Below are 114504 nucleotides of genomic sequence, written 5' to 3' on the forward strand. Positions count from 1 at the left end.
GAGCCGCCTGCTCATGACCGAGATCGGCCTGAATCTTACGCAGGTCCTGCGCAGCCTCCTCGACCCGCTGGGCCGCCTGGGCCATTTCCCCTCTGTCGACCGCAGACTTCTGGCTCATCCGTCACCCTTCCTGACTTGGTACCACTCGTGTTCGACGCGGCGCGAGCCCCCGTTGGTTCACTGCCGACCCGGTCGACTTTGAACTCCATCGTCAGGCACAACGCACATCCTCGTAAAGCACGTTACGGACGCAGTACGGCAGATGATCGCCGATTCAGCTTACGGAAGACCACATGACACCAAAAGGGTCGTCGTCAAACGGCGGGGGGCGCGGACGGACGACCGGCGGGTGTCAGGCCCACATCTGGGTGTTGGTCCCCTCGGCGGACTTGTAGTTGTGGTGGGCGGCGCCCACCGACTCACCGAACTCCTTCACCGTGTCGGCCTGCTCACGCGCGACCTTGTCCCACTTCCCCTTGGCCTCGAAGTAGGCGTCGCGCGCGTCGTCCTCCCAGCGGCCGAGCTGGCTCTGCAGATCGGCCTCGAGCGCGTCCAGCAACTGGACCATTTCCTGATGCTTGGACTGGAACATCGCCTGGGCGTGCTGCATCGTGGCGTACTCGGTGCTGAACGCTTGACTCACGGCAACCCTCCGTCATGAACCGCAACGCCGGGCGATCGTATCAAGATTCGCCGGTTCGTTGGGAAACTCGCCATTTTTTCTGATCATGTGCCTGTGCTGCCCGGTTGAATGGGTTCAAGTGCCTTCTGCGGGTCCAGCGCCGGTCCCTGCGGGACGAGATTGAGCAGGTTCGCGGGCACCGGAACGGCGTCGTTCTGCTCCGCGGAGATGGTGTAGCCGAGGGCCTTCGCGGTCTCCGGGGACTTCAGCGAGTAGCGCTTGCCGTCGTCCGCCACGAGCGCGTAGGTGTTGATCGCCTCGATCGACCCGGACGCGGGCAGCACCCCCGCGAGGACGGCGCTTCCCGGCGGGAGCACCACGTTGTCGACGCCGGTCCCGGTCGCCTGCGTGGGCATGGGCAGGTCGGCGCCGCCGCCGATGGTGAGCTTGGCCGCCGTGGAGCTCTTCCTGGTGTCGGGGTAGACGACGCAGAGGGAGTCCTTCGCGTCGTACGGACGCACCTTGATGGCCGTCTGCGGGAGGCGCTCGTCCAGGACGGGCTGCGCCGACCGGTGGTTCGTGACGGCCGCGCCGTCGAGCGGGGTGTCCTTCGGCTTGTTGTACTCGGCCGAGTTCTGGATGAGCGCCGCCTGCAGCTGGCTGATCGGCGCGTAGCCGTCCGCCATCAGGACGTACGGCTGGTCGCCCGATCCGACGCCCTTCACCACGAAGACCTGCCCGATCACGCCCGCGGCCCCGGCGAACTGCGGCTTGCCGCCCGCGCCGGGGATCCGCGGCGGGGCGAAGTCGGGGCCGGGCGGGAGCGCGTTGACGAACCCGGGCGACACCGCGGCGGGCGCCGACGCGCTGAGCACGGTGAGCCCGGCCGGGGACAGCCGCATCCGCTGGTTCTTCCAGATCAGCCAGTTGGTGTTCGCGCCCGTGCTGACGACGACGCCGGTCGCCGGGTCGAGCGGCTCGCCGCCGACGTCGCGTCCGCCGACCAGCGAGACGACCGACTGCCCGGGGCCGCCGCCCGCGCCCTGCCGCACGCACACCGACCACGGCCCGCCGACCAGCCGCTTCGCCGCGGGCACCGAGTCGGGCGCGCCGGGGATGCCGATCATCGGGCCGCGGGTGAACTTCGACAGCGCCTTCGCCGACACCGACTTCTGCTCGGCGGGCCCGCCGCTGCCGCCGCTCGCGAGGGACGCGGCGAGCTTCGCGGACGCGTAGTTCGCGACCGGGCACAGCACGTCCTTCTGCGCGCCGCGCGGCTTGCACCACACGAACGCGGCGCCGGTCTCCTTCTCGATGAGGACGACGCCGGGCCTGTCCAGGCCGCTGCCCCCGCCGCCGATGAGCAGGCCGACGATGCCGAACCCGGCGGCGACGAGGATGCCGACCATGATGCCGGCGAACGTGCCGACGTTCAGCTTGCGGAGCGGCTGCTCGGGGTAGTCGGGTTCGGCGAGGATCAGCGCCTGCGAGGCGCGGTGGGTCATCAGGCGGTGCGCCTGGAGCAGATCCCTCTTGGTCTGCATCGAGCCTCCTCCTCGTCAGCCCACCACGGAGCGGACGTACTCGAAGACCCCCGCGACGCCGAGCGCGAGCGGGACGAGCGCGACCACCAGGATGATCTCCAGGATGTCCCCGGCGCGACCCCAGAACGGAGTCAGCCGGTTGCCGGGCAGCCACATTCCGACCCCGGTCGCGATACCGGAGACGATCAGCGTGGGCAGCAGGACGCCGAGCATCAGCATCATCTGCGAGTCGGTGTCGAGGGCGGTCGCGAGGGCGAGCGTCCCGAGCCCGGCGACGCCCGGGACGAGGAGCCAGAGCTTCTGCGCCCGTCCCCGCAGGATCCGGGCCCGCAGCAGCAGCGCGAAGGAGAGGACGACGCACATCGTCGGGCTCACCCAGCCGCCGTCCAGCGACAGCGGGACGACGGCCCCCAGCGCGGTCAGCCCGATCGCCGACACTCCGCCGGTCACGAACCGGTCGGCGACGGCCGTCCGGTCGAGGAGGGCTTGGCCGTCCACCATCAGGGTGTCGCGGCGCAGGTCCTCGGCGCTGCCCGGGACGGGCGGCAACTGCACCCGCGCCATCTTGAAGGCGACGCCGGGAAGCAGCGGAGTGAGCGCGAGCGCGACGGTGACGGTGATGGCGGCGATGCCCGCGGCGTCCATGTCGAAGCCGAGCGAGATGGCGCAGTTCGCCGTCCCGAGCAAGGCGGCGATGGCGGCGCCGTAGAAGACGGGGAGGCCGTCCGCGATCGCGAACCCGGCGATCGTCGCGGCCAGCACCACCGCGCCGAAGCCGGCCGCGAGGTTCAGCGAGCCGATGTCGCCGAGCTTGTCGTCGCCCGCCGGGCCGAGCACCCCGGCGAGGAAGGCGTACGGGAGCGCGGCGTAGCCGAGCGCGGCGCCCGCGCCCGCGTCGCCGAGCGCGCGGGACAGCGCGATCGCGGCGATCAGCAGCAGCAGCGCGACGCCGCCCGCGGCCGCGGTCGCGGCGTACCAGGACGGCCCCGCGAGCAGCAGCGTCAGCGACCCGACGACCAGCCCGGCCACGCCCCAGCCGAGGGCGAACTTGCGGGTGGAGTCGTTCCGCCAGCGGCCGGGACGGTCCTTGACGGCGGTCGCGACGACGTCCGGGACGTCGTCGAACACGAGGTCGGGGATCTGCGCCATCCGGGGGCGCAGGTAGATGAGGTCGCCGTCGCGCAGCCCGGCCTGCGCCGGGGTGCTGGACGGGTCGAACGGGGCCTCGTCGAGCTTCTGCAGCACCCACCCGCCGTGCGCCAGCCCGGCGTCGGCGAGGTTCTGGCCGGCGTAGCGCAGCATCGTGGGGTAGAGCTCGGCGAAGGTGGCGTCGGAGGGCAGTGCGATGTCGACCCGGCGGCTCGGTCCGACGACCGTGATGCGGCAGAGGTCAGCTCCAGGGAGCGCACTCACGACTTCTTCCTCGCAAATCTTCCGGTGCGGACGGGGGGCGGGGCATCAGCATGGTGCCATGCGGGGTGCCTCGGCTGCGGGGCCTCGGTGTGATGTGAACCGGGCCAACCATAATGTCTGGATGCGTCCGCCGTGTACCCGTCCCGTCGCCGGCGGGCCCCGGACGGCTCGCACGCCGGAACCGATGCCTCTACGATTCGTACCGATCGAGTAACGGCACGACGACGCGACACGGTATGCAGCAGGATGCCGGCAGGCCGACGGCGCACCCCGCCCGCTGCATTTGAACGCTCCCGATCCCGGCCTGCCCGCGGCCACACCGCGTGGGCGACCGCGGATGAAGTGTTCCCTGGACCCCCCGCTGCGGACGCAGGGGTGCGACGGAAGGACGGCTAGCGTGAGCACGGACATCGTCCGGCGCAGGGAGAGACGTGACCCCCCGCCCATGCCCCGTGGGGAGATCCTGCTCGAATCGCCGCCCGAGCTGCCCGAGCTGATCCCGCAGGGCATGCAGGCGGTGCTGACCTACCTGCCGATGCTGGCCGGGTCCGGCGCCATGGTCTTCATGATGGCGGGACGCGGCGGCGGCACGCTCCAGTACGTGGCGGGCGGCATGTTCGCCGTCTCCATGTTCGGCATGATGCTCGGCCAGGTCGGCCGCGGCAGCGGCGAGCGCAAGGTCAAGCTGAACAACGACCGGCGCGACTACCTCCGCTACCTCGGGCAGGTGCGCAAGAAGGTCCGCCGGGCGGCCAAGCAGCAGCGCGAGGCGCTGGAGTGGGCGAGCCCCGACCCCGCCTCGCTGTGGTCGCTGGTGATGAGCGCGCGGCTGTGGGAGCGGCGGCCGTCCGACGATGACTTCATCCAGGTGCGGCTGGCGAGCGGCGCGCAGAAGCTCGCCGTGCAGCTGATCGCGCCGGAGACCAAGCCGATCGAGGACCTGGAGCCGATGACGGCTGGCGCGCTGCGCCGGTTCATGCGGACGCACGCGAACGTTCCGGGCCTGCCGATCTCGCTGTCGCTGCGGTCGTTCTCGCGGATCGTCCCGTCGGGCGACCCGGAGGCCGTGTACGGGATGGTCCGCGCGCTGATCGCGCAGATCGCGACGTTCCACTCCCCCGACGACGTGCGCGTCACCGTGTGCGCGTCGCGGGAGCGGATGCCGTGGTGGCAGTGGGTCAAGTGGCTGCCGCACAGCCTGCACCCGAGCGAGCACGACGCGGCGGGCGCGATGCGGCTGATGGCCGAGAGCATGACGACGCTGGAGGCGATGTTCGGCCAGGACGTGAAGGACCGTCCGCGCTTCCAGCCCGGCCTCTCCCAGGACGATCTGCCGTACCACATCGTGATCATGGACGGCGGCCAGGCGTCCTACGACTCGCAGCTCGCGGCCGACGGCGTCGAGGGCGTGTGCATCATCGACCTGACCGGGTCCGTCGCGCCGACGCCGGAGCCGACGATGCTGCGGCTGCGCGTCGCCAAGGAGCAGGTCGCGCGCCTCACCAAGGACCGCACCGGCAAGGACGTCGCGACCCGCATCGGCAAGCCCGACTCGATCACCCTGCAGCAGGCCGAGGCGCTGGCCCGGCAGCTGGCGCCGCTGCGCGCGAGCGCCGCGTCCGGCCCGATGGAGGACGCGCTGTCCGGCGCCACCACGGTCACGTCGCTGCTCGGCATCGAGAACCCGTTCAACGTCGACCCGAACGAGACGTGGCGTCCCCGGGCGCCGCGCAACCGGCTGCGCGTCCCGATCGGCGTCGACACCGAGGGACGTCCCGTCCACCTCGACATCAAGGAGTCGGCGCAGGGCGGCATGGGGCCGCACGGCCTGTGCATCGGCGCGACCGGGTCCGGAAAGTCGGAGGCGCTGCGCACGCTGGTGCTCGGATTGGCGCTGACGCATTCGTCCGAGGTGTTGAACTTCGTCCTCGTCGACTTCAAGGGCGGCGCGACGTTCCTCGGGATGGAGAACCTGCGGCACGTCTCCGCCATCATCACGAACCTCGAGGACGAGCTCCCCCTCGTCGACCGCATGTACGACGCGCTGCACGGCGAGATGGTCCGCCGCCAGGAGTACCTGCGCGCGCAGGGCAACTACGCCTCGCTCCGCGACTACGAGAAGGCCCGCGAGCAGGGCGCCGACCTGCAGCCGATGCCGACGCTGTTCCTGGTGCTGGACGAGTTCTCCGAGCTGCTGTCCGCCAAGCCCGAGTTCGCCGACCTGTTCGTCATGATCGGACGGCTCGGCCGGTCGCTCGGCGTCCACATCCTGCTGGCGTCGCAGCGCCTGGAGGAGGGCAAGCTCCGCGGCCTCGACACGCACCTCTCCTACCGGATCGGCCTGCGGACGTTCTCCGCGCAGGAGTCGCGCGTCGTGCTCGGCGTCCCCGACGCCTACGAGCTGCCGTCCGCGCCGGGCCACGGCTACATGAAGTTCGGCACCGAGTCGATGTCGCGGTTCCGCGCCGCGTACGTGTCCGGCCCGGCCAGCGAGGACCTGCAGCCCAAGGAGAAGGCGGGGCCGCAGGTCATGCGGCAGATCGTCCCCTACATCCCGGACTACATCCGCCCGCACGTCATCGAGAACGGGCAGGAGCAGCAGAGCGCCGAGGAGGAGTCGCAGGCGTCGCTGTTCGACGTGGTCGTCAAGCAGCTGGAGAACCACGGCCCGCCCGCGCACGCGATCTGGCTCCCGCCGCTGGAGGCGCCGCCCACGCTGGACGAGCTGCTCCCGACGCTCGCCGTCGTCCCCGGCCTCGGCCTGACCACGCAGCACGAGGGCTGGCGGAACCGGCTGCACGCCATCGTCGGCATCGCGGACAAGCCGTTCGACCAGCGCCGCGACCCGATGTACGTCGACCTTTCCAGCGCGGCGGGCAACGCGGGCATCGCCGGGTCGCCGCAGACCGGCAAGTCCACGATGCTGCGGACGCTGATGGCGTCCCTCGCGATGACGCACTCGCCGCAGCAGGTGCAGTTCTACTGCCTCGACTTCGGCGGCGGCACCCTCGCCGGGCTGGCCGACCTCCCGCACGTCGGCGGCGTCGCCAACCGGCTGGACGGCGACCGCGTCCGCCGCACGGTCGCCGAGGTCACCGCCCTGCTGGAGCAGCGCGAACGCGAGTTCGCCGAGCGCGGCGTCGACTCGATGCCCACCTACCGGCGGATGCGCGCGTCCGGCGAGATCACCGGCGACGGTTACGGCGACGTGTTCCTCGTCGTGGACGGCTGGATGACCCTCCGGCAGGACTTCGAGAACCTCGAACCCGTCATCACCGACCTCGTCGCCCGCGGCCTCGGCTACGGCATCCACGTGGTCGCGACGGTGAACAAGTGGTCGGAGTTCCGGATGAACGTCCGCGACCTGTTCGGGACGAAGCTGGAGTTGAAGCTCGGCGACCCGTACGAGTCGGAGATCGACCGGAAGCTCGCCGACAACGTCCCGGAGGGCAAGCCGGGACGCGGCCTGACCCGCGACGGCCACCACTGCCTCACCGCGCTCCCCCGCCTGGACGGCGACCCGGACGACTCGACGCTCGCGGACGGCGTCCGGAAGCTGGTGGCCGCCGTCGCCCAGAACTGGGACGGGCCGGGCGCGCCGAAGGTGCGGATGCTGCCGGCCGTCCTGCCGGTGTCGTCGCTGCCCGCCGCGGCGGAGAGCGGCTCGCGGATCCCGATCGGCATCGACGAGGAGAGCCTGTCGCCGGTCTTCCTGGACTTCACGTCCGAGTCCCACTTCCTGGTGATCGGCGACACCGAGTGCGGCAAGTCGAACCTGATGCGCATGATCACCAGCGGGCTGATCGAGCGGTACACCCCCGCGCAGGCGCGGATGATCTTCATCGACTACCGCCGGTCGCTGCTGGACGCCGCCGAGACCGAGCACCGGATCGGGTACGCCGCGTCCTCGGCCGCCGCGCAGGGCCTGGTCAAGGACATCGTGGGCGCCCTCCAGCAGCGGCTCCCGCCCGCCGACCTCACCCCGGAGCAGCTCCGCGACCGGTCCTGGTGGAGCGGCGCCGACCTGTACCTCATCATCGACGACTACGACCTCGTCGCGACGTCCAGCAACCCGGTCGTCCAGTTGGCGGAACTGCTCCCGCAGGCGCGCGACATCGGCCTGCACGTCATCGTGTCCCGCGCGTTCGGCGGCGCGGGCCGCGCCATGTACGACCCGGTCCTCCAGCGCATCAAGGAGATGGGCTCACCCGGCCTGCTCATGTCCGGCAACAAGGACGAGGGCGTCGTGCTCGGCAACGTCAAGGGGCACTCGCTGCCGCCCGGCCGCGGCTACTTCATCAACCGCCGGAACGGCACCCGCCTCATCCAGACCGCACACCAGGAATAGGAACAGGAGCACCCCCTTATGGCCGAGTTCAGCCTCGGGCCGGACTTCGAGCGCTACCAGCGCGACATGCAGCAGCAGATGGGCGACCTGACGAAGATGCAGGAGTCCATCAAGGCCGCCGTCGGCCGGGGCGAGGCGGCCGACGGCCGGATCGTGGCCGAATACAGGTCGGAGGGCGGCCTGACCAAACTGGACCTCGACCCCCGCGCGCTGCGGCTTCCCGCCATGGAACTCAGCGACGAGATCCGCGCCGCGGTGAACGCCGCCGCGCAGGACTTCCAGACGAAGGTCCGCGAGGCCAGCTCCTCGATGTTCGACCTCCCGGACGACCCGCAGAAGACCATGGACCCCGCCAAGGCCCTGGCCTCCCTGGACAAAATCGCCAACGGCTTCGCAGGCCAACTCAGAGACCTGGCCCGCGAACTGGGCGTCCAACAACAACGAGCCCAACAGGCAATGGAAAACTACAAGGGCCCCGGCAACCCCGGCCCCCGCTAACCCTTCCACACGGCGCCCCGGGAACGATGCAATCGTTCCCGGGGCCGCCGCGTTCTTCGCTACCGCTGACGCTCCGCCATGAGCGAATCCATAAAGCCCCGCAACCTCCGGTAATGGGCCTGATGCACATCCCCGAACCCGGGATACGGCTCAGGTGCCGCCGGATCAGGCGGCAGCACCTCTTTCCGGCGCTCACTCCCAAGAACGATCAGGGTAGCGATACCGAGCATCCGCAGTTCGGCCAAGGCGGCGTCTCGTCAGGCGCCGTCGAGGAGGTCGAAGGCGATGGGCGAGGCGATGACGAGCAACTGGAGCGGATCGGGGAGCGGGAACTCCACGTCCAACCACCTACCGTTGAAGTGGGCGATCCGCATACCGGCCGGATTGGCATAGTCGACCTTCTTGCTTTCCGACGGCGCCTTGAACAGCCCCGGGTGGACCCGCTGCTCCGCGCTGCAATGAAGGGAGCCGTCCGCATCACACAGTTGCCACCTATCCTGCATAACCCGCCACCTGTCGATTCCTCGACCGTCAAGGAGCGGATCGCTATGGATTCGGCCGACGCGTTTCCCATTCGCCATATACACGATTGGCGCTACCGATTCCTCTACCTCCCTATCCGGACGCTCAATGATGAAGAGCGGCTCACCTTCCGGCGAAATGGCCTGAAGCGCAGTACGAGAGTAGTCACGCTCGACCGCGAACATGCGCCCCAACCTCCCGCGCGGACGCCCACCTTCCAATTGCCTGACGGAGGCCACGAGACCAGAGTCGGCGTCGAAGTACTCGTACTGACGACGCCCCAGCATCTTGAAACGCAAGCGTGGCGAACTAAGAAGACTTTCCATCCCATGTTTCCCGATGGCCACCGGCTCTATTTCCACGGTGGGTCGAAATTCTTTTCCTGACTTCCCCATGGCGTCACGGAGGTTACCTTGTTCTCGCCCTCCCCGTCGGTCCCGACCGTGCCCTCGTATCCGACTTTGGCGCCTGTGTCCGGCTGTTCAGCGCCGACACCATAGGTGGTCTTAGCGTTTCCTTGGGCGTCCCACTCTTTCTTGATGCCACCGGTCAGGTCGACTCCGGGACCAGCCTCTTTTCCCTTGAGTTCGAAGTCGCTGCCTGCGTAACCTCCGGGTCCGCGCTGCCGGTGACCTGATACTTCGAGTTCGGGGCCGTTCTTTCCCGGAATCTGAACTTTGGCTCCGCCTCCCACATTCCATGTGGTGTCGTATTTTCGGTCGGCGTCGAGATCGATTTCTTGGAGCGGAAAACCTTTCGTGCCCGAGAACTCGTTACGGCGGCCTGGGATCGGGATCTTCTCGCCGTTCGAGCGGTTCATGTAGGCGAGGCCGGCGTTGGCGGCGCTCTGCAGGAGGTTCGCGGCCGCTCCGGCCGAGCCGGTAACGGCGGCCTTCTTTAGCGCTGCCCAAGCCTCGGTGCTGCCGTGGTCCGACTGGTACTTCGCCGTCACCGCGGTCCCGCCGGCGAGGACCGCCGCGCAGGCGTGACCAGCCATCCCGAGAGCCCCTGTGACGACGTACGTCACGCTGAGGGCCGTCTCCGCCAACGAGACGCACGCTCCGTACATGGTGCCGAGGCTGGCACCGGCTGCGGCGACCAGGGCCGCGAGGAAGCCTGCGATGGCAATGGCGAACATGGCGTAGGCGAAGAGCGCCCAGGCCAGCGCGACGAGCGCGTAGTGGACGGCCATGCAGTAGTTGTGCAGGTAATCCAACTGGAGGCGGTACTCCTCGACCGTCTCCTCATACTTTTCGCGATCGTCCATGTTCCACGCGGGCCGGGGAATCCCCTCGACCAGCGACTTCAGTTCCTGCGACGCCCGTTCCAGATCGTTCGCGGCGCTCTCCCAGAATCCCGCCGCCTTCTCAAGGTTCTGCGGCTTGCCGGTGGCCAGCTTGAACTGGAAGGCGATCAGGAGCGCGGGTGGCAGGACACCCGCCGAAGCCGCCATGGTGGAAGCCGCGCTCATCAGGGACTCCGCCGCCCCTGTCACGGAGTTCCCCGGGATGAACGAGCCCGCGACCGCGGCCGCGCCCGCACCGCCCGCCGCGGCGCCGCCACCGGCGAGGGCCCTGCCTCTCGGCGCTCCCCGCGTACCGCCAGGAGGGGTCATATCCGAGTATCCTCCGCTCCCATTACCGAGTACGGTCAGTGCTCGATATTGCTTTGCCGGTCGGCTCTCGCGTAGTTCTCTGCCGTCTTCGCCAGCCGCTCGGCATAGGTTTCGGCGACCTTTTTCTGCGCTTTGAGGTCCTCGAAGGCAAACTGGACCGCGATGGGGTAGGCCGCGGACGCCGTGAAGCAGACGACGCTGAAGTCGCCGCCTTCGAGGTTGTAGGCGCCGTCCTGGGAAAGCGTTTGACCGGCCCGATCCACCAACGGGACGACGATCTCTTGGAGATCCTGTCCGTGTTTGCCGATCCGCGCCGGATCGGCGTCCTTCTGCCCCATGCACATCCTCTGTCAGGGTGACCGAAACTCACCTGAAGGCAATCGGTCATGCATGTTAGGGCATACCGTAACGGCGATTCTACCGAGAGTAACGACGCCGCTTCGTTTTATCCCTTACGGCTAAACAGGGCAATTCGCCGGTCAGGTGCATCCGCCCGCGTGTATGTGCTGCGTATCGTGGCGGCCGGAAGCCTGACGAGGTCCCAGGGAGGTCACGTTCAGCACGTTCCGGTCCCAGGATCGACCGTAACCGCCTGTCCGATTTCAACGACGCAGAGATTCAAGCACTCTTTCCAGAGGCGAGCCGCACGTCCGTGATCAACGACGAGCGCCTTCCGTAGATCATCTCGAAAAGCGGGCGTCAGGTGATGAAGCGGATTATTAGGACTATTGCCGCTATCGCTACGGCTATGGGGAAGATTAGTTTGTAGAGGTGTTCTAGGTGGGCTCTTTGGACGCCTGGGCGGAATACGGCTGAGGATGCGCGGGTGCGGGTTGGGGCGCTGTATTCCTCTACGAAACCGTGTTGGAAGTCGTCGTAGGCCGTGTGGACGTTCGCGAAGCCCGGGTAGATTTCTGGGGGTGTTTCGGTGGGGTCGCCGTTGGCTATGGGGAGATGGAACTCGAAGGCGGCTGCCAAGTACGAGCCTATTATCAGGGCGCGCCAGACTCCCGTTACGCGGTTGTCGATGTGGAGGTCGCCGTTGCGGCGTTCGGCCAGGTGGGCGCCGTTGGGGGCTATCCAGCGGACGGTGCGGGCGTCACGTCCGTCGGGCAGGGTCGGGCGGTCCAGGTTCGGCTGTTGCTCGAATACCAGGTCGGCTAGTGGTTGCGCGTTTGCGTCCACTAGGCGGGCACCGGGGCTTAGGTTCAGGCCCTGTTCGGTTGTTCCCAGGATGCGGCCGCCGCCTTGGAATGTGGAATGGCTGTCGTATTCCAGCCTGCCGAGAATCGTTCCGTCAGGTCCGATGAACGCCATCTGCGGAGCGATGGGGTTGAGTTTCAGGTGCTCGGCTCGGTCGGCGTACATCAGGGTCGAGCCGTCGGGCGAGCGGATGGCGAAAGTTAGGCGGGGTGTTTGAACCTGGTCGGGAGTCAGGAAACTGCCGCGTGGGGAACGGACGCGGGCCACCTCGATTAGGCGGGCTTGTGTTGCGCCTGTTTCGGCGTCCTGGAACTCGTAGAGGTCGGTGGGGTTCAGGCGGAGGGCGGTGCTGGTGAACAGGGCGGCGGTCATCATTTGTCCCAGGGAGGCGTCTCGTCCTTCGGCTGGTCGAAGGAACCCTCGCGGTTGAAGACCGGGCTGTTCACGTTGTACTTGTCCGTGTAGTCGCCCTTGCCGTCCCAGCCGCCTTCGTATTCGGCCTTGCTGCCGCTCTTGTTGTCGCCGACGCCGCCCTTGAAGCCGCCGCCGACGTTCTCGTTCTCGTCCCAGGTGACCTTGCCGCCGGCGGTGCCGTTGTAAGTGCCGGTGGGGTCGTTCACCTTCTGGTTGACGCCGACCTCGCCGCCCGCCCAGCCCTCTTCGTTCTTCTTGATGTTTCCGGCGATCTCGGTTTCGCCCGCGGGGGTGTTGACCTTCACTCCGCCGCCGTAAGTCCACGTCTCGTTGATGTTGCGGTCGGCATCGAGGTCGACCTCGCTGATCGGGAAGCCCTTGCCGCCCGCGGACTTGCCGCCGGGGAGGCCGCCGTTGATCGTGGTACCGTCCGAGCGGTTGACCCACGACAGTCCTGCGTTCGCGGCGTTCTGCAGCAGGTTCGCGGCGGCGCCCGCGGAGCCGTTGACCACGGCCTCCCTGAACGCGGCGCCCGCGCCGTCGTTGCCGTGTCCGGCCTGGTAGGCGGCGGTGAGCCCGGCGCCGCCGCCCATGACGGCGCCCGCCATCGTCCCCGCGGCGGCGAGGATCGCGGTCGCGACGTGGGTGACGGTCAGGCCGGTCGCGGCGGCCGAGAGGATCGCGGCGTATGAGGGGGCGCCGACGATGCTCGCCAGCGCGGCCACCGCCAGCGCGAGGAGGACGTCGATGTACACCGCCATGCCCATGGCGAAGATCGCGTAGGCGAGCAGCGCGTAGGCGAGGACGGTCAGCGCGATCGAGACCGCCTGGAGGTAGGTGCTGAGCGCGTCGACCTGGGCCCGGAACTCGTCGACCTTGCCCTCGTAGCCCTGGCGGTCGTCCATGTTCCACGCCTGCTCGGGGACGCCCTGGGCCAGGCTCTGCAGGTCGTTCGCCGCCTGCTGGATCTCCTCGGCCGCCTTGCTCCACTGCGCCGCCGCCTTCTCCAGGCTCTGCGGCTTGCCCTTCGCCAGCCGGAACTCGAACGAGATCATGAGCGCCGGGGGCAGCAGGACGGCGGCGCTGACCATGGCGATCGCCGCGTCCATCAGGGGTTCGGCGACGGCCGTCGCGGAGCCGCCGGTCGCGGCCGCGATCAGCGCGCCGCCCGCCGCGGCACCGCCCGCGCCCATGCCCTTGCCGCGTGCCTGGCTCCCGGGGGTGGACGGCGCCGTCCGCCCGCCGCCGGAGCCCGTGCTCCCGCCGGACCCTGTGCTTCCGCCGCCGGACGACGTGCTCCCGCCCCCGCCGCCGGTGCTCCCGCCGCCCGTGCTGCCGCCGCCTCCACCGCCGGTGCTGCCGCCGGGGCCGCCTCCGTGCTGGGTCATGTCCGTCCGCTCCTCGTCGCGTCGCTCTCGTCGGGGATTTCGGAAAGGCTCAGACCAGCGTGCTGGACTGCTCCGCCTTGGCGTAGTTCTCCGCAGCGGCGCCGATCTTCTTCGCGAAGTCCTGGGCGGTGTCGATCAGGAGCTTGGTGTCCTCGAAGGCGAACTGGATCGCGATCGGGTAGGCGGTGGAGGCCCCGGTGCAGGCGATGCTGAAGTCGCCGCCCTCCAGGTTGTACGTGCCGTCGCTGTTGAGCGCGTTTCCGGCGTTGGTGAGACGGGGGACGACGACGTCGGTGATGTCCTTGCCGTGCAGGGCGATGCGCTGCGGGTCGGCCGACTTGCTGGGAGCCACGGGTGCCTCTCGTATCGGGGGGCTGCGTCGTGCTCGCTGGTCCGGGACATACTAGGGCACGGACGATCTTCCGGAGTCGTCCTCCGGAGGAGTGAGAGGCCGACCTCAGAAGAGGGTCACTTGTCCCACGGCGGGGTCTCGTCGCCGTACTTCTTCGTCCCGCCGGGGGTGTCGACCGAGCCGGACGTGGACGTGTGCCCCTTGCCGTCGTAGTTGATGCCCGAGGTGCCCTTCACGACGTCGCCGCCGTTGACCGTGGCGCTGCCGGAACTCGACACCTTGCCCTGGCCCGTCTCGAAGTTGTGCTCGCCCTCGATGCCGACCTTGCCCCCGGCCGTGGGGATCGGCACCTCCTGGTTGCCCGACTTCACCGAGCCGGGCGTCGAGTACTCGGCCCCGGCGCCGTACTTGACGCTGCCGTGGTCGCCCTGGCCGATGCCGTCCTCGTCGGTGTACTCGACGTTGCCGTTGACGCCGAGGCCCACCGGCGTCTTGACGCCGCCGGACACGTCGCCGCCCGCGAACCCGTGGTCGCCGTACTTGACGTGGCCGCCGCCCGTGACCTCGTAGCCGCCGGGCGTCTTCGCGGTCACGCCGCCGCCGACGTTCCACGTGTGGTCGGCGTTGCGGTCGGCGTCGAGGTCGACGTTGGAGATCGGCGAGCCCTTGGTGCCGGGGCCGCGCGAACCGGCGAACGCTAGGCCGGCGTTGGCGGCGTTCTGGCCGAGGTTCGCGAGGGCGGCGGCGGAGCCGGTGGCCTGCGCCGTCATGAAGTCCGACAGCGCCTTGTCGTTGCCCTTGAACGCCTCGGCGGCCGCGGCGATCATCGAGCCGCCCTGGAACACCACGGCCGCCATCTGCGCCGCCGCGGCGAGCACGCCGGTCGCGACGATCGTGATGGTCAGGCAGGTCGCGGCGATCGCCTCGCAGGCCGCGGTGATCTCCGCGGTGATGATCCCGGCGAGCGCCGCGGCGGCGACGGCGGCGAGCGCGGCGAGGAAGGTGCCCATCCCGATCGCGAAGATCGCGTAGACCATCAGGACCCACGCGAACGCGATCAGCGCGATGCTGACGGCCTGGCAGTAGATCTGCAGGACGTCGAGCTGGGCGATGAACTCCTGGACCTTCTTCTCATAGGCCGGACGGTCGTCGGCCGTCCAGTCCTGCGCGGAGATGGCGGACAGGCGCTGCTGCATCAGCGTCTTCGTCTGCTCGATGGCCTTCGCGGCCTCGTCCCACGACTGGCTCGCCTTCTCCAGGTTCGTCGGGTTGCCCTTCGCCAGCTTGAACTGGAACCCGATCATCACGGCCGGAGGCAGGATGAACTGCGCGACGCCGACCTCGATGTCGGCGGTGCCCATGAGTGTGTCGTAGGAATTGAAGGCGCCCATCGCCGCGTCCCCCTCGCTCAGACGTACTTGATCGTGCTGGACGTTTCCGCGCCGCCGTAGTTCTTCGCGGCGGTGGCCAGGTTCTTGGAGAATCCGTCGAGCATCTCCAGATGGGTGTTCAGGTCCTCGTAGACGAACTGGAGACCCATCGGATAGGCCATGGACGCCATCGTGCCGGTGATGCTGAAGTCGCCGCCCTCGATCGTCCCGTTGTCGTTGAGGGTCTTCCGCGCCTTCTCCAGGGCGGGGCGGATCTCGCTCTTGATCTCCTTGCCGTGCTGGTCGATCCGCGCTGGGTTGACCTTGAGTTCGCCGCCCACACAGCCGCCCTTCGCCTCGTCCCGCCCGGCGCCCTCCGGCCGAAGGCGCCCCTTGGACGTGTTGGATGTCGTCCGGCACACGGATTGTTCGCGATCGGTTCGTCCGCCGGTGGAATTTCGCCCGGCGGGACGTCCCGGAATAGCACACCGTATCCCCGTCGGTACCGAAGGATAGGACATCATGGTCATCTGTCCACGTCCATCGGACGAAGTCACCATGTCGCCTCGCCTCGCCGGGCGGCGTGTTGTCGGGGACGTCCTCTAAAGTCATGTCCGGCGAAAGGAGCTCCCCCATGCGATGGACCGCCATCGCCGTCCTGGCCGGATGTCTCGCGCCCACGGCGGCCCTCCTCACGGCGCCCGTCGCCCAGGCGGCGCCCCTCGCACCGGCGGCGCCGGCCGCGCCCACGACACCGGCCGCGCCGACGACGCCCGCCGCCCGGACCACGCCGACCGCGCGCACGACGCCGACCGCACGGACGACACCGGCAACGCCGACGGCGCAGCGGGCTCCGCAGGGGTGCGCCGCGCCGCGGGGGGTCATGACCGCGCAGCAGATCAACGAGAACGGGCCGCCCTGGGCGCAGCAGATCCTCAACTTCGGCGCCGCGCACGAGCACGCCACCGGGCGCGGCGTGAAGGTCGCGGTCGTCGACAGCGGCGTGTCCGCGGCGAACCCGCAGCTCGCCGGGCAGGTTCTCAAGGGCGCCGACGTCTCCGGCACCGGCCCGGACGACTGCATCGGCCACGGCACCTGGGTCGCCGGGATCATCGCCGCGAAGCAGGGCGTCACCCCGTTCTACGGCGTCGCGCCGGACGCGAAGATCATCCCGATCAAGTTCGCGGGCAAGTCGAGCGGCGTCGACAGCGGGCTCGCCGCGAAGGGCATCGACGCGGCGGTGCGGCTCGGCGCGGACGTCATCAACGTCTCGACCCAGTCGCTCGGCGACGACCCGCGGCTGCGCGCGTCCGTCGAGAACGCGATCGCGAAGGGCGTCGTCGTGGTCGCGGCGGCCGGGAACATCGACCCGAAGAAGGGCACCGTGCCGGGCCTCATGTACCCGGGCGCGTACCGGGGCGTGATCTCGGTGGGCGCCGTCGGGCACGACGGCCAGGTCACGACGTTCTCCAACCCGGCGACCCCGGTCTCGGTCATCGCCCCCGGCAAGGACATCGTCACCACTGCCCCGGACGGCACCTACGCGGTCGCCGAGCAGGGCACGAGCTTCGCGACCCCGTTCGTCGCCGGGCTCGCCGCGCTGATCAAGCAGGTGTACCCGAACATCACGCCCGCGCAGGTCAAGCAGCGGATCGAGGGGACGGCGGACGGCAGCAAGGGCGCGGGCAGCGGGCAGGGCATGATCAACCCGTTCGAGGCGCTGACCGCGGTGAACGTCGGCGGCGCCGGGCGGCCGGGCGGCGCCGCGCAGCCCGTGCGGATCGCGATGGCCGACCGGACCGACCCGACGACGCGCAAGGTGGCGCTCGGCATCACGGGCGGCGCCCTCGGCGCGGCGGCGCTGGTGGTGGCGGCCGGGATGCTGATCCCGGCCGGCAGGCGGCGCGGCTGGCGCCCCGGCTACGTCCGAGTCTCCGCCGACCGACCAGAGGACTAGAACGCCCGACGACCGGGGGACGTTTCCGGCGTGGGGGGAATGTGGCCATTACCATCGGGCGGGTGCAGTCGTACGGGCCCGTCCCCCCGCCTTCTCCTGCGCCGCCCGCCGGGAGGCGGACGCGGCGCTGGGCGGTGCCGCTTGCCGTGGGGTGCGCGGTGGCGGTCCTCGTGCCGGTGCTGTGGGTGACGGGCGGGTTCAAGGAGACGCCGAAGGAGCCGGTGAAGCAGCCGGGGCATCCACTCGACCTCGGGTTGTTCGACGTCACGGTCCGCGACGCGCGGATAGGGCTCGCGACGGCCACGTTCGGGAGCGCCAAGGAACGCTTTCTCATCGTCCGGATGAGGGTCGTCAACAAAGGCAAGGAGACCGAGTCGCTCGGCCTGGGCGGGCTGTCGGACGGCGTGTCCGCGCTGACCAAGGCCGGGAAATGGCTGCGGCCCGAGCGGATCGAGGGTTTGGCGGCCGGGTCTAAGACCGACGTCGTCCAACCGGGGCTGCCGGTTGAGGCGTCGGCAATGTGGAAGATGGGCCCGGCGGACTCGCCCCGCAAGCTGACCGTCGGCCTGCGCGAATGGAAGTACGGCCACGGGTTCACCGACAGCACCTTCAATTGGACGGTCGACCGCGAGGACAAAACGCTCGTCGGCCGCCTCACCCTCGACGTCGCCGCCCTGCCGGTCCAGCCTCAGCCGCCCGTGACTCAGACGCCCGTGACCCGGACGCCCGCCGTTCGGCCATCCGCCGCCCGGACGCCGCGGCCTCCCGGGAGTCGGCGGTGAACGCGCGGAAAGTGCTGCTGAACTGCGGCGCGGGGATCGGCGGGACGGTGCTGCTCGCCGCCGCGATGTGGTTCCATTCCGTCCGCCCGGAGGTCAAGGCGGAGGCGCTGGAGCCGATCCGGAATGGCGGCCGGATCGGCGAGGACGTGCACAACCGCGAATTCACCGTCCGGGTCGAGAGAGTGGACGCGGCCAAGTCGCTCGCGCCCGGGTTGAGTTTCGGTAATCCGCCCGCGATCGGGACGGACGGCGTCTACCTCATCGTCCGGGCGAAGGCGAAGAGCGAACGCGAGCCCCTCGAACTGCGGACGGCGGAACTGCAGACCCCCGGCGGATACACGTACCGGCAGGACCCGCGCACCGGCTCCGCGTCCAATTCGCAGCCGACGTTCCAGCCGATGATCTGGACGGCCACGGCATTCTTGTTCGAGCTTCCGAAGAACCGCCTCGAAGGCGCACATCTGGTCGTGGGGACGGGCGGCCTGCTGCCGCAACTGTCCGCCGCCGCCGACGTCGACCTCGGCATCACCGCAGGCCGCGCGGCCGAACTGGTCCGCTCGGCGGCCGAACGGTACGACGTCGAGAAGGGCTCGCCATGACGGCGGCGGAGACCCGGCCCCAGCCGATCATCCGGCCGGAGGCAGATGAAGACACAGGACGGCTGCGCCCGCTCGACCGGCGAATTCTCCAGGCGATCGCGCTCGTCTGCGCCGTGTCCGCCATTCTCGTCATCCAATGGAAGGACGAGAGGAACAACGTCCAGAAGAACCTCAAGCCGCCGGAGAAGGCGACGAGCGTCCAGGAGGGGCAGATCGGCGAACTCGCCGGCGCGCAATGGAAGGTCATGGGACGCCAGACGGCCCGCCCGCTGACAAGCGGCAGTAACGACGTGGTCGAGTTGCGCATAGCGATCGCCGTCCGTCCGGGAGACGCGGCCAGCGCTAAATCGGTCGACTCCTACGGACTCACTTACCGGTTCCTCGACGACGACGGGCACGAATGGTCGGCCCTCGGCATGAAGGACGGCGCACCGCGCCCAGGCGTCCCGATGCGCGTCACGGTCAGGGGGACGGTGCCCCGGACCAAGGCTGATTCACTGGAGTTGCAGGTCCGGGCGCCGAAACTGGAGCGGAAGCAGGGGGCACCACTGGTTTCGCTGCGGTTCGAGCGCTGACCCGCGCCATCACGAGGTTGAACGCGGCGGCGAGCAGGCAGATCCGCAGGATCTCGAAGACGAGCTCCGTCCCGTATCCGACGAACGGCAGCGCCTGGATCCACCAGGTCACCTCGTGCGGCCCGATCAGCTCGTAGACGACGCGGCGGGACGCGTCCTCCGCGACGTCCAGCCCGGCGAACAGCGCGCAGAACGTCGCGAACGGCATCATCCCGGACCGGCGGACGAGCCGCAGTCCGTACCAGGCGGGCAGCCACATCTCGCGGAAACCGCGGGTGAGCAGCTCGCGGACGCTGTTCGTCCGGCCGACGCCGCCCGCGCGGGCGAGCCGCCGTCCCGCCCGCCCGCGGCCGAGCACGACGTCCTCGTCGCCCGCGTCCAGGCCGAGGATCACCCCGGCGATCACCAGCCAGATCAGCGCGCCGAGCACCGCGTCCTTGAACGGCGGCCACAGGTCGAGGACGGGCCCGGCGGTGTCGGTCACCCACGTCCACCCCTGCCGGGCGGAAAGCCAGTCGACGCCCTCGCCGCGCAGGTGGTCGATCGTGAAGATGCCGAACAGCGCGAAGTTGACTTCGAGGAACGCGATGAGCGCGCCGATCGCGCGGGGCAGCCGCTCCTCCAGCCGCCATTCCGCCGCGACCTTCACGACGAACAGCCCGGCGGTGAGGCCGATCGCGAGGCCGACGTGCTTCTCCAGCGACAGCAGCATGCCGAGGCCGTCGATCTGCCCCTGGACGCCGTTCTCGGCGAAGCCGCGGCTCGTCGCCATGTTCGCGAACTCCCGGGCGTCCTCCCCCTGGAGGCCCCAGGCCAGGTAGAAGATGACGAACGGGAGGGCGGCGCGGCCGGTCGCGCCGATCACCGACTCCTCGTTGCCGACCGCCCAGGGCGTCAGGTCGCCGCCCGCCTCGCGGGCGTGGACGACGTCGAGGCCCTCGCGGACGCTGTGCACCATCAGCACGACGACGGTCAGCGTGATGACGACCAGCAGCCCGATCGTCGTGATGGGGGCGACGGTCCCGATCGCGCCCTTCTTCGTGCCGAGCTCGTAGCCCGCGTACATCGCGCCGTAGCGGAGCAGCTCGCCGACCGTGAACCAGAGGGCGAGCGGCAGGACGAACCGTCCCGCGAGCTTCAGCGTCGCCCACGGAAGGATCAGCGGCGACCGCGCGGACATTCCGAACATCGCGCCCGATCGTATCGGGGCGGGCAGCCGATCCGAGCGTGCTGAGAAAGAGCGGACCCCGCCGTCCGCGCGAGGCGGGCGGCGGGGTCCGGCTACGCTTCTCGGCGCGTCAGATCGCGACCTGGAGGCCGGCGACCTCTCCGGTCTTGGCCGTGACGGCGTTGTCGACGCTGACGCCGCCCGCCGCGAGGACGCGGACCGTCCAGTCGCCGTCGGCGGCGAAGAACCGGAACACGCCCTCCTCGCCGGTGACGACCTCGGCGGTGAACTCGCCCGTCGAGTCGAGCAGGCGGGCGTAGGCGCTCGGCACGGGCGCCCCGTCACGGGTGACGGTGCCCTGGATCACGGCCTCGTTGGTGAGGTCGACGGTCGCCGGCAAGTGCGCCGTCTGTTCGGGCGCTGCGCATCCCTGGGTGGTCATTTCTCCTCCATCTCGGAGCACATCTTGGCGTGGCGGTGAGTCGGTCTTACTTGGGGGCGCCCAGCTCGATCGGGACGCCGACGAGCGAGCCGTACTCGGTCCAGGAGCCGTCGTAGTTCTTGACGTCCGAGAGGCCGAGCAGCTCGCGGAGCGCGAACCAGGTGTGCGAGGAGCGCTCGCCGATCCGGCAGTAGGCGATGGTCGACTTGTTCAGGTCGACGCCCGCCTCGCTGTAGAGCTCGCGGAGCTCGTCGTCGGACCGGAACGTGCCGTCGTCGTTGGCCGCCTTCGACCACGGGATGCTGCGCGCGGTCGGGACGTGCCCGGCCCGCTGCGACTGCTCCTGCGGCAGGTGCGCCGGGGCGAGCAGCTTGCCGCTGAACTCGTCCGGCGAGCGGACGTCGATGAGGTTCTTCGTGCCGATCGCGTCGACGACCTCGTCGCGGAACGCGCGGATCGAGAGGTCCTGGTCCTTGGCGGTGTACTCGGTCGTCGGCCGGGACGGGACGTCCGTGACGAGCTCGCGCGAGTCGAGCTCCCACTTCTTCCGGCCGCCGTCGAGCAGCTGCACCTTGTCGTGCCCGTACAGCTTGAAGTACCAGTAGGCGTACGCGGCGAACCAGTTGTTGTTGCCGCCGTAGAGGATCACCAGGTCGTCGTTGGCGATGCCCTTGGCCGACAGCAGCTGCTCGAAACCGGTCTTGTCGACGAAGTCGCGGCGGACCGGGTCCTGCAGCTCGGTCTTCCAGTCGATCTTCACGGCGCCACGGATGTGGCCCTTGTCGTAGGCGGAGACGTCCTCGTCGACCTCGACGAGAACCAGACCGGGGTCGTCCAGGTGGGACTCCACCCAGTCGGTGTCCACCAGGACGTCGGAGCGGCTCATGCGGGAACCTTCCTCTCGGAGCGATCTTTCTTCGCGGTGAAACGACGGATGAGCAGATACATCTCGCACCCGAGGCAGAACCCGAACACCGCGTTCAGGAACGCCGCCGCCAGGGCGAGGGCGGTGGCACCGATGCCGAGCCAGGTGGTCCCCGTGGCGTAACCGGCCGTTCCGACGAGGGCGAACACGAGGCCGACGCCCTGCGCGAAGCGGGGCGGGGCCGCGTCCTCCAGTTCGCCCGGCGGCGCGAGCCGGGGTCGGACCAGCACTTTGAAGACCAGCCCGTACGGGGCGTACCGAAGGCCGAGGAAGGTCGCGATGGCGAACACGACGGCCTGAGCGGCGAGCAGTGCCCAGCTTCCGGTCACCAGGACCGCGACGAGGACGACCGTGGTGACGAGTGCCGCGAAGCGCGGCCCACGTGGGTCAACCTGCATCGGGGTGCTCCATGGCGGAGGAAACGTGCGTACGAGCGGGAAAGTCGGTAGTGCTCGGGGGCGGTAGGGCTCGATGCCTCAGGCCATGCGACAGAGCGAGGCGGCCACGCGGCAGAAGTCGACCGCGCGACGCTTCGTGAGCATCTGCTCTGTCCAGTAACGCACGACCACGATGTTAAGCCGACAATCCACAAGCTGTCACATCCGTCTCGCCTTGCGAGACAGTTACAGTGACCTTAACCCAGGTCAACGAAGTGTGGCCCCCGAGGTGGCTCGGGGGACGGCTCACGGGCTGGCTCACCGGATGGCTCACCGGATGGCCTCGCCCAGGGCGGCGATCACCTCGGGCTTGCGCGGCGCCCCGGCGGCGCGCCGGACGACCCGTCCGGCGCCGTCCAGGACGAGCACCGTCGGCGTCCGGATCACGTTCAGCCTGCGCACGAGGTCCAGGTGCGACTCGGCGTCCAGCTCGACGTGCGCGACGCCGTCCACCATCTCGGCGACCTCGCCGAGGACGCGGCGGGTCGCGCGGCACGGCGCGCAGAACGCGCTGGAGAACTGGAGCAGGGTCGCCTTCTCGCCGAGTTCGGCGCCGAGCTCGTCCGGCCCGAGGGTGTCGGCCACCGCGTCCCCGCTCCCCCGCTGCGCGCGCAGCACGCCGTCACGGCGCCGCCGCACCAGCCCGAACACCGTGGCGGCGGCGAGCACGGCCACCGCGATCCATAGACCTGTCATCGCAATCGACAACCGTCGCAGGGCGCGGCTTCTTCCGCATCCGCTTCCGTTTCTTTCCCGAACATGTCCGGATTACGGACGTCCGGTCAGGCGGGGATGGAGAGCAGGGGCCTGCCGTCCAGGCCGACGATCTCGAAGGAGTAGAGCTGCCCGCGCGGGAACATCGTGGAGCCGCGGTACTCGCCGTAGCCCTCGTCGTAGGGGACATACCAGCTCCCGAGCGCGTCCCGGCGGCCGTCCCGCGCGATCACGAGCAGCTTGCAGTGCGACCCCTTCGGGACGCCCGCGAGGTGCAGTTCGACCTCCGTCCCCCACTGCCTCTTCTTGAGCAGGACGTAGCCCTTGACGTTGCTCGCGGGGTTCGCGGCGGTGATCCGCTCGGCGCCCACGAACGGCGGCCGGATGGGCGGGTCCGCCGTGTCGTCCGACCCGGACGGGCGCACGAGACCGCCGAACATGGCCCCGACCACCAGCAGCAGGCACGCCGCGACGGCGAGCGGGGCCCACCGGCCGCCGGGCCGCCGTCCGAGCCATCCCCTCCTCCGGTCGGCCGCCCGCGCGAGCAGGCCGTCCAGGAGCTCGGGCGGCGGTCCGGCGAGTTCGGCGAGCTGGGCCTCGTCGACCCGGCCGAGCATGGCGGGCAGGCCCGCGAGCCCGGCGAGCTCGTCCCGGCAGGCCGGGCAGCCCGCCAGGTGGCCCTCCAGCTCGGTCCGCTCGGCGGGGTCGAGCGCGCCGAGCACGTAGCCGCCGAGGGAGGTGCGCACGTCCGTGCAGCCGTTCATGGCGCCAACCCCCGCTCCTCCAATGCGAGTTTGAGCGCCCGCAGTGCGTAGTAGGTGCGGGACTTCACCGTGCCGGGCGGGACGCCCAGCGTCTTCGCCGCCTCCGCGACCGACCGGCCCTTGTAGTAGGTCTCCACGAGGACCGCGCGGTGCGGCGGGCTGAGCCCGGCGAGCGCCTCCGCGACCGTCCAGGACTCCAGGGCGCGGTCGATGTCGTCCGAGCCCGACGCCGTCATCATGACGTGCTCGTCGATGCCCGTCTCCGGCGGGCGGGCCCGTTTCGCACGGTGCGCGTCGACGACCAGGTTGCGGGCGACCGTGAACAGCCACGGCCGGACTGGACGTCCCGCCAGCGCCTCCGGGTGCTTCCAGGCGCGCACCAGCGTCTCTTGGACGACGTCCTCGGCCTGGGGGCGGTCCCCGCCGGTCAGCCGCAGGACGTAACCGAGGAGGGGACCGCCGTGCTCGCTGTACAGGGCGCGCAGCAAACCCTCATCCGCGGTGGGACCCACACCTAGGACACGTACGCCTTCCCGTGCCGGTTCACACCCGCCGGATCATTTCGGCGGCCCGTCACTCCGGCCGCCGTCACTGCTTGGTCTGCTGGCGCAGGTCGTTCAGGTGGACGTTCTCGGCGGTCGCGGCGACGCGCAGCCCGTCCGGGGTCGGCTGGATCTCGCTGATCCGCGACCCGAGCGGCAGGCTCGCGACCGGGACGATCCAGGTGAGCTGCTGCCTGACCAGCGCGAGCGGCATCTGCGGGCCGCCCGGCGAGCCCACCGACAGGGGCGACACGGCGATGCCGCGCGCGGTCGGCTTGACCTGGACGACCGCCGTGCCGGTGAACGGGCGGCCGAGGAACACGGTCTGCAGGTCGACCTCCAGGTTGTCGCCCTTCGGCCTGATCCCCTTCACCTCCCGCGGCGCCTCCTTCTTGATCACGGCGTAGGGGACGACGGCGGACGCGGTCGCGGTCCTGGCCGTGACGTTCGCGGCGCCGCCCTTCGTGACCTCCGAGACGGGCGCGTTCACGCCGCGCATGTCGACCTTGACGCCGCTGACGGTGACGCCGCGCTCCGTCCAGTCGCCGATCTCGACCTCGATGTGGTCGTAGTCGCCGCCGATCGCCTGCGTGAGGAAGGGGATGCCGTGGATGGTGACGTCCGGCTGCTGTTGCAGGTCGTACTGCGCGGCGACCTGCTCACCGATCTTGTCCTCCGCCATCCGGACGCCGAGCCGGTCGGCGACGACCAGACCCACGGCGACGAGGATCAGCAGGACGAGCAGTACTTTCCGCATCATTCTCCTTCGGCTCCGGCGTCCGCGTCGCCACACGATAGTGGGCGAACCGTGGCGAACGAGTCAGACCGGAGAATGACCTCGCTACCAGGAAAATCACCCCGGGAACGCCGAACCCGAGCGGGATCAGCCGCCCGCGAAGGGCGGGAGCACCTCGACGACGCCGCCGTCCGGCAGGGCCACCGAGGTGTGCGGACGGCTCCCGACCGGGTCGCCGTCCACGAGGAACGAGCTGCGCCGGACGACGCGCTCGAACTCGCCGCCGCCGTCCCGTCCCGCCCTCGCGGCGAGCGCGGCGGCGACCGCGTCGGCCAGCGTGGCGGCGTCGTACGGCTCCTCGTGCGTCCCCGCCGCCGCCTTGGCCGCCGCCCAGTAGCGCATGGTTCCTTTGCCCATGTCCCAAGTCTCCACCCTGGCGGGATGGACGTCCGCGGGTGGTCGCCCCCGCGTCGGCGGAGGCGGCTCGGTTATGCTCATGGGTGAGGGATCCGGGCGACGAGGCCATGGAGTTCATCCGACAGACCCTTCATGGTCACCTCGTCCTTGAGTCGCCGACCGTGGCCGGGGCTGAAGGATGAGCCGCCTGGGTCCTACGTCTTTTTTGGACGGGAGGCGGCATTTGAGCAGCTTGCTCCTGCTGACCAACGCGCTGGAGCCCTCCGACGAGGTGCTCCCCGCGCTGGGGCTCCTGCTGCACTCGGTGCGCGTCGCGCCCGCGGAGGCGTCCGCCCTCATCGACACGCCGCCCGGCGAGGTCGTGCTGGTGGACGCCCGCCGCGACCTCGTCCAGGCCAAGAGCCTGTGCCGGCTGCTGCGCACCACCGGGCTCGACTGCCCGCTCCTCGCCATCGTGACCGAGGGCGGCCTCGCCGCGCTCAGCCCGGAATGGGGCCTGGACGACGTCCTGCTCCAGACGGCGGGCCCCGCCGAGGTCGAGGCGCGGCTGCGGCTCGCCGCCGGACGCGCCGCCGCCGACGAGGACGACGACGCGCCCGGCGAGATCCGCAGCGGCGACCTCACGATCGACGAGGCGACCTACACGGCACGGCTGCGCGGCCGCGTCCTCGACCTCACGTTCAAGGAGTTCGAGCTGCTGAAGTACCTCGCGCAGCATCCGGGCCGCGTCTTCACCCGGGCGCAGCTCCTCCAGGAGGTCTGGGGCTACGACTACTTCGGCGGCACCCGGACCGTGGACGTCCACGTGCGGCGGCTGCGCGCGAAGCTCGGCGCCGAGTACGAGTCGCTGATCGGCACGGTGCGGAACGTGGGGTACCGGTTCGTGCCCGACCACCGTCCGGGCGACGCCGAGGAGAAGGCCCCGGCGCGGACCTGACCGTCACCGCGCGACCTTTCCGGTCGCCGGGTCGAGGATCAGCCGCCCGGCGCGCGGGCGGGCGAAGTCGAACATGCCGGCCAGCGTGCCCGCACGGGCGTCGAAGGAGCCGCCGCCGATCCGGCCGGTCGCCCAGTTGTCCTCGATGAACCGCAGCACGGACGCCTGTTCGAGCGGACGGTGGTCGACGTGCCCCGGCCGCGCGTACGGGGAGATCACGAGCATCGGGAGCCGCTGGCTCGGCCCGCACCGGTCCTGCTGCCCGGCGGTGGCGGGGACCTTCTGGCAGGCCGACTGGTCCTGCGCGGGGTCGTTCGAGCCGTTCGTGATGCGCGGGGCGACGTGGTCGTACCAGCCGTCCGAGTCGTCGTAGGCGAGGATGATCGCGGTGGACGCCCATTCCGGCGACCGCTGGATCCTGTTCACAGTGGACGCGACGAACGTCTGCTCGTCCAGCGGATCGGAATAGCCCGCGTGCCCGTCCTGGTATTGCGCGGCCTTGAGGAAGCTCACGGCGGGCAGGTTGTGCGCGGTGAGCGCGGCGTCGAAATCGGCCAGGTCGTATTGGTGGTTGGCCTGGTCGGCGCGGCCGATCGCGGCGGTCGCGGACGGCGGCAGATGCCTCTCGTTCGCCGTCGACTTGTAGTACTGGAACGGCTCGTGATGCGGGCTGTAGTCGATGACGAGGTTCTTGCCGATATTGGCGTGGGACGACCCGCACGCCTTGTACCCGTTCTTCGTCCCGGTCGGCCGGAAACCGCCCTGGAACCAGCCCCAGGTGACGTTCTTGGCGTTGAGGAGGTCGCCGATGTTGCGTCCGGTCATGACGGCGAGATTGTTGTCGGACGTGTGGTCGCGGTTCGAGCAGTCGTCGAACGCCGGGTCGGGATCGGAGATGACCGTCCCGATCCCCTTCGCGTTCGCGGACGCCACCACGGACGGGTCATCGACCTTCTTGTGCGACTTCGGGTCGGCCGCGTAACCGCCGTATGTCTGCCCCGAGATGAGGTTCAGGGCCCCGGGCGTGGACGGCCCGAAGACCGAGTCCCAGGAGTTGTCGCTCATCGCGTACCGCTGCGCGTAGTTCCACATGGCGGTGACGGTGTTGCCGTCGAAGTAGTCCATGACCAGGCCCGGTTCGCCGAAGAGGATGGGCTGGCCGGTGCATTTCCCGTGCTCGGTGAACTCGACGAACTTGTTCATGCGCCCGCCGTTCACGGCCTTCTGCTCGGCGGCGTAGCCGTGGTTCTGGTCGCAGGTCAGGGCCTGGGACCGTTGCAGCCGCTTCGGGTTGTAGCGGTTGGGGTTCTTGGTCAGGAGCCTCTTGGTGAGGCCGTTGACCTTCGCGGTTCCCTTGGCCGCGTGGAAGGGGACGCCGTCGGTGTTCGCCGCCCGGGGATACGTCCCGAAGTAATGGTCGAACGAGACGTTCTCGCCGTAGATGACGACGACGTGCTTGATGGGCGTGCTCGCCACCCCGGAACGGCCTCCGAGCGGCGGCGTCGCGCTCGCCTCGTTCCCGTCTCCGGCGGAGTCGCAGGCGGCGCTCAGCGCGGCCGCCATTCCGGCGGCCACCGCGAGCGCCGTCCACGCCGTGGTCCTGCGTCGCATTTCCTCCTCCTCTTCCTCGGCGGGCTCAGGCCAGCAACGCGCGGCCCAGATGGTCGGAGGCGTTCACGACGCCCGGAAGTGCGAAGAAGTAGCCGCCGCCAAACGGGGAGATGTAGTCGGTGAGCGGCTCGTCCTTGAGCCGTTCCTGCACGGCCTCGAACTGGCGCTTCGGGTCCTGCTGGAAACAGGTGAAGAGGAGCCCCATGTCGAGGTTCCCCGCGCCGTCCGTGCCTCGGTCGTAGTTCCAGGCGCGGCGCAGGACGCGGCTGTCCTCGGTCTCGGGGACGCGCGGGTTCGCGAGCCGGATATGGCTTGTCAGCGGAATGACCTCGCCTATCGGGTCGGCCGAATAGCGCGGGACGTCCGTCTCGTGCGTGCCGTCGAGGGGCGCGCCGGTGTCCCGGGCGCGGCCGAAGATCCGCTCCTGCTCGGTCAGCGCGATCCGGTCCCAGAACTCGACGAGCATCCGGATCAGCCGGACGACCTGGTACGTCCCGCCCGCCGTCCAGCCTGGCTCGGAGCCGTCCCGGGCGGCCCAGACGAGCCGGTCGCGGACGGCGGCGCGGGTGACGTCGGGGTTCGCGACGCCGTCCTTGAAACCCATCAGGTTCCGGGACGCCCCGGCCGGCCTCGGCCTGCTCGTGAATCCGCCGATCCGCCACCTGACCTGCATCGCGCCGCGCGTGTGGCGGCAGACGTCGCGCAGCGCGTGCAGCACGGTGTCCTCGTCGGGCGCGGCGAACCCGAGCAGCAGGTCGCCGTGGCACCAGGACGGGTCGAGGTCGTCGTTCGGGAACGTCCGCATCCGCGTCAGCCGGGCCGGACGCAGGGACGCCAGCCCGAACCGGTCGTCGAACAGCGACGCGCCGACGGCGGCGGTGACGGTGAGGCCGCCCGCCGGGACGTCCGGGCCGAGGACGCCCGAGTCGGGCGGCGGGCCCGCGACGCCGACCTCGGGCGGCGCTCCGCCGCCGGTCAGCGCCCTGGCCCGGCCCGTCACGGCGCGGAACAGGTCGGTCAGCTCGGCCCGCGTCGCGGCGATCACGTCGAACGCGGCGAGCATGGCGCGAGGGCGCGGGGCGTCCAGGATCCCGGCCTGATGGACGCCGTGGAACCGGGACGCGGGCGCGGGGGTGGCGCGACCGACCGTGCCTGCCACGCCGGCGGCGAGGGCGCCGCGCAGGAACGTCCGCCGTCCCGGCCCTGCGGCGGCGGTCACGGCGTCCTCCGCACGGTCGCCACGGTCGCGACCGAGGCCAGGCGTTCCACGAGTTCCCCGATCGCCCCGTTGAGGCGCTCGCGCTCGACCGTGCCGAGCCGGTCGAGCGGCGTCCACCGCCCGTGCCGGTACTGGGCCCGGAGCAGCCGCGACGCGCAGGCGAGCCCGGCGTCGATCGATGGCAGCTCCGGCAGCCGGTCGGCCAGCAGCGGACGCAGCGGGGCGAGCACCATCCGCGTCCCGTCGACGTTCGCGGCGACCGTCGCGAGGGTCGTGCCGCTGCCCTGGTCGGTCGCGCCGGTCAGCTCGAAGCGGAGCGCGTCCTCAAGGATCTCGTGCGCCCGCAGCCCCAGGTCGCCGGCGTCGATCTGCGCGCGCGGGAAGCCGTCCCGCAGCGCCCGGACGTCGGCCGCGAGCCGGTCGGCGGGCCCGCGCAGCGACGCCGCGGACGCGCCGTGCCACAGCCCCCGCTCCACCCGGTGGAAACCTCGGAAACCCGGGTCACGGACGCCGTCCGGCAGCCCCGCCGGGCGCCCGTCGATCGCGTCCCCGCGGTCGCCGAACGCGCCGTACGCCGCGCCCAGCCGCGCATAGGCGAGATGGGCCGGGAGCCATGCGTCGCGCGCCGCGTCCAGGTCACCGGAGCGGACGGCGTCCCGCAGGGCGTCCGTGCGCCGCACCAGCGTGCCGAGCCCCGCGACGATCCGGGCCCGGTACACGCGCACCGCCGGATCCAGATCGTTCCGCGTCAGCGGTCGGACGCCCCGCGCTCCCCCGCCCGGTCCGGACACCCGGACGCGCGGCCCGGTGACGGCCGCGCCGTCCGCCGGACGGCACCCGATCGCGTACGTGCCCGCGCCGAGCCCGACGCGCAGCGGCCGGGTCGTCCCCGGCCCGACGCCCTCCAACTCGGCGAAGACCGTCCCGCGCGACGGGTCGACGACGGTGACGTCGACCGGCGCGGAGTCGCCGTTGTGGACGAGCAGCGTCCGCGCCCCGGCCCGCGCCGATCCCCAGCCCTCACCGCAGCGCGCCCGCCCGACCTGGACGGCGAGCCCGCCGCCCGCGTCGCCCGAGCAGGCCGCGAGCGCGCAGGCGGCGCCTGCGATCGCGGGCAGGAGGACCCGGTGCACACGGTCCATACGACCGTGCTACCACGTCACGTCCGCGAACACACCGAAGCCGCGCGGCCGCGGGAAGAAGTCCCCGGAGCCTCGGCCCCGGGGACCGGACGACTCAGCCGAAGCGGCCGGTGATGTAGTCCTCGGTCGCCTTCTGCTCGGGGTTCGTGAAGATCTTGCTGGTGTCGTCGATCTCGATGAGCTTGCCCGGCTTGCCCGTCCCGGCGATGTTGAAGAACGCCGTGCGGTCGCTGACCCGCGCGGCCTGCTGCATGTTGTGCGTGACGATCACGATCGTGTACTGCGCCTTCAGCTTCTCGATCAGGTCCTCGATGGCGAGGGTGGAGATCGGGTCGAGGGCGGAGCACGGCTCGTCCATCAGCAGGACCTGCGGCTGGACGGCGATCGCGCGGGCGATGCAGAGCCGCTGCTGCTGCCCGCCGGACAGGCCCGCGCCGGGCCGGCTCAGCCGGTCCTTGACCTCGTTCCACAGGTTGGCGCCGCGCAGCGACTCCTCGACGATCTCGTCGAGCCGGGCCTTGCGGCGCACCCCGTTCAGCTTCAGCCCGGCCGCCACGTTGTCGTAGATCGACATGGTGGGGAACGGGTTCGGCCGCTGGAACACCATGCCGACGACGCGGCGCACCGCGACCGGGTCGACGGACGACTCGTACAGGTCCTCGTCGTCGAGCATGACCTTGCCCTGGACGCGGGCGCCCGGAATGACCTCGTGCATCCGGTTGAGCGTGCGCAGGAACGTGGACTTGCCGCAGCCCGACGGCCCGATGAACGCCGTCACCGAGCGCGGCTCGACCGTCATCGAGATGTCCTCGATGGCGTGGACGGCACCGTAGTAGGCGTGCAGCCCGGACACTTCGATCCGCTTGGCCATGGGGTGGTTGCTCCTTTGTCCGGATGTCAGCGGCCCGCGGGCCTGCGCCGTCCCGCCACGAAACGGGCGGCGAGGTTGAGCAGCATGATGATCAGAATCAGCACGAGCGCGCCCGTCCAGGCGCGGTCGATCGAGTTCTGGTTCGGGTCCTTCGCCTGCTCCCAGATGAATGTGGGCAGCGAGCCCTGCGGCCCGCTGAAGGCGTTCTCGTTGATCGCCTTGGTGAAGAAGATCGTGAGCAGCAGCGGGGCCGTCTCGCCCATCACCCGCGCCACCGCCAGCATGATCCCGGTGATCATGCCGGTGAGGGCGGTCGGCAGCACCACGAGCAGGACCGTCCGCCAGCGCGGCACGCCGAGCGCGTAGGCCGCTTCGCGCAGCTCGTTCGGGACGAGCTTCAGCATCTCCTCGCTGGCCCGCACGACGGTGGGGATCATCAGGATGGTCAGCGCGAGCGCCCCGGCGAAGCCGGAGAAGTCGAACCCGAACGTCAGCAGCCACAGCGCGAGCACGAACAGGCCCGCGACGATGGACGGGATGCCGGTCATGACGTCCACGGTGAAGCTGATCACCTTGCCGAGCCGCCCGTTCCCGGCGTACTCCACCAGGTAGATCGCGGTGAGCACGGCGATCGGGACGGCGATCAGGCTCGTGATCACGACCTGTTCGAGCGTCCCGATGATGGCGTGGTAGGCGCCGCCGCCCGCGTCGTTGCCGCTGACGGCGTTCATCGAGTACTGGAAGAACGTCAGGTCGAACCGCTTCGCGCCGTTCACGACGACGGTCCACAGCACCGACAGCAGCGGGACGAGCGCCAGCCCGAACGCGAGGTAGACGAGGGCCTGGACGGTCCGGTCCTTGATCCGCCGCCCGGCGGAGATCGAGGAGAGCGAGGCCCCCGGACGATCCTTGCGAGTGGAGACCGTGGTCACGCGAACTCCTTCCGGCGCGCGACGACCGCGCGGGCGGCCATGTTCACGACGAGGGTGATGACGAAGAGGACGAGGCCGGAGGCGATCAGCGCGCCGCGGCCGGTGGTGGACGCCTCGTCGAAGCTGTTCGCGATGTTCGCCGCGAACGTGCTGCCGCCGTTCTCCAGGATGTGCCAGTTGATCCCGGGCACGAAGGTCAGCACCATCGCGACGGCGATCGTCTCGCCCATCGCGCGGCCGAGGCCGAGCATCGAGGCGCCGATCATGCCGGACCGCCCGTACGGCAGCACCGACATCCGGATCATCTCCCAGCGGGTCGCGCCGAGCGCCAGCGACGCCTCCACGTGCGACTGCGGGACCTGGAGGAACACCTCCCGCGAGATCGACGAGATGATCGGCAGGATCATGATCGCCAGCACCACCGCGGCGGTGAAGATCGAGTTCTTGCCGGGGCTGTCGCCGCCGAACAGCGGGATCCAGCCGAGCACGCCGTTCAGGAAGTCGCTGATGCCCTCCATGTGCTTGGACAGGAAGGCGAGGCCCCACAGCCCGTACACGATGCTCGGCACGGCGGCGAGCAGGTCGACGACGTAGCCGAGGCCGGACGCCAGCCGGCGCGGCGAGTAGAACGAGATGAAGAGGGCGATGCCGATCGCCACCGGGGTCGCGATCAGCATCGCCAGCAGGGAGGACATCACCGTCCCGAACGCGAGTTGGGCGATCCCGAACCGCGGCTCCGCCGCGTTCGGGTTCCACTCCTCGGTGGTCAGGAAGTTCGCCTGGTTGTCCTGGAGGGCGGGGATGGCCTTCCAGACGAGGAAGGCGCCGATCGCGACCACGATCGCGAGCACCGTGATGCCCGAGCCGCGGGCCGCCCCCGCGAAGATCCGGTCGCCGGCCCGTCCGGTGCTCATCCGCGCGCCGGTGGCGCGGTGCCGCGCGCCGACCCGCGCCTCCGCGCCCGCCTCGACGCCGGTCTCGCTGGTCATGGGGGGTCCTCCTTCGATCACGTCGCCCGAACCCACGCCTGCCCCGCCGCCGGGTTCGCCGGCGGCGGGGCTGCGGGTGTCGTCGTCAGCGGTCAGGACAGCGCCTTCACGGACGTCTGGACCTTGGTCAGCACGCTCTGCGGGAGCGGTGCGTAGCCGAGGTTGGTGAGGATCTTCTGGCCGTCCGCGCTGGACGTGTAGGTGAGGAAGGACTTCACGAACTTCGACTGCTCCGCGGGCAGCCCCTTCTCACAGGCGATCTCGTACGTCACGAGCACGATCGGGTACGCGCCCGCCTCCTTGGTGGCGTAGTCGATCTTCAGCGCGACGTCGTTGCCGGTGCCGGCGACCTGCGCCCCCGCGATGGCCTTGGACGCGCTGTCCGGGGACAGCTCGGCGTACTCGCCGGCACCGTTCTTGACCTGCGCGGTCTGGAGGCCGTTGTTCTTCGCGAACGACATCTCCACGTAGGAGATCGAGCCGTCGGTGCTCTTCACCTGGCTGCTCACGCCGTCCGACTTGGGGGCGCCCTCACCGGTGGAGTTCGGCCACTTCTTGGCCTTCTCCCACGTCCAGATCTTCGGCGCGGTGGTGTGCAGGTAGTTCGTGAAGTTGTCCGTCGTGCCGGACTCGTCCGAGCGGTAGATCGGCTTGATGTCGGAGGAGGGGAGTTTCGCGCCCTCGTTCTCCTTCGCGATGGCCGGATCGTTCCACTTCTTGATCTTGCCCGAGAAGATGCTCGCGAGTGTCTCGGACGACACCTTGAGGCCGTCGGTGCCCTTGAGGTTGTACACGACGGCGATCGGGCCGACGACCATCGGCAGGTTCAGCGCGTTGCTCCCCTGGCAGCGCTTCTGCGCGGCGGTGGCCTCCTCGGGCTTCAGCGAGGAGTCCGACCCGGCGAAAGCCACCTGGCCGCTCGTGAACGCCTGGATGCCCGCGCCCGAGCCGTTCGGGTTGTAGTTGAGGTTGGCGCCCGCGCACTTGCTCGCGTAGAGCTTCGTCCACTCCTCGACGGCGTTCTTCTGGGCGCTCGACCCGGCCGCGTTGACGCTGGCCTTGGCGCAGTCGATGTCGCCCTTGGGGGCGCTGCTCGAACTGGCCGTCGTGTTGTTGTCGCTCCCGCATGCGGTGAGGGCCAGCGCCCCCGCGACGACCACGCCGCCGAGGGCGGCGAGTCGGGAACCGTTCTTCACCGGAGGGTCTCCTTGGTTTGGTTGGGCGAAGCCCCTGGCCGGTCCTGGTCCGCTCCGCCAGGCGCCGGGGTCGCCGTCGAGAGCGACGCTAGGCAGGCGAGGTGACCAGCCGCCCTGATCCCGATGAACGACAGATGAACGGGGTAGAGCCTGGTTGCGAAGAATGTCCCGATTTGCAGTGGCCGCGGGGTTAACACCGCAGCTCACAAAGCCAAAAACCCCTCCCGGATCGGGTCAAGGAGGTTTAGAACGGTCCGCTCTACCGGGTGGTTTCCGTGGCGTACATGACGTCCACTGCGTGCCTGGTGAAGCCCAGTTTTTCGTACAGGCGGACGGCCGCGGCGTTGGATTCGTCGACGTAAAGCATGATCTGCTCGACGCCCGCGTCGCGGAGGTGCCGCAGGCCCGTCAGGGTGAGGGCGCGGCCGAGGCCGAGTCCCTGCGCGTCGGGGTCGACGCCGACGACGTAGACCTCGCCCACGCCGCCGGGGTGGACCTTCGTCCAGTGGAAGCCGACGAGACGGCCGTCGCGCTCGGCGAGGAAGAACCCGGCCGGGTCGAACCAGTCCTCGGCCTCGCGGTCGCGGACGTCCTCGATCGTCCAGGAGCCCTGCTCGGGGTGGCCGGCGAAGGCGCGGGCGTTCACGTCCAGCCAGGCCCGCTCGTCCTTGCCCGGCTCGAAGGCGCGGACCGCGACGCCCTCGGCGAGGCTCGGCTCCGGCAGCGGACCGGACGCCGGACGCCGCAGCTGGAGCAGCGCGCGGTCGCGGGACATCCCCTCGGCCTTCGCGAGCGCGGCGGCGGACGGCAGGTCGCCGTGCGCCCAGACGCGGAGCGGACCGTCCGCCCGCTCCCGCAGCGCGCGGAGCAGCGCCCGCCCGTGGCCCCGCCGCCGGTGCCCGGGATGGACGACCAACTCCCCCGCCGCGGGCTCCCCGTCGGTCGCCGGATCGAGATGCGCGTACGCGACGACGGCCGGGCCGTCGGCGACGACCGTCCCGGCGCGGCCGCCGCGCAGGGCGAGGAGTGCGTGCTCGGACAGCGGGCCCACCGAGTCGGCGGACGCCGCCGCCTCGACCAGAGTCAGCACGTCGCCGACCTCTCCGTCACCCACCGCACGCAACTCGCTCATGATCGCCACCCTATGCGCCCGCGCGGGCGCATAGGCCCTGATCAAGTCGTCATTAAAACGTCATCGCGCCGCCGGGAAGCGTATGCCGGACGCACTTACCGTCCGCAGCATGACTCGACGACGCACCATCCTGGCCTGCGCCACGGCGGCGCTGACGGTCGCGGGCCTCACCGCGCAGCCCGCCGCCGCACGCCCGGCCCCCACCGCGTCTGTACGCCTTCTCGCCCTGAACGACTTCCACGGCAACCTCGAACCGCCGACCGGAAGTTCCGGACGGGCCGTGGACGAGAACGGCAACACCGTCGACGCGGGCGGCGCCGCCTACGTCGCGGCCCACATCAAGCGGCTCCAGAACCGCGACACCCTCACGGTCGCGCAGGGCGACCTGATCGGCGCCTCGCCGCTGATCTCGGCCGCCTACCACGACGAGCCGTCCGTCCGGTTCCTCGGCGACATCGGCGTCACCGCCTCGGCGGTCGGCAACCACGAGTTCGACGAGGGCTACCAGGAGCTGCTGCGCATCCAGAACGGCGGCTGCCACCCCGTCGACGGCTGCACGCCGGACGGGAGATGGCGCGGCGCGAAGTACGACTACCTCGCCGCGAACGTGCTCAAGAAGAACCGGCCGATCCTCAAGCCGTGGACGATCCGCCGCGTCAACGGCGTCCGCGTCGGCTTCATCGGCGTCGTCACCAAGACCACGCCGACCATCGTCACCGCCGCCGGCATCAAGGGCCTGACGTTCGACGACGAGGTCGCCGCCGCGAACCGCTCCGCGCGCGAGCTGAAGCGGCGCGGCGTCCGCGCGATCGTGCTGCTCGTCCACGAGGGCGACCAGGTGAAGTCCGGGTCGCGGCCGGACGAGTGCGGGATCGTCCCCGGCGCCGGGTCGCGCATCGCGAAGGACGCCGACCCGGAGATCGACGTCGTGCTGTCCGGGCACACGCACCAGCAGTACGTCTGCTCCGTCCAGGACCCGGCGGGACGGCCCCGGCTGTTCTCGTCCGGCTCGTCCTTCGGCCGTGTGATCACCGAGGTGAACCTCAAGGTGGACCGGCGCACCGGGGACGTCGTCCGGTCGTCCCTCCAGGGCGACAACCACGTCGTCACGCGGGACGTCCCGCCGGACCCGTCGACGCAGGCGTTCGTGAAGACCTGGCAGGACCGCGTCGCGGCGATCGCCAACAAGCCCATCGGCAAGATCACCGCCGATCTGACCCGCGCGCAGTCCCCGGCCGGGGAGACCGCGCTCGGCGACGTCATCGCCGACGCGCAGCTCGCCGGGACGAAGGACCTCGGCGGCCAGGTCGCGCTGATGAACCCGGGCGGCGTCCGCACCGACCTCACGTTCAGGGCGAGCGGCTCGGAGGGCGACGGCGTCGTCACCTACGGCGAGGCGTTCGCCGTCCAGCCGTTCAGCAACGTGATGGGCGTGACGTCCCTGACCGGCGCGCAACTCGACGCCCTGCTCGAACAGGAGTGGACGGCGGCGGGCGAGAAGATCCTCCAGCCGTCGGCGAACCTGCGCTTCACCATCGACCGCGCGAAGCCGGTCGGCGACCGCGTCTCCGCGATCACCGTGGACGGGACGCCGGTCGACCCGGCCGCCGTCTACAAGGTCGCGGCGAACAACTTCCTACTCGGCGGCGGCGACGGCTTCTCAGTCTTCACCGAAGGCAAAGACCAGGTCCTAGGCCAGATAGACCTAGACACTCTCGTCGCCTACTTCCAGGGCCAAGGCACCATCACACCCCCACCACTGACCCGCATCACCACCCATTAGCCCAAAGCTGAGCCGGGCCCACGCGCCCAAGGCTCTTGGAAGAGACCTGAGCCGGGGCCACGGTTCGTGCGGCCGGAGGCCGCCAAGGCCGGAGGCCGCACGAACCGCCGCACGGCGGGCCGTTTCCCGAGAGCGACCGCGATTCGGGAAACGGTCCGCCGTGCGCAACGGGGGTTCCAGGGGGTCGCCCCCCTGGAAGATCACGCTCCGAAGAAGTGAACGATGAAGTAGACGGCCGCCGCGACGGCGGCGGCCATCGGCATGGTGAGGACCCAGGCGAGGATGATGTTCCCGGCGACGCCCCAGCGGACGGCGGACAGCCGCTTGGTCGCGCCCGCGCCCATGATGGCCGAGGTGATCGTGTGGGTCGTGGAGATTGGAGCGTGCCACACGAAAGCGGTGGCGTACAGGACGACGGAGGCCGTCGCTTCCGCGGCGAAGCCCTTCGGCGGATCGACCTCGATGACCTTGCGGCCGAGCGTCCGCATGATGCGCCAGCCGCCCGCGTAGGTGCCCGCCGACAGCGCGCCCGCGCACGAGACGATCACCCACCAGGGGACCGTCTCGCCGTCCGAGTGCCCGGTCGTGACCAGGGCGAGGACGATGATCCCCATGGTCTTCTGCGCGTCCTGGAGGCCGTGCCCGAGGGCGAGGGACGCGGCCGACAGCGTCTGCGCGATGCGGAACCGCCGTCCGACCCGGCTCGGCTGCGCGTGCCGGAACGTCCACAGGATGGCCACCATCACCAGGTAGGCCAGCGCGAACCCGACGACCGGGGACAGCACCATCGGGATCGCGACCTTGTCGAGGACGCTGCTCCAGTTCACCGACGACGCCGACGCGAGCCCCGCGCCGACGACCCCGCCGATCAGCGCGTGCGAGGACGACGACGGCAGCCCGAAGTACCAGGTGATCAGGTTCCAGGTGATCGCGCCGAGCACCCCGGCGGCGACCACGGTGAGGCCGTGCAGCCCGTCCGGCGGGCTGATCACCTCGCTGACGGTCTTCGCGACGCCGACGCCGAGCAGGGCGCCGATCATGTTCATCGCGGCCGCCATGCCGAGCGCGACCCGCGGCGTCAGCGCCCGCGTGGACACCGCCGTCGCGATCGCGTTGGCCGCGTCGTGGAACCCGTTGGTGTAGTCGAAGACCAGCGCCACGACGATGACCAGGACGAGGACGGCCGCCTGCGCGTCCGCCCGGAGGCCGAGCGCGCCGGCCACCATGACCAGCGCGATCCCGGCGAGGAGCAGCAGCCACGCGCGGCCGGACACACGGCGCGTGGCCTGTTCGCCAAGGGAGGCAGGATCGTCCTCCGGCACCGGCTCCCGGACGGTCGTCGAGCCGACGTCGCTCATGATTCCTTGACCGCTATGGTCTCGACCGTGTTGGCGACGTGCTCGAAGGCGTCCGCCGCCTCCTCCAGCCGGTCGATGACCTGCTTCATCTTCAGCACCGTGAGGGTGTCGTACTCGCCGCTGAACAGGTGCGCCAGCAGCTTGCGGTACACCTGGTCGCCCTGGTTCTCGAGCCGGTTGATCTCGATCCAGTACTCGTTGAGCTCCTTCATGGAGCGGAGCTTCGGCATCGCCTCGGCGGTCAGCTCCGCCGCGCGCTCCAGCACCTCGACCATGTTGACGATGCCCTTGGGGAACTCGTCGATCTTGTAGAGGACGACGAGGTCGGCGGCCTCCTCCATCTCGTCCATCACGTCGTCGATCGTGGAGGCCAGCCGGTAGATGTCCTCCCGGTCGAACGGGGTGATGAACGTTTCGTTGAGCCGGCGCATGATGGCGTGGGTGCATTCGTCGCCGGCGTGCTCGCAGGCGCGCATCTTCTCCGCGATCGCCGGCCGGTCGGCACCCTCGCTGATGAGCTCTACGAGCAGCCTGGCGCCGGTGACCAGGTTGTTCGCCGAGTCGGCGAACATGTCGTAGAAGCTGTCCTCACGCGGCGTGAGACGCAAGCGCACGTCGTTCTCCTGATGTGCCGGAACAGTCCGCAGAGGATCGTAGGCGCAACCGGCCGTAAAAAGAACCTTTGCCCCAGCTTCGGCTGGTGTCCTCCATCCTCTCATCTTCAAGATTGCCCTAGATCACCGGGAACATACCTCTCGCGAGGGCCCCTATCTGCGGGGATGCGCGCGGTTCCGGGGCGTCGGGAGGGCGCGCGTCCGGTCCCGGTCGCGGAATGTCCGGCGAGGGCCGAAGTGAGATTGCTTACAGTGACGGCACGATGGTCTTCGCCACTCTCCGTGCACAAAAAACCGGGGACGCCAGGATCGCGTCCCCGGTTGCTGCGTGCTTCGGCTCAGTCGATCTGCGTCAGCTCGCGACGACCGGCTCCGTCGGACCGTACCCCGAGCACCATGTCGATTTCCGCGACGGTCAGCGGCCGCTCTGCCGCCGCCACCGCGCTGAGCATTTCGGCATAGAGTTCGATCTCGTCCAGCGCAACACGGTCGTGGACGCGCAGATCGAGGTTCTGGCGCACCGCGTCCACCTCCGTTCGTCTCCCCCACACCCAAGGTCGAGGCTACGCTTCCGCCCCTCGGCGGCACATGACCCAAGAGGGCCATTCAAGGGCCACTCCAGGTGGGTCGCCATGTGGCCCACCATGGCCCCGATGGTCGTAGCCTTCCCCGAAGACGACGGTCTGATACCTATGTCCCGTTCGTCCTGGGACGCCGGGACTCGCCCGCGGTGCCTCAGCCGCCCGGACGGAAGTCGCCGAGCAGCTGCTCAAGCGCCGTCTCGGGCAGGTCGCGGGCGGTGAGCCGGGCGACGGTCGCCGCGTTCACGTCGGCGCCCGCGAGCCGGGCCGCCTGCCGCGCCACCGTCTGTTCGAACAGGGCGCGGACCGTCCGCGCGTAGGCGAACCTCGGGTCCTCGCGGAGCCGCTCGAAGCGGCTCAGCAGCTCGACGCGGAGCTCCTCGTCCAGCATGTAGAGGTCGCGCTCGGCGTAGCTCTGGAAGAGGCGCACCATGTCGCGGTCGCCCATCCCGGTGAACTCCAGGACGCGCCCGACCTCCGCCTGGAAGCGCGGGTCGCCCGCGAGGAAGCCCTCCATCTCCGCCGCCGGGCTCGTGCAGATCACGAGGAGCCTGGCGCGGCCCGCGTTCATGCGGGCGAGGAGTTCCGCCACGACGTCCGGGTTGCGGTCGAGCCGGTGCGCCTCCTGGATCAGCAGGACGCCGCCGAGCGCCTGCTCGACCATGCTCGCGACCCGGTGCTCGGTGTCGGCCCGGTCGCGTCCGGCCAGGTGGACGGGACGGCACGCGACCACGTGCCCCGAATCCAGCAGCCCGAGCGCCGCGTAGATCCCGCCGACGAGCCCCGCGACCGTCGTCTTCCCGGTGCCGGGCGGGCCGACGAACACCAGGTGGCGGGCGCCGTCGCTCGCCACCCCGTAGCGCGCCCGGTCGGCGGCGAGCCCGGCCTCCTCGACCAGCTCGCGCACCGCGCTCTTCACCTCGTCCAGGCCGGTGAGCTGGTCGAGTCGCCGCAGGTAGCCGTCGATGTCGCCGGGCGGGCGCAGCGCGGGCTCGATGCCCTCGGCGACGCCGGTGAGGTCGTCGGGGGTGAGCACGAGCCGGTCGTGGGACGCCCCGGCGCGCTCCATGTTCCGCTGGGCGGCCTGGTCCAGGTACGCCTCCACGAGCCGCGCGCCGACCAGGTCGCCGGGGCCGCGCAGGCGGTTCAGGTCCTCGCGGGCGACCTCCAGCGCGGCGGCCCCTATGGTGACGCGCCGTTCCTCGGCGAGCAGGTGCAGCAGGATCATCCGGTTGTCGAGGTCGGTGAAGTCGGGCAGCCGGTGCACCCGGAACGCCTGGACGAGCTTCGGGTGCTCGCGCAGCATCCGCTTGTAGGCGTGCGGCTCGCAGGTCGCGATCACCGGCGTCGCGTTCACCGGGTCGCGGCGGGCCCGGCGCACCGCGCCGACGACCGCCCCCGGGTCGGGCGCCGAGGCGACGGCGACGTCCAGCCGCTCGAACAGGATCACCGGGCCGGGCTGGGCGAGGATCCGGCCGATCTTGTCGGCGGGGGCGTCCCGGACGTCCTCGGCGTCGTGCGCGCGGATCGAGCCGTCCCCGAGGCCCGCGTTCGCCAGCGTCAGCGCGATCATCCTGGACAGCCTGCGCTGCCCCGAGTGCGGCGCGCCGACCAGCAGGACGCCCGGCACGCCGGGCCTCATCGAGCTGGGCGCGCCGTCCACCCGCGTGTCCTCGGGGCTCTCGCCGACCTGCGCGTCCCACTCCTGGACCTGCTGCTTCAACCCGGCGAGCAGGTCGCTCGCGTCGTGGTCGCCGTAGACGAAGCCGAACCCGAAGCGTTCCAGCACGCGCCGCTCGCTGCGGTCGCGCGGCGGCGGGATCTCGTGGACGGGCTGGTCGGGCGACGGGGTGTCGTCGAGGAAGTCGAAGTCGCCGACCATCGTCTTGGACATGACCTTCGTCCCCGGCCCGGCCGCCGGGACGGGCGGCGGCGGGGGCGCGGCGGGATCGTCCTCCAGGTCGCCGGGCCCGAGGATGCGCGTGCCGGGCGGGCTCGCCGGGGCGGGCTGGACCTCCGGGTTCGTGGGGTGCGCGCCGTCGTCCATGCGGGTGGAGTACGGGTCGAACGCGGTCTGCGCGGACGGCCGCTGCTGCTGCGCCTGCCGCCTCGGCTGCGGCGGCGGTGGGACGGGACTCTGCTGCGGCACCTGCTGCTGAGGCGCTTGCTGGGGCGGTGACTGCTGGGGCGGCACCTGCTGCGGTGGGACGGCGCCCGCGGGCTGGTAGCCGAGCTGCGTGTACGGCGGCGCGAAGGGCTCGTCCTGCTGCTCCCCTTCCGGCGCGGAGAAGCCGGGCGGCTGCTCGGACACGGCGGCCGCGGGCGGCGGAACCTGCGGAGGCGGCGCGGGCGGCCCGCCCTGCATCGCCCCCGGATTCGGCACCGGCGGCGGAGGCGTGCTCTGCATTGGCGCGGGACTCTGCATGGGGGCAGGGCTCTGCATCGGAGCGGGACTCTGCATCGGAGCGGGCGGAGCCGCGCCCGGACGTTGGAAGCCGAGCTCGGTGTAGGGCGGCGCGGCGGGAGCGTCGCCCCCGTCGTCCTCGATGGGCGACGCCCCGCTGATCAGCGGGTCCGGGGAGGCGAACGCGGCCTGCTGCCCCGGCCCGGGGACCGGCCCCTGCTGCGCGGCCGCCTGCCCGCCCGGACCCGGCGCGTTCTCCCAGCCGGGCTGGGCGGGCGGCTGCACGAACGGGCGGTCCGGCCCGGCGGGCGGCGTGCCGGGCTGCGGCGACGCGCCCGGCGCGAGCCCCGGCTGGCTCTGCATCACGAAGGGGTTCGGCTGCGGCGGCGCCGGGACGGGCGGCGGCGTCGCGGTCGGGACGGCGCCCGTCGCGCGGGCCCGCCCGCGTCCGATCATCCCGGCGATGACCGAGGTCGGGACGGGGAACCCGCGCGGCCGCGCGGGCATCCCGCCGAGCCTGCACCAGGCCAGGTCGACCTCGTACATCGCGGCGAGCAGCGACTCCGCGCCCGGCCCCGACCCGGCGGCAGACCGCAGCGGCTCGGGGAGGCGCATGTCTTGGGGCCAAAGCCGACGCAGCGGATGCCCCTTCTGCTCCGACACCGCCTGCACCGTGTAGCGGATCTCGGGGTCGAGCCAGGGGACGATGGTGCCCACCATGTCCTTGCGGACGACGTCGAGGTCAGCGGCGAGCAATGCGGCGGCCACGAGCCGCGGCTCGACGTAGGCGGGCTCGGCGGGGTCTCCCGACAGGCCGGCGATCAGCTCGCTGAGCGTGTAGAAGGCGTGCCGGAAGTTGTCCCCGGGCGAGCTCTCGTTGCGCAGCGCGGGCACCAGGTTGGGCGGGCACCGGGTCAGCCACTGCTGGACGATCGCCTGGTCCCCGTAAGGCAGGGCCCCGTAGTCGACGGTCGGGTTGGCGAGCGTGGTGCCGAGGACGGCGAGCAGCGCGTCCGCCCTGATCTGGAACCGGACGTCGTCGCGCAGCGCGCTGGCGACGGCCCACATCGTCCGCAGCACGACGACCGCCGCGTCCACCCGGCTGGCGCGCAGCCGCTCGGCGTACAGCCCGACCAGCGTCTCCAGCGGCGGCGGGGTGAGCCAGCGCGGGCCGTCCACCTCGGGGAGCGGGCGCGCGCGGTACGGCTTCCACAGGTCGAGCATCTGCGCGTCCAGCCGCGAGTCGAACGCGGGCGCGGACGAGCACCACAGCATCACGCCCCAGGCCACCGCGACCGTGGACGGCGTCTCGGCGGTGAACTCGGGCCAGCCGTGCGGGTAGTCGGGCGCGGTCAGCGCGGCGGCCGAGTCGACCGTCGCGCGGACCCGCGCGGTCAGCTCGGTCGCGAACCCGTGCGCGACGAACGGCAGCCCGGCGGGCGGGTCGTAGGAGAAGTCGGGCCCGGCGGGGACCACGTGCGGCGGCAGCATCGGCACCTGCCCGGCGCCGTGCTGCGCGGGCCGCGCCGCCATCCGGACGGCGGGCGTGCGCGGCGGCGGGCACAGGTACCACTGGCCGTCCGACGGGTGCAGCCGGTACCAGCGCGCCCACGCGCCGAACAGCCACCACGTCCCGTCCGGGAGGACGAGCATGCGGCCGCCGATCGCGTGCTGGCGCTGCTGCGGCGGCGCCGACGGCCACCACGCGGCCGCCACCATCGCCCGCGTGTCCCGCTCTGCCTCCGCGAACGGATCCTGCCCCGCCTGGGGGCTGGGCGGCGGAGCACTGCCATAGCCCGGTCCCCACACCACGCTGGTCATGGTAGTCAGCAGAACGCGGGCGGGGTGCCGCGCATCTGGGCATTCGTCGCATCCGCGCAGGTCAGCGCGCCAGCATCGGGATCGACCGATACGGCCGGGATCACTGCCAGACGGCGTCGCGGTGCTGCCGCGCCTTCGCCACGTACACCTCGGAGGTGTGCCGCAGGACGAGCCGGTCGTCGTCGGTCAGCTCCCGGACGATCTTCCCGGGCATCCCGGCGACGAGCACCCCGGACGGGATCGTCCGGCCCGGCGGGACGAGCGCCCCGGCGGCGATCAGCGTCCCGGCCCCGATCCGCGCGCCGTTCAGGACGATCGCGCCGATCCCGATGAGCGAGCCCGTCTCGACGTGCGCGCCGTGCACCATCGCCTTGTGCCCGAGGCTGACCCGGTCCTCCAGGACGGCGGGCGTCCCGGGGTCGGCGTGCAGGCAGCTCAGGTCCTGGATGTTGCACTCCTCGCCGACGACGATCTCCTCGTCGTCGCCGCGCAGCACCGAGCCGTACCAGACGCTGGACGCCCGGCCCAGCGTCACCCGTCCGACGAGGACCGCGCCCGGCGCGACCCACGCGTCCGGGTCGATCTTCGGCCGACCCTCGCCCAACGCTCCCACGTACCTCGTGTCGCCGCTCATGCCGCCGATGCTAGGACGGCCCCGGCCGCGTCCCCGCACACGGCCCCCGGCAGAGCGCCCGGTGAGAGCGCCCGGTGAGAGGTCGGCCGAATCCGCTTCGACGACACGCCCGCTCATCGCGCGAATTCTCCAGAGATTGGATAGTTTGTCGCTTCTACCAGGTGAAGAAACGGCAGCGAGAGGCGCGTTCCGGTTGCGCGAATGGGGTGGACCGGACAAGAGTCGTCCTGACGTTTCCACATGTGGACCCGCTCAACCGGCGGGTGAGGATCGCAACCGACCCTGACGGGGCGACGACCCCCGCCAACGACCCCCCAAGGCATCATGAGCAACGAAGCCGAAATCCTGCCTAACCTCCTCCAAGAAGAGTCCTTCGAGATCGTCATGCGCGGCTACAACCGCCGCCAGGTCGACGACTACATCGCCCGCGCCCAGCAGAAGCACCGTGAGCTGGAGGCCCGCCTCGCCCGCGCGCAGGACGACTCCGAGCGGCTCCGCCGCGAGATGGCCGAGCTCCGGGAGGCCCGCAAGCCGACCGGCGACGACCTGAGCGACCGGCTCCGCCAGATCATCAACCTCGCCGAGGACGAGGCCCAGGACAAGGTCGCCGAGGCCGAGGCCAAGGGGACGGAGATCCGCAAGGACGCCGAGCACGAGTCCAAGCGCATCATCGACGACGCGCGCTCGCACGCCGAGAAGAACCTCGCCCAGGCGCAGGAGAAGGCCGAGCACGTTCTCGCGTCCGCCAAGAAGGAGTCGGAGAGCGTCCTCGGGTCCGCGAAGCAGGAGGCCGAGCAGACGGTGACGAGCGCGCGGCTGGAGGCCGAGCGCACCCTCACCGCGTCCGAGCGGCGGGCCAGCGTCATCAACGAGGGCGCGACGAACCGGCTCACCGCGCTCACCAAGAACCACACGCAGGCCCTGCAGCGGCTCACCGAGATCAGCGACACCCTGCACCGCCTCCTCACCGCGGAGAACGAGGCCGGGCCGCTGGAGAAGATGGTCGAGGACGCCGTCCGGCAGAGCGCGCCGCGCAAGCAGCCCGCGTCCCCGCCGCCCGCCAAGCCCGCCCCGGCGGCGGCCAAGCCCGCGGCGGCCGCGCCCGCGCCGCAGAGCGCGCCGTCCATGAAGAAGCCCGAGCCGGCCGCCGAGGCCCCGGCCGCGTCGGCGCCGTCCGCCGCGACGCCGCCCGCGGCCCCGCAGCCGCCGAAGTCCCCGCGTCCGGCCGAGGACGCGGTGGGCCAGGCGGCTCCGGTCGTCCCGCCGCAGCAGCCGCGGGGGCCGATCGAGTTGTAGCCCGCCCCGGCACCGGAAACGTCAGGCGGGACGGACAGCGCGCGGCGGTGCGCATCGGCCTTCACGGGCCGGTGCGCACCGCCGCGTCTTCTATAGGATCTTCGCGTGAGCAAGAGGACCCACGCGCGGCAGGGCACGGCCCGTCCCATCAGGCGTCTCGGCGATCCGGTCCTGCGCACCGAATGCGACCCGGTCCGGACGTTCGACGCTTCGCTGGAGCGGCTGGTCGACGACATGTTCGTCACCATGTACGAGGAGGACGGCGCGGGCGTCGCCGCCAACCAGGTGGGCGTCGGCCTGCGCGCGTTCGTGTACGACTGCAAGGACGACAAGGGGCGCAGGCACGTCGGCCACGTCGTCAACCCGCGGCTCGTCGCCGCCGACGGGGAGCTTCTGGTCGAGCCGGAGGGCTGCCTCTCCGTCCCCGGAATGCACTTCAAGACGGCCCGGCACGCGTACGCCGTCGTCGAGGGCGTCGACGTGAAGGGCAAGCCCGTCCGCGTCGAAGGGACGGGCTATTTCGCGCGCTGCCTCCAGCACGAGTGCGGCCACCTGGACGGGAACGTGTACATCGACGTCCTGTCCGGCGACGCGCGCCGGGAGGCGATGCGCGCCATCCGCGCCCTCGACCGCTGACGCCCGCGGCCGGTTTTTCCCGTTTTCCGGCGCTGACCTCGGACTTGGCCACCGGTTCCGTATCAGCGCGCACTCAACCGTTCCTTTGCTCGCATTCAGGGGACATTCAGCTTCACGTGCGAACCTGCGCCCTGACTTGTGAGGGGGACTGTGCCATTGGTTGATCGAACGGCGAACGGCGGCAGACCGGCGGAGGCGACCCTGCTGGTCGTCGAGGACGAGCCCAACATCCTGGAGCTCCTCGCCGGAAGCCTGCGCTTCACCGGGTTCGACGTGGTCACCGCCACCAACGGGGCGGACGCGGTGCAGTCCGCGCGGCGGCACCGGCCGGACCTCATCGTGCTGGACGTGATGCTCCCCGACATCGACGGGTTCGACGTCGCGCGGCGGCTGCGGTCCGGCGGCGACCACACGCCCGTGCTGTTCCTGACCGCGCGGGACGCCGTCCAGGACCGCATCAAGGGGCTGACGATCGGCGGCGACGACTACGTCACCAAGCCGTTCAGCCTGGAGGAGGTCATCGCCCGCATCCGGGCGGTGCTGCGGCGGTTCCGGGGCGGGGTGAGCGAGCCGCCGCCGCGCCTGGTGTTCGCGGACGTCGAGCTCGACGAGGACAGCCACGAGGTGTGGCGCGGCGGGCGCGCGATCCAGCTCTCCCCGACCGAGTTCAAGCTGCTGCGCTACTTCATGGCGAACGCGGGGCGCGTCGTGTCGAAGGCGCAGATCCTCGACCACGTCTGGAACTACGACTTCCGCGGCGACGCGGGCATCGTCGAGTCGTACGTGTCGGCGCTGCGCCGCAAGGTCGACAACGCCGAGCCGCGGCTGATCCACACCCTGCGCGGCGTCGGCTACGTGCTGCGCGAGCCCGCGAAACCGGGCTGATGGCGACGCTCGCCCCGGGGTCCGCGGCGGGCGGGCGCCCCGGGTGGTCGCCGCGCGGCCTCGCGCGGCTGTGGGGGCGGACGCCGCTGCGCGTCAAGCTGATCGCCGGGATGCTCGTCCTCGTCACGCTCGGGATGCTGGTGATGAGCGCGGCGGGCGCGTCCGTCCTGCGCCACTACCTGGTCGGGCGGGCCGACGACCAGCTGCGCGGCTCCGTCGGGCGGACGATCGAGCAGGTCGTCCCGCAGCTGCGCAGCGGCGACGGCCGGATCACGGTGCGGATCCCGAGCGAGATGTACGGGCAGATCCGCACCAACGACGGCCGCGCCGTGGGGTGGAGCGACGCCTGGAGCGAGCCGGGCACGCCGCACCTCCCGACCGACATGTCCGGCCGGATCGACCGCCCGTTCACGGTGCGCGGCGCGGGCGGCTCGGACGCGGCGTGGCGGATCCTGGCCGAGCCGATCCCCGGCACCGACGGGACGATCATCGTCCTCGCGTTCAGCCTGGACGAGGTCGACCGCACCGTCGGACGGCTGGTCATGATCGACGCGATCGTCGGGCTGCTGGTGCTGTCGGTGCTGGTCGGGCTCGGGGTGTGGGTCGTCCGGGCGAGCCTGCGGCCGCTCGCGGCGGTGGAGGAGACGGCGGGCGCGATCGCGGCGGGCGACCTGTCGCGGCGCGTCCCGCAGGGCGATCCGCGGACCGAGATGGGACGCCTCGGCCGGTCGCTGAACGTGATGCTCGCCCAGATCGAGACCGCGTTCCGGGCCCGCGCCGAGTCGGAGGCGGCGGCCCGCCACTCCGAGCGGACGGCGCTGTACTCCGAGGAGCGGATGCGCCGGTTCGTCGCCGACGCCAGCCACGAGCTGCGCACCCCGCTCACCGCGATCCGCGGGTTCGCCGAGTTCTACCGGCAGGGCGCTGCGCGCACCCCGGAGGAGACCGACCGGCTCGTGGGGCGGATCGAGGAGATGGCGTCCCGGATGGGCCTGCTCGTCGAGGACCTGCTCCTGCTCGCCCGCCTCGACGGGCAGCGGCCGATCGAGCGGCGTCCGGTGGACCTGCTCGCGGTCGCCGCCGACTGTGTCCAGGAGGCCAGGATCTTGGCACCTGAGCGAGCCATCGACCTGTCTGTGGAGGGCGGTGTCGCGTACCAGGTGCGGGGCGACGAGCCACGCCTGCGCCAGGTGTTCGGCAACCTGCTGAACAACGCCGTCAAGCACACGCCCGACGGGACTCCGGTCTCGGTGCGGCTCGCCCCCGGCACGCTGCGCGACGCCCCCGCCGCCGTCGTCGAGGTCGCGGACGAGGGCCTCGGACTCCAGCCCGACCAGGCGGAACGGGTCTTCGAGCGGTTCTACCGCGCCGACGAGGCGCGGTCCCGGCAGGACGGCGGCGCGGGCCTCGGCCTGTCCATCGTCGCCGCCCTCGTCGCCGCGCACGAGGGGCTCGTGGAGGCCGACTCGACGCCGGGCGAGGGCGCGACGTTCCGGGTCGTCCTGCCCCTGGACGAAGGCTGACCGCCGCCCCGCGCGGGGTTCGGGACGTTCAGGCAACGTTCAGGAAATTGCGCTTAGGTAGGACGTACAGGGCGCGCCCCGATCTCGACGGGGAGCGGGAGGCCGCGCCCTGGCCAGCCACGACAACGGAACCGCGGCCGGGGACGAGTCCGACTCGTCTCCCGGCCGCGGTTCTTTCGCGCTGCGGGGCGTTCAGCACACTTTCAGGTGGGGTCCAGGGAGGCTGGAGCCCCCAGACGCATCCTCCAAAGTGACCAGACGACAGGGGATGCAGATGAACGCCGACCGACCACAGCAACCGGGGGAGCCCGGACGACCGGAGCCCGGCCAGTGGGCGAACCCCGCCTGGCAGGACCCCGACCACACCCCGCCCCCCGCCCCACCGACACCCCCGGGCTCCCAGATCCCGTCCGGGCCGTCGACGCCCCCCAGCTCCTCAACACACCCTGGGCCTTCGATACCTCCCGGCCCCTCGATGGCTTCCGGCTCCTCGATGGCCTCCGGCTCCTCAACGCCGCCCCCCGGCTCCTCGATGCCTTTCGGCTCCGCGATGCCGCCTGGGCCTCCCGGACCGCCCGGACCCTTCGCACCGTATGGGGCTGCAATGCCGCCGCCGGGACATCCGATGGCTTCGCCGCCGGTGGAGCGTCCTCGGACGTTCGGCACGGTCCGGCAGAAGCTCGCGGCGGTGGCCGCCGCGACGGCGCTGGCCATCGCGGCGGGCGGCGCGGGCGCGGCGATCACGTCCGCCCTGAGCGGCGACGGGACCGGCTACGCGAGACCGGCCGCCGTGTCCGGGGTGCCCACGAACGGCGGCACGACCGCGCAGGTCGCCGCCGCCGTCCAGCCGAGCGTGGTGTCGATCGAGGCGCGGCTGTCCGGCGGGACGAGCGGCGGCTCCGGCATCGTCCTCCGCTCGGACGGCGTGATCCTCACCAACGCGCACGTCGTCTCCGGCGCCCGCTCCGTGTCGGTGAAGTTCAGCAACGGCAAGACGGCGCCCGCCGAGGTGCTCGGCGCCGACCGGACCGGGGACGTCGCGGTGCTGAAGGCGCAGGGCGTGTCCGGGCTGAAGGCCGCGACGCTCGGCGACAGCCGGGCCCTCGCGATCGGCGACACGGTCCTCGCCGTGGGCAGCCCGCTCGGCCTGGACGGCTCGGTGACGTCCGGCATCGTCAGCGGCCTCGGCCGCGAGGTGCGCGAGGGCGGCGAACAGCAGCAGCTCCCGCCCGGGCTGCAGGGGCAGCTCTCCGAGCAGCAGCAGACCGTGATCAGCAACGCGATCCAGACCGACGCCGCCATCAACCCGGGGAACTCGGGCGGCGCGCTGGTGAACGCCGCCGGGCAGGTGATCGGCGTGAACACCGCCATCGCCACCTCGGGCAGCAGCTCCGGCAACATCGGCGTCGGGTTCGCGATCCCGATGGACACGGCGAAGAAGGCCGCCGACACGATCATCGCGGGGGCGTCGGTCTGACCCACCGGGGGGAGGGGGAGGGCCGCGCGGCCCCCGCACGGGTCGCGCGGCCGCACTCCTCCCCCGGTCAGCCCGTCCTGACCGAGGCGGCCGGACGGCGGTTCAGCTTCGCCAGCGTCCGGCGGGTCGTGTGCAGGTAGTACCGCCTCGGCAGCGTCCGGACGGCCAGCGGAAGCCGCGGATACACGACGGCGAGCGTCCCGACCAACAACCGGAACCGGCGCTCCCGCCCGGCGTCCCACTTCCACCCGTACTGCTCGCGGATCGGCGCGGGCATCAGCCCCGCCGTCAGCAGCCTGATCGCCATGAGCCCCGGCGCGTTCAGCGGCCCGCCCGGCAGCCGCGGCCGCAGCACCTGCGCCGCGATCGCCCGCGAGGCGTCGGTGATCTCCAGGCTCCGGACCATGTCCGCGTAGTACTCGCGGAACAGCGGATAGGTGGCGGGCATCCGCTCCTCCGGGCAGCCGAGGATCGTCGCGTAGATCTTGGCCTGCCGGTAGAACTCCTCCAACTCCGCCGCGTCGAACGTCCGCCGGAACAGGAGCTGGTAGAACTGCACCGCCACCGCGAACAGGGTGGACGCCACCCACACCTGCAACTCCGGGTCGTTCGCCTCGTAGCCGGGTCCGGTGACGCTCTCGTGGCCCTTCCTGACCAGGGCGCTGAACGCCTCGGCCTCCTCCCGCGTCCCGAACTGCACCGCGTACAGCCAGCCCATCGTGTTGCGCAGGCGGCGGAGCGGGTCGTCCGCGGTGTAGCTGTGGTCGTACACGCCCTGCGCCACCAGCGGGTGCGCGGTCTGGAGCAGCGACGCCGCGCCGCCCGCCGCGATGAGCGCGCCCTCCCGCGAGACGACGCGGATGAGGTCGTCGTCCGAGAACAGTCCATCGGTCATGGCGATCAGTGTAAGTAAGTACTTTCAGATGTCGAGGGCCGGGGGTTAACGAGACGACAAGATCACATCTACCCTGCGACAATGGAGACATGCCCGACCAGATCCACGTACGCGGCTCGATCTCCATCCCGGAGTCCGAGCTGAGCTGGCGTTTCTCGCGTTCCTCGGGTCCGGGCGGGCAGCACGTCAACACGAGCGCCACCGCCGCCGAACTCTCCTTCGACGTCGCGAACTCGCCGTCCCTGCCCGAGCCGATGCGCTCCCGCGCCCTGGAGCGGCTCGCGTCCCGCCTGGTCCGCGGCGTCCTCACGATCCGCGCCGAGGAGTACCGCTCCCAGCAGCGCAACCGCGACGCCGCCCGCACCCGCCTCGCCACCCTCCTCGCCGACGCCACGGCCCCGCCCCCGAAGAAGCGCGTCCCGAAGAAGATCCCCCGCGGCATCAACGAACGCCGCCTGGAGAACAAGAAACGCCGCTCCGCCGTAAAACGCCAACGCACCACCCGCTGGGACTGACCCCAGCAGCCCGCCGCGCGAATTCGCATGGCCTAGGCTGGTGGCGAAGTCACAGAGCGGCTCGTCAACGCCGGGAATCCGCCGGTTCACCGACCACCGAGGACGGAGCATGAGAACCTATGACCGGCTGCGCCCGACGGCGATCGCCATCATGGAGCAACTGGACGCGTACGGCGTCGAGCTGGACGACCAAGGTGTCCACGTGATGATGAGTCCGGTCAACCGGCACGAACTCGCGATCTCACGACTGCTGCGGCAGCTGCTCCCCCAGCTCGGCCCGGACATGCTGGCCCACGCCGGTACGCCCGAGATCGACGATCCGGGGACGGGCAGGCTGCGGCGACCCGACCTCGTGGTCGTCCCCGAAGCCGCGCTGGAGCGTCCCGGCCAGAGCTACCTCCGCCCCGAGGACGTGGAGCTCGTGGCCGAGGTGGTCTCGGCTCCGAACCCCGAGAACGACTACGAGCACAAGGCCGCCGACTATCCCGCCATGGGAATCCCGACGTACCTGATCATCGACCCGCGCAAGTCGACGGTGACGGTGCTCAGCGAGCCCGGATCGACTCCCGAAGGAACCCGGTACCGCACCAGGCGCGACTATGTGTTCGGCGACCAGGTCGAGGCCGGAGGCTACATCATCGACAGCGACGCGTTCCTCCCCTACGAAGACGGCTCGTGACTCAACGAAATTCGGTCGGGACGGCGCGGTTCGAGGAGGTGGCCGGGCACGTCGTCCGTCTAGTCGCCGAGTCCGAGGGTGTGACGCGCTAGTTCGCGTTCGCGGTCTTTGGTCCCTGGGAGGTAATTCCCGGGGGCTTTTCCTTGGGGCCTCATACCGGCGGGGGAAAGGGATCGGTCGCGTTGGGGAGGGAGGGGGCGGGGCGTCGGACGGAGCATCGAGGGGTCGGGCCATTCGGGGTCCGGCTGGAACGGACGGGAGTCTCGATGTTCGGCAAGGCGATCAAGTTGGGCGTGCTGGCAATGGCGGGGGTCGCGCTGGTGGCCGCTCCCGTGGCGGCGCAGGAGACGGGGAACAAGGCGGGAAAGGCCGCGAAAGGCGCGCGGGTTTCAGGGGCCGCGCAGATCAAGTTGACTTTCTCGCCCGATCAGGAGGTCCGCGCATTCGCGTTCGACGTGACGGGCGTCCCGTATTCGGAGCCGAAGCAGGGCGCTCCGCAGGGGCTGCCGACCGACGCGCGCGGAACGGTGCAGATCTCTCACCACTCGCCGCAGGAAGGGTGGACGGTGAGGGCGAAGGCCAAGGTCGACTGCCTGGCGACGAGTCCCGGAAACGCGACGCTCACGGCGATCGTCTACGAGGCGGACGAGCCGGTCGAAGACTGGATCGGCAAGCGCATGGGCTTCAGCGTCCAAGACGGCCGTCACGGTGAGCCGGACCGGGTGGGATTCTCCTGGGCGGTCGTGAACGGCGTTCAGAACGACAAGGGCGAGTGGGAACAGGGAAAGGTCGGGACGTGCATGGGTCCCGCGGCTTTCGCGCCGGTCACCAAGGGCGGTTACCAGGTGCGGCACGCCGATCTGCTACCCCCGCCGAAGTGAGGGCTTCCCGGCTACGCCGCCCCACATGCCGGTCGTGAGGGACGGGGGCGCGCCCGGCTCGGGGTGCCAGTCCTGAACCGGGACGACGCCGGGATCGAGCAGGTCGAGCCCGTCGAAGAACCGGCTGACGCCCTCGTGCGTGCGGAAGGTGACGCGGTATCCCATCGCCTTGGTGAGGGCCTTTTCGGCGGCCTCCATCTGCTCCGGCAATTGGTCGATGCCCGGATGGGTGATGGCGAGGAAGCTGCCGGGCGGAAAGGCGTCCATGAGATCGCGGACGATTTCGCCCGGCTCGTCCTCGTCCGGAACGCAGTGCAGTATCGCGATCAGCAGCAGTCCCACCGGGCGGTTGAGGTCGAGCAGCCCGGACGCGCCTTTCAGGATCAGGCCGGTGTCGCGCAGGTCGGCGTCGATGAACGCGGTGGGCGCGCTGACGCCGGACAGCAGTGCCCGCGCGTGGACGAGCACGATCGGGTCATTGTCGACATAGACCACCCGGCAGTTGGGATTGACGGCCTGCGCGACGAGGTGCGTGTTGTCGGCGGTCGGAATGCCGGTGCCGATGTCGAGGAACTGGGTGATTCCCCGTCCGGCCATGAAGCGGACGGCGCGGCTCAGGAACGCCCGGTTCGCGGTGACTCCGGGCTTGATGGTCGGGGTGGCCGCCATGACCTGCTCGGCGGCGTTCCGGTCGGACTCGTAATTGTCCTTGCCGCCTAACCAGTAATCGTAAATTCGGGCGATATGGGGGGTGGTGATGTCGATGCCCGCCGGTGCGGTCTCGTCCTCGCCGACCATGCGATCCAGCCTAGCCCTGACAACGAATGGAAGATCATGTTTTGTCACCGGTAAATGGCCGACAACGGCCGTGCGGCCACACCGGCGGCAAAGACGGCCGCGCGCCGCGGTGCTCGGGCGAACCCGTTGAGCACCGCGGCGCGCGGGTGAATCAGAAGCGAGGGAGTCAGACCTTCTCCCAGAGGGCCGGAACGTTCGGCGGCGTCCAGCCGGGCGCCGCGGTGTGCGCCTGGAGGCAGCGGTACTGCACGCCGTCGTAGGTGACGAGGTCACCGACCTTGTAGGAGCCGGTCGCGGCCCAGGTGGTGGACCCGCCCGGGTCGCCCGGGTCGCCGGGGTCACCCGGGTCGCTGGCCCGGCTGCCGACCTTCACGCCCGCCCAGGCGTTCGCGGTCGCCGTGTACTCGGGGCTGGTCGCCCCGTACAGGGCGGACGCGGCGGCGAGCGTCGCGCGGCGGGCGTCGGCGTAGTTGGTGTTCGAGCGCATCTGCTCGGTCAGCGCCTTGAACCAGATCGCGGCGGCCTTCTCGCGCCCGATGCCGGTGACCGGCTTGCCGTCGCCCGTCGGCGAGTTGTACGACACGCCGTTGATGGTCTTCGCGCCGCTGCCCTCGGACAGCAGGTAGAAGAAGTGGTTCGCGATGCCGGACGAGTAGTGCACGTCCACGTTTCCGGCGTTCGTCGACCAGTTGTCGAGCGAGTTGCCGTCCTTGCTCGGCTTGTCCATGTACCGGAGCGGCTGGCCGTTGCCGAAGATGTTCAGCTTCTCGCCGATGAGGTAGTCGCCGACGTCGCTGGAGTTGTTCGCCCAGAACTCCATGGCGGTCGCCATGATGTCGGACGTCGCCTCGTTCAGGCCGCCGGACTCGCCCTCGTAGATGAGGCCCGCGGTGTTGGACGTGACGCCGTGGCTCATCTCGTGGCCCGCGACGTCCAGCTCGGTCAGCGGCGCGTTGTTGCCGGAGCCGTCGCCGTACGTCATGCAGAAGCAGCTGTCGTCCCAGAAGGCGTTGACGTAGCTGCTGCCGTAGTGGACGCGGGAGTACGCGCCGACGCCGTCGCCGCGGATGCCGGACCGGCCGAAGACGGTCTTGTAGAAGTCCCACGTCTCGCCCGCGCCGTACGCCGCGTCCACGGCGGCGGTCTGGCTGTTGCTCGGCGAGCCGTTGCCCCAGGTGTCGCTGGAGTTGGAGAACAGGGTCCCGCGACCCGACGTGGCCCGGTTCAGGTTCGTCGTGTCGTGGTTGCCGCGGCCGGTGTCGCGCAGCACGTACTGCCCGCCGGACTGGCTGGTGCCGAGCTGGACGGTGCCGGAGTACTGGCTGTTGCCGGTGCCGGTCTGGACGCCCTGCCACTGCGTGATCGTCTTGCCGGTGGCGGCGTCGGTGATCACGTGCAGGCGGCTCGGGGTGCCGTCCTTCTGCGTCCCGCCGACGACGGTCTCCCAGGCCAGGACGGGGTTGGCGCCCTGCATCCAGACGACCTTCTGCGGGGCGACGCTGCCCTTGGCCTTGGGCGTGGCGGGCTTGGTGGACGCGAGCGTCCGCGGCGCCGTGTTCACCTTCAGCTCACTGGTGAGCCCCTGGGTGACGCCCTCGATCTCGCCGGACGGCGCCCGGTGCACGATGAGGTCGCCGCCGATGACGGGCAGGCCCTCGTAGGTGCGCAGGTAGCGGGTGTGGGTGGTGCCGTCCTGGTTCTTGACGACGCTCTTGGCCTTGAGCTCGACCTTGTCGCTGAACTTCAGCTCGGACGCGGTCGTGTCCTCCTGGGCCTTGGCCTTGCCGACCAGCGCCTTGTACTCCTGGGCGCTGACCTTGGCGGGGAGCTGTCCGGGGTCGCCCTGGGCGGGCGCCGCCGGGGCGGCGGACGCCGGTCCCGTCTGGAGGCCGATCGCCGCCATGGCGGCGACGGTGACCAGCGCGGTTCCGGTGGCGACGCGCCTGTGGGCACGTCCTCGGGGTGTGGATCTCACGCGGTGCTCCTTGTCTGCCGGCCGTCTCGGGGTGACGGCCGAGGGGGGTTGCTCTCCGGGCGGACGCGGTCGCGCCCACGGAGCTCCGGAGTGCTGGGAGGCGGTTGACCCGGGAACGATCGCATGCATTTGTGTGCATGTCACCGCAAAGTTCGCGGCTCGCCGCCATCCGTAGGGACATCGGAGGGGACGCAAGGGAAACCCCTACACACCCCAGGGGTTGACGAGGGTGCGTTATCGGGACAGGGTGGCGCCCGGCCCGTCCAGCCCTCCGCCGAGGAGCGAGCCGAGCTGCGACCGGGAGCGGATCCCGAGCTTGCGGTAGATCCGCGTGAGGGACGCCTCGACGGTCTTCACGCTCAGGAACAACCGGTGCGCCACCTGCTGGTTCGTCGCGCCCTGGCCGACGAGCAGCGCGATCCGCCGTTCGCCCTCGGTCAGCGCGACCTGCGCCGCGGGGGCGGCCACGCCGGGGCCGTCCGGGACGCCCGCGTCGGGCCGCGCGAGCCGGTGCCGCGCCTGCTCGGCCCACGGCCGCGCGCCGCAGCGCAGGAAGATCTCCAGGGCCTCCGCGGCCGTCCGCCGGGCCGGGCCGCCGCGCCGCCGCCGCCGTTCGATCCGGGCCTCCTCCAGCAGGCACTGCCCGGCTTCGAGCGGCTGGCCGAGCCGTTCGAAGAGCGCGGCGGCGCGGCGCAGGAGAGCGACGGCCTGGTCGTGCTCGCCGCGCGCCGCGAGCACGCACGCCTCGGCCCGGTCGAGCTGGCCGGTGACGCCGACGCCGCGCGTCCGGTCGCCGACGGCGGCGCGGGTCGCGCGGATCACCCGCTCGGCCCGCTCGGTGTCCCCGAGGGACGCGAGCCCCTGTGCGAGGTCGCCCTGCCAGCGCAGCACCATCGGGGACAGCGGTCCGCGTCTGTGTTCGTTTTCGTCGGTGGACGAACCCAGTGCGTCGATACGCAGAAGGGTGTCGACTCCTGTACGCACGTCGCCCGCGCGCATGTACGCGACACCCAGCACGTGGAGCAGGCGGCCCTGGAAGATGACGTCGTTCTCCTGCTCGGACGCGCGCAGCCCTTGCTCGGCCAACGCGGCGGCACGGTCCACACTGCCTCCGGCGAGTTCGGCCAAGGCGCCGTGGTACCAGGCGGGTCCGGGGCTGAGCGCGGCCTGCTCGGTGATGCGCATGGCACGGTCCGCGAAGTCGAGCGCCTCGCGACAGCGTCCCGTCCGGACGGACACCTCCGACAGGTTGCGCAGGACGTGCACGACCTCTTCGCCTGACCCGCGCTCCACTAGCGCCAGCATCCGCAGTAGTTCCGTACGGGCCTCGGTAAGACGGTCTTCAAAAATGGCGCAGTAGGCGGCCAGATATCGGGGCGTTGTATGAAGTTGGCCGTCGAGAGGTGGTTCGGGCAGGCGGCGGGCGCGTTTCAGGTCGCTGGCGTAGTCTCCGCGCCCTTCCAAGAGGGAGATGTTCGCGCGGAGGGCGAGCGCCTTGGCCTCCAGTGCCGTGTCACCGATCGCGCGGGCGTGCGCGAGCGCGCCGTTGGCCTCGTGCTCCGCGCGCTCGGACGCGCCGTTCACGAGCAGGCCGATCGCCATCCGCAGCCGGAGCGGGCCGAGGAGTGCGGGATCGCCGTCCGCGTCGACGAGCGCCGCCGCGAACACCTCGCCCATCTCCGCGAGCCCCTGCCCGGACAGGTCCAGCAGCGCGAGCCGGACCCGGACGCGCTGGCCGCGCGTCGCGTCCGCCGCGAGGACCGCCTCCGCCGCCCGGTGCACGAGGTCGGGCAGGCCGCCGTTCGCGCCCGCCTCGGCCGCCGCGACCAGCCATTCCAGCCGCTCCGCCGCGGGCTCGGCCGGGGACCGGTCGGCGGCCAGCCGGTACAGCTCGGCCGCCATCCGGTGCGAGCCCAGCCGGACGGCCTGCTCCGCCGCCGTCACCAGCGAGTGCGCCAGCTCGGCGTTCGGGCCGGGGTCGGCGAGGGCGCGGTGCCTGGCGCGTCCGGCCGCGTCCGGGACGACGGCGGCGAGCGCCCGGTGCACCCGCGCGAGGTGCCGCGCGTCGGCGGACTCGGCGAGGACCGTGCCGACCGCGGGCGGCGTGAACCGGATCCCGCCGCCCTCGGTGATCAGCAGGCCCAGCACGGCGGCGGTGCGGATGTCGCGGGCCGCCTCGGCGCGTCCCGCGCGGCGCAGCAGGTCCGTGGTCGGACGGATCGCGAGCGCGGCCATCAGCAGCGTCTCGTGCGCCTGCGCCGGGAGCCGGGCCAGCCGCTCCGCGATCACCGCCTGGACGCGCTGCGGCAGCGGCGCGGGCCGCCAGTGCCGCGGGATCCGGTCGGTGAACGCGCCGCCGAGCGCCAGCGCGAGGTAGGGGTTGCCGCCGGAGTCGGAGTGCAGCGTGTTCACGACGCGCACCGGCAGGCCGTAGCTCTCGAACATCTCGGCCAGCTCGTCCTGCGTCAGCGGCGGGACGGGCAGGTGCAGCGCGTCGGGCGCGGGCGCCCACGGCGCGCTGCCTCCGTCGCCGGCGGCGAAGCCGTCCGGCCAGCGTCCGGCGACGACCGCGCGGACGCCCCGGGACGCGAGCCTGCCCACGGCGTACCGGACGGCGTGCACGGTCTCGGCGTCCAGCCACTGCGCGTCGTCGACGAGCAGCAGCACGGGACGTTCGCCGGCGCAGCGCGCGACCAGCCCGCGGAAGGCCAGCCTGCACGCGACGTGGTCCATGCTCGACCGGTCGGTGGCCGTCCGCTCGGCGGGCCCTTCGGCAGACCGTTCGAGCGACCTCTCGGAGGGCGGCGCCGGGTGCGGCGCGGGCAGCCCCGTGAGCCGCTCGCGTGGCAGCTCGGCGGTCAGCGCGCCGGGCAACTGGTCGAGCAGCTCGGCCAGCCCCGAGCACGGGACCCACCGCTCCGTCTCGGTACCGGCGACGCGCAGCACCAGCTCGCCGCGGGTCGCGGCTGCCGCCCCCACGGCTTCGAGCAGCGCGGTCTTGCCTATGCCGCTCGGTCCCGTGAGGACGACGCCGCCGTTCGCGGCGAGGCGGGACTCTAAGGCCGTGAGCAGGGCTGCACGACCTACCAGCGTCGGCGATGCACCGGTCCTGACCGCGGGCGGCGCGGCACCGACGTCCATAACTCGCTCCCCTCCGGAGGATCGGACGCCGCTCCGACAATAACCACGCGCGGGGGCGCTCACAACGATCCCAGTTCCGGGCAGTGGTACGCCCGCCGCACGGCCCCCGGACCAACGCGATCGGTCCAAGCCACACCGCTCCCAAGGACCGCCCCCAACAGACCACCCGGCGTCCCCTGTAACGGCAGGACGCCCGGAACGGGTTCGTTCCGGGCGTCCTCGTGGCGTTGGCGGGGCGGTTACTCGCCCGACCAGTTCGGCTTGCGCTTCTGGGCGAAGGCGGCCGGGCCCTCCTGCGCGTCCTTGGACGTGAAGACGGGCAGCGTGATCTCCTGCTGCTTCTGCCACATCTCGTCGGCGGTCCAGTCCGCGGACTCCAGGATGACCCGCTTGGTCGCCGCGAGCGCCAGGGGGGCGTTCTCGGCCATCCGCGCGGCCAGCTCCCGCGCGGCGTCGAGCGCGCCGCCCGGCTCGGTCACCCGGTTGACGAAGCCGAGCTCGGCCATCCGCTCCGCCGGGTACCGGTCGCCGGTGAGGGCGATCTCCATGGCGATGTGGAACGGGATGCGGCGCGGCAGCCGCAGCAGGCCGCCGCCCGCCGCGACCAGTCCGCGCTTCGGCTCGGGCAGGCCGAACTGCGCGTCCCGGGACGCGACGATCATGTCGCAGGCGAGCGCCAGCTCGCAGCCGCCCGCGAGCGCGTAGCCCTCGATCGCGGCGATCAGCGGCTTGGCCGGGGCGCGCTCGGTGATGCCGCCGAGCCCGCGTCCCTCGACGACGGGGCTCTCCCCCGCGAGGAACGCCTTGAGGTCCATGCCGGAGCTGAACGTGCCGCCCGCGCCGGTCAGGATGCCGACGGAGAGGTCCTTTCGGGCGTCCAGTTCGTCGACGGCGGCGGCGATGCCGTGCCCGGCCGCGCCGTTGATCGCGTTGCGCGACTCTGGACGGTTGATGGTGATGATGAGGACGCCATCGCGTTCCTCGGTCAGAACAGCGTCGGACATTCAGGGCCTCACTTCGGCTGGAAGCGGATACCGCCGTCGAAGCGGATGGTCTCGCCGTTCATGTAGTCGTTCTCGATCAGGGACTTGACGAGGTGCGCGAACTCCGACGCGCGCCCCATCCGCTTCGGGAAGGGGACGGGCGCGGCGAGCTTCGCCTTGAACTCCTCGGCCGCCTCGCCCTGGCCGTAGATCGGGGTGTCGATGATGCCGGGGCAGATCGTGTTCACCCGGACGCCGATGGCCGCGAGGTCGCGCGCGGCGGGCAGCGTCATGCCGATGATCCCGCCCTTGGACGCGGAGTAGGCGATCTGCCCGGTCTGGCCCTCGATCCCGGCGACGGACGCGGTGTTGATCACGACGCCGCGGGCGCCGTCGGCGTCCGCGGGCTCGGTCTTCGCGATGGCGGCGGCGCCGATCCGCATCAGGTTGAAGGTGCCGATCAGGTTGATCCGGATGACGGTCTCGTACGAGGCGAGGTCGTGCGGGGAGCCGTCGCGGTTCACGGTGCGGGACGCCCAGCCGATGCCGGCGCTGTTGACGACGACGCGCAGCGGTGCGCCGGTGTCGACGGCGGCCTGCACGGCGGCCTGCACCTGCTCCTCGTTCGAGACGTCCGTCTTGACGAAGACGCCGCCGACCTCGTCGGCGACGGCCTTGCCCTTGTCCTCGTTGAGGTCGGCGACGACGACCTTGGCGCCTTCGGCGGCGAGCGCGCGGACGGTGGCCTCACCGAGGCCGCTCGCGCCGCCGGATACGACGGCGGAAACTCCGTTCAAGTCCATGGCAGCACCTTACGTGAGAGACCGAATGTGGTTCGGGGGAGATGCTACCCAGCCGCCGTCCGCCGCCCCGCGCACACCCCGGCGCGGGCGGCGCGGCCCCATGTGGCCAATGCGGGCCGGACGGCCGACGCGCCGAGGCGGGACCGCTCCACTCACTGTCGCCGACGCGGCACTAACAGTGGCAAGAATGCCGATATTGGCCATATTTCTCTATCTGTGATGTACCCCACAACACTTGTGGGCGCGGTTCGAGTTTTCCACAGAACGCCGTTCCACTTCCGCGCCCGGACGGCGCGGCCGACGATGGAACCGATCTTCTTTCTGGATTCGTGACTTAGTTCACATTTCCCGGAATTGGATCGGAATCCGCGCAGGCAGCGGTGGGGGCGGCCGGCCCGGCGCCGCCGCCCGCCGCTGCCGAAATGGCCTGGGGGATTTGCCATGCTCGTCGCGTTCTGCGTACGTTCCTGCTCGGTTCAAGCGGCTCAGCAGGCCGCCCAGATAACAGAACACGCATCCCGACGTGCGGCTGAGGCGCGCACGGCCATCCTCGATCGGCCGGCGCGAACCCCGCGAGCAGTCCCCCCGGACGCCGCCGTCGGACGCCGAATCCGTGCCGCCGAGAGGCGCGGAGCCGGAAGCGCCGCCGGATTCCTCATAACGCTGTGGAATCGCGCGGTCGCGGCACTATCCCCCCTTGACGAAGTCCTCGGGGGTGACGGCTGCCCGGTTGGCATCGCCCGCGAGGTCTGGAGTCATTCTGCATACCCCTCGAATTCCCCTGAAGACCGGAATCACCACCGGTGGCCTCGCGCTCACCGCGACCGCCGCGCTCGGAGCGTCGCTCCTCGCCGCCGGTCCGGCGAGCCCGGCCCAGGCGGCCCCGCCGCAGCGGGCCACCATCGCGACCGCACCGGTCGCGGCGACGACCTCCACGTCCAAGGCCGCCAAGCAGAAGAAGAAGGCGACCTACGCGGTGAACTACGCCGCGAAGCAGATCGGCGACCCCTACCGCTACGGCGGCTCGGGTCCCGGCTCGTGGGACTGCTCGGGTCTCGTCGGCGCCTCCTGGCGCAAGGCCGGGGTGAAACTGCCCCGCACCAGCCAGCAGATGTACCGGTCGGTCAAGAAGAAGGTCTCCTGGAAGGGCGCGGTCAAGGGCGACCTGCTGTTCTTCTACAGCGGCCGGACGCACGTCGGCATCTACGCCGGCCACGGCTACATGATCCACGCCCCGAGTTCGGGCAAGCGGGTCAAGAAGATCAAGCTGACCAGCTACTACAAGCGCAACTTCAACGGCGGTGTCCGTCCCGGACTGTAACCGGGCCCGCTCGACCCGGCGAGGCCCCGCCACCCCCGCACCCCGCGGGGCCTCGCCACCCCCGTCCTCGTGTTCGGATTCGGGCTGTATGGGTCTCGAACGGCTTACTTGAGTACGGGGTAATCGGTGTAGCCGTTGTGGTCGCCGCCGTAGAACGTCGCGGAGTCGGCCTTGTTGTAGGGGCCTCCGGCGCGGATGCGGGCGGGCAGGTCCGGGTTGGCGAGCCACAGTTCGCCGAACGCGACCGCGTCGGCCACGCCCTCGCGCAGCGCCTCGGCTCCGTGCTCCGGCCTCGACGGGAACGCCTCGCGCGTCGGATGCGGGTTGAGGATCAGCGTGCCCGGCCACTCGGCGCGGACGTGGCGGATCGTCGCCCGATCTCCGACCTCCAGAACGTGCAGATAGGCGAGATCGAGCGGGGCCAGCGACGCGAGCAGCGCCGAGTACAGCTCGTTGGTGTCGCTCTCGAAGACGCCGTTCTCGTTGCCGCCGCCGGGCGACACGCGGAAGCCGAGGCGGGCCCCGCCGATCGCGTCGGCGACCGCGCGGGCGGTCTCGACGGCGAACCGGATGCGGTTCTCGATCGTCCCGCCGTAGGCGTCGCTCCGGTGGTTGCTGCCGTCGGCGAGGAACTGCTGGATCAGGTAGCCGTTCGCGCCGTGCAGTTCCACTCCGTCGAATCCCGCCTCGATCGCGTTGCGCGCCGCGTCCGCGAAGTCCTGGACGGTCTCCGCGATCTCGTCCGGCGTCAGCTCGCGCGGCACGGGGTGGTCGAGCATGCCGTCCGGGGTGGAGATCCGGCCGCCCGACGCGATCGGCGACGGCGCGACCGGCAGCCCGCCGTCCGGGTACAGGACGGGATGCCCGACCCGTCCGGCGTGCATCAGCTGGACGAAGATCCGTCCGCCTTCGGCGTGCACGGCGTCGGTCACCGAGCGCCACGCCTTCACCTGGTCGTCGGTGTGCAGGCCCGGCGTCCAGACGTAGCCCTGGCCCCGGACGCTCGGCTGCGTGGCCTCCGAGACGATCAGTCCGGCGGACGCGCGCTGCCGGTAGTACTCGACGGTCAGTCCGGTCACCTTTCCGCCGTCGTCGGCCCGGCTGCGCGTCATCGGCGCCATCACCAACCGGTTGGGCAGTTCCAACTTTCTGGTCGACAGCGGCTCGAACAGTTCTTCCATAACGTCCTCCTCAATGGTTTCCGCCGGTCAAGAACGTACGAGCCGTCCGCTACGGAGCGAATCCGTGCGGTTTCAGTAATCGGGCCCGTAGTTTGGATTCGTGCTTTACGGGCGGAACGACGAACAGGCGCGCATCTCCCGACTGCTCGCCGAGGCACGCGACCGCCGGCGCAGCGCGGCGCTCGTCCTGCGCGGCGAGGCGGGCATCGGCAAGTCGGCCGTCCTCGCCGAGGCGGCCGCGCTCCTCCCGGCGGACGGCCCTCCGCACGTCATGCGGGTCACCGGCAACGAAGCCGAGTCGGGGATCGCGTTCGCCGGGCTCAACCAGTTGCTGTGGCCCGTCCGGGACCGGCTGGACGCGCTCCCGTCCCCGCAGGCCGCGGCCCTCCGCCTGGCGTTCGGCGGCGCGGCGGACGATGCGCCCGTCCGGGACCGGTTCATGACCGGCCTCGCCGTGCTGACCCTGCTCGCCGACCTCGCCGAAGACGGCGGCCCCGTCCTCTGCCTCGTGGACGACGCGCAGTGGCTCGACGCCCCGACCGCCGAGGCTCTGCTCTTCGCGGCCCGGCGGCTGGCGGCCGAGGGCGTCGTGATGCTGTTCGCCACGCGGGACGACGCGTTCACCGGCACCGGCCTGCCCGAGCTGCGACTCGACCGGCTCGACCGCGACGACGCCGAACGGGTCCTGGCGGCGCGCGAGCTGGCCCCGGACGTCCGCGCCCGGGTGCTCCAGGAGGCGGACGGCAACCCGCTCGCCCTGGAGGAGCTGGGCTCCGCCGGATCCGGCGCGCCGTTCGACCCGAACCCGCTCGCGCCGCTCGGCCCGAACCCGCTCCCCGTCGCCGACCGGGTGCTCGCCTCGTTCCGCGCCCAGATCGCCGGGCTGCCGGAGAACGCCCGGCTGATGCTGCTGATCGCGGCGGCGGAGGGACGCGGGCACATGCCGACGCTGCTGAACGCGGCGCGCGCCCTCGGGGTCGGCCTCGCCGACCTGGAGGCCGCCGAACGCGCAAGGCTGGTGGAGATCAGCGGGCGCAGCATCGCGTTCCGCCACCCGCTGATCAGAGCGGCCGCCTACCACGGCGCCGTGGCGGCGCGCCGCATCGCCGTGCACGAGGCGCTGGCCGACACCGCCGACGACGACAACTGCCGGGCCCGGCACCGCGCGGCGGCCGTCCTCGCCCCGGACGAGGACGCCGCCGCCGACGTCCAGCGCGCGGCGGAGCGCGCCCGCACGCGCATGGGCTACGCGACGGCGGCGGCGCTCTACCGGCAGGCCGCCGACCTCACGCCCGCCCCGCACGCCCGCGCCGGACGCCTCAGCGCCGCCGCCGCCCTGATCCTGCGCGCGGGACGCCTCGACGAGGCCGAGGAGCTCGCCGCCCAGGCGGAGAAGCTCACCGACGACCCGGCCGCGTGGGCGCGGCTGGCCCGCGTCCACGCCACGGTCGAGCACGAGCGCGGCGACCCGCGCGCCGCGTCCCGCATGATGGTCGACCACGCGGCGAACGCGTCCCCCGCCGAACGCGCCGCGATGCTGCGCACCGGCGCCGTCTACGGCTGGACGTCCGGCGAGCTGCCCGCCGTCCTGCGCGCCGCCGAACTGCTCCCGGACGACCGCACCATCCGCGGCCTGTCCCTCTTGGCCTCCGGCGACCACGCCACCGGAATCCCTCTCCTGGCCCAACTGGTGACCGAGACCCGCACCACCACCCCGGAGGGCCCCCTGCACGCACCCAACACCCCGCCACCCGCCGAATGCGTCAACGACGAGCCGCCGGGCGCGGGAGAACCCGTCGCGGATGAGAAGGAGGCCGGGTTCGATGGCGGGGGGCGGCTTCGCGGGGCGCAACTCGCGCTCGTCATCGGGGCGGACGAGGCGGCGCTGGAACTGGCGGCGGCCGAGGTCGCGCACCATCGGCGGCACGGCCTCGTCGGCGCGCTCCCGAACGTCCTGCGGACGCTGGCCGAGGCGCAGATCGCGATGGGCCTGCACGCCGACGCGGAGGCCACGGTCGCCGAGGCGGTCGCGCTCGCCCGCGACACCGGCCTGCCGCACCGCGCGGCAGGGCTCGGCGCCGTCCTCGCGCGCGTCGCAGCGATCGAGGGCGACGAGTCACGGCTGCGCGAGCTGCTGGCCGGGGCGCCGCGAGGTGAGCTCGCGGAGTGCTCGCTGGCGCTCCTCGACCTCGGCCTCGGCCGCTTCGACGACGCGCTACGGCGGCTCGAAAGAATGGCGTCCGGCCCTCGCAGGCACGGCACCGGCAGCATGATGGCCGCCGCCGACCAGGTCGAGGCGGCGGTGCGCCTCGGGCAGGACGACCGCGCGCACGAAGCCCATGAACGGTTCCGCGCGTGGGCCGAGGCGGCACGTCAGCCGTGGGCGCTCGCCGTCGCACTGCATTGCGAGGCCCTGCTCTCCGACAGCGGGGAACTCTACGAACGGGCCGTCCGCCTGCATGAGGAGTCGACGCGGCCGTTCGAGAAAGCCCGCACCGAGCTGCTTTATGGCGAATGGCTGCGCCGGGCGCGGCGGCGGTCGGAGGCGCGCGTCCCGCTCCGTTCGGCGAAGGAGACCTTCGAGCGGCTCCGGGCCGCCCCCTGGCTGGAACGCGCACGCGCCGAACTGCGCGCCACCGGCGAGTCGGGCCCTTCCGTGCCGACGGCCCCCGACCTCCTCGCCCGCCTCACCCCGCAGGAACTCCAGGTCGTCCGGCTCGCCGCCACGGGCACAAACAGCCGCGAGATAGCCGCGCAACTCTTCCTCAGTCCCCGGACGGTCGAATACCACCTCTACAAGGCGTATCCGAAGCTCGGCATTTCGTCGCGCAAGGAACTCGCCCAGCTCACCCTGGACACCGCCCCACCCCAATAGCGTTCACCCACGCCCTGGTCAGAGCACTGCCGGGTCTACTGTCTGTGCCCCCTTACGGAGGCTACGAGAGTGTTCGGGCGAGGAATTCCTCGGTGAGCCGCCACGCGCGTTCGGCAGGGCCCGGCTGGTAGAACATCGGCCCCTTGCGGTTGTGGAAGGCGTGCCCGCCGTCCTCCTGGACGTGGATCTCCATGCCGTCCCGTCCGGCGACCGCGCGTTCCACCGCCGCGACGTCCTCGCGCGGGATATAGGCGTCGTCGCCGCCGAAATGGAATTGCGCCGGAGCCCGGATGTCGTCCAGCCGGTCGAGCGCGCCCGGCACCCCCGACCCGTAGAACGACACCAGGGAATCGATGTCGGCATCGGCGGCCAGCAGATACGCGAGCGTCCCGCCGAAGCAGAAGCCGAGCACACCGACCTTGCCGACCTCTGGCAGCCCCTTCAGGACCGCAAGCGCGGCCGCCGCGTCCTGGACGCCTTTCTCCCAGTCGAACTGGGAGGCCATCGACACCCCCTTCGGGAGCGCCTCCTCGGTGTGCGCGGTCGACCATTCCGGCTCGATCCGCCAGAACATGTCGGGCGCGCCCACGACGTATCCGAGCGCGACCAGGTCCTCCGCGACGGCCTCCATGTAGTCGCCGACCCCGAAGATCTCCTGGACGAGCAGGATCCCCGGCCCGCCCGCCCCGGAACTCCACACGTACAGACTGAACTCGCCGTCCTGGACGGCGACCCTCTCGGTGCGCCTCATGTCAACCGATGATCGCGTAGACGGCGCTGGCGTGCGCGACCGTCGTCACGCCGTCCACGGTCAGGTCGATCTCCGCGAACGCCAGCGTCCGGCCGAGCTTCGTGACCTCGACGTTCACCATCACGTCGCGGCCGACCACCGGCCGCTGGAACGAGGTGTTGAGCTGGACGGTCGTCATCGGCACGAACCCGCCCTTCGCCCCCGACACGGCGATCACGACGGCGGTGTCCGCCGCCGCCATCAGCGCCTGTCCGGACATCGCGCCGCCCTCCCTGGCGAGCCGGTCCGACCACGGCAGCCGCAGGACCGCCGTCCCGTCCCCCACCTCCTCGACGACCAGGCCCAGGTCCAGGACCCAGGGCGCGAAGTTGGCACGCAGGATTTCTTCGGGCTTCACCGTCACACCCGACATGATGCACGCTGAGGGCATGCACGAGGAGATCTTCCTGCCGACGACCTACGCCTCCGGCGTCCCGTACGGAACGTTCCGGAAGCTGCGCGCCGAGTCCCCGGTCGCCCGGGTGCCCGAACCGGCCGTCGGCCCGTGGCCCGCCGGACCCGGCTACTGGGCGGTGTTCCGGCACGCCGACGTCAAGCACGTGCTGCGCTCCCCCGACCTCTTCTCCTCCAACCTCGGCGCCACCCAGATCCGCGACCCCGACACGCCCGAGGACCTGGCGTTCGTCCGCGCGATGATGCTCAACCAGGACCCGCCCGACCATTCCCGCCTGCGCCGCATCGTCGCCGCCGCGTTCACCCCGCGCGCCGTCCGCGCCCTGGAAGACACCATCAAGGACCGGGCCCGCTCCCTGATCGCGTCCGCCCTCGGCGAGGACACCGACTTCGTCGAACTCGCCGCCGACCTCCCCGTCTGGACGCTGGCCCACATCATGGGCGTCCCCGACTCCGACCGCCGCCTGCTGTACGACTGGGCGTCCCGCGTCATCGGCTACCAGGACGACGAACACGCCGGACTCTCCACCGCCGACACCGCGTCCATGAGCCCCATCGCGCGCGAGGCGACCCTCCACCGTCCAACCACGTCCACCCACCCGGACGGACGCCCCATCAACCCGCGCTCCTACACCGCCCTCGCCGACATGTTCGCCTACGCCCACGCGCTGGCCGCCGAGAAACGGAAGTACCCGTCCGGCGACATCATGTCCCGGATGCTGGACGGCGGCCTGACCACGCACGAGTTCGAGAACATGTTCTTCCTCTTCGCCGTCGCCGGGAACGAGACCCTCCGCAACGGCATCCCCGGCGGGCTCCTCACGCTCCTCGACCACCCGTCCGAACTCGCCCGGCTCCGCGCCGACCCGTCCCTGCTCCCATCCGCGGTCGAGGAGATGCTCCGCTACTGGCCGCCCGTCATGGACTTCCGCCGCACCGCCACCACCGACCTCACCCTCGGCGGCCACGACATCCGCGCCGGAGACAAGGTCGTCGTCTACCACGCCTCCGCCAACCGCGACGAGACGGTCTTCCCCGACCCCGACCGCTTCGACATCACCCGCACCCCCAACGACCACGTCAGCTTCGGCTTCGGCCCCCACTTCTGCCTGGGCGCCCACCTGGCCCGCACCCAGATGCGCGCCATCTTCACCGAACTCCTCCCCCACGACATCACCCGCACCGCCCCACCCGTCCGCCTGGCCTCCAACTTCCAAAACGGCCTAAAACACCTCCCCATCCACCTGACCGAAGCCCCCTGACCCCAAGCGCACCAGCCACGACCCACCCCACCGACGCCCCACCAACCACCAGCCCCGCCCCAGCCGTCATGGCGGCGCTCCCACAGCCGACAACCCCGCCCAGATACAGGGATGCGGTAAGCCAGGACCGCCCTCTACACTCGTGGCAGCCCCAAGGGGCCGGAATCCTAAGCTGTGGCACCCACGCACGCCGGGTACGATCAAGATCGGACCAAGAAGCCGCAGGTAGATCCACGAGTTTGAGGGTTGCTAGCTCAATTGGCAGAGCTCCGGACTTTTAATCCGTAGGTTGTGGGTTCGAGTCCCACGCAACCCACCACCCCTGACCAGGGCAAACAGGGATGATGCCCGGTATGCCCACCGCTGGATCTGCCCCGGTTCGTTCCCGTGTTGGCTCGATGTTGGCTCGGCGGCCCGTTCCGGGCCCGCGACCGTGCCAGCCGGATGACGCCGAATCAGGCAGCGCCCGCCGCGAGGGTGGCCAAGGGAAAGTGGATACCACCGCTAACCGGGCTCCCACCGAGACATCCTCCAAGGCAGTCCGATGAGAATCCGCTCCGGACCTCTTCTACGGCGGCTCGGCCGCCGTCCTCGGCGAGCAGGCCGTCGGCGTCCCGGCCGTCGGCGCCTACGGATTCACCGCCATCTAGATCATCGGCACCGTCGTCCGCCGTTTCACCCGGATGCGCGTGACCGACGAGGACAAGGCTCACGGGACGGACGCCCACTTCACCGAAAGGTGAGCCCGCCCCAAGCCATCCCGACACCGGGGCGGGACATCGTGGGGCGGAGGGGTCGCTACTTCGCCGCGCCGGGGTCGTTCACGGTGGAGTGGTCGTGGGCCGCCGCAGGCGTGACGAGCCCTTGGGCGAGACGCGTGTCGAGGTAGGACACGGTGCTCTCGCTGAGCGCGATACCGGAGACGTCGCCGGGCCGTGCGCCGGGCCGTGCCTCGGAACTGGCGGTGAGGCGGGTTTCCTGTGAACCGTGCATGACACTCCTGTTCCACAGTGGTCTTCCGCGTCCGCGATCACCTACGCCTATATGTGCAAGAGCGGGCACGGCTGTTGGTACGCGTATGCAGGGTAACATTTCCTTATCAGATGGCACAGGTTAGGAGAAGGCACCTAAGTCGATCAACGAGACGGTCTTGTGATGAGGGTGTGCGCATGTTTCGCTAGAGACTCCGAAGCATCCTCAAGATCGACGGCACTCCCGTGCGGGCGTCCGGCGGCAATGAATTCCCCGGCCCTTTGTGCGGGACCGAATGAATGGTTCGCTGGGACGAGGGTGAAGGGCGGTGCCGGTGCGCGTGCACGGTAGTAGCGTTCGCACGGTCCTGGCCGCGGTGACAGCGCGCCGCGCGTGGCCGGTGGCCCGGAGGCTGGGTGTCACGCGCTGCGCCGAGACCACCTGGCTTGACCGGATCGGCATCCCGGTCCATGCGGCGACCAGGCCGGACGCCGCCGCGGTCATCGTCACCGCGGGCAAGGGCGGCACGGCCGACGAATCTCGCGCGGGCGCGCTGATGGAGGCCGTCGAGCAGGCGGTCGCGGAGAGGTCGGCGTCGGCGGCGGCCGAGCGGGGCGATCTCCGATGGGCGACCCCGCGCGCTGTCGTGGCGGAGGGCGGTCCCACTCTGGGAAGCCTGTGCCCGGTACTGGGGCGGGAACTCGACGTCGATCACGAGATCGCGTGGGTCAGGTCCGAGGAGCTGAATTCCGGGACCGAAATACCGGTTCCGGCGGAATTGGCATTCCTCCCCTGCCCGGACGATTTGTACGCCGGATTCTGGGGGTCCACCACGACCGGATTGGCGTCCGGAAACGACGTCGACGAGGCGGCCCTGCATGGGCTGTGCGAGGTTCTGGAACGCGACGCGCTCTCGTTCGAGACATTGCGCCCGTCGTCGGTCCTGGTGAAGGAGGAGAAGCTGCCGCCCGGCCCGGCGGAGATGGCCGGGCGGATCCGCGCGGCGGGCCTGCGGGTCTGGCTGCGCTGGATCCCGAGCCCGCTCGGCGCCTGCTTCTCGTGCCTGATCGCCGACGACGACCTGGCGTCTCCGCTGGCCTGCAACGGCGGGTACGGATTCCACCCGGTGGCGGTGATCGCCGCCGTCCGCGCGCTGAGCGAGGCCGCCCAGTCGCGTCTGACCTTCATCCAGGGCGCCCGGGACGACCTGGACGAGACGGCCGCGTTCATCAGCTCTCTCAGCGTGGGCGGGAGGGAGCGCTACCGCACCGAACTGGTCTCCGGATTCGCGCGAGCCGACGAGACGGCGCTCTTCGATGACATTCCCACCTCCGAACCGGCCGCCCCGCGCGCCATGCTCGACGATCTGCTCGCCCGCTGCCGGAGCCATGGCTTCGAGCGCGTCGGGCTGTACCGCTATCCGCCGCTGGCTCGGCCCTTCGCGGTGGTGCGCGTGAGCGTCCCGTTCGCCGAGCATTTCACGCAGGCGACCCGCCGCGTCGGCCCCCGCCTCGCCGCGGCCGCCGGACGGGTGGCGGCCTCGTGAGTACGTACGTGTTCCTGGGGCCGACCGGGCACGGCGTCCCGCGGAGCCTCCTCGATCCGCCGGAGACGACGATCCGTCCTCCCGCCCGGCGCGGCGACGTGGCCGCCCTGCTGGCGGCGTCGTCCGGCCCGCCCGGGGAGATCGTCGTCGTGGACGGCCGTTTCGGCGACGTCCTCGCCGTCGGCCACCGCGAGATCCTCGCCGCCCTCGCCGCCGGCTGGACGGTATGGGGCCTTGCGTCCATGGGCGCGATCCGCGCGGCGGAACTGCGCGACCACGGGATGAAGGGATTCGGGACGGTCTACCGCCGATTCGTCGAGGACATGCCCCCCGACGACGAAGTGGCGGTGCTGCACGGCCCCGGCCCCGACTACCGGCCGCTCAGCGAGGCCCTCGTCGATCTCAGGGCGTTCCTCGACCACCTCGTCGACGCGCGAATCCTCCCGCCCGACCCGGCACGGGAGGTCGAAGCCGCGTTAGCGGGCCGCTGGTTCGGCGAGCGGACCCTGCGAGCCTTCGTCGACCTGTGCGGTGAGGCGGCGGGTCCAGAGGTGTCCCGCTCGGTTCGCCGCGAACTCCCGGCACTGCCGCGGTACCGGCTGAAGAGCGCCGATCTGCGAGCGTTCTTCGCCGCCGAAGGCGGGCCGCTCCGGTCTCCGCGCCGAGACACGCCCAGGCAAGGCGATCCATCGTCATGAGCGTCGAGGCCTCATGATCGCCTTGCCTGGGACCGTGCGGGAGCGGTTCGGGCCGTCAGTCCACCGTCATCTTCTCGCGGACCTGGTCCATCTTGGAGCGCAGTTCCTCCTCGTCGAAGAAACCCCGGTCCATGAGCGTGTGCGCGACCGTCAGCGCCGACCGCGTCTGGACGGGAAAACGCGCATAAACGGTCTCCCCGAGCCGGTCCTCCAGATGACGGCGCTCCAGGTTGTCCAGCGCACCGCCTTCGGACAGGCACTCGCACGTCACCTGCATCCGCGACTCCCAGACCTCGGGCTCGTGCTCGATGCAGCGGAGCGAGACGTCGGTGCGTTCCCCGATGTCGTCGAGCGTCTCGTGGAGCACTCCGTACCTCCGCGCCTCCGTCACTGGTGCACCTCCCCCGCGGGCACCGGAACCCGGACCTTCGGATCGGGCAGCGCGACACCGATCATGGTGTCCCGGGTGACGATCTCCGCGAGCTCCTGCTCGCTCCACCCCTCGGTGCCGTCCGGCCGCATCGGCATGACCATGAACCGCGACTTCTGGTTGGAGTCGTGCACCCGGACCTCGACGTCGTCGGGCAGGTGCAGGCCGAACTCCGCGAGCACCTCGCGAGGCCGGTTCACCATGCGGCGGCGGTAGGCGGGCGTCCGGTACCAGTCCGGCGACATGCCGAGGACAGGACGCGGGTAGCAGGAGCACAGCGTGCACACGATCACGTTGTGCACCTTCGGCGTGTTCTCCAGGACGTAGAAGAACGTGTAGTCGCTGGGCGTCCCGGTCCCGGTCGGCTGCAGCCAGTCGATGCCCACCTCCTTGCACGCCTCGGTCCCCTTGGTGAGGAGCTTCTCCTTGAAGGCCGGGTCCGACCACGCCTTGGCCACGAGCTTGGACCCGCCGTGCGGACCGACGCCGTCCGCCCACTCGGCGAACCGGCGGTGGTCCTCGGCCGAGAAGATGCCCTTCTCGATGGCCAGCTCGCGGACCGCGAGCTCGAGGATCTCGAACTCGCTGACCTTCGAGGACACCGGGAACGTGTTGTGCCCGTCGTGTCCGTCGTGCATCGAAGTCATTTCTTCCCCTCCGCTACGCCGGGACCAGCCAGCGCTCCGAGAACTCGGATTCGAGCGTGTCGATGGACTGGCCGGTGTAGCCCGGCCAGAGTTCGGTCTGCTTGAACCGGACGACGTAGAACGGCTCCTTGCGGCCGGTCTCCATGCGATCGAACGCCTCGTCCTCGGGGATCACCCACTCGGGACGGTGCTCGACGACGACCCCGGTACGCCCGCGGGCGAACTTCTGAGTCCGGGTGTGGAAGAGCGTGGTCTCGTCGCGGACCGTGACCTCGTCGCCGATCGAGAACCTGGGATTGGCCATCAGTCCCTCGCCTCCAGTCGGGCCCGGATCTCATCGATCTTCTGGCCGAGTTCGTCGGTGGTGATGAGGCCCTTGTCCACCAGCGTCTTGGCGGCGACGGTGATCCACCGCGCGTAATAGGGAAGCCCGAAGTACATCGTGGCCCCCAGGTCGTTCTCCGCGCGCCGCCGCATCTCGGAGTTCCAGGCCCCGCGCCAGCCGAGGCATTCGCAGGTGAGATAAGTGTTCATCTCCCAGTCCTCCTCACCCTTTTCGAGGTAGGGAGTGGGAGCGTCGGGCTGACCACCGACATCGTGCAGCACCGAGCGGAGGGCCGCGTACAACTCGTTCGGTATCTGGTACGGCGAGTCCAGCACATTCCGCTCTTCCGGCGCCAGGTGCCGAACTCGCTCCATCAGCGTGGCGTACTGCATCGTCGTGAGTCTCCTTTCGGGTGGAGAACACCGGACGCCCGAGGTTCTAACCCGGGGGGCCCACCGAAACCGGAGGACCATCGCAACTTTCGGCAAAGCAAGTTTGACCTGCAATAACATCCCTCTGAGTGATCATTGTCGGGAACGAGGTACGTCTCGCCCGGGACGGTTCGCGGTCGCGGCGGGACCGCGGCGAGTCGACCACCGAAACGGCATTTCTGGAGCAACGACACTTTCCCGGGGGTTGCAATTGCAGACGCATGTGCCAGAAGGGCGACACGCGGCGGCCGCCGGCACGGGCGGCGAGGTGAGCGCGCGGACCGGCGGTCCGCCGGCCGCGCGGGCGCCCCAGCCCAGGTGCACGGTCACCGTGTGCCGCGGCTGCTGCTGCGGCACCGACCGGCGGAACCCCGGCATCGACCACGACGTCCTGGAACGGCGGCTCCGCCGCCAGCTGGCCCATGACGTCCGCGTCCGCTACACCGACTGCCTCGGGCCGTGCACCCACGCCAACATCATCGTGATCAACCCCTCCGCCGCGGGGCGGGCCGCCGGCGGACGGACGACCTGGATCGGCCACGTCCTCGACACGGGGGCCGTGGACGACATCACCGCGTGGGCGAACGCCGGCGGGCCCGGCATGGCCGAACCGCCCGCCACGATCGATCTGTACGCCTTCAAACCGCCGAGGCACGGCCACTGACACGCCGGTGCCGCTTCGCCCCGGGGAAGGGGCGTCCGCTTCCGCGAGGGTCACGCGGAGGTGAATTCGGTAAAGCCCCGATGGTGGTTATGGGCGTAACCGGAGGGCACGACGCGGGCGTGGCGCACGAGGGCGCCACGCCCGCGAAAGGGAGTGAACCGTGGCTGATTTCGAGAAGAGGCTGGCCTGTGTCATCGACGCGAAGGGCGGCGTCGTGCGCGGATATCTGGTCGAAGGCTGCGCCTTCGACGGCACCAACGAGTACATCGTCACCTGGGGAGTGCCGCTTTTCGGCGGTGACGCCAAGACGAACTTCGCCGGCACGATCGGCAGCGCCGAGAGCGAACCCGTGGAACCTGGCCTGATCACGGTGGGCCTGGGCGACCAGCAGAACGAGCTCCGGGTGCGCACGTTCGCCCCGGACGGATCTCCGGCCCCGCGCTCCTTTCACATCGCCTGCTTCCGCGATCAATAGACATGGCGGAACATCCTGATCACAAGTCAAGATCGGGAAATTGCATTCCAGCAGCACATCGATCCATGGAGCAACTTGACCGAAACATCGTTGGCCGGTGACTTCATCTTGGCACCGTGTTACCTTTCCCTTTGGAGAGAGGTCGGCCGCCCCGGAATGGCAGTGATCGGATATTCCGGGATCACGGCCCGACACATGAAGGAGGGAAATCCATGGCCAACCCCGCAGCGCCCGTCGCCCCGAGCCGTCCCGTCCCCGCGCGCCTGCCGCTGCGGGAGATCGTGCCGTGGGCGGTCTTCGCCGCGGTCCTCGGGCTCGTGATCCTCTACTTCGTCGGAGCCGAGCAGGGCGCGGTGTCGCTGTTCGGGGGGACCGGGATCCATGAGTTCATGCACGACGGCCGGCACCTGCTCGGATCGCCCTGCCACTGACGTCCCGGAGAGGCGCACCATGATCCGCGCACTGCTTGTCCGCGGCATGCTGGCCGGGCTCGCCGGCGGGATCGTCGCCACCGTGTTCGCCTGGTTCATCGGCGAACCGCAGATCCGCGACGCCATCGGCTTCGAAGAGGGGCACGCCGCCGAGGGCGGGCACGAACACGCGGCCGTCACGGGCGGGCACGTCCATGACGCGGCCGAGGTGGTCGTCTCCCGCGGCGTGCAGGAGACGCTCGGGCTGTCGGTCGCGCTCACCCTCTTCGGCGTCGCGATCGGCGGCATCTTCGCGCTGGTCTTCGCCGGGTTCCACGGACGCCTCGGCGCCCTCACCGCCCGCCCGACCGCGGCCCTGGTCGCGGGGGGCGGCTTCGTCGTCGTGGGCCTCGCGCCCTTCCTGAAGTACCCGGCGAACCCCCCGGCGGTCGGCGAGGAGGATACCGTCGGCGACCGGACGGCCCTGTATCTGGCGATGATCGCCATCAGCGTCGTCGCGGCGGTCGTCGCGGCGCAGACCGGCCGCCGGCTGGCCGCCCGGCTCGGCGGGTGGAACGCCGTCGTGACCGGTGGGGCGGTCTTCGCCGTCCTGGTCGGCGTCGCCTATCTGGCACTGCCCACCGTCAACGAGGTACCCGCCGACTTCCCGGCCGCCGTGCTGTGGAGGTTCAGGCTCGCCTCACTCGGTACGCAGGCGGTCGTCTGGACGGTCCTCGGCCTCGTCTTCGGCGCGCTCGCGGCCCGGGTCCTGGACAGGGAGTCCGTCCGTTCGAACGAGCTTCCCGCCATGACCAATACATGACCGGATAGCCGATTCAGCGTTTTCTTCGAGGCAGGCGGGTCGCGTCAATTACCGGAACTCGACGCAAGACCCGCCTCCTTCATCACCGCCCTATCCCCATAGCCGCTATCCGCGCCGCGCGCACCGCACTGCTTCGCAGCCCCGCGCCCGCCCACCTGCGAGAATGCGCGGGTGCCCGAACCGCGCGATCATGGACCACTGCCGCCCTTGCTCGTCCTCCTCACGGTCATGACCGGATTGGTGGACTCGGTCAGCTATCTGGAACTCGGCAATGTCTTCGTCGCCAATATGACGGGAAATATCATCTTTCTCGGCCTGGGGTTGGCCACCAAAGGGCAGACGGGCGAGATCCAGCCGACCACCCTGTCGACCCTCTGCTTCTGCGCCGGCGCCGCCGTCGGCGGGCATCTGGCCTTCAACAAGATCACCCACCGCGGGCGGCTGCTCGGCGCGGCCACCGCCGTCCAGACCTTCGCCATCCTCGTCGCCGCCCTGCTGGTGTCGGCACTGGGGCACACCGACAAGCCCGGCAGGCTGGTGACGATCGCCATCCTGGCCTCCTCGATGGGCTGGCAGTACGCGATCATCCGGCGGCTGGAGGTGCCCGACTTCCGGACCGTCGTGGTCACCACCACGATCACCGCACTGGTCGCCGACCGCGACGAGCCCAAGGAACGCATCGTGCGCCGGACCCTGTCGGTCGCCACCCTCCTGCTGGGCGCGGCGATCGGCGCCGTCCTCATCCGCGAGGTCGCCGTGGCGGCCCCGCTGTGGTGCGCCGCCACCATCCTCGCCGTGGTCTCCGCCGCCTCCTACATCACCGCTAGCCACGACGACAGTAACCATTGGGGCTGACCCAGCCAACCGGTATTCCGCTACGCAGCGCGCCATTTCGCCATAATGGCTGCCCGGGGCCACCGTGTTCCTGCAGCAGGATGATGAGGAATTGGCAGGCGGCACCGTACTAGAGCATCGGACGATTCCATGCGCCGACGTGAGATCCCCGAAAACTAGGCGCGGCGCTCCGAGGCTGGGCACCTTTTTCCAGCAAGGTCCGCCAGGTCCGAAGACGGTCAGCCCACCATCGGCGAAGCCCCAGTATCGCGGCACAGGCGAGCGTCTTAGCGTGCATGGAGGGCCGGGGAGAGGCGCATAGATTTCGCCATCCGCCCTGTCGTGTTGCGGACATCGACCCTTGAAAAGGGCGGTGCCTTACTCGCAGACGGCACCTGACTTGGCTCAAGATCGCTGATCTTGGGTAGGGTGCTGGCTGTTGAGCTGCGGTTTCGTCGTGTGAACGGCGAAAATCTGCGCACTAAGCGGCCGGTTCTAGGGGTCTGCCCATCGCTTCCCGGTTACGGCTTCAGCGACAAGCCGGCCGCGCCGGGGTGGGGGATCGAGCGGATATCCGACGCGTGGTGCGAGCTGATGGCCCGGCTGGGCTACCGGCGGTTCGGCGCCCAGGGCAGCGACTGGGGCACCAGCATCGCCACGAGCGTCGGTCAACGGCAACCCGATCGGGTCGCCGGCATCCATCTCATGCCGCCGCTCGCACCGCCCGATCCGGCCACGTTGGACGACCTCACCGGTGCCGAGCGGGCGGCGCTCGCGACACTGCGGGAGGCGGACGAATGGGGCTCCGGATACTCGGCGCAGCAGTCGACCCGGCCGCAGACGGTCGGCTACGGGCTGGTCGACTCGCCGGCCGCCCTCTGCGCCTGGATCGTCGAGAAGTTCTGGTCGTGGACCGACTCCGGTGGCGACCTGCATCGGGATATTACCCGGGATGAGCTGCTCGACAACCTGATGCTCTACTGGCTGCCCGGCACCGGTGCCTCATCCGCCCGGCTGTACTGGGAAAGCCTCCGGCAGGTCAACGAATAGATCTCCGGGTCGGCCGGCGCGCCGGTGACCGTACCCACCGGCTGTTCGGTCTTCCCCAAGGAGCTGCAGCGCCCGTCTCGGCGGTGGGCGGAGCGCCGGTTCCCGAACATCCGGTACTGGAACGAGCCCGGCAAGGGCGGCCACTTCGCGGCGTTCGAGCGGCCGGCGTTGTTCGTCGACGAGGTCCGGTCATTCTTCCGGCTGGTCCGCTGATGGTCACCCGTACTCGGTAAGCGGCTGGCTAAAGATCAACAAGTGCCCATCGGGTGTCCGTACGTTGAAGTCGCGCATCCCGTAGGGCCGGTCAGCCAGTGGCTCGACGATGTCGGCGCCGCGGGCGCGCAGCTCGTCGTGGCAGGAATCGACGTCGTCGACGACAACCGTCACCCTGGCCGGGCCGACGCTGCTTTCGGCGTACAGGTGGAACTCGGCGGTGTCGCGGATCACGGCCGCGTAGCTAGGTGGGGTCTCCCAGGTGAATATGGTGTCGAATCCGAGCACGTCCGTGAAGTACGACCGCGCTGCCTGCACATCTCGGCACGGCAGCACGGGAACCGCCACCCGCATGACCACTCCGTCACCTTACCTGACTTTAGGGTGCTGGCTGTTGAGCTGCGGTTTCGTCGTGTGAACGACGAAAATCTGCGCACTAAGCAGCTCGATGGCCGACGGGCGATGGCCAACTCAGTCTCCAGTTCAGCGATCCGGCACCGCGCCGCGACCAACTCGGCCCGGTCGGTCGCGGTTAACCCGGGCTCCAGGCCGGAGTCCGATGCGGTCTTGGCGCAGCCACACGTAGAGAGACTGGCTGGGTAGGTCCAGATCGGCGGCGACCTGCCGGACCGGCCGCCCAGCCTTCACCAGATCCAGCACCTTGCGCCGGAACTCGGGGGTTACTCCGACCTCGGACACATCTCATGTTCAGGTGCCAGGCCTCTGACCTGGCATTTTCACCTTTTCGTGGCATGGAGCCAGACCCACGGACCGACAAGAGCGCAGGTCAGCAACATGGGGTTCATGTCCCCGGGTTCTCCCTATTTGCGCACGTCTTGGCGTAGCGCCTCTCTGTCGAGAGGTACAGCCGATCGGACCTCGCAGCTGCGGACGGCACCGGAACTGCGTGGCGGCGGCGCTGGTATCTGGTGCGGGACCGGGGGTGTTCCGTCCACTCACTCCCCCCATCAACCGATCATCAGTCGGCACGAGCCGTGTGCGCTTCGACACCTTGATGATCTCATCACCCCGGCTTCGGGCGATCAGGATGGTGTCCGTACTGGCGATAGAACCTCCCTGCCTCATCAGATAGAAGGTGACCACGTAACGACAACTCTTCGAGCCAAGTGGCGGCGACCGGGTTCGCATCCGTTACCTGAGCAACCGGTCAATCCCCTTGCATGTGCGACTAAGGCCCTGAAAGGCTTTATTGTGGTCGAGGCGCAGGGGAGGCCGGTCATGACCAGGGCACTGCGGCGTGAAGGTGAACCACTGGCGTGGATGATCCGTGGCGGATGGGCGGGAGAACGCGAGGCCACCGCTTTACAGGATGGTCTCGCCATCGCCGGGTGGAACGAGATGGATGATCTCAGCGCGATCCGGACTTGGGATGAGTTGTCCAAGGAGCTTCAGCGTATCTACCCAGATGCGGCCCGCAACGTGATCGGTAACTGGACGGGGCAGTTGTGGAAGTTCACCACCGAGATTCACGAGGGAGACCTTGTGGTCATGCCACTGAAGACCGATCCGAAGCACTTCGCCCTCGGGCGCGTTACCGGGCCGTATGAGTACTTGGGCGACAGGCCCGAAGGGTTCCGGCAGGTTCGCAAGGTCGAATGGGTTCGTCCCGGTGTTCCTGGTAAGGCGATCAGGCCCGACCTGCGGGCCAGCTTGGGTTCCTTGCTCACCGTCTGCAGATTGACGCGCAACGATGCGGCACGCCGGATCGCCTCCATCATCGAGACCGGGACCGACCCCGGGCTGGATGGCGAAGAGGTGGTTACGAGTTCAGACGAACTCCTTGCGGACGCGGTCGCGCGGGAACCAGCCAACCTTCGGACACTGACGATCCGGAATCTGCTCGAGCACTGGGGATTCGAGCGTCGTACCAGCGCGGTCGTCACAGTCATCAAGGCGGCTCTGGCGGATGAGGGGTTGACGACCCGTCCGCCCTTCACCGAAGGATCCCTCAGCGATGAGGTGACGCTGGTACCCCAGGGTGCCGAGCCGGGCTCAGGTGTCGAGACCGCCGACAACGTGGCGGATACCGAGGACGTCTCCGAGCCGCAGCACATGACTCTGCGACTAGGGAACCTGCCGGCACGGCTGGTCTCGGTCCCGAGCACGGCGACGCTGACCCACGCCAAGACTCTGATGCTGAAGCACCAGTTCTCCCAACTCGCCGTGATCGATGACGACGGCACCTACCGTGGCGCGGTGAGCTGGGAGTCGATCGGCAAGGCTCACGTCGCCTTCCCCGATCCCTCGCTTGCGAACGCGATCGTCCCGGCCCCGGTGGTAGATCACGACGCTCTTCTCCTGCACCAGATCGAGGTGATCTACGACCGGGGCTTCATTTTCGTCCAGAACGCCGATCGGAACCGGATCACCGGGATCTTGACCGCCGCCGACCTCACCCGCCAATTCGGAAAGCTCGCGCGTCCATTCGTCCTCATCGAGGAGGCGGAGAACAGGCTGCGACGCGCCGCTGAAGAGGTCTTCAACGTGGACGAGCTACGCGCGGCCGCGCCTGCGAACCGGAGGAGCAGGGTTCACCAAGCCACCGATCTCACCTTCGGCGGTTACGGTCATCTATTGAAGGAGCCGCAGCGCTGGTCCGCGCTCGGCTGGAACGTCGATCATGAACTCTTTCTCGGGCTATTGGAAGAGGTCCGGCAGGTGCGCAACGAAATCATGCACTTCACGCCCGACGAACTCTCCGCCGAGAAATACGACTCGGTCAATGGTCTGCTGACCCTGCTGCGTACGGTCGACCCGAGACCTTGACCACGCATGGAGACATGACTCAGGTCACATCGGCAGAATGCCTGCAGCCGTGATCGTGTGTGGATTATTGGCCGGGTCGCCCCTCGGACACATCTCCATCTTTAGGCGCTAGGTCTCTGATCTGGCGCTTTGCCATTTCGTGATATGGGTGGGACGCACTGACCTACGAACCCGCAGGTCGGCACCATCGGGGTTCAGGCCCGGGTTCTACCGACTTGTGCACGTTTGGCGTATCGCCCCGTGGCGGCAACCGTCCGGTGGCGAACGACGTCGCATTCGCCGTCCCAGAGGGGAGCCGGGGCTCGGACTCTTCTTGGTTGTGGGCACCTGGGTGGTCCCAGCGCATCGACTTGGTGACCTTCGGGGACCACGCCGTCCCGTACGGGGACGAGGCGTCCGGCGCCGAGTCGTACATGAACGGCTTGGGCATCACAAAGACCGGCCGGCCGTCGAAATCTCTTTTGTAGAACGCGATCGCCCCGTCCGGACTCTGCCACGCCCGCACCCGACGGGCTCTACCTTGAAGGCGTTGCTGCCGTTGCCAGGTGGGGCGGCAGGTCCGCGTCGCCGAGCAGATCCGGGTAGGTGACGCCGTTGCCACTGGTCTCCCGTTTGGTCAGTTCGGTCAGTAGCGTGCCATGCGGCAGGCTCGCCGCGCTGGCGTCAAGGTGAGCGGCTCATCGAGGCGGGTGACGAAGAAGCTGCGCAAGGTGTTGGTCTAGTGCCGTAGACGAAACCCTTGCGGTCGGGCGCTTTGACCGGCGGGTCGATGTCGTGCCAGTCACCGTCCCGGCCGCGCAAGTGCAACGCGGCCGCCGACAGTTTCTTCTGCAACAGCTCATCCGACAGCTCGAACACCTTGGCGTTCGCCGTCCGGCGGCCCGTCAGCTCCTTGACCCGATTCGCCGGTGCCGCCTTCGCACTGGGTGGCATCGGGTCATCACGCGGCACGCCTTCGCCCGCCAGCTTGCGCGACTTGGTCTCGTCATCACCGAAAAGACCCTTGAACCGGTCCCGTGCGCTGCGTCTGCTCTCTGGTTTCCAGCGTCTCCAGGGTCGGACGCCCCGGCACCGGCCGGGCGCCTTTGAGGTCATCACGATCTTGGTCGGGGACGGCCTGACCATCATGGTCTGCTGCCGTGTGCTGGGCATGTCGGAGTCGGTGTTCCGCGCATGGCGACAGGGCACGCTGTCACGCCGGGCAATCCCGCCTGCGGCTGACCGAGCAGATCCACAGGAGCATGTGACTCCTGCGGCACCTTAGGGCGGACAGTAGCATGCACGCCGAGCTCACCTTTGATCTGGGCATCACAATCGGGCACGGCGCGGCGGAGATCAAGTAGCGACCGGCATCTGATGGGTCGGTGCGAAGTTCCCACACCGACCCATCAGATGCCGTCTAACCACCGTGCCACCACGCCTTGTTGAATTGAGATTTCGGCACGAGCTCCGTCTGATCCCGTACGGGCCATTCCCTGTATTGCCATGGCGGTTGCGCCCGACACGGGCAGCGTGCGCGGAATTCGAAACCGCAATGATATCTCGTCGGCGGACGACCGTAGTCGCCGTGCGACCGCTTCGCCTCGGCGGATGAACGCAGCAGACCGACGATGCCGCAGAACAGGCCGCCGATTCCCCAGAATGCCGGGATCCCGATCAGGGCGCCCTGAGCGCCGGGGACGTCCAGAAGCAGCGTGACCAGCCAACCGATCAGGACACCGAGAAGCGCGCTGGTTTCCAGGATGATGATCACGATGTTGACGCGAGGCGCCATGGCCGTACCGTCGGGCATATTGAATCTCCTTGTACCGATCAAAGTGATGGTCGCCAGGACGGTGGCGCTTTTCCCATACACGTCTTCAGTAAACTGTGCGACGCTGAACCACCCAATGGGATCCTCGTTGAACTTCCACTGAGCGCGCCGATGGGGAGTTCAGCGGATCTTCAGCCGTCCATTCAGCTGATTTTCTGGGCCGTCGCCCGGCTCTTGCGCTAAAGTCGGCTCATGGGGACGAGTGGAGCCAGAGCGTGCATCGACATTCTCGGTGTCGCGCGCATCCGCCCGCCCGGTGGAGACCCGATCGAATTACCGCCCGCACGCGCCGCCGTGCTCATCCGGTTGCTCCTCGCGGAGGCGCAAGAGGTGCCGCAGCAGCGGCTTCAGCAGCTGCTCCCCCATGACGGAGGCGAACAGGCGGTCCAGAAGCACGTGAGCGATCTGCGCGCGCAGCTCAAGCGCTACGGAGTTCAGGTGCCGCCGATGAAAAGGTACGCCGGGACCTACCATTTACCCCTGGACGGAATCGTCGTGGACGCCTTCCAGTTCAGGGACGGGGTGGCCGGGCTGGCCGACCCGCCTGCGGGGGACGAGATCGACGCCCTGCTCAAGCTCTGGCGCGGCGACCCGCGCGCGGTGCATCCGAACGTCCCATCTCGGCTTTGGCGGAGTGTGTTCGACGCGCGCGATCGGCTGCTGAGCGTCGTGGCGGGGCCGGCCGTCACCCGGCTGGCTCTCGGGCAATGGTGGCGCTTCGCCGACCTGTTCCCCGCGGACGAGAAGGTCGACCAGGTCACCGGCCTGCTCGCTCCGGCAAAGGACCGGACGGCCGATCCGGTCCCGCGACTGCTGATCGTGGAGGACCACATCGGTGAGCATCTCCGCGACCGGCTGACACCCTATGACTGCACCGTGATCACTTCGCCGAAATGCTGGCATGATTTCCTCGCCACCACTGGCGGAAAATTCGACTTCGCCGTGGCACTCGTCGATCTGCACTTGAACGAGGAGAGCGACGATTACGGCGGCCTCGACGTGCTCGCTTATATGCGCGACCATGTCCCACGCATTCCCACTGTGCTGCTTACGGCTTACACCACGCCAGGCATCGTGGATGACATGAAGGAGAAGTACCGGATCGACCTGATCGTCCACAAAGATCCCAGCGGCTCCGTGGCCGACGTGCGGGAAGCGGTCTCGCGGTTGCTCCGCCTCCACTGAGGCTCAGCCGTTCTCGCCGTTGTGCGTCCCAGTTAGCGGCAGCCTTATCGCAAGGTGCGTACCCCCGAGGTCACTCGGCCGATCCAGGATGTCCAGTACCCCGCCGTTGTAGGCGATGTGGTCCATGGCATGCCGGAAGCCCACCCCGCCGCCGTGTTCGGACACCCGCTCGCCGTTGGGGTTCAGCAATTCTCGCCGTATCTCCGGAGGAATTCCGGGGCCGGAGTCCTCGATGTCGATGCGGGCCCACGCTGGAGGCCGGCCGGGCTCGGGCGGTTCGATACCACAGCTAAGGCGGACCTGTCCGCGCTCCCCGTCGCGGGTGGGCTTCGCCGCCCGCGCCGCGTTGTTGATCAGGTTGTCCAGCGCCAGCCTGAAAAGTGGCCTGCTGCCCCAGACCAGCGGCGCGCCGACGCCGTCCGCGTGAAAGGCGATCTCGATGTCCCGGTGCGCGAGGTCAAACTGGTGCCGCCGGCCCCGCAGCAGGTCGCGCAGATCGAAGACCTTCCGCCGCAGCAGGTTGGTGGCGCCCTCCGGCTCCGACAGGACCCAGACATCGTCCAAGTCCGCTATCAGGGCCACGGCCCGGTCCAGCTGATCCTGGTGCTCGCCGCGACACCCGGCCAGTTCCACCAGGATGTTCTTGACGGCGAACACGCCCGTCTTCACCTGGTGCATGGCGGATGTCAGCCCGAGGTTCTGCAGTTGCAGGTCGGCGCTCTTGATGGTGCGCGAGCGCCGTTGGACCAGCTCGTCGAAGTCGTCGTTGAGCAACGCCTCCACGTCCACGGCACCCAGCAGCGCCGCCAGGCCTGGCCGCGACCAGCCGTAACCGTCCAACCCGCGCTCCTCCAGCAGAACGCCCGTGATGGCGCGGTGCGCGGCGGCCGGCAGGGAGATCAGGTCGTCGGAGGACCGGACGACGGCCAGGTATTGACTGAGGTCGTCAACCGTGAACCGCGCATCCGGTTGCTCACCGTAGGTCATCAGTGCGATGTGCAGCAGCACCGCGACCTCCCGGTCGGCGAAAATCGGCGCGAGCACCCGCCGATGGAACTTCTCCATCGCGGCCCGGTCCTGACGCCACAGCGCGAGGTCCCCGGCGGTGAGCTCCAGTGGTCTGTGGCCGTCGGGTGCCAGCTGCTCCAATGCGACCCGCAGCGCCCGCGGATACGCGCCCGTGTCGTACAACAGCGCGTCCGTCACGCCCAGGCCGGGGTGCACGCCGAGCAGATCGAGACACCACGTGATAGCGTCCCGCGTCTCGTGAGCTGACGTGGGGAACTGTGCCGTCGCGGTGTCTTCGCCGAGCACGTCGGCCACCCGAAGTCGGCGGCAGACCTCCCGGAGCAGATTGGCCCGCCGGGCCGCCGGGCTCGCCGGGCGACCGGCCCCGGCAGGCGCGATCAGCCGGAAGATGGCGGTGGCGTCGAGCGCCGCCACACCCGGCAGTGCACCGGGCACGCCGACGGCGGGCACGAACCATACAGCCGCCGGGCCTTCCGGCGGCGCCCAGCCCGGCGGGCCCACATACAGCGGCACCTTCTTGGGCAGGGCGATCCACGGCAACCGATAGTCGGAGACGGCGACGAGGTGGGTGCGAAAGCCCTCTCCGACCGGCGTGACCGGGTGCGGCAGGCGCCCGGCCCCCAGGGCGTCATCGAGCGCGGTGGCGAATTCGCGCACGCTGTCGAGATCGCATTGCCTGTGTACTTCCTCCAGCGCTCGGAGCATCTCCGGCGCGGTGCGGTCCTGCTCCGGCGGGCGCCAGCGGTCGGGGAATCCGGGCGGTGCCGCGCCGTCGTGATACCAGCGGAGAATCTCCGGAAGGTTGCGGTCCGACCACGGCCACCGCGTCCATCGGGGCACCGAGGCCGGGCCGCCGGGGACGTCCGCGGAGGGCCCGTCCTCGAGCAACCTCTCGGCGGCGGGGAACTCGCCAGCGTCAAGGCAGCCCCGTACCGCTGCGGCCCACTCGCCGTGCGAATCCGGATCCCGGGCAGCCAGCGAACGCTCCAACCGGGCCTTGAGCTCCGCCTCGGCGGCCAGCAGGTGCTCCCTCTCCCATTCGTCGAGGGCGTTGACCGCCGCCGCCCGGCGCTCGCGCGGCAGCGCGGACATGGGCGGGGGACTCTCGCTGAACCCGGCCCGCCGCATCCGCTGGACCAGCCCGTCACGGCGCCTGGCCAGCTCGCCGACTGTCGCCTGCTCGGCGGCGCGGACCTGCTCGATCAGGTCGCTGGCGGCATCGTCCTGGAGCACCTTGGCCTCCGCAAGCCGCTGTGCCACGCCGAACTCGCCGCGCTCCAACAGGACGGCGACGGCCTGCCCGGGGTCGGTGACCGGCACGGCAATGCCGTCCAGCAGCCGGTCGGCGTAGCGCCGGTCGTCCGCTGTCCCTCCGGGGTAGGCGAGTTCGATAAGCAGCGAGGGGTACCGCCACCGTTCGTCCCAGTCGGCCAGCGTGGCGTTCCAGTTCATGCCGCTCCCCACCTTGTGACGACCTCCAGATCCGCCAGCGCCCACTGGACCAGGCGGCGTTCCGGCTCGGGGACGAAGGGAAGCGCCGCGATGGCCTTGGACCGCCACGCCGCCAGCCTCCGGGCCGCCGTCCGGGCCTCCTTGAGCTCGTAGCCACCGTCGGCAGCAGGATCGCGTACGGCCGCCGCGATCTGCCGGGCCGCCTTGAGCACCGCCTCCAACCGCTCGAGATAACGGGGCAGCCGCTGATAGTCGTGCATCAGCTCACCCTGCTGCTGGACGTCGGCCCCGATCGTGTGGACGAGTGAGCGGACATCGTCGACGGGCTGTGTGGCCAGCCATCGTTGCAGCGCCCTGATGTCGCGGCCATCGACGATGGTGCGCAACACGCCGAACGGGCCATCGTCGCGGAACAGGCGCGCGTGGGCCTTGATGCTGGACGCGAACCGGAAGGACGTCCGTTCGACCCGCTCCAGCCGGACCGCGAGGTCGTCCCAGGCTCCGGCAAGGTCGGCGCGTTCGTGCTCGGTGTGGGAGTCGGCGCGGATGCGCTCGATCGGCAGCGGCCGGCCCGTCACCGCCCAGGTGTCCCGGGCGATCGCCGCCAGCTCGCGCCAGGGCTCGGGCAGCGCGTCGCCTAGCAGCACGTCCAGCGTCTGCTCGGCTGCGTCGGCGTGCGCGCTGAGCGGGGTGAGCAGCAGCTCGGCGGCGCCGACTGCGGCGAGCGCTACCTGTTCGGCCGCAGTGGGGTTTTCCAGGACGGCGTCGACGATCGCGTTGGGAAACGCTTCCCGGCCAAGGGCGGCGGCCACCGTGGTGAGGGTCTGGCGCGGCCGCATGGCCGGGTCGGCGATGACGCCCCGAAGCAACGCCGCCTCGATGAACGCCCCTGACACCCAGCGGTCCAGCAGCAACCACCGCCACCACCGGTCGGCGGGCCTGGCCCGCTCGTCGTCGGTGGCCCGCTCGTCGTCGGTGGCCCGCTCGTCGGTCGCCTGCCGTAGCACGTGGGCGGCCGAAACCCGGAGGACGCCCGCGTCCACCTCCTTGCGCTCCAGCTCATCGAGCAGCGACCAGGCCGTTGCGGTACCGAGCGCGTCGATATGCGCGCGGATCACTTCGGCCCGGGCCGGCCCGTCCTCTGCAGAGACTTCGCGCAGGTCGTTAAGCAGCACCTGCGCGGAGATCGCCGTGCTCACCTGAGTGTCCGGCGCGGGCGCGGGCGCGGGCGCCGTTGGCGGCGGCGACGCGGGGTCAGCCCGCAGCGCCGCCAGCACCCGCTCGGCAATCGGCGCTCCAACGATCTTGATGCCGATCTCCGAGCGCCGCTTGTGCGAGGAGACCGCCGCGCCCGACAGCGGGTCAAAGCTGCCGGCCACCACCACATCGTCGGACACGAGAACGCGCGCGTTCGTCTCATGGTGATCGGTCGTCAGGAACCCGGGGAACTCGGCCCGCAACGACCGCAGCGCAGCAGGCGTGGACCCGTCGGCGGCAACGTCGTCGCCATGCGTGACAGTGACGTCGATCCCACGGGTGAGCGGCGCCCGCAACGCGCTATCCATCCTGGTGCCGCCCATCTCAAACCCGACCCGGCGCGAACTGATCAGGATGCGGCGCTCGGCCGACCGCAACGCATCCGAGAGCAGGTGGCGGTGCGCCTCGTCGTAGACGACCTCCGCCCACGGGCGTTCGAAGGCCTGGGCCTTCTGGCTGACCCCGTCGACGTACTTGCGCCAGGCGTCCACCCAAAACGCGACGGCGGTGGCGGCGTTCGGTTCGGTGTCGGTGTCGGGCGGGGTCTTCGGCAGCTCCAGGGGACGCGGGGCCACTGGATCGCGCACCTCCAGGAAGTCGCCGTGCCGCACCTGGACCATCGCGCCGACGCCGTAGTCAGGGATGGCCTTACGTGTCCACTGCAGCAGATCCTCCAGCGGCGTACAGGCATCATCCGATTCCGCCGCTATCCGCACACCCAGCTCCTGAACCGCGTCGCTCCCGGAATCGGATGCCTTGTCCGCCTGACGGGGCGCACGCAGCGGCGCACGGCCGCTGACCAGTGCCATCCGATCGTCCGCGATCACCAAGCAGGCGTTGGTCCGGCTCGGGCCGGAAGAGTACACAACCCGGTTCGGGAAGTCCTCGGTCAGCTCGGCGAGCAGCTGTCCGACGCGGGGGTCGAGTTCGGGGCCCCGGCCCGCCCCCCAGACGAGCACCAGATGGACTCCCTCCGCCAGCTTCCTGCGGAGCGAGCCCAGCAGGGAGTGCAACTGCCCGTACTCCACGATCGGGGACACGAAGACGATCTGCCGTTTCGCCGCGCGGATGAGCTCCCGTACACACTCGGTGTGTCCCGCGGCGTCTCTGACCACCCTGCAGCGCACCTGATGTTTCATGCGGAGGTCGTAGAGGGAGTCCAGCCGCCGGGCCTGGTCACACAGATCCAGGTGGTAGTCGCGGCGCTTCCCGGCGCGGATGCCGTCCATCTTGCGCACCGCGTTCTGCACACGGCCTATCGCCGCCTCCAGCGAGAGCGCCTCCTCCCACACGCGGTCGGCCTGGGCCCGCAGAGCGCGGGCGAAGTCCGCTTCTGGGTACTGCTCCACGAGGTCGGCGAGCCTGGTCGCGGCCCGTTCCCGGTACGCCAAGGGGTAGGAGTCGTTCAGCACCCGGAAGCGGAGCCTGCTGGTCATGTCGTCCGCGCCGATCTGGACATCGAGCTGCACCCAGCGCGTCTCGTGCTCGGTGCGCAGATCCCTCGGCACCACGTGCGCGGCGAGAACCTGTTTCTCCCGGCCGGGCCGCCGCTCGACCTGCGCCTCGCTGCCGAGGGCCTGCTCGATCGCGGCCACGAGCTGGGGGACGGGCACGTCGTCGATGGAGACTTCGCTGTTCTCGACCGGAATCCGGATATGACCGTTGCGGGGTTTGTGTCTCCCACCGACCGGCATCACCCGGCCACTAAGCTTGTCGATCATGAGCATCTTCTCTTGCGCGGAGATCTCCGCGCCGGGCAGCTCATACAGCTTTCCGTCCGCGTAGCGCTGTGCCACGTCCGGGGTGACGCTCGCCTCGGCGTTGGCCAGGTTTAGCGCCACGTAGTTCTTGCGCCACAGGTCGGCGATGAGATCGACAGCGATGCGCCGGTTGACCCCCAGCCGGTCGATGAGCTGCTCGATCGGGACACGATCGCTTTCTCCCCGCGCCTTCCGCTGCTTCTGGACTAGCGCGATCGCCTCCAGCACGCCGAGTTCCATCGGGGAGAGGAGGCGGCCGTATCCGAGCCGCACCCGTACCGGGACCAGTTCGCACGGGACGCTGACGACGGCGGTACTCACGGCGCCACCACTGCCTTCGCCGGCAGGACGGTGCCGAAGCGCTCGACCCCGATGCAGACGTCCTTCCAAAAGGGCGACCCGCTGTCGCGGAAGTGCCCGAAGTTCCCCACGACGACGAGCAGCCTGCGGGCCCGCGAGAACATGACGTTGACCAGCTCACGCTGATCCAGATGGCCGATGCTCCGCCACGGGTGCGCCCCGTCGCCGCGCTGCGTGTCCCGGACGAGGGAAACGACGACGATGTCGGCCTCCTTACCCTGGAACGAGTGGATGGTGTACACGTGCTTGGTCAGGTCGGTTCGTCCACGAAGCAGGTCGGCCTGGCGCCGGTACGGGGTGAGGATCGCCATGGGTTCCTCTCCAAAGCCGTGCTTGCCGACCGCGGGTTTGGGACGCAACTGGCCCACCAGACTCGCCACCACGTCCACCTCACCCGGATTGGCCCAGGCCAACTCGTCGGCGCACTGCGGCAGCCCGTGGGTATCCAGCCACACCAGTGATTGCCCGGCGAGCGGCTCGGGTGCGGTGAGCCCGTGCGGCTCGTACCGCTTCCCAGTCACAAGCAACCCTTCGCGAAGCCCGCCGGAGTCCCTGGCCTCCCCCCTGGGGTAGAAAACCCGGCTGACGACCTCCTTGATGGGCTCGTTCATGCGGAACTGCCGGGATAGCACCTGCAGCGGACGTTCCAGGTGTGCATCGTCCACATCCCCCGTGGTCGTATCGGTGTCGAACAGCGACCCAAAGAGGTCGAAGACCCTGCGGTACTCCGCGCTGCGGGCGCCGTGGATCGCAACGTCGTCGTCCTCGTCGGTGTGACTGTCGTCGATGAAGCGCAGCACCTCCCGCCGACGGTGCGCGGGCAACTGGTGGTGGTCCCCGATCAGAGTCCAGCGCAGCCCGCAGGACAGCGGAATCGCCAGTTCGGTGGGCCAGGCTTTGGCGGCCTCCTCCACCAGCACCCAGTCGAACATCGCAGAGGACTCGTCGGAGGCGACGAACTGCGGGACGGCGGCCGCGCACGTGGCGAAGACCATGCCGGCACCGCGCAGCAGTCGGTCGGCGAGTTCGGGCCCACACTCCTCGACGACGGGAAGCCACCGCTGCTTCAGAAAGGCGCGCCATTCGTTATCGTCGTCCACCTCGGAATCGGTGGACGCGTGGTCGTAGAGGGCATCGCGGATCCGTTCAGTGAGTTTTCCGAGCGTGAACGGCTTCATCCGCTCGTCCACCCGGGCCTCGCCCGCGTTGGTGGTCACCCGGAGTGCGACCACACGGTCCGTGCCTGTCGGACGGTGCCGCTTGTCGATCACGCCCATCCGCTGGAGGATACGCAACGCCAGGTTGTCCAGCGCGTAGTTCGACTGAGCCGACACCAGCACCCGCGCGCCCTCCTCCATTCTGAGGAACGCGGTGAGCGCGCGGGCCGCCACCTCGGTCTTGCCCGTGCCCGGCGGCCCCTGCACGGCTGAGAACGGTTCGCAGACCAGCAGGTCGAGGACGACGTCATCGGCGTCGAAAGTGGTGGGCTCGATGTCGGCCACCGCATCCTTCCAGCGACCGGGGAGGCCTCGGATTGTGGACGGCCGGCGAAGCTGGCTCAGCAGGACCTTGTTGTCCAGCAGTTCCCAGCGCGCGTCCGTCTGCCGCCGCAACGACACATGGCTGCCCCCGTCACCGGCAGGCCGCAGCCACCCCTTCGCAGGCAGCTCCAATCCGCTGGAGGCGTGCCGCACAATGATGGCGTCGTCGCCGTGTTGTTCGGTGACGGAGACCTTACCGAGCCGATGCCCGTGATCGGGCTGGCCATCGTTGTCGGCGATGACATCGATCTCATTGGCGGCCTCGTCGTTGACCATTCGCGCGAAGAAGTCCCCGAAGCTGGGGCGCAGCTGGCCGTAGAAACGGCGGGTCAACCCGTCGGAATGCCTGCGGCGGTCGTCCCGGGCGTGGTCCAGGCGGAGCGTGGCGGTCGTCGCGCCCTGCTCCGCCACCTCGTAGGGGTATTCCCGCGCGCGCAACTCGATGCCTTGATAACGGAGCAACCAGTCGAGGGCCTGCTCGAACAGCAGCTCCTCGGGTTCGCCGGCAAGCGGCGGGGTGAGGGCGTCGATGAGCGTCGACCACTTCGGACGGCCCGTTCGGCACTCTGCTAGCTCCTGCGGGTCGATGTCGTAGGCAACGGCCTTCACCTGTGGGATCGCACGGTCAGCGTGAGCCCGCGCGACCGCCCGGTCGGCGCTTTTGCCGTGCAGGCTCTCCAGCGGCACGGCGAAGGTGATGATCAGGACGTCGTCGAGGCCAGGCCCGTGCGCCGAGCCGATCGGGTTCCAGGCCTTGAACGGCCTGCAGAACCAGGCGTGCGTCTGCCCCTTCAGCATCTGGCGTGACTCGCGTTGGGCCTTGGCCTGACCCGCCCGGATGTACGGCTCGGCGCCGTGCGGGGCGTAGATCAGGGTGGCCCCGCGCAGGTCCCTCTCGATGAACGCGGCCAGCTTCTCCCGACCCTCCGCGCTGTTGGGATTCTCGCCGAGCCAGCCGCTCCACATCGGTCTCTGGTATTCGTGGGGGATGAACGCGATCAGGTACGGCTTGTCGGACTGGGGCCCGGCGAGGGAGTTGGTGAGCTGCTCGAAACACTCGTTGAGCTTGGTCACCACCTCACCGGCCTCGGGCCGCAGATGGGGAAGCGGGTTGAGCATGTCGCCGAGCAGCTCGCGCAGCTGGTCCGGTAGCGTCTTGGCAAGATCCCCACCGCTGGCCAGCCGCCCGCGTAGCCCGTCGTGGATCTCCGTCACGGCCTTGATGATCTCTTCGGGAGCGGCGTCGCCGGGCGGGCCAGTGATCGCGCTCGGCAGGTCGTCGGCGAACCATTCGTAGACCAGCATGCCGAGCCCGAACACGTCGGACCGGGTGTCCCCGACGTCGGCGTTCCCGGCGTTCTCGCCCGCGAACAGGTAGCGCAGCCGTTCCGGCGGGCAGTAGGTCAGCGCCCGGGGATCCTGGAGCTTGATGATGCGCCTGGTCCGTTCCTCGGCCGCACTCTGGTTCGACGGGGTGGCCCGCAGCATGTCGGCAACCATGCGGCTCATCTCGAACCGAGACAGCCGGAACCGCGGCGTGTTGGTCTCCGGATCATGGTCCACCTCGACGGTGCCTGCCCAGAGATTGCGGTGCACGATCCCGAGACTGTGCAGCTGGGCCAGCCCATCCGCGAGTATGTAGAACTGCCTGACCGCGAGCATCCGTTCCACGCGCAGCGCCTTGCGCAACTCCGGCATGGCGAGGTTGTGGATTGCTCCCTTGGTCACGACATAGGCGAACCCGTCGACGCCCGGTGCGATCGGCGTGGTGGCCTCCGGTTCCTTGTAGCCACCGCCGAGGATCGTCGGCAGCGCCGGGTGCCGGAGGGCGGCCGCCCGCATCAGCACCCGGACTTCCTGATTCCAGAAATCCCCGCCGATCTTGGAAACTCCGCAATAGATCTGCAGGATGACCGGTCGGCTGCTGCCATCGACGAGCCCGTAACGGTAGAGGGTGCCTTTGATGATCTCTTCACGGGCGGCTTCGATGGGTTTCCCACCGGCCGGACGGTAGCTTTCCCGGCCGACGGTGGCCGCGCCAAAGAAGTGCATGACCAGCCGGTCAATTTCCTGCGGATCGATTCCACTCGGCTCGTCGTCGATCTTGGCCACCTCCGACCTGGCTCATCGCCTACGACGGACCGATGCTAGCCTGGCGAAAATTATGATCATGCCCGATCTAGGCAAATCGCTCCGTTGTGCGCATTTTTACCCAGACAAAAATGGATTTGATGTCAGGTTCGGTGTAAATAGAACAAAACGGACTTGGTTGTGGGTCAGTGGTGGACTCGATCGTCCGGTCCGGGGCGGCCGGTTGGGATGGGACACCAGGCCGGTCTCATGGGCCACCACCGCCTTGGCACGGCTGGCCGCGATCGGCGGGCTAAACGATACGAGCCGCACCGAGTTGCGCAGCGAGCGCGCGGGTTCGCGTTACAGCCCTACAACCTCGTCCCGTTGCTGAGCATCGCCGACAACATCGCGCTGCCGCTGCGACCGGCGGCAGGGCAGCGGCCCCTGCCTGGCTGCGCACGCTGGTCGGACGGGTCGGCTTGGCCGAACGGCTGTCACATCGTCCCGCCGAACTGCCCGGCAGCCCGTAGCAGCGGGCCTAATCGCCCGCGCGCTGGGCCCCAACCCAGCCATCGAGTTCACCGACAGGCGCATTCGATCTGCACACCGCCCGCAAGGCACCGAGCCTGCTAGCGGACCTGGTCGGCACTCTGGGTCGGACTGTCGTGATAGTTACTCCTGGTCGCCGCTGCGGGCGCACCGCGTGCTGGTCATGCGCGGATGGACTTATCGTCGGCTCGCCCTGGCTCTCAACGGCACCCAATTGGCCCACCGACCCTGGAGGCGGCTTAGCGATGCCGTGCCTCGTCCTGCGCACGCCGTACCATCTCGCGGACGGCGAGGACTGGTCCGACAAAATCGTCGCCTTCATGTCCTACATGCGAGTTGACGGATTCAACGACCTGTCAACCGAAGACCTGCATTTGCTGTCGATGACTCATAGCAGCCCGCTGGAAGCGGTGTGGGCCAGCACCCGACTATGCGCCTACCGGAATACAGGAGGGTGCACCGAGCAGTGAATGGACAGGCCATGTGCTGTCGGAGCGTGTCGCCCCAGGGGAGACGCACCGACAGCACATGCACGCGAACGGCGCTACGGGACCGCGTCGAATGACAGGGCAGCGTACAGTGGAATCAAGTTTGGGTTTTCGGTCTCTTTCCGACCTCGGACACGAACCTTTTCCCCATATGGTGCGGGATCGACGTGCGCCTCGGCCCACACTGCGCGGGCTGCGAGAAAGCGCCGACTGAAACCAACCGAGCCGATCGCAACAGACGCCCGAGCCCAGGCTCGGGCGTCTTTCGCACTGGCCGACCCGAAACTGGAGTTCGCCGTGTCAAGCGACAGGAGGCCGCGTCTTGACCGGAGCAGATAAGTGACAGCATGCCGACACGAAACGGCCTGACCGTTTCGGCTGCCGCACGGCGCGGAGACGCGATCATCCCCCCAAAGATCATCTGGGTGATCCCGGGAGGCGAACGGGAAGAGAGTGTCTCAAGTTGGCTAATTCCGTCGTTTCCGGTAATGAATCGGTGTTGGGTGGAGCGCAAGCAAACGGGGCACCAGCCAAGGACGATCGGGGCGGTGCGGATCATCGAGGGGCCTTATGCGGCGTGCACAGGCGATCGCGCTGGGGGTGGCCGCCGCGGCAGCCGTAGTCGTCGGCGGTGTCGCCACCAATCAGGTACTGGACGACGGAAGGCTGAGCTGGAACTGGGCCTACCTGGCATTCGGGTTCACGGTGCTGGCATCGGTGTTCACGGTGCACGCGTCGCAGTCCGCCGGGTCCGATGCCACCGCCCCGCTGGGCGGAAAGCGCAGCGTCTATCTGCGCCAGTTGCGAGCGTCCGTGCTGGATATGGAAACGATCGGGATAGTCACGCAGAGTGAGTTCGTCCTGCGGATGCGTCAGGTCTATGTGCAGCTCAGCCTGAGGCACCGTCCAGTGCAGGGCGGCAGCAATCCGGGCGTCGGACTCACGGCCCAGGAACTGGCCGTAGAACGGCCGCTGCGATCCTTCCTGAACGGCCAGAGCCGGGTCTTGGCCGTGATCGGCGCCTCCGGCTCGGGAAAGACCACGCTCGCCCGGTACACCGCGCTGGCGATGTGCAGTTGGCAGGGCCTCAGCTGGCGCCGTGGGCAGTTGCCCGTGCTGCTCTACCTCCGCGACCACGTCAACATGATCCTCGATGAGGTGCCGCCCGGCCTCGCCAAGGTGGCGACCAGCGTGGGCTGGCTGGACGGCAAGATCAGCGCCGGCTGGCTGGAGAAACGCCTGGACAAGGGGCGGTGCCTGGTCCTGCTCGACGGCTTGGACGAGATCGCCGACGAGCGCGACCGGAGGCGGACGGTGGTCTGGATACGCCGCCAGATCGAGCGCTTCCCGGCCGTCACCTTCGTCATCACATCGCGTCCGCACGGCTATCTGCCCAGTCCGATACCGAACGCGGATGTGCTCCAGATCCAGCGTTTCGACAGCGAACAGATCTCCGAGTTCCTGCACCATTGGTATTACGCGACCGAATGCCGTGCGCGAGGCCGTTCGGGCAAGGAGGTCTCCGCGATGGCCAGTCGGCAGGCGGACGACCTGCTGGAGAAACTCCGCTCGACACCGGCCGTTTATGAGTTGGCGGCCAATCCGCTGCTGCTGACCATGATCGCTAACGTGCACCGGTACCGGAGCGCGCTGCCACGGAGCCGAGCCGCGCTGTACGCCGAAATGTGCGATGTCCTCATCCACCGTCGCCAGGAAGCGAAATACCTCACCGACGCCACGGGTTTGGACGGCCCGAAGAAGGAGCGTGTGATCCGGCACCTGGCCCTGCACATGATGCGGAGACAGGCACGGGACATCTCGATCGCGGACGCCCAGGAGGCGATCCGTCACCCACTGCGGCAGGTCACCGGCGGAACCGACCTCACTCCGGAACTCTTCCTCTCGGAGGTGCGCAAGAGCGGCCTCCTGATGGGGGAGCACGGAACATACGGTTTCGCCCACCTGACGCTCCAGGAGTACTTAGCCTCAGCGCACATCCGGCACCAGCCGAGCCGGCATTTGCAATTCCTCACCGAGGGAGTGGACGACCCGTGGTGGCGCGAGACCACTCTCCTCTGGGCCGCCGCCAGTGACGCGACTCCCGTCATCGACGCATGCCTCGCTTCAGGCACGCTGCACGCCCTTACCCTGGCATTCGACTGCGCCGAAGAAGCGCTCGAAGTGAGCCATGGGGCGCGTGCCAGGTTGAACGACCTGCTCACCACGTCCCCGGAAACGCACCGGGGGGAGCGCCAGAAGATCATCGCCGCGGTCATCGCGTCCCGCAATCTGCGCGAGGTGGTCTGGTTGGGCACGACCGCGGTCAGCGCCCAGCCGGTCTCTCAGGACCTTTACAACCTCTTCGCACTCCAGGAGCGGGCCATCGGACGCCACACCCCGCCCCTGAACAATGCGACCAGCCTGCTGGCCGACGACGCCATGCGCTTCGTCTCCTGGCTCAACACGCTTTTCGAGGACGGCACCGCCTACCGGCTCCCGACGAGCGCCGAATTGGCCCATCCCGAAGGTCCCCTCCTTTCGGCCATGTCCAGATACACGGTCTGGACGACCAGCAACGGCCACCCGGCCCTTTACCGACCGCCCGGTGTGGCATGGCCCTATACCCCGAGTCGTAATCAACTCGCCGTTTTTCCGGCAGCGATCATCGAGCACATACGTCCGCTTCTCTACCTGGGCCGGATTGCGTCCACCCGTCCTGAACCCCGCTACCTGCTAGCCCATATGCGTGTACAGGCTTGCGACGACCCCCACCAAGAGGAGACCTCTGCCGCGCAGAGCCGCGCCTACGACCTGACCCGCACCCTTGATCTCGCAATAATGCTGGCGGCCGATTTGAAGGCGGCCTCACCCGAGTATCTCGGTATGGGCCTCAGCATGGCGATCGCCATGGCACATGCGCTGGCGCTGGATCTGGCGTGCTTCACGCGGGAAATCGACTTCGACAATGACGGCAGCTTCATCCGAGAGCTGAGCCGACCAGATACTCTCCACCTCGCGCACAAGCGAATCCGCGACCTGGGCACTCGCCTGTCCGCACCGCGCGGCTCCGAGATCCGCCGTGATATCGCCCGCCAGTACGCCGCGTCCTACGGCAGGGGTCACGAGGGCGTGTGGGTGATGAGTGAGGCCCTCGAAATCGGTAGTCATGGGGCACGCGACCTCGCCCCCACACCCCTCTTCGCCCGGAACGACGCCCTGGTCGGCGCCGTCGAGTACGCTCGCGCCATCGCCCCCCGCCTCGCCTATACGAAGCCGCACGCCGACGACATCAGCCGTACGAAAACTCTGAGACGGGCCGCTGTGATGTCGAGTGACATCGCGCGCGCCCTTACCCGTGACGTAGCCCGCGACGTCGCCAGGCGAATCACCACCGACCTCGGAACACGTTACCGGGAGATCCTCACAGCCACCCTCATGGCCTGCAAGGGCCTTCTCCGCTGGGAGTCCTTTCCCCAATACGCCGAAATCTGGGAGCGTGAAGGGTTCGAGCGGTTCCTCGCCGAGACCCTGGAAATCAGCGTCCCGTATATGTCTCACGCCACCGACGACCCCGCGCACACTCTCAGTCAGGCGATGCTGTGGTTGCGGCCGGAATTGAAGGCATACGTCAATCATGCACAGGACCTTCTGGTCCCCGTCCTGAACCGAACCGCCCCCGCCTCTCCGGGCGTCCTGGCCATTGCGGGGGCGGCCCTGATGGCGGCGATCGCCCATCTCGGTACTTCGGACGAACAGATCGAAGCGCTCCCTCGCCTCAGCTCCGTCTTGGGCACCGTCATCACCCTCTACACACGAGAATCCGGTGCCCCTACCAATGAAGCCCTTCTCCTGGTCCGCAACTGAAATCCATGACCACTTACCACCGCAAAATCGCCTAGGTACTGTCTCCTTAGGCAGCATCGTCGGTGGCGCGGTGCCACCACCTCGCACCCGGAGGAGACCGGATGCCGGCAGATCCGTCCAGCTCACCCGCGCTACGCGCGTCCGACGCGGACCGCGACCAGGTCATCGAACGCCTGCGCACCGCCGTGGCCGACGGCCGTCTCGACCCGGTCGAGTTCGACGAACGCCTCGACGCGGCCCTGACCGCCCGCACCCTCGACGCGCTTGACCCCGCTCACCACCGACCTGACCCACGGTGCACTCGCACTCCCGTTCAACGGGAAACCAGCCGAGCTGGTCACCATCAAGGCACGGCACGGTACGCCGCGAAGGCCGCTGGACACTCCCGCACCGACTGGCCGTCCGTACCGCATGGTGCGACGTCATGCTCGACCTGACCGACGCCGTACGCACCGCACCCGACCTGTTCATCGAACTACGGGTCAACGGCGGCAACGTGGAGCTGGTCCTCGCGCCGGGCATGGTGGTCGACGCGAACGAACTGAAGCCCACCGGGTTTGGTGACGTCCGTGATGTGCCCCGGTTTTGGTGGTGTTGGGTTGCTGGAATCCTCGTCCTGTTGATCACGAGGAGAGGCAGCGGATGCCCCGTAGTTATCCCCCCGAGTTCCGCCACAGGGTGTTGGAGCTGGTGAAGTCCGGTCGGCCGGTCAGGCAGGTCGCGGCCGAGCTGGACATGCCCAGCCAGACCATCTACGTCTGGCTGCGCGAAGACCGCGCATCAACGCCGGTCTGGAGCCCGGCCTGACCTCGTCCGACCACGCGGAACTGGTCGCGGCTCGCCGCCGCATCGCCGAGTTGGAGACCGAGCTGACCATCACCCGCCGGGCGATCGAGCTGCTGAGAGAGGCGGTGCCCCCAAAGGAGGTTCGAGGCCATCGAGGTGATGGCCTTGTGGATCGCTGCCGAGGGGCGCCCAGCGAAGCGCACCGCCAAAAGAGCTGCGCCCTTGAGAGGCCCTCACGGGCGGCAGTCTGCAGCACAACCGACTTCACCCTGGACGCACCGATAGCGCGCCGGTGACGGTGATGTGGTGTGGGGTTATTGGGCGTGTCGGACCGCCGACACCAAACCTCCGTGCACCGTGATCGTTAATGGGCGAGGCGCTCGGTCGTGGCGAGTGGCAGGGATCGGCGCGGGACGACACGCGAAGCGGGATCGCTGGAGACGGGGGCGACGTGTTCTGACCATGACCGAGCGCTATGCGTCCCGCGGGACGCTTGTTCTCCGGATGGCCGAGGCGGCAGGCTGTGAGCCGAGGAGAAGGGGGCCTGCGATGGAGCGAGCCGACGCGATGGTGCTGTTCGGGATCACCGGGAATCTGGCGTACAAGATGCTGCTGCCGGCGTTGTACCAGCTGACGGCGGACGGGGTGCTGGACCAGCCGATCGTGGGGGTCGCCAAGACCGACCTCGACCTGGCCGGGCTGCGAAGCCGGGCCCGTGAGGCCTGCAAGGCCAAACACGACAAGGTGGACGACGCGGCGTTCGAGAAGTTCGCCGGGAACCTCCGGCTCGTCGCGGGCGACTACACCGACGGCGCCACCTTCGACGCGATCCGCGGCGAGGTCGGCGACGCGGGATTCCTCACCCACTATCTCGCGGTTCCTCCTTCGCTGTTCGCGACGGTCGCCGCGGGCCTGGCCAAGGTCGGCCTGAACAAGAACGCCCGCATGGTCGTCGAAAAGCCGTTCGGCAACGACCTGGAGTCGGCGCGGGCGTTGAACGCCGAGTTGCTGAAGTTCTTCGACGAGGACCATCTCAGGCGCGTCGACCACTTCCTCGGCAAGGAGCCGATCGAGGACCTGCTGATGTTCCGGTTCGAGAACATGCTCCTGGAGCCGATCTGGAACCGTCACTACGTCGACAACGTGCAGATCACGATGGCCGAGGACTTCGACGTCGCCGACCGTGGCTCGTTCTACGACGCCAACGGCACGATCCGCGATGTCGTCCAGAACCACCTTCTGCAGATCCTCGCGCTCCTGGCCATGGATACGCCGCCGTCGACCGACGCACGCGCCTTCATCGATGAGAAGTGGCGGGTGCTGCGCGCCGTCGAGGCCGTTGCGCCCGGTGATGTCGTCCGCGGCCAGTACGACGGCTACCTCGCCACCGAAGGCGTCCGTGAGGGTTCGACCACCGAGACCTACGCTGCGCTGCGCCTGCGCATCAACAACTGGCGCTGGGCCGACGTCCCGTTCTACATCCGCTCCGGTAAGGCACTGGGCACCACCGACCTGGAAGTGGTCGCACAACTCCGCACCCCGCCCATCGGCTTCTTCGACGGCGCCCCAGAGCCCAATCTGATCCGCTTCCGCATCCAGCCCGATGCGGGGGTCACCTTCGACCTGCTCGCCAAGGTCCCCGGGCGCGACAGCACTCGGCGAGTCCCGCTCAGCGTGGACTTCACCAAGGTCCTGGGCCCGATGGAAGCGGCCTACCAGCGCATCCTCACCGACGCGATGACCGGCGACCCCCGCCGCTTCGTCCGCTTCGACCTGGCCGAAGAATCCTGGCGCATCATCCAGTCCGTCCTCGACCTCCCCAGCCAGCCCCTCCCCTACGCCAAAGGAACCTGGGGGCCGGACGAAGCCACCACCTTCGTTCCCGGCGGCTGGCACGAAATCTCCACCACCTTCGACTGATGCGCACGGGCCTGGATATGGGCCCGAGGGTGGCGACAACGACGATGCAGAGAAGCCGCAAGACCGCCTCCCTCACCCGCGCCCAGTCAAACGCCGTGCCACGGCACCCAGACCAGCCAAGCGGCGCCCGGATGACACACCACACTCATTTCGTCATCACCGGCATGCCACAGTAAAGACAGATATGGTCACTGGTGGCCGAGGCCAGAAGAAGCTGCCACATTCTTGGACGCTTTTGTTGTGCCGTTGACCCGACATGGGGTGAATGGTCACGGGGAAGTGCGTTTGTCGGCACGACTCCTTTACAGTCTGGAAGGGCCGATGCCCCGGTCCCACTACGATCGTGGCGTGGCACTGCTGTAGGAGGTTTCCGTGCGAACGCTGATGAACGTTCTGTGGTTGGTGCTGGCCGGATTCTGGATGGCCCTGGGATATGTGCTCGCCGGGGTGATCTGCTGCATCCTCATCATCACCATCCCGTTCGGGATCGCGTCCTTCCGGATCGCCGGATACGCGCTCTGGCCGTTTGGACGGACGGTCGTGCCCAGACGGGACGCGGGCGCCGCCTCCGTCCTGGGCAACGTCATCTGGATCATCGTCGCCGGATGGTGGCTGGCTCTCGGGCACCTGACCACCGGGGTGCTGCTCTGCATCTCGATCATCGGCATCCCGTTCGGCATCGCCAACTTCAAGCTGATCCCGATCTCGCTGACACCGCTCGGCCACCAGATCGTCCCCACCGGCGACCGCACGTCCTTCTGACCACCGCTCGCGCGCGTCCTCCACCGGTCGGCGCTCGGCTGACGGGCGGCTTGAAGAACGCTTCGTTCGCCTTCATCATCGAGCTGGAGCGCACACAGGTGATCGCCTCCGACGCGGTCACGCACCTTCGGTTCCGCGTCGTGAAGTAGCGGCCCAGGCACGGAGAAACGCCAAGCAGGGTCCAACGACCGCAGCGTCCGCCGTTCGGCCTTACCCTCCCCGCCGCCGCTCAGAACTTGCACCGATGCGGTCTCTGCCCGAAACGGGCAGCGTCGTGACCGGGGCGGCGGTGGCGGAGAACCCAGGCCGGTGGACGTCGAATTCTCGGACAGGACGGCTTGAAGCAGTCCCCGGAACGGCGACGTCGATCACCAATACCCGGTCCCGCACCGGGTCGTTGTCCTGCCCTCGCCCACCCACCGCCTGGACCGCGGCCCGGAACGCTGGCCAATAAAGCCCACCCACGGCCCGCTTCGCGTTGACGCCGATCAGACGCGCGTCACACAGCGGACGAGTTATGACCGTGAGCAGCACCATGAGCTAGGCGAAACCCGGGCCGTAAGGTCGTCCGCCCGAGCGCGACCGCCCGCTGTCTTAGGTGTACGCGACCTCAGGCGCTGCGCTTTCTGAGAAACACGTCCTTGCAGGACACCCGGAGCAATGCGACCGACGGCGCGAGCAGCGAGGCGGCGGGGCGCGCGGCCGGGGACACCCGTGAGTCAGGCCTTGGTGCGCTGCTGCTTGAGGCGGAGTTCCTCCTTGCGGACTTCGGCTTGGACGGCCTGCTCGCGTTCCAGCCAGTCGGGCCTTTCGGCCTTCAGGTTCTCGATCTCGGCTGTTGTGAGGGGGCCCGTGATGCCGGCGCGGGCCAGGCCTGAGATGGAAACGCGGAGCCTGGCGGCGACGACCTGGCGGGGATGGGGGCCCTCACGGCGCAGGTTGGCCAGCCATGAGGGAGGGTCGGCTTGGAGCGCGTTCAATTCGTCCCGGGAGACAGGACCTTCCTGGAACTCGGCGGGTGCTGCCGACAGCAGGATCCCCAGCTTCTTGGCCGCGGTCGCGGACTTCATGGTCTGCGGGGTCTTTGCTTTGGACGTGCCCATGCCTCAAGGGTAGCCAGCGGGAGGGAACTGTCTGGACGTGACTAGGCTGGTCGAGTGACCGATGGTGAGTTCCGGCTGGCCTACGTGCCGGGCGTGACGCCCGGGAAGTGGGCCGGGGTGTGGGCCGAGCGGGTCCGGGAAGTGCCGCTTCGCCTGCTGCAGATCCCGGCGACCGAGGTCGTCCCCCTGCTGCGGAACGGTGGCGTGGACGCGGCGTTCGTACGCCTGCCGGTCGACCGCGAGGCCCTCCATGTGATCCCGCTGTACCTGGAGACGACCGTGGTCGTGGTGCCAAAGGATCACGCGGTGGCCGCAGCGGAGGAGGTCGAGCTCGCCGACCTCGCCGACGAGGACGTGTTCGAGCCACTCGACGAGGTCTTGACCTGGGACGACCGTCCCGGGAAACCCGCCTTCACCCGCCCTGAGAGCACCGCCGGCGCGATCGAGTTGGTGGCGTCGGGAGCCGGTGTCCTGCTGCTCCCGCAGTCTCTGGCCCGCCTCCACCACCGCAAGGACCTCACCTACCGAACCGTGACCGACGCTCCTCAGTCCCAGATCGGCCTGGCCTGGCTCGAGGCCGTGACGACCGACCTCATGGAGGAACTGATCGGCATCGTCCGCGGCCGCACCCCCAACAGCTCCCGTGGCCGCAATCCCCAGCAACAGCCCACCCGTAAAAAGCCACCGAAACAGCGCCCCGCCTCCAAACACCGGCCTCAGAAGCGCCGCCGGAGATAACGAGAGTCGCACTCACCGACAACACCCCGCGACCCTCACCATATGACGATAGGCACGACTAAGCCGGTCGGGGCTGAGGGGATCACCGCAGGGGCGGGTGAAGGCGGACACTCTTTATTTATGTGCTCCTGAGCTGGTGAGGAGGCCAAGTGCGTAGGCTGCTGCCCTGATGTTTTGGCCGAAAATCTGCTGATTGATGTTGGTTGTGCGGTCGCAGGGGGTGTGTTGGCAGGGGTCGTAGGGCTTTCCTGGCTCGCCGCCGAACAGGTCTGCCTCGTGAGCGGTTTTGTCGCCCTCTGAGCCGGAGAACAGACCGGCTACCGGGATTGACTGATCGAAGAACGAGACCCAGTCGGCTTGCCTTGAGCCGTTCAGGTCCAGCGGTATGGCTGGCTTTCCGGAGCGAGTTAGTCCTCGCTTGAGCGCTGTCTGGAGTTCTGCCGAACCCGGTGCGCCCACTGGGCCGCCGCTGTGATCCTCGTCAGTTGGGTCGAGGTAGCCGCGAATGTAGTTCGGGGACCCCAGTTTGGAAAGGTCGATGTAGCCGCTGATCTTTGCCTTCTGTTCAGCGGGTATTGTCTTGAGGTAGCTCTCGGAGCCGATCTGGCCCCACTCCTCTGCCGACCACCAAGCGAACCTGACTTTTTCAGACGGCGGGTTGTGGGATCTCGCCATTGCGAGTGCGAGTTCCAAGGTCCCGGCTGCGCCTGAGCCGTTGTCGTTGATTCCTGGACCTTCTGGGACGGAATCCAGGTGGGCTCCCACCATGAGCACGTGTGACGGATCCCCAGCGCGGGTCTCCGCGATCAGGTTGCTGGTCGTGCGATTTTCTACGAGTTGTCTGAGGAAAAGACGGATCTGTAGTGTGCCCTCGCCTGCACGACGTGCGAGTTCCTCACCTTGAGCCGCTGTCATTGCACCGGAAGGGATGAGGCCATCTTCCGGGGTGGCTAGTGAGGCGTACAGAAGGCCGGGCTGGTCGTTGTAGAAGAGCACGGCCGATGCTCCTGCTCCGGCAGCGATCTTCTGCTTGTCGGTGAATCTGCAGCCGCCTCGCCTGACGAGCGCTATCGCGCCTTTGATGGGCAGGTTCGAGTAGTCGCTGGGGGCGCAGCCGGGTGCCCCGTTCACTGGTACCGGGACGACTGTCCCTTCAAGACCTTCGGTTGGTGTGGAGGGCGTGAAGTTGATGGTCTTGATCTTTACTTCTTCGCCAGTGCCCGGGTACTGATATCTAGCGTCGAGATCCTGTGTGAACAGGAAGCTGAAGCTCTGCTCCTGTACCTCGTAGCCGGCGTTCCTGAGTTGCTTGCGCACGTACGCTTGACTCAGCTCGAATCCGCGCGTACCCGGTGCCCGGCTGCCTCCCCCTCGGTCGGCAGCGGCTTCAAGTGCGGCGAGGTGGTTCTGGGCTCTCCTGAAATTGACCATGCCCGCGAGATGTTCAGCCTGCGCGTCGCCCCGAAGAGGCTGCTCTCGGGCGGCTGATGTGCCGATCACGCTGGTCACGGTCATGAGCACCGCAGTCGCTAGGGTCCCGGCGCGGTGGACGTACCTCTTGAAGGTTCCAGAACTCATGCAACTGCCTGCCTTTGGAGAAGGAGCCAGAACTCCGGTCTGGTGAAGTCGCGCACGGGTCACCAGACCGGAGGTGGGATCGTCGTTGGCGGTCACCCAGGAATGGACGGCATGAACACCTGGGTCATGACGATGGTCTGGCACGCCGCGAGAGTGGCGATCACCGGTGAGTTCGGTGCGACCTCGGAGGCCATGTCTCCCGGACGGGTCAGTGATGACAGGTCGTAGAAGTCGGTCGGCCCCTCGGTCTTGAAGTGGGAGCCGATGGGCGGCCATTGCTTGACGTCCTCAGCCGTCATGACCATGGGCTTGGCGTTGATCAGCGGCCTGTCGAAGGCCGTGAGGATGAGGTACTGGTGGAAGGTCGCCCTGCCCGGCAGCAGCTTGCCGATGCCTCCCGTGCCGTGGCCGACCAGTTCTCCCCAGCTGTTCTTGTAGGGGTTCTGCTCGATGAGAACCTTGGGGTTCTCCCACTGGAAGTGGGTGAGGATGCGGGTGAGGCCGACCCGCGGCTTGCCGTTCTTGGTCGCGAGAATCTGCCGCTCGGTGGTGACCCCGCTGAGCCCCTGGATTCCCGCGCAGGCGATGACCACGGGGTCGTCGGGCCCCTTCGGGGCCTCCACGACCGCGGGCTTGGTGAAAAGGAGCTTGCCTTCCTCGCTGAGTTCGAAGTCGCCGAAGGCGAGCATCGTGGCGAAATGCTTGCTGCCCGGGATGGCAGCCGTGTCGGCCCGCTTCTCCGCGGCCGCGACCGGATCCGCCGCCACCGCCGGCAGCACGGCCGCGGCCGCGGCCACCGCACCGGCGGCGGCGGTGCCCGTGACGAACGTGCGACGTTTGATGCCGTCTCCGTCCGGGCTCTCCCCGGTGTCCGGCGTCTCCTCGGACGGGTCGAGGCCCTCATGTGGATCGGCGACCATCGTGAACCCCCTTCATCTTTCTGTAGATGACTTCTGTTATTGATAGTCACTTTTCCCTTAGTTCGGCAAGAGCAGAGCCATGTACGCACGGTGATCTAGCTACATTGGCCGACAGTATGTTCGAGGATGTAGCAACTACTAGCAACAAGTGAAGTGATCGGATAGGTCACCTCACTGCCGAGCCTCCGAAGGGCCGGGGCGCCGAGACGCGAAGGTCATCGTGAGCCGGACGATCTGACCGCCACCCACCTCAAGCACCATGTCGCCTCCCTGCTCATGCGGGACGGAGTCCCACGCGTAGGCGGCGACGAGCATGCCCTCCACGAACCTCGTTCCCACGATGTGCACGGGGACCTCGGGAGGATGCTGGTCATAGGCGTCCCTGATGCCGTCCCGCCCCTCGTAGGGTCCGCCCTGGAGACCAACGAAGGTGACCACTGCTCCGTCAGCGAAAAGGTCGAGCAGCGGTCCCCAGTCGCGGGTTTGGATCCCGTGATTCAGGTACGCAACATGCAGGTCAAGCAGCTCGTAGGGCGATCTCGTCCCCTGTCCCCGCGACGCGTCATCTAACGGTGGCCGACCGTTGTAGCCGAGATCCTCCAGGGCTGGAAGCGGAGGGAGTTGTCCAGAAATCTTGACCCCGGAGGTCGAATTGCCGAGCAGTGTTCTGGGCGCCGCTTCCTGCGGGGGCGTCATGGGCAGGGCTCCCGCCTCTGCCTCAGCCGCGCTCGTCGAGTCGCGCGGGCCTCGGAGGGGCCGAACGAGCGAACGCATGAACTCCGGGACACGTGCCATGAGAGCCTCCCTGCGACTCTCCAGATAGCTATGCCTCTCTGAAGTGACTGTCAAGGAGTGCACGAGAAGTCGGCTACGTTACTGCTGTCCCGTGTAGCGATCGTCGTCCTGGGGTGTGCGTGGCGGACAAGCGACATTACAGACAGTTCTGCGGCCTGGCCTCCGCTCTGGACGTCATCGGCGAGCGCTGGACCCTGCTGATCGTTCGGGAACTCCTCCTCGCACCAGCGAGGTTCTCGGAGATCCAGGAGAACCTGCCCGGCCTGGGCACCAACCTCCTGTCGGAGCGTCTTCGCGTCCTCACCGAGCAGGGGATCATCGAAGCGCTTCCCGTGGAGGGAGACGGCCGGGGGAAGCAGTACCGGTTGACGGCCACCGGTCAGCATCTCCACGCTCCGCTCCTGATGCTCTCCCGCTGGGGCATGAACTTCCTGAGCGAGGACGACGCGGAGACCGGCGCCGCCCGAAGCGCTTGGGGCTTTCTGGCCGTACAGGCCATGATCCACGGCCGGCCTGCTCCGTCCATCAACGAGTCGTACGAATTCCGGGTCGACGACGAGGTCTTCCACATTCACGTCCAGGATGAAAGGGCCACTGCCCATCAAGGACCAGCGAACGCGCCCGCCATTGTGGTGTCAACGGATGCGCGGACCTTCGTCCGGATCGGCGCCGAGTTGCTGTCGCCGTTCGACGCGGTGGCGACCGGGCGCCTGACGATCGAGGGAGACGAAGGCGCGATCCGGCGTTGCAGCAAGTTCATGGGCCTGACCACACCGGCCTAGGCGACGCGCGGGCCCAGTAGACCGGCGGCCGAACCCGCAACCTAGCCGAAGGTCACGACCATCTGGGCTAGGCGACCGTCGGCGTACGTCAACCGCATGACCCCCTTGCTGCCGTCTGCGCGCCATGCAAACGGCACCACGATGCTCTCGCCGTCTTCGAACGCCTCGGTGGTGACGTCGATCTGGTCGTCCGGCGGCTGCCGTTCATAGGCCGCGATGATGGCTTGAAGCCCCCGGAACTCCAGAGTTCCCGCTCCGGGCACGTTCTCGAACTTGACCACGGCATCGGGGGCGAACTCCGCGAGGAGAGCGGAGAAATCCCCATTGCTCACACATTCGTTGAACAGCGCCAAGTGACGCTGAGCCACTAAACTGGCCCGGGTCATCCACTGTCTCCATTACGCTCGGTCAATCTCGACTGCGAGTTGCACCACGGTAGCCGGTGGCCGAAGTCAACATGCCCTTGCCGTGCGGTGCTGTGTAGTAACCCCACGCCCCCGCAGATCGCCCTTGCGGTCCAGCCCGTCGTAGGCGGCAAAGAGCTGCTTGCGCATGCATCGATGACGGAGGGAATCCAGTCTAGGCCGCCGCAGGTGAGAGTGGTCGTTCCCTTCTCCGGGTCGGTGGTCTAGATTTCGCGGCCGCGAACGTCGCACCTGTTGCCGGGAGGGTCGCTGATGCCAGCCGTGCGCCCGGCCCCGTGGCAAGTGTAGGTTATGGCGTCCTAGGCGCGTTGGGTGATGCGCCGCTGCCGTCTCGCCGCGCCGCACACGAACAATTTGCTCCCGCCTGTGGCAAACGCCTGATTCGCACCGCCGGGCTCCCACCACCGCCGGGCCTCGTTCGAGCTCCAAAATCTCCCAACCGCCCCTCGGCTCTGCAAGCCGAGCCCCTCACAGACGAGGACTCGTGATGCCGCAGAAAGAAACCCGATCCGACTGAACGCAGGGCCGACCCGGCCAGCGAGGATGAGGGTAAAAGCTGACGCGCCGCGGCCGAGACCTACTTATCCCGGTCAGGAGAACAACGCATTCTGACCACTGCGCGTCTCACCACACTGTCCTCCCTGCCTCGTAAGTGCCCAGCAACGTCTCAACCGGCTCCACGCACTGCTGCGGTCTGAAGACCCGCCGAAGCCCACGTATCGACCATCGAACTAGGACAGGACCGCAGAAGAGCGCCGTTGACGGGGATAGACGGCGCGGCAAGCAATTTAATCAAGACGAGCCCAGTAAAAGGTGGTGCGCTGCGCACGATGAGCGGTCGAGCGTATTTTTCATAGAGCAAGTTGGAAGGTCGTCGAAAATCGCAGCCGTATGCAAGGCCTCGGCTGGCGCGCGCACCTCAGAAGCGACCGCGGTGGTCGTCCCCGCGCGCATGTGCGTCGCTTGGCGGTGCAGGAAGGGCACTACTGCAGATCCCGTCCGGCTGACCCAGCAAGGCGCATAGTATTTTAATGTCAGGGCAGTCTTTAGGTCTACGTAGCACCAACTTGTACGCTAGGACATCGGCTAGCGGGGCGAAAGGCAGTCCCTGGACGATCTCGGCTCTGTCGATCAGGTCATCCGTGTCCCAGTCTCCCGATATCCATCCCGGAGAGAATTGTATTAGCCCACCCCAGAACATTGCGATCGGAGCGCCATTGATAGTGCCGGTTGTTGGCAGACCGTACTGGGAAACACGTCGCCACGCCTTGTCGCGCGCCACAACGTCCAGATCATGAATGCTGTTGCGCAATCCGTGTGCTAGCAGTGGGCCGCTGCCAAAGACCACGAAATCGCGACGGTCCAGGTCAAGCTCGGTCACAAGCTTGACTAGGCGGCAGATCAGCGTGTCCTCATGAAGGGCCACAGAGCGTGCTGCCTCGTGCACGTCAGTCCCCACGACGTTTGTGGCTGCGCTTTCTCGGGGAGGTTGAGACCGGCAGTCGAAGATGCTCCTGAACCGGGCTTGCTCCGTCGGTCAAGTCGTTGGCTGGCTTCCCTTCGAGCCTTCCCTCTAGCTGACTGCACGCAATGATGATCCCCGGCCGCTGTGTGGGCCTGGAACCCTCCAGCGCTTTGCTAAGTCGACGTGTGCGAGATGCCTGTTCGATCCACGTCTGCAGCACCCACGCCACCGCCTTCACGTGGATAGCGATGGCGAGAGCGGCGACAAGCATAGCGATGCGTCCCATAGTCTCGAGCAGTTGCGACGACATCTGCGTTCCCAGGCCGATCACGAGACCGTCAGGTTGCCGTCTGCGATTTCGCGCAGGGCGGCGGGCTGAAGGATCCTGATCGTTTGCCTGCCGGTGTTGATGATCCCTGAAGCCTTGAGCTGCCGGATGACCTTCTTGACGGAGTCAAGCTTTCTCGCGCCGATTAGAGCTGCCAAGTCCTGCTGACTCAGCCGCAACAGCACAGCTCCATCATCAGCCATCTCACCGAGCCCGGAGTCTGTGAGCTCGATGATTCTCTTGGCGATCTGTTGCTCGATGGCCAGTTCGGATTCGACATTCTTCATGGTTGCCCGATCGGCCATGTCGTCCGTCATAGCCAGTAGAGCATGCATGGCGCGTGGGTGATCGTAGAGGAACCGCAACCACCTGCGCCCGGGAAGGTAGAGAGCTTCCACGTCATCAAAGGCGATGATGCCTGCCATTCGCGGTTTCCCGCGGATCACGGCCATCTCGCCAACGATCTCTCCCGGCCCACGGACATCGATGGTGCGCGGCGGCTTGCCTCGTATGGCCTTGACATGCCCCTTCCTGATCAACAAGGCGAAATCACCCTGCTCGCCCTCCAGGAAGAAGGGATGGCCTGCCGAACGGTGGATCGTGTGCCCGATTCCTTCCAGGGCTGCCAGCTCTTCACTCGTGAGGAGAGGCAGAGGCTCTTCATCAAGTTGGCCGTCCATGTTAGTGAGTGTAATACTCACCTTAACTAGAGGCAACCGGCAACTCGGTGGATGGCGGCGCTACGTTGGACACAGCCGGTCCGGCACTGGGGCCGGTTCCAACTGGGCGTCGCGACGACACCCCTCGGCCCTCTGGGTGGGACTACTCCGACGTGCTTCGTCTCGCTCTGAGGCCATACACATAGAAGATGGTCCTATGAATGCGCGGCCGACGGTCATCCTCGTGACGGCTAGCGTCGTCGCCCTCCTGGCCGCGGTGTTGGCTGTGGTGCGGTGGGACCAGGCGAACAAGGTTGCTGTCGTGGTGTCGGCGCTGGCGGCGGTCGCCACAGTGGGCGTCGCTGTCTGGTCGGCGCTCCCCGCAATATCAGGGAACGGTCGGTTGCGTTTGGCGAAGACCGGCCTGGCCACGACAGACCGGGCCTGGCGAACGCCGGCCTGTCGGGATCGACGGGCTCCCTCCCCGAGGACGTTCGGGTGAACCGCACTGGAGACGCCGAGTCGGACGACGGCGATGCCAACACCGGCGTTCAATTGTCCTGACTCGTACAGGACTCTTCGTGGACGGGTGGTCCGCGTTGGGTGACAGGCCCTGGTACAGATTCAGTGTCCGGCGCACCGGGATGGCGATCGGCGGTGACGGCAGCAACGTCAACGGTGTCCAGATCTTCACAGGGCAGCCGACCAGTCGCGTGGCGCGGTCGGCCTACCTGCAGCAGGTGGAGCAGATCTTCCCGTGGGAGCTGCTGGACCGGGACACGGAACTGGTGGAGCTGACGAGGTTCTGCACCCGTCCACAAGGCGCGTCCTACGTGTGGTGGCAGGGGCTGGCGTGGACGGGCAATTCGGCGCTGATGGCGTGGTTCGTCCTCCACCCGCCCCCGGCGTACGAATCATGTCTTTCTTCATCACCGCTCGGTACGCGGGCAAAGTGATCGGTCCGCGTTTCTTGAGGTCGTGCTGGAGCAGCTCGCGGAGATCTCCGGGCAGCCGCTTCCCGATGTGCTCACCAACTCCAATCGCCAGGCCTGGTTCAACCGGCTGCTCCACGAGGCGGCCGTGGCCGCCCGGCGCCACGGTACGCGGCTGGTTCTGGTCGTCGACGGTCTGGACGAGGACCGAGGTGTGACAACCGGGCGCCGGACGCGCACAGCATCGCGGCGTTGTTACCCGCCGTGCCCCCGAAGGCACGCTGGTGATCGTCGCCGGTTGCCCTCATCCGCCGGTCCCCACCGATGTCCCCGGGCGGCCACCCGCTGAGCAACCTCTCGATCGTCCGCCCGCTCCGGCCGTCGGCACACGCCGAGATGGTTCGGGCGGACCCCGAATGCGAGCTAACGCGCCTCCTGGACGAGGGCGGTCTGGGGACGACGGCTTCTAGGGCTGGTGACGGCCACCGGGGGCGGTCTGTCCAGTGGCGACCTAGCAGACTTGACCGGCGAGTCGCCGCGGACGGTGGAGCGGATGCTCCAAGCCGTGTCAGGCCTGACGTTCAGCACACATGACAGCCGCTGGCACCGCGCGGGCGCTCAGGCATTCATGCTCGCTCACGAAGAGTTGCAGCAGACCGCCGTGCGCAACCTCGGTGTCACGGAACTCACCGGTTTGCAGGAGCGCCTGCACCAGTGGGCCGACGGATACCGGCAGCGGGGGGGTGGCCGCCCAAGACGCCGGAGTAGTACCTGCCAAGGCAAAGGCACTCGCACAGGCAGCGGGTGTTTTCGTCCGGGCAGGCGCGCTGGAACACGCCGAAAGGACCGCCCGTTCCATCGAACGTCCAGACGTGTGCTCGAAAGTGCTGCTTGATCTCGTGAGGGCGCTGGCCGACATGGGTGAGACGGGACGTGCTGAGAGGATCGCTCTGTCCATCGCCGACGAGTCCGCGCAGGCCGAGGCGCTGGTCTCGGCGGCGAGGGCGCTGAGCGAAATCGGTGAGGCGGAGCGCGCTGCGGAGCTGGTCCGGGCGGCAGAGCAGGTCGCCCCGCTCTGCCGCCGACCCGCACACGCAGGCATGGGTGGCGATGGCCATCTCGAGGGCTTACTCGAGAGAACTCGATTCAGGTGATGCTCGCGGCTGTGGAACCCGCCGCCGTAGGGGCCCTCGCACAGCTTCTATGGAGCGACATCCCTGAGCAGTACCGGATCGACGGAGATACAAAGCCCACAAACATCAATTCCGCTGAGGAGGCTTGGCTTTGCCGTAGGCGATTATGTCTCCTCGGCGGTAGAGGCGACGGACTCGGCCGCCGCCCAGCGCCTCCTGGCGGACGGGTTCGGGCCATCCGGCGGGTGGACGCTTTGCGTAGACGGTGACGCTGCTTTGGGCGAGGCCCAGGATTCGGCCCGCCTCGGCCAACGTCACCAGAGCATCGGGGTCATCGTCGGTGGCGGAATGTTCCTCGCGGCCTGCGTACCAGGCCGACCACTGCTTCTCGTCCCAGTAGAGGGCTTTGCCCACTTGGAGGGCGACGTCCGGGTGGCCATTGCTCTCACGTTCGCTCCACAGCTTCTTGAGCGCATGGCGGCTTAGGCCGTATCGGGCGCTCAACTCGTCCCGTGTGACCAGACCGGCCGGGACCTTCGGGCTCGCCTGACGTGCCGCATACCAGCGGTCCCACTCCTCGGAGTCCCAAGCAAGCTGCGAGCCGACCGATCCCACTGCTTCGGGATGACCGTTGGCCTCTTTCTCCCGATACAACTTTTCCAGCGTGCTACGACCCAGCCCGTAGCGCTCCATCAGGTCGCCGCGGGTGTATACGCGCCGTCCGTCCAGCATGGTCATGCCAGCATTCTCCCCGATGGCGAGGACGGCCCGCGAAGCCACGCAGCGGCAGCTCTCATCGCGTGCATTCGGGGCTACATCGTTCATCCGGCGCGTGTCCGGCGGCGAATAGGTGTCGTTCATGCGATGAAGGGACGCCTAATGATGCATCTCGTCCGGTTCCGCAAGGTGTTCACGGCGGCCGTCGGGTCGGCCGTCGTGGCAGGCTTGCTGGGGCTTGCCTCGCCTGCCTCGGCGGCTACTCAGCCGCCGGAGCCATATGCCGCCGACCTACCGAACCTCAGCACTCCACGTGTCGCCTTCGACCTGACCGCCAATCAACCGGCGAGAGGAGTGGCCGCACGCGGCACCGATGGCGCGTTGCTTTACAGCGCGCGCTCGGGCAGCGGGTTCGCTCCGTTCCAGTCTCTCGGGGGCGTCATTGTGGGCGACCCGTCCGCGGTGGTCACGGCCAACGGCACTGATCTGTTCGTCCGGGGCACCGACAACCGGGTCTACACCAACACCGTCACGCCGTCCGGTGGCGTCACCGGGTACTCCGTGCTGTCCGGCCTCACGGTCACCGGTGAGATCGAGTCGATCGTCCCGCGGGACGAGCCGACCGGCAGCGTTCGGCTCTTCGCCCGAGGACAGGACGGCGCGGTGTGGACCAACGTCCGCCGCAACGGCGCCTGGACGGGCTGGAGCAGCCTCGGCGGGGTGATCACCAGCGACATCACCGCAGGACTCCAACTCCTCACCGTCGGCGGCAACACCCGCATCTTCGTCCGGGGCACCGACAATCGCGTCTACGCCAACCGGGTGGGCCCGGCCGGTGCCTCCGGCTACCAGGTGCTCGGCGACCTGCGCGTCACCAGCAATCT

At 69.3% G+C, this 114504-nt stretch carries 104 protein-coding genes and 1 tRNA gene (1 of these 105 only partly in view); 43 read left to right on the forward strand and 62 right to left on the reverse strand.

Annotation, left to right across the window (positions count from 1 at the left end; translation table 11 throughout):
• Positions 1 to 352: 352 nt before the first annotated feature.
• The 3 genes from FXF65_RS15420 to eccD all read right to left on the reverse strand — a co-directional run bounded on the left by FXF65_RS15420 (position 353) and on the right by eccD (position 3579).
• Complete coding sequence (locus FXF65_RS15420) at positions 353 to 643, reverse strand: WXG100 family type VII secretion target (RefSeq protein ID WP_067900015.1); 291 nt, start codon at positions 641 to 643, stop codon at positions 353 to 355.
• Positions 644 to 726: 83 nt separating this feature from the next.
• Positions 727 to 2166, reverse strand: coding sequence for a type VII secretion protein EccB (gene eccB, locus FXF65_RS15425; protein WP_148350656.1), 1440 nt, complete (start codon positions 2164 to 2166; stop codon positions 727 to 729).
• Positions 2167 to 2181: 15 nt separating this feature from the next.
• Positions 2182 to 3579, reverse strand: coding sequence for a type VII secretion integral membrane protein EccD (eccD, locus tag FXF65_RS15430; protein ID WP_148350657.1), 1398 nt, complete (start codon positions 3577 to 3579; stop codon positions 2182 to 2184).
• Between the two features lie 397 nt (positions 3580 to 3976).
• On the opposite strand from eccD, the gene eccCa reads away from it, so the two are divergent.
• Complete coding sequence (gene eccCa / locus FXF65_RS15435) at positions 3977 to 7927, forward strand: type VII secretion protein EccCa (protein WP_148350658.1); 3951 nt, start codon at positions 3977 to 3979, stop codon at positions 7925 to 7927.
• A gap of 18 nt (positions 7928 to 7945) precedes the next feature.
• Complete coding sequence (locus FXF65_RS15440; protein WP_148350659.1) at positions 7946 to 8425, forward strand: YbaB/EbfC family nucleoid-associated protein; 480 nt, start codon at positions 7946 to 7948, stop codon at positions 8423 to 8425.
• Positions 8426 to 8682: 257 nt separating this feature from the next.
• Here the strand turns inward: FXF65_RS15440 and FXF65_RS15445 are convergent, their stop codons facing one another.
• The 8 genes from FXF65_RS15445 to FXF65_RS15485 all read right to left on the reverse strand — a co-directional run bounded on the left by FXF65_RS15445 (position 8683) and on the right by FXF65_RS15485 (position 15630).
• A complete protein-coding gene (locus FXF65_RS15445; protein ID WP_148350660.1) occupies positions 8683 to 9132 on the reverse strand; it encodes a hypothetical protein in 450 nt (149 codons plus the stop codon).
• Between the two features lie 167 nt (positions 9133 to 9299).
• Positions 9300 to 10418 carry a hypothetical protein gene (locus tag FXF65_RS15450; RefSeq protein ID WP_148350661.1) on the reverse strand — a complete coding sequence of 373 codons (1119 nt, stop codon included), beginning with the start codon at positions 10416 to 10418 and terminating at the stop codon, positions 9300 to 9302.
• Between the two features lie 179 nt (positions 10419 to 10597).
• Positions 10598 to 10900, reverse strand: a complete 303-nt coding sequence (locus tag FXF65_RS15455) for a hypothetical protein (protein WP_148350662.1) — start codon at positions 10898 to 10900, stop codon at positions 10598 to 10600.
• 361 nt (positions 10901 to 11261) lie between these two features.
• Positions 11262 to 12137, reverse strand: coding sequence for a hypothetical protein (locus FXF65_RS15460; protein ID WP_148350663.1), 876 nt, complete (start codon positions 12135 to 12137; stop codon positions 11262 to 11264).
• Entirely contained in the window at positions 12137 to 13567 is a 1431-nt protein-coding gene (locus FXF65_RS15465) for a WXG100 family type VII secretion target (RefSeq protein ID WP_187412313.1), read from the reverse strand. Before FXF65_RS15465 ends, FXF65_RS15460 begins: the two co-directional genes overlap by 1 nt.
• A gap of 49 nt (positions 13568 to 13616) precedes the next feature.
• Positions 13617 to 13919, reverse strand: a complete 303-nt coding sequence (locus tag FXF65_RS43755; protein WP_187412314.1) for a hypothetical protein — start codon at positions 13917 to 13919, stop codon at positions 13617 to 13619.
• A gap of 116 nt (positions 13920 to 14035) precedes the next feature.
• A complete protein-coding gene (locus tag FXF65_RS43760) occupies positions 14036 to 15310 on the reverse strand; it encodes a hypothetical protein (RefSeq protein ID WP_187412315.1) in 1275 nt (424 codons plus the stop codon).
• 17 nt (positions 15311 to 15327) lie between these two features.
• Positions 15328 to 15630 carry a hypothetical protein gene (locus FXF65_RS15485; RefSeq protein ID WP_148350668.1) on the reverse strand — a complete coding sequence of 101 codons (303 nt, stop codon included), beginning with the start codon at positions 15628 to 15630 and terminating at the stop codon, positions 15328 to 15330.
• A gap of 293 nt (positions 15631 to 15923) precedes the next feature.
• Here FXF65_RS15485 and FXF65_RS15490 point away from each other — a divergent pair, with 293 nt between their 5' ends.
• From FXF65_RS15490 to FXF65_RS15505, 4 genes are all read left to right on the forward strand, one after another.
• Positions 15924 to 17246: a S8 family serine peptidase gene (locus FXF65_RS15490; protein WP_246198715.1), complete on the forward strand. Its 1323-nt coding sequence runs from the start codon at positions 15924 to 15926 to the stop codon at positions 17244 to 17246.
• 158 nt (positions 17247 to 17404) lie between these two features.
• Positions 17405 to 18028 carry a hypothetical protein gene (locus FXF65_RS15495; RefSeq protein WP_148350669.1) on the forward strand — a complete coding sequence of 208 codons (624 nt, stop codon included), beginning with the start codon at positions 17405 to 17407 and terminating at the stop codon, positions 18026 to 18028.
• The gene (locus FXF65_RS15500; RefSeq protein ID WP_148350670.1) at positions 18025 to 18627 is read left to right on the forward strand and encodes a hypothetical protein; all 603 of its coding nucleotides are present in this window, start codon (positions 18025 to 18027) and stop codon (positions 18625 to 18627) included. The genes FXF65_RS15495 and FXF65_RS15500 overlap by 4 nt, the downstream gene beginning before the upstream one ends.
• The gene (locus FXF65_RS15505; protein ID WP_148350671.1) at positions 18624 to 19202 is read left to right on the forward strand and encodes a hypothetical protein; all 579 of its coding nucleotides are present in this window, start codon (positions 18624 to 18626) and stop codon (positions 19200 to 19202) included. The genes FXF65_RS15500 and FXF65_RS15505 overlap by 4 nt, the downstream gene beginning before the upstream one ends.
• Here FXF65_RS15505 and FXF65_RS43765 read toward each other — a convergent pair.
• The 10 genes from FXF65_RS43765 to FXF65_RS15550 form a co-directional block, all read right to left on the reverse strand.
• Complete coding sequence (locus FXF65_RS43765; RefSeq protein ID WP_187412316.1) at positions 19090 to 20391, reverse strand: hypothetical protein; 1302 nt, start codon at positions 20389 to 20391, stop codon at positions 19090 to 19092. The genes FXF65_RS15505 and FXF65_RS43765 overlap by 113 nt on opposite strands.
• A 109-nt stretch (positions 20392 to 20500) precedes the next feature.
• The gene (locus FXF65_RS15515; RefSeq protein ID WP_148350672.1) at positions 20501 to 20812 is read right to left on the reverse strand and encodes a DUF1416 domain-containing protein; all 312 of its coding nucleotides are present in this window, start codon (positions 20810 to 20812) and stop codon (positions 20501 to 20503) included.
• A 46-nt stretch (positions 20813 to 20858) separates the two neighbouring features.
• On the reverse strand, positions 20859 to 21698 hold the full coding sequence (locus FXF65_RS15520; protein ID WP_148350673.1) for a sulfurtransferase: 840 nt from the start codon (positions 21696 to 21698) through the stop codon (positions 20859 to 20861).
• Positions 21695 to 22135: a DUF4395 domain-containing protein gene (locus FXF65_RS15525; protein WP_148350674.1), complete on the reverse strand. Its 441-nt coding sequence runs from the start codon at positions 22133 to 22135 to the stop codon at positions 21695 to 21697. Before FXF65_RS15525 ends, FXF65_RS15520 begins: the two co-directional genes overlap by 4 nt.
• Positions 22136 to 22213: 78 nt before the next feature.
• Positions 22214 to 22279, reverse strand: a complete 66-nt coding sequence (locus FXF65_RS46220; protein WP_353819285.1) for a putative leader peptide — start codon at positions 22277 to 22279, stop codon at positions 22214 to 22216.
• 165 nt (positions 22280 to 22444) lie between these two features.
• Positions 22445 to 22789, reverse strand: coding sequence for a TlpA family protein disulfide reductase (locus FXF65_RS15530; RefSeq protein WP_378234430.1), 345 nt, complete (start codon positions 22787 to 22789; stop codon positions 22445 to 22447).
• 167 nt (positions 22790 to 22956) lie between these two features.
• Positions 22957 to 23652 (reverse strand): anti-sigma factor family protein, encoded by a 696-nt coding sequence (locus FXF65_RS15535; RefSeq protein WP_148350676.1) that lies wholly within the window; start codon positions 23650 to 23652, stop codon positions 22957 to 22959.
• A complete protein-coding gene (locus FXF65_RS15540; protein ID WP_425458751.1) occupies positions 23649 to 24140 on the reverse strand; it encodes a sigma-70 family RNA polymerase sigma factor in 492 nt (163 codons plus the stop codon). The genes FXF65_RS15535 and FXF65_RS15540 overlap by 4 nt, the downstream gene beginning before the upstream one ends.
• 100 nt (positions 24141 to 24240) lie before the next feature.
• Positions 24241 to 24951, reverse strand: coding sequence for an LmeA family phospholipid-binding protein (locus FXF65_RS15545; RefSeq protein ID WP_148350678.1), 711 nt, complete (start codon positions 24949 to 24951; stop codon positions 24241 to 24243).
• A 126-nt stretch (positions 24952 to 25077) separates the two neighbouring features.
• Positions 25078 to 25347 (reverse strand): MoaD/ThiS family protein, encoded by a 270-nt coding sequence (locus FXF65_RS15550; protein WP_148350679.1) that lies wholly within the window; start codon positions 25345 to 25347, stop codon positions 25078 to 25080.
• A 223-nt stretch (positions 25348 to 25570) separates the two neighbouring features.
• On the opposite strand from FXF65_RS15550, the gene FXF65_RS15555 reads away from it, so the two are divergent.
• A complete protein-coding gene (locus tag FXF65_RS15555) occupies positions 25571 to 26284 on the forward strand; it encodes a winged helix-turn-helix transcriptional regulator (RefSeq protein ID WP_067900085.1) in 714 nt (237 codons plus the stop codon).
• 3 nt (positions 26285 to 26287) lie between these two features.
• Here the strand turns inward: FXF65_RS15555 and FXF65_RS15560 are convergent, their stop codons facing one another.
• From FXF65_RS15560 to mshD, 8 genes are all read right to left on the reverse strand, one after another.
• Positions 26288 to 27895 (reverse strand): phospholipase C, encoded by a 1608-nt coding sequence (locus tag FXF65_RS15560; protein WP_148350680.1) that lies wholly within the window; start codon positions 27893 to 27895, stop codon positions 26288 to 26290.
• 25 nt (positions 27896 to 27920) lie between these two features.
• Complete coding sequence (locus FXF65_RS15565) at positions 27921 to 29114, reverse strand: Dyp-type peroxidase (RefSeq protein ID WP_148350681.1); 1194 nt, start codon at positions 29112 to 29114, stop codon at positions 27921 to 27923.
• On the reverse strand, positions 29111 to 30256 hold the full coding sequence (locus tag FXF65_RS15570; RefSeq protein WP_148350682.1) for an EfeM/EfeO family lipoprotein: 1146 nt from the start codon (positions 30254 to 30256) through the stop codon (positions 29111 to 29113). The genes FXF65_RS15565 and FXF65_RS15570 overlap by 4 nt, the downstream gene beginning before the upstream one ends.
• Before the next feature lie 94 nt (positions 30257 to 30350).
• Positions 30351 to 31127, reverse strand: coding sequence for a phosphate ABC transporter ATP-binding protein PstB (gene pstB / locus FXF65_RS15575; protein WP_067900093.1), 777 nt, complete (start codon positions 31125 to 31127; stop codon positions 30351 to 30353).
• Positions 31128 to 31153: 26 nt separating this feature from the next.
• On the reverse strand, positions 31154 to 32059 hold the full coding sequence (pstA, locus tag FXF65_RS15580) for a phosphate ABC transporter permease PstA (RefSeq protein ID WP_148350683.1): 906 nt from the start codon (positions 32057 to 32059) through the stop codon (positions 31154 to 31156).
• Positions 32056 to 33048 carry a phosphate ABC transporter permease subunit PstC gene (gene pstC / locus FXF65_RS15585; RefSeq protein WP_148350684.1) on the reverse strand — a complete coding sequence of 331 codons (993 nt, stop codon included), beginning with the start codon at positions 33046 to 33048 and terminating at the stop codon, positions 32056 to 32058. Before pstC ends, pstA begins: the two co-directional genes overlap by 4 nt.
• A gap of 92 nt (positions 33049 to 33140) precedes the next feature.
• Positions 33141 to 34244 (reverse strand): phosphate ABC transporter substrate-binding protein PstS, encoded by a 1104-nt coding sequence (gene pstS, locus FXF65_RS15590; protein ID WP_148350685.1) that lies wholly within the window; start codon positions 34242 to 34244, stop codon positions 33141 to 33143.
• 259 nt (positions 34245 to 34503) lie between these two features.
• Positions 34504 to 35376 (reverse strand): mycothiol synthase, encoded by an 873-nt coding sequence (gene mshD / locus FXF65_RS15595; RefSeq protein WP_148350686.1) that lies wholly within the window; start codon positions 35374 to 35376, stop codon positions 34504 to 34506.
• A gap of 109 nt (positions 35377 to 35485) precedes the next feature.
• Between mshD and FXF65_RS15600 the strand changes: the two genes are divergently transcribed.
• Positions 35486 to 37159 carry a bifunctional metallophosphatase/5'-nucleotidase gene (locus FXF65_RS15600; protein ID WP_148350687.1) on the forward strand — a complete coding sequence of 558 codons (1674 nt, stop codon included), beginning with the start codon at positions 35486 to 35488 and terminating at the stop codon, positions 37157 to 37159.
• 200 nt (positions 37160 to 37359) lie between these two features.
• Here FXF65_RS15600 and FXF65_RS15605 read toward each other — a convergent pair whose 3' ends face one another.
• From FXF65_RS15605 to FXF65_RS15625, 5 genes are all read right to left on the reverse strand, one after another.
• Positions 37360 to 38517 carry an inorganic phosphate transporter gene (locus FXF65_RS15605; protein ID WP_187412317.1) on the reverse strand — a complete coding sequence of 386 codons (1158 nt, stop codon included), beginning with the start codon at positions 38515 to 38517 and terminating at the stop codon, positions 37360 to 37362.
• Positions 38514 to 39131 carry a DUF47 domain-containing protein gene (locus FXF65_RS15610; protein ID WP_148350688.1) on the reverse strand — a complete coding sequence of 206 codons (618 nt, stop codon included), beginning with the start codon at positions 39129 to 39131 and terminating at the stop codon, positions 38514 to 38516. The genes FXF65_RS15605 and FXF65_RS15610 overlap by 4 nt, the downstream gene beginning before the upstream one ends.
• A gap of 338 nt (positions 39132 to 39469) precedes the next feature.
• Positions 39470 to 39661, reverse strand: a complete 192-nt coding sequence (locus tag FXF65_RS15615; RefSeq protein WP_342787229.1) for a hypothetical protein — start codon at positions 39659 to 39661, stop codon at positions 39470 to 39472.
• A gap of 205 nt (positions 39662 to 39866) precedes the next feature.
• Entirely contained in the window at positions 39867 to 43937 is a 4071-nt protein-coding gene (locus FXF65_RS15620) for an AAA family ATPase (protein WP_148350689.1), read from the reverse strand.
• Positions 43938 to 44037: 100 nt separating this feature from the next.
• A complete protein-coding gene (locus FXF65_RS15625; RefSeq protein ID WP_148350690.1) occupies positions 44038 to 44571 on the reverse strand; it encodes a gamma carbonic anhydrase family protein in 534 nt (177 codons plus the stop codon).
• Positions 44572 to 44895: 324 nt separating this feature from the next.
• On the opposite strand from FXF65_RS15625, the gene FXF65_RS15630 reads away from it, so the two are divergent.
• The 5 genes from FXF65_RS15630 (at position 44896) to FXF65_RS15650 (ending at position 50388) form a co-directional block, all read left to right on the forward strand.
• A complete protein-coding gene (locus FXF65_RS15630; RefSeq protein WP_148350691.1) occupies positions 44896 to 45867 on the forward strand; it encodes a DivIVA domain-containing protein in 972 nt (323 codons plus the stop codon).
• A gap of 105 nt (positions 45868 to 45972) precedes the next feature.
• Positions 45973 to 46503 (forward strand): peptide deformylase, encoded by a 531-nt coding sequence (def, locus tag FXF65_RS15635; RefSeq protein ID WP_148350692.1) that lies wholly within the window; start codon positions 45973 to 45975, stop codon positions 46501 to 46503.
• Positions 46504 to 46659: 156 nt separating this feature from the next.
• Positions 46660 to 47388 (forward strand): response regulator transcription factor, encoded by a 729-nt coding sequence (locus FXF65_RS15640; protein ID WP_148350693.1) that lies wholly within the window; start codon positions 46660 to 46662, stop codon positions 47386 to 47388.
• Entirely contained in the window at positions 47388 to 48911 is a 1524-nt protein-coding gene (locus FXF65_RS15645; RefSeq protein WP_148350694.1) for a sensor histidine kinase, read from the forward strand. Before FXF65_RS15640 ends, FXF65_RS15645 begins: the two co-directional genes overlap by 1 nt.
• Before the next feature lie 625 nt (positions 48912 to 49536).
• Positions 49537 to 50388: a S1C family serine protease gene (locus FXF65_RS15650; protein WP_246198717.1), complete on the forward strand. Its 852-nt coding sequence runs from the start codon at positions 49537 to 49539 to the stop codon at positions 50386 to 50388.
• Positions 50389 to 50455: 67 nt separating this feature from the next.
• Here the strand turns inward: FXF65_RS15650 and FXF65_RS15655 are convergent, their stop codons facing one another.
• The gene (locus FXF65_RS15655) at positions 50456 to 51283 is read right to left on the reverse strand and encodes an oxygenase MpaB family protein (RefSeq protein WP_148350696.1); all 828 of its coding nucleotides are present in this window, start codon (positions 51281 to 51283) and stop codon (positions 50456 to 50458) included.
• A gap of 89 nt (positions 51284 to 51372) precedes the next feature.
• Here FXF65_RS15655 and arfB point away from each other — a divergent pair, with 89 nt between their 5' ends.
• The 3 genes from arfB to FXF65_RS15670 all read left to right on the forward strand — a co-directional run bounded on the left by arfB (position 51373) and on the right by FXF65_RS15670 (position 53358).
• Positions 51373 to 51798 (forward strand): alternative ribosome rescue aminoacyl-tRNA hydrolase ArfB, encoded by a 426-nt coding sequence (gene arfB, locus FXF65_RS15660; RefSeq protein ID WP_148350697.1) that lies wholly within the window; start codon positions 51373 to 51375, stop codon positions 51796 to 51798.
• Positions 51799 to 51907: 109 nt separating this feature from the next.
• Positions 51908 to 52477, forward strand: a complete 570-nt coding sequence (locus FXF65_RS15665; protein WP_148350698.1) for a Uma2 family endonuclease — start codon at positions 51908 to 51910, stop codon at positions 52475 to 52477.
• A 266-nt stretch (positions 52478 to 52743) separates the two neighbouring features.
• Entirely contained in the window at positions 52744 to 53358 is a 615-nt protein-coding gene (locus FXF65_RS15670) for a hypothetical protein (protein WP_148350699.1), read from the forward strand.
• Here FXF65_RS15670 and FXF65_RS15675 read toward each other — a convergent pair.
• The 5 genes from FXF65_RS15675 to FXF65_RS15695 form a co-directional block, all read right to left on the reverse strand.
• Entirely contained in the window at positions 53341 to 54156 is an 816-nt protein-coding gene (locus FXF65_RS15675; protein ID WP_148350700.1) for an SAM-dependent methyltransferase, read from the reverse strand. The two genes, FXF65_RS15670 and FXF65_RS15675, sit on opposite strands and share 18 nt — an antisense overlap.
• A gap of 166 nt (positions 54157 to 54322) precedes the next feature.
• The gene (locus FXF65_RS15680; RefSeq protein WP_222868580.1) at positions 54323 to 56131 is read right to left on the reverse strand and encodes a M4 family metallopeptidase; all 1809 of its coding nucleotides are present in this window, start codon (positions 56129 to 56131) and stop codon (positions 54323 to 54325) included.
• 234 nt (positions 56132 to 56365) lie between these two features.
• The gene (locus FXF65_RS15685) at positions 56366 to 59272 is read right to left on the reverse strand and encodes a helix-turn-helix transcriptional regulator (protein WP_148350701.1); all 2907 of its coding nucleotides are present in this window, start codon (positions 59270 to 59272) and stop codon (positions 56366 to 56368) included.
• 239 nt (positions 59273 to 59511) lie between these two features.
• Entirely contained in the window at positions 59512 to 60276 is a 765-nt protein-coding gene (locus FXF65_RS15690) for a crotonase/enoyl-CoA hydratase family protein (RefSeq protein WP_148350702.1), read from the reverse strand.
• Positions 60277 to 60284: 8 nt separating this feature from the next.
• Positions 60285 to 61058: an SDR family NAD(P)-dependent oxidoreductase gene (locus FXF65_RS15695; RefSeq protein WP_148350703.1), complete on the reverse strand. Its 774-nt coding sequence runs from the start codon at positions 61056 to 61058 to the stop codon at positions 60285 to 60287.
• Between the two features lie 697 nt (positions 61059 to 61755).
• Here FXF65_RS15695 and FXF65_RS15700 point away from each other — a divergent pair.
• Positions 61756 to 62379 carry a C40 family peptidase gene (locus tag FXF65_RS15700; RefSeq protein WP_246198719.1) on the forward strand — a complete coding sequence of 208 codons (624 nt, stop codon included), beginning with the start codon at positions 61756 to 61758 and terminating at the stop codon, positions 62377 to 62379.
• 104 nt (positions 62380 to 62483) lie between these two features.
• On the opposite strand, the gene FXF65_RS15705 is transcribed toward FXF65_RS15700, so the two are convergent.
• Positions 62484 to 63560 (reverse strand): alkene reductase, encoded by a 1077-nt coding sequence (locus FXF65_RS15705; protein WP_148350704.1) that lies wholly within the window; start codon positions 63558 to 63560, stop codon positions 62484 to 62486.
• 100 nt (positions 63561 to 63660) lie between these two features.
• On the opposite strand from FXF65_RS15705, the gene FXF65_RS15710 reads away from it, so the two are divergent.
• Complete coding sequence (locus FXF65_RS15710; protein WP_148350705.1) at positions 63661 to 66435, forward strand: helix-turn-helix transcriptional regulator; 2775 nt, start codon at positions 63661 to 63663, stop codon at positions 66433 to 66435.
• Between the two features lie 61 nt (positions 66436 to 66496).
• Here the strand turns inward: FXF65_RS15710 and FXF65_RS15715 are convergent, their stop codons facing one another.
• Both FXF65_RS15715 and FXF65_RS15720 read right to left on the reverse strand, forming a co-directional pair.
• Positions 66497 to 67186 carry a dienelactone hydrolase family protein gene (locus FXF65_RS15715; RefSeq protein WP_148350706.1) on the reverse strand — a complete coding sequence of 230 codons (690 nt, stop codon included), beginning with the start codon at positions 67184 to 67186 and terminating at the stop codon, positions 66497 to 66499.
• A 1-nt stretch (position 67187) separates the two neighbouring features.
• On the reverse strand, positions 67188 to 67589 hold the full coding sequence (locus tag FXF65_RS15720; protein WP_222868581.1) for a PaaI family thioesterase: 402 nt from the start codon (positions 67587 to 67589) through the stop codon (positions 67188 to 67190).
• 25 nt (positions 67590 to 67614) lie between these two features.
• Here FXF65_RS15720 and FXF65_RS15725 point away from each other — a divergent pair, with 25 nt between their 5' ends.
• Together FXF65_RS15725 and FXF65_RS15730 are read left to right on the forward strand one after the other, a co-directional pair.
• Positions 67615 to 68901, forward strand: coding sequence for a cytochrome P450 (locus FXF65_RS15725; protein WP_148350708.1), 1287 nt, complete (start codon positions 67615 to 67617; stop codon positions 68899 to 68901).
• 243 nt (positions 68902 to 69144) lie between these two features.
• Positions 69145 to 69220, forward strand: a tRNA-Lys gene (locus FXF65_RS15730).
• 479 nt (positions 69221 to 69699) lie between these two features.
• Here the strand turns inward: FXF65_RS15730 and FXF65_RS15735 are convergent.
• Positions 69700 to 69894, reverse strand: coding sequence for a hypothetical protein (locus tag FXF65_RS15735; RefSeq protein WP_148350709.1), 195 nt, complete (start codon positions 69892 to 69894; stop codon positions 69700 to 69702).
• Positions 69895 to 70249: 355 nt separating this feature from the next.
• Here FXF65_RS15735 and FXF65_RS15740 point away from each other — a divergent pair, with 355 nt between their 5' ends.
• A complete protein-coding gene (locus FXF65_RS15740; protein ID WP_187412318.1) occupies positions 70250 to 71419 on the forward strand; it encodes a YcaO-like family protein in 1170 nt (389 codons plus the stop codon).
• Positions 71416 to 72117, forward strand: coding sequence for a TfuA-like protein (locus FXF65_RS15745; protein WP_187412319.1), 702 nt, complete (start codon positions 71416 to 71418; stop codon positions 72115 to 72117). The genes FXF65_RS15740 and FXF65_RS15745 overlap by 4 nt, the downstream gene beginning before the upstream one ends.
• Positions 72118 to 72172: 55 nt before the next feature.
• Here FXF65_RS15745 and FXF65_RS15750 read toward each other — a convergent pair whose 3' ends face one another.
• The 4 genes from FXF65_RS15750 to FXF65_RS45875 are packed head-to-tail and all read right to left on the reverse strand — an operon-like array spanning position 72173 to position 73911.
• The gene (locus FXF65_RS15750; RefSeq protein WP_148350712.1) at positions 72173 to 72508 is read right to left on the reverse strand and encodes a ScnB; all 336 of its coding nucleotides are present in this window, start codon (positions 72506 to 72508) and stop codon (positions 72173 to 72175) included.
• Complete coding sequence (scnC, locus tag FXF65_RS15755; RefSeq protein WP_246198721.1) at positions 72505 to 73194, reverse strand: thiocyanate hydrolase subunit gamma; 690 nt, start codon at positions 73192 to 73194, stop codon at positions 72505 to 72507. The genes FXF65_RS15750 and scnC overlap by 4 nt, the downstream gene beginning before the upstream one ends.
• 13 nt (positions 73195 to 73207) lie before the next feature.
• Positions 73208 to 73498, reverse strand: coding sequence for an SH3-like domain-containing protein (locus FXF65_RS45870; protein WP_148350713.1), 291 nt, complete (start codon positions 73496 to 73498; stop codon positions 73208 to 73210).
• Positions 73498 to 73911 carry an SH3-like domain-containing protein gene (locus FXF65_RS45875; RefSeq protein ID WP_148350714.1) on the reverse strand — a complete coding sequence of 138 codons (414 nt, stop codon included), beginning with the start codon at positions 73909 to 73911 and terminating at the stop codon, positions 73498 to 73500. Before FXF65_RS45875 ends, FXF65_RS45870 begins: the two co-directional genes overlap by 1 nt.
• A 307-nt stretch (positions 73912 to 74218) precedes the next feature.
• Between FXF65_RS45875 and FXF65_RS15770 the strand changes: the two genes are divergently transcribed.
• The 7 genes from FXF65_RS15770 to FXF65_RS44665 all read left to right on the forward strand — a co-directional run bounded on the left by FXF65_RS15770 (position 74219) and on the right by FXF65_RS44665 (position 78419).
• Positions 74219 to 74614 carry a (2Fe-2S) ferredoxin domain-containing protein gene (locus FXF65_RS15770; RefSeq protein WP_148350715.1) on the forward strand — a complete coding sequence of 132 codons (396 nt, stop codon included), beginning with the start codon at positions 74219 to 74221 and terminating at the stop codon, positions 74612 to 74614.
• 160 nt (positions 74615 to 74774) lie between these two features.
• On the forward strand, positions 74775 to 75089 hold the full coding sequence (locus tag FXF65_RS15775) for a hypothetical protein (protein WP_148350716.1): 315 nt from the start codon (positions 74775 to 74777) through the stop codon (positions 75087 to 75089).
• Positions 75090 to 75301: 212 nt separating this feature from the next.
• On the forward strand, positions 75302 to 75520 hold the full coding sequence (locus FXF65_RS15780) for a CbtB domain-containing protein (protein ID WP_148350717.1): 219 nt from the start codon (positions 75302 to 75304) through the stop codon (positions 75518 to 75520).
• 19 nt (positions 75521 to 75539) lie between these two features.
• Positions 75540 to 76322, forward strand: a complete 783-nt coding sequence (locus FXF65_RS15785) for a CbtA family protein (RefSeq protein WP_148350718.1) — start codon at positions 75540 to 75542, stop codon at positions 76320 to 76322.
• 171 nt (positions 76323 to 76493) lie between these two features.
• Positions 76494 to 77177, forward strand: a complete 684-nt coding sequence (locus FXF65_RS15790; protein WP_187412320.1) for a YoaK family protein — start codon at positions 76494 to 76496, stop codon at positions 77175 to 77177.
• 408 nt (positions 77178 to 77585) lie between these two features.
• The gene (locus FXF65_RS15795) at positions 77586 to 78206 is read left to right on the forward strand and encodes an alpha/beta fold hydrolase (RefSeq protein ID WP_222868582.1); all 621 of its coding nucleotides are present in this window, start codon (positions 77586 to 77588) and stop codon (positions 78204 to 78206) included.
• Positions 78207 to 78230: 24 nt separating this feature from the next.
• Positions 78231 to 78419, forward strand: coding sequence for a hypothetical protein (locus FXF65_RS44665; RefSeq protein WP_222868583.1), 189 nt, complete (start codon positions 78231 to 78233; stop codon positions 78417 to 78419).
• A 3-nt stretch (positions 78420 to 78422) separates the two neighbouring features.
• On the opposite strand, the gene FXF65_RS15800 is transcribed toward FXF65_RS44665, so the two are convergent.
• Positions 78423 to 78773, reverse strand: coding sequence for a VOC family protein (locus FXF65_RS15800; protein ID WP_246198873.1), 351 nt, complete (start codon positions 78771 to 78773; stop codon positions 78423 to 78425).
• 129 nt (positions 78774 to 78902) lie between these two features.
• Complete coding sequence (locus FXF65_RS46225) at positions 78903 to 79118, reverse strand: transposase (RefSeq protein ID WP_222868584.1); 216 nt, start codon at positions 79116 to 79118, stop codon at positions 78903 to 78905.
• A 540-nt stretch (positions 79119 to 79658) separates the two neighbouring features.
• On the opposite strand from FXF65_RS46225, the gene FXF65_RS15810 reads away from it, so the two are divergent.
• Positions 79659 to 81206: a CBS domain-containing anti-phage protein gene (locus FXF65_RS15810; RefSeq protein WP_187412321.1), complete on the forward strand. Its 1548-nt coding sequence runs from the start codon at positions 79659 to 79661 to the stop codon at positions 81204 to 81206.
• 663 nt (positions 81207 to 81869) lie between these two features.
• On the opposite strand, the gene FXF65_RS15815 is transcribed toward FXF65_RS15810, so the two are convergent.
• Positions 81870 to 82358 carry a hypothetical protein gene (locus FXF65_RS15815; protein WP_148350721.1) on the reverse strand — a complete coding sequence of 163 codons (489 nt, stop codon included), beginning with the start codon at positions 82356 to 82358 and terminating at the stop codon, positions 81870 to 81872.
• Positions 82359 to 82605: 247 nt separating this feature from the next.
• Positions 82606 to 82998, reverse strand: a complete 393-nt coding sequence (locus FXF65_RS15820) for a hypothetical protein (RefSeq protein WP_148350722.1) — start codon at positions 82996 to 82998, stop codon at positions 82606 to 82608.
• 213 nt (positions 82999 to 83211) lie between these two features.
• Between FXF65_RS15820 and FXF65_RS15825 the strand changes: the two genes are divergently transcribed.
• Positions 83212 to 84204, forward strand: coding sequence for an AfsR/SARP family transcriptional regulator (locus FXF65_RS15825; RefSeq protein WP_148350723.1), 993 nt, complete (start codon positions 83212 to 83214; stop codon positions 84202 to 84204).
• Positions 84205 to 84207: 3 nt separating this feature from the next.
• Here the strand turns inward: FXF65_RS15825 and FXF65_RS15830 are convergent, their stop codons facing one another.
• Genes FXF65_RS15830 through FXF65_RS15840 form a run of 3 tightly spaced genes read right to left on the reverse strand, consistent with a single transcriptional unit; the run spans position 84208 to position 93715 of the window.
• On the reverse strand, positions 84208 to 86685 hold the full coding sequence (locus FXF65_RS15830) for a sensor histidine kinase (RefSeq protein ID WP_148350724.1): 2478 nt from the start codon (positions 86683 to 86685) through the stop codon (positions 84208 to 84210).
• The gene (locus tag FXF65_RS15835) at positions 86682 to 90023 is read right to left on the reverse strand and encodes a hypothetical protein (RefSeq protein WP_148350725.1); all 3342 of its coding nucleotides are present in this window, start codon (positions 90021 to 90023) and stop codon (positions 86682 to 86684) included. The genes FXF65_RS15830 and FXF65_RS15835 overlap by 4 nt, the downstream gene beginning before the upstream one ends.
• Complete coding sequence (locus tag FXF65_RS15840) at positions 90020 to 93715, reverse strand: AAA domain-containing protein (protein WP_148350726.1); 3696 nt, start codon at positions 93713 to 93715, stop codon at positions 90020 to 90022. Before FXF65_RS15840 ends, FXF65_RS15835 begins: the two co-directional genes overlap by 4 nt.
• A 755-nt stretch (positions 93716 to 94470) precedes the next feature.
• Between FXF65_RS15840 and FXF65_RS15845 the strand changes: the two genes are divergently transcribed.
• The 7 genes from FXF65_RS15845 to FXF65_RS15870 all read left to right on the forward strand — a co-directional run bounded on the left by FXF65_RS15845 (position 94471) and on the right by FXF65_RS15870 (position 102045).
• Complete coding sequence (locus tag FXF65_RS15845; protein ID WP_148350727.1) at positions 94471 to 94695, forward strand: hypothetical protein; 225 nt, start codon at positions 94471 to 94473, stop codon at positions 94693 to 94695.
• A gap of 588 nt (positions 94696 to 95283) precedes the next feature.
• A complete protein-coding gene (locus FXF65_RS15850) occupies positions 95284 to 98577 on the forward strand; it encodes an NACHT domain-containing protein (protein WP_148350728.1) in 3294 nt (1097 codons plus the stop codon).
• A gap of 101 nt (positions 98578 to 98678) precedes the next feature.
• Positions 98679 to 99014 (forward strand): DUF1707 SHOCT-like domain-containing protein, encoded by a 336-nt coding sequence (locus tag FXF65_RS46230; RefSeq protein ID WP_222868585.1) that lies wholly within the window; start codon positions 98679 to 98681, stop codon positions 99012 to 99014.
• On the forward strand, positions 99002 to 99271 hold the full coding sequence (locus tag FXF65_RS44675; RefSeq protein ID WP_222868628.1) for a hypothetical protein: 270 nt from the start codon (positions 99002 to 99004) through the stop codon (positions 99269 to 99271). Before FXF65_RS46230 ends, FXF65_RS44675 begins: the two co-directional genes overlap by 13 nt.
• Positions 99268 to 99384 (forward strand): helix-turn-helix domain-containing protein, encoded by a 117-nt coding sequence (locus tag FXF65_RS15860; protein ID WP_246198724.1) that lies wholly within the window; start codon positions 99268 to 99270, stop codon positions 99382 to 99384. The genes FXF65_RS44675 and FXF65_RS15860 overlap by 4 nt, the downstream gene beginning before the upstream one ends.
• 528 nt (positions 99385 to 99912) lie before the next feature.
• A complete protein-coding gene (gene zwf / locus FXF65_RS15865; RefSeq protein ID WP_148350730.1) occupies positions 99913 to 101283 on the forward strand; it encodes a glucose-6-phosphate dehydrogenase in 1371 nt (456 codons plus the stop codon).
• 384 nt (positions 101284 to 101667) lie between these two features.
• Positions 101668 to 102045 carry a YccF domain-containing protein gene (locus FXF65_RS15870; RefSeq protein WP_222868623.1) on the forward strand — a complete coding sequence of 126 codons (378 nt, stop codon included), beginning with the start codon at positions 101668 to 101670 and terminating at the stop codon, positions 102043 to 102045.
• A gap of 719 nt (positions 102046 to 102764) precedes the next feature.
• On the opposite strand, the gene FXF65_RS15875 is transcribed toward FXF65_RS15870, so the two are convergent.
• Complete coding sequence (locus tag FXF65_RS15875) at positions 102765 to 103148, reverse strand: DUF5997 family protein (protein ID WP_148350732.1); 384 nt, start codon at positions 103146 to 103148, stop codon at positions 102765 to 102767.
• A 54-nt stretch (positions 103149 to 103202) separates the two neighbouring features.
• Here FXF65_RS15875 and FXF65_RS15880 point away from each other — a divergent pair, with 54 nt between their 5' ends.
• Positions 103203 to 103886, forward strand: coding sequence for a LysR family transcriptional regulator substrate-binding protein (locus FXF65_RS15880; RefSeq protein WP_246198726.1), 684 nt, complete (start codon positions 103203 to 103205; stop codon positions 103884 to 103886).
• A 114-nt stretch (positions 103887 to 104000) separates the two neighbouring features.
• On the opposite strand, the gene FXF65_RS15885 is transcribed toward FXF65_RS15880, so the two are convergent.
• From FXF65_RS15885 to FXF65_RS46120, 3 genes are all read right to left on the reverse strand, one after another.
• On the reverse strand, positions 104001 to 105464 hold the full coding sequence (locus tag FXF65_RS15885; RefSeq protein ID WP_187412323.1) for a M20/M25/M40 family metallo-hydrolase: 1464 nt from the start codon (positions 105462 to 105464) through the stop codon (positions 104001 to 104003).
• Between the two features lie 92 nt (positions 105465 to 105556).
• Complete coding sequence (locus FXF65_RS43770; RefSeq protein ID WP_187412324.1) at positions 105557 to 106384, reverse strand: hypothetical protein; 828 nt, start codon at positions 106382 to 106384, stop codon at positions 105557 to 105559.
• 171 nt (positions 106385 to 106555) lie between these two features.
• On the reverse strand, positions 106556 to 106822 hold the full coding sequence (locus FXF65_RS46120) for a hypothetical protein (RefSeq protein WP_342787337.1): 267 nt from the start codon (positions 106820 to 106822) through the stop codon (positions 106556 to 106558).
• A gap of 476 nt (positions 106823 to 107298) precedes the next feature.
• Between FXF65_RS46120 and FXF65_RS15895 the strand changes: the two genes are divergently transcribed.
• Complete coding sequence (locus tag FXF65_RS15895) at positions 107299 to 107961, forward strand: winged helix-turn-helix transcriptional regulator (RefSeq protein ID WP_148350735.1); 663 nt, start codon at positions 107299 to 107301, stop codon at positions 107959 to 107961.
• Positions 107962 to 108002: 41 nt separating this feature from the next.
• On the opposite strand, the gene FXF65_RS15900 is transcribed toward FXF65_RS15895, so the two are convergent.
• The gene (locus tag FXF65_RS15900; RefSeq protein WP_148350736.1) at positions 108003 to 108347 is read right to left on the reverse strand and encodes a nuclear transport factor 2 family protein; all 345 of its coding nucleotides are present in this window, start codon (positions 108345 to 108347) and stop codon (positions 108003 to 108005) included.
• Between the two features lie 1831 nt (positions 108348 to 110178).
• Complete coding sequence (locus FXF65_RS15905; RefSeq protein ID WP_148350737.1) at positions 110179 to 110859, reverse strand: Crp/Fnr family transcriptional regulator; 681 nt, start codon at positions 110857 to 110859, stop codon at positions 110179 to 110181.
• 623 nt (positions 110860 to 111482) lie between these two features.
• Between FXF65_RS15905 and FXF65_RS15910 the strand changes: the two genes are divergently transcribed.
• Positions 111483 to 111794: a hypothetical protein gene (locus FXF65_RS15910; RefSeq protein WP_148350738.1), complete on the forward strand. Its 312-nt coding sequence runs from the start codon at positions 111483 to 111485 to the stop codon at positions 111792 to 111794.
• 719 nt (positions 111795 to 112513) lie between these two features.
• Positions 112514 to 112924, forward strand: a complete 411-nt coding sequence (locus tag FXF65_RS15915) for a hypothetical protein (protein WP_148350739.1) — start codon at positions 112514 to 112516, stop codon at positions 112922 to 112924.
• A 105-nt stretch (positions 112925 to 113029) separates the two neighbouring features.
• Here FXF65_RS15915 and FXF65_RS15920 read toward each other — a convergent pair whose 3' ends face one another.
• Positions 113030 to 113764: a hypothetical protein gene (locus tag FXF65_RS15920; protein ID WP_246198727.1), complete on the reverse strand. Its 735-nt coding sequence runs from the start codon at positions 113762 to 113764 to the stop codon at positions 113030 to 113032.
• An 18-nt stretch (positions 113765 to 113782) separates the two neighbouring features.
• On the opposite strand from FXF65_RS15920, the gene FXF65_RS15925 reads away from it, so the two are divergent.
• A protein-coding gene (locus tag FXF65_RS15925; RefSeq protein WP_222868586.1) for a DUF8189 domain-containing protein crosses the window boundary here: on the forward strand, positions 113783 to 114504 show its 5' portion. It continues 430 nt past the right edge of the window; 722 of the gene's 1152 nt are visible here — the first part of the coding sequence; its start codon is at positions 113783 to 113785; the stop codon falls past the right edge of the window.

Origin of the sequence: Actinomadura syzygii (assembly GCF_008085905.1) — a bacterium.
Lineage (GTDB): Bacteria > Actinomycetota > Actinomycetes > Streptosporangiales > Streptosporangiaceae > Spirillospora > Spirillospora syzygii.

What these genes read in the sequence shown, in the direction of transcription:
- FXF65_RS15655 (WP_148350696.1), bottom strand. Translation starts at nt 51,283, where the DNA reads ATGACCGATGGACTGTTCTCGGACGACGACCTCATCCGCGTCGTCTCG.
- FXF65_RS15525 (WP_148350674.1), bottom strand. Translation starts at nt 22,135, where the DNA reads ATGCAGGTTGACCCACGTGGGCCGCGCTTCGCGGCACTCGTCACCACG.
- FXF65_RS43765 (WP_187412316.1), bottom strand. Translation starts at nt 20,391, where the DNA reads ATGTTCGGAATGTCCGCGCGGTCGCCGCTGATCCTTCCGTGGGCGACG.
- pstB (WP_067900093.1), bottom strand. Translation starts at nt 31,127, where the DNA reads ATGGCCAAGCGGATCGAAGTGTCCGGGCTGCACGCCTACTACGGTGCC.
- FXF65_RS15605 (WP_187412317.1), bottom strand. Translation starts at nt 38,517, where the DNA reads ATGAGCGACGTCGGCTCGACGACCGTCCGGGAGCCGGTGCCGGAGGAC.
- FXF65_RS15920 (WP_246198727.1), bottom strand. Translation starts at nt 113,764, where the DNA reads ATGAACGACACCTATTCGCCGCCGGACACGCGCCGGATGAACGATGTA.
- FXF65_RS15465 (WP_187412313.1), bottom strand. Translation starts at nt 13,567, where the DNA reads ATGACCCAGCACGGAGGCGGCCCCGGCGGCAGCACCGGCGGTGGAGGC.
- FXF65_RS15570 (WP_148350682.1), bottom strand. Translation starts at nt 30,256, where the DNA reads ATGGACCGTGTGCACCGGGTCCTCCTGCCCGCGATCGCAGGCGCCGCC.
- FXF65_RS15715 (WP_148350706.1), bottom strand. Translation starts at nt 67,186, where the DNA reads ATGAGGCGCACCGAGAGGGTCGCCGTCCAGGACGGCGAGTTCAGTCTG.
- FXF65_RS15650 (WP_246198717.1), top strand. Translation starts at nt 49,537, where the DNA reads ATGGCTTCGCCGCCGGTGGAGCGTCCTCGGACGTTCGGCACGGTCCGG.
- FXF65_RS15910 (WP_148350738.1), top strand. Translation starts at nt 111,483, where the DNA reads ATGGCGATCGGCGGTGACGGCAGCAACGTCAACGGTGTCCAGATCTTC.
- pstC (WP_148350684.1), bottom strand. Translation starts at nt 33,048, where the DNA reads ATGACCAGCGAGACCGGCGTCGAGGCGGGCGCGGAGGCGCGGGTCGGC.
- FXF65_RS45870 (WP_148350713.1), bottom strand. Translation starts at nt 73,498, where the DNA reads ATGGCCAATCCCAGGTTCTCGATCGGCGACGAGGTCACGGTCCGCGAC.
- FXF65_RS15705 (WP_148350704.1), bottom strand. Translation starts at nt 63,560, where the DNA reads ATGGAAGAACTGTTCGAGCCGCTGTCGACCAGAAAGTTGGAACTGCCC.
- FXF65_RS15520 (WP_148350673.1), bottom strand. Translation starts at nt 21,698, where the DNA reads ATGAGCCGCTCCGACGTCCTGGTGGACACCGACTGGGTGGAGTCCCAC.
- FXF65_RS15560 (WP_148350680.1), bottom strand. Translation starts at nt 27,895, where the DNA reads ATGCGACGCAGGACCACGGCGTGGACGGCGCTCGCGGTGGCCGCCGGA.
- FXF65_RS15490 (WP_246198715.1), top strand. Translation starts at nt 15,924, where the DNA reads ATGCGATGGACCGCCATCGCCGTCCTGGCCGGATGTCTCGCGCCCACG.
- FXF65_RS15820 (WP_148350722.1), bottom strand. Translation starts at nt 82,998, where the DNA reads ATGCCCGACGGTACGGCCATGGCGCCTCGCGTCAACATCGTGATCATC.
- FXF65_RS15645 (WP_148350694.1), top strand. Translation starts at nt 47,388, where the DNA reads ATGGCGACGCTCGCCCCGGGGTCCGCGGCGGGCGGGCGCCCCGGGTGG.
- FXF65_RS15670 (WP_148350699.1), top strand. Translation starts at nt 52,744, where the DNA reads ATGTTCGGCAAGGCGATCAAGTTGGGCGTGCTGGCAATGGCGGGGGTC.
- FXF65_RS15825 (WP_148350723.1), top strand. Translation starts at nt 83,212, where the DNA reads ATGGGGACGAGTGGAGCCAGAGCGTGCATCGACATTCTCGGTGTCGCG.
- FXF65_RS15785 (WP_148350718.1), top strand. Translation starts at nt 75,540, where the DNA reads ATGATCCGCGCACTGCTTGTCCGCGGCATGCTGGCCGGGCTCGCCGGC.
- mshD (WP_148350686.1), bottom strand. Translation starts at nt 35,376, where the DNA reads ATGAGCGAGTTGCGTGCGGTGGGTGACGGAGAGGTCGGCGACGTGCTG.
- FXF65_RS44675 (WP_222868628.1), top strand. Translation starts at nt 99,002, where the DNA reads ATGCTCGACCTGACCGACGCCGTACGCACCGCACCCGACCTGTTCATC.
- FXF65_RS15545 (WP_148350678.1), bottom strand. Translation starts at nt 24,951, where the DNA reads ATGCGGAAAGTACTGCTCGTCCTGCTGATCCTCGTCGCCGTGGGTCTG.
- FXF65_RS15675 (WP_148350700.1), bottom strand. Translation starts at nt 54,156, where the DNA reads ATGGTCGGCGAGGACGAGACCGCACCGGCGGGCATCGACATCACCACC.
- zwf (WP_148350730.1), top strand. Translation starts at nt 99,913, where the DNA reads ATGGAGCGAGCCGACGCGATGGTGCTGTTCGGGATCACCGGGAATCTG.
- eccB (WP_148350656.1), bottom strand. Translation starts at nt 2,166, where the DNA reads ATGCAGACCAAGAGGGATCTGCTCCAGGCGCACCGCCTGATGACCCAC.
- FXF65_RS15535 (WP_148350676.1), bottom strand. Translation starts at nt 23,652, where the DNA reads ATGAACGGCTGCACGGACGTGCGCACCTCCCTCGGCGGCTACGTGCTC.
- FXF65_RS15625 (WP_148350690.1), bottom strand. Translation starts at nt 44,571, where the DNA reads ATGAGCGGCGACACGAGGTACGTGGGAGCGTTGGGCGAGGGTCGGCCG.
- FXF65_RS15735 (WP_148350709.1), bottom strand. Translation starts at nt 69,894, where the DNA reads ATGCACGGTTCACAGGAAACCCGCCTCACCGCCAGTTCCGAGGCACGG.
- FXF65_RS15455 (WP_148350662.1), bottom strand. Translation starts at nt 10,900, where the DNA reads ATGGGGCAGAAGGACGCCGATCCGGCGCGGATCGGCAAACACGGACAG.
- arfB (WP_148350697.1), top strand. Translation starts at nt 51,373, where the DNA reads ATGCCCGACCAGATCCACGTACGCGGCTCGATCTCCATCCCGGAGTCC.
- scnC (WP_246198721.1), bottom strand. Translation starts at nt 73,194, where the DNA reads ATGACTTCGATGCACGACGGACACGACGGGCACAACACGTTCCCGGTG.
- FXF65_RS45875 (WP_148350714.1), bottom strand. Translation starts at nt 73,911, where the DNA reads ATGCAGTACGCCACGCTGATGGAGCGAGTTCGGCACCTGGCGCCGGAA.
- FXF65_RS15875 (WP_148350732.1), bottom strand. Translation starts at nt 103,148, where the DNA reads ATGGGCACGTCCAAAGCAAAGACCCCGCAGACCATGAAGTCCGCGACC.
- FXF65_RS15665 (WP_148350698.1), top strand. Translation starts at nt 51,908, where the DNA reads ATGAGAACCTATGACCGGCTGCGCCCGACGGCGATCGCCATCATGGAG.
- FXF65_RS15505 (WP_148350671.1), top strand. Translation starts at nt 18,624, where the DNA reads ATGACGGCGGCGGAGACCCGGCCCCAGCCGATCATCCGGCCGGAGGCA.
- FXF65_RS43770 (WP_187412324.1), bottom strand. Translation starts at nt 106,384, where the DNA reads ATGGTCGCCGATCCACATGAGGGCCTCGACCCGTCCGAGGAGACGCCG.
- FXF65_RS15850 (WP_148350728.1), top strand. Translation starts at nt 95,284, where the DNA reads ATGCGGCGTGCACAGGCGATCGCGCTGGGGGTGGCCGCCGCGGCAGCC.
- FXF65_RS15885 (WP_187412323.1), bottom strand. Translation starts at nt 105,464, where the DNA reads ATGAGTTCTGGAACCTTCAAGAGGTACGTCCACCGCGCCGGGACCCTA.
- FXF65_RS15550 (WP_148350679.1), bottom strand. Translation starts at nt 25,347, where the DNA reads ATGGGCAAAGGAACCATGCGCTACTGGGCGGCGGCCAAGGCGGCGGCG.
- FXF65_RS15690 (WP_148350702.1), bottom strand. Translation starts at nt 60,276, where the DNA reads ATGTCCGACGCTGTTCTGACCGAGGAACGCGATGGCGTCCTCATCATC.
- FXF65_RS15630 (WP_148350691.1), top strand. Translation starts at nt 44,896, where the DNA reads ATGAGCAACGAAGCCGAAATCCTGCCTAACCTCCTCCAAGAAGAGTCC.
- FXF65_RS46230 (WP_222868585.1), top strand. Translation starts at nt 98,679, where the DNA reads ATGCCGGCAGATCCGTCCAGCTCACCCGCGCTACGCGCGTCCGACGCG.
- FXF65_RS15810 (WP_187412321.1), top strand. Translation starts at nt 79,659, where the DNA reads ATGACCAGGGCACTGCGGCGTGAAGGTGAACCACTGGCGTGGATGATC.
- FXF65_RS15870 (WP_222868623.1), top strand. Translation starts at nt 101,668, where the DNA reads ATGAACGTTCTGTGGTTGGTGCTGGCCGGATTCTGGATGGCCCTGGGA.
- FXF65_RS15515 (WP_148350672.1), bottom strand. Translation starts at nt 20,812, where the DNA reads ATGACCACCCAGGGATGCGCAGCGCCCGAACAGACGGCGCACTTGCCG.
- FXF65_RS15815 (WP_148350721.1), bottom strand. Translation starts at nt 82,358, where the DNA reads ATGCCCAGCACACGGCAGCAGACCATGATGGTCAGGCCGTCCCCGACC.
- FXF65_RS15450 (WP_148350661.1), bottom strand. Translation starts at nt 10,418, where the DNA reads ATGAGCGCGGCTTCCACCATGGCGGCTTCGGCGGGTGTCCTGCCACCC.
- FXF65_RS15600 (WP_148350687.1), top strand. Translation starts at nt 35,486, where the DNA reads ATGACTCGACGACGCACCATCCTGGCCTGCGCCACGGCGGCGCTGACG.
- FXF65_RS15905 (WP_148350737.1), bottom strand. Translation starts at nt 110,859, where the DNA reads ATGGACGGCCAACTTGATGAAGAGCCTCTGCCTCTCCTCACGAGTGAA.
- FXF65_RS15620 (WP_148350689.1), bottom strand. Translation starts at nt 43,937, where the DNA reads ATGACCAGCGTGGTGTGGGGACCGGGCTATGGCAGTGCTCCGCCGCCC.
- FXF65_RS15845 (WP_148350727.1), top strand. Translation starts at nt 94,471, where the DNA reads ATGCCGTGCCTCGTCCTGCGCACGCCGTACCATCTCGCGGACGGCGAG.
- FXF65_RS15460 (WP_148350663.1), bottom strand. Translation starts at nt 12,137, where the DNA reads ATGACCGCCGCCCTGTTCACCAGCACCGCCCTCCGCCTGAACCCCACC.
- FXF65_RS15725 (WP_148350708.1), top strand. Translation starts at nt 67,615, where the DNA reads ATGCACGAGGAGATCTTCCTGCCGACGACCTACGCCTCCGGCGTCCCG.
- FXF65_RS15685 (WP_148350701.1), bottom strand. Translation starts at nt 59,272, where the DNA reads ATGGACGTCGGTGCCGCGCCGCCCGCGGTCAGGACCGGTGCATCGCCG.
- FXF65_RS43760 (WP_187412315.1), bottom strand. Translation starts at nt 15,310, where the DNA reads ATGGGCGCCTTCAATTCCTACGACACACTCATGGGCACCGCCGACATC.
- FXF65_RS15780 (WP_148350717.1), top strand. Translation starts at nt 75,302, where the DNA reads ATGGCCAACCCCGCAGCGCCCGTCGCCCCGAGCCGTCCCGTCCCCGCG.
- FXF65_RS15695 (WP_148350703.1), bottom strand. Translation starts at nt 61,058, where the DNA reads ATGGACTTGAACGGAGTTTCCGCCGTCGTATCCGGCGGCGCGAGCGGC.
- FXF65_RS15900 (WP_148350736.1), bottom strand. Translation starts at nt 108,347, where the DNA reads ATGACCCGGGCCAGTTTAGTGGCTCAGCGTCACTTGGCGCTGTTCAAC.
- FXF65_RS15800 (WP_246198873.1), bottom strand. Translation starts at nt 78,773, where the DNA reads ATGCGGGTGGCGGTTCCCGTGCTGCCGTGCCGAGATGTGCAGGCAGCG.
- FXF65_RS15445 (WP_148350660.1), bottom strand. Translation starts at nt 9,132, where the DNA reads ATGTTCGCGGTCGAGCGTGACTACTCTCGTACTGCGCTTCAGGCCATT.
- FXF65_RS15440 (WP_148350659.1), top strand. Translation starts at nt 7,946, where the DNA reads ATGGCCGAGTTCAGCCTCGGGCCGGACTTCGAGCGCTACCAGCGCGAC.
- FXF65_RS15830 (WP_148350724.1), bottom strand. Translation starts at nt 86,685, where the DNA reads ATGAACTGGAACGCCACGCTGGCCGACTGGGACGAACGGTGGCGGTAC.